At 45.3% G+C, this 115,343-nt stretch carries 98 protein-coding genes, 7 tRNA genes, 1 pseudogene and 1 riboswitch (2 of these 107 cut by a window edge); of the genes and pseudogenes, 64 read left to right on the top strand and 42 right to left on the bottom strand.

The window, feature by feature from the left end; genetic code table 11:
* The 4 genes from ribE to KO531_RS11580 all read left to right on the top strand — a co-directional run.
* Nucleotides 1-113, top strand: partial view of a 6,7-dimethyl-8-ribityllumazine synthase gene (gene ribE / locus KO531_RS11565; protein WP_006082639.1) — the 3' end only. The gene continues 367 nt to the left of window position 1, outside the view; only the last 113 of its 480 coding nucleotides appear in the window; its start codon lies beyond the left edge, outside the window; it ends in the stop codon at nt 111-113.
* A gap of 11 nt (nt 114-124) precedes the next feature.
* Nucleotides 125-529 carry a transcription antitermination factor NusB gene (gene nusB, locus KO531_RS11570; RefSeq protein ID WP_006082638.1) on the top strand — a complete coding sequence of 135 codons (405 nt, stop codon included), beginning with the start codon at nt 125-127 and terminating at the stop codon, nt 527-529.
* A 78-nt stretch (nt 530-607) separates the two neighbouring features.
* Complete coding sequence (gene thiL / locus KO531_RS11575) at nt 608-1,564, top strand: thiamine-phosphate kinase (RefSeq protein ID WP_037392620.1); 957 nt, start codon at nt 608-610, stop codon at nt 1,562-1,564.
* A gap of 15 nt (nt 1,565-1,579) precedes the next feature.
* Nucleotides 1,580-2,074, top strand: coding sequence for a phosphatidylglycerophosphatase A (locus KO531_RS11580; RefSeq protein WP_219251246.1), 495 nt, complete (start codon nt 1,580-1,582; stop codon nt 2,072-2,074).
* A gap of 170 nt (nt 2,075-2,244) precedes the next feature.
* Here the strand turns inward: KO531_RS11580 and recN are convergent, their stop codons facing one another.
* A complete protein-coding gene (recN, locus tag KO531_RS11585) occupies nt 2,245-3,903 on the bottom strand; it encodes a DNA repair protein RecN (protein WP_219251247.1) in 1,659 nt (552 codons plus the stop codon).
* A 128-nt stretch (nt 3,904-4,031) separates the two neighbouring features.
* On the bottom strand, nt 4,032-4,994 hold the full coding sequence (locus tag KO531_RS11590) for an AEC family transporter (RefSeq protein WP_219251248.1): 963 nt from the start codon (nt 4,992-4,994) through the stop codon (nt 4,032-4,034).
* Between the two features lie 290 nt (nt 4,995-5,284).
* Between KO531_RS11590 and lldR the strand changes: the two genes are divergently transcribed.
* Nucleotides 5,285-6,184 carry a LysR family transcriptional regulator LldR gene (lldR, locus tag KO531_RS11595; RefSeq protein WP_105251752.1) on the top strand — a complete coding sequence of 300 codons (900 nt, stop codon included), beginning with the start codon at nt 5,285-5,287 and terminating at the stop codon, nt 6,182-6,184.
* Between the two features lie 21 nt (nt 6,185-6,205).
* Here lldR and KO531_RS11600 read toward each other — a convergent pair whose 3' ends face one another.
* From KO531_RS11600 to barA, 3 genes are all read right to left on the bottom strand, one after another.
* A complete protein-coding gene (locus tag KO531_RS11600; protein WP_131523583.1) occupies nt 6,206-6,439 on the bottom strand; it encodes a DUF3319 domain-containing protein in 234 nt (77 codons plus the stop codon).
* Between the two features lie 142 nt (nt 6,440-6,581).
* Nucleotides 6,582-7,181 carry a YjaG family protein gene (locus KO531_RS11605; protein ID WP_028761381.1) on the bottom strand — a complete coding sequence of 200 codons (600 nt, stop codon included), beginning with the start codon at nt 7,179-7,181 and terminating at the stop codon, nt 6,582-6,584.
* Nucleotides 7,156-9,957, bottom strand: coding sequence for a two-component sensor histidine kinase BarA (gene barA, locus KO531_RS11610; RefSeq protein WP_219251249.1), 2,802 nt, complete (start codon nt 9,955-9,957; stop codon nt 7,156-7,158). Before barA ends, KO531_RS11605 begins: the two co-directional genes overlap by 26 nt.
* A gap of 100 nt (nt 9,958-10,057) precedes the next feature.
* Here barA and rlmD point away from each other — a divergent pair, with 100 nt between their 5' ends.
* Together rlmD and relA are read left to right on the top strand one after the other, a co-directional pair.
* Entirely contained in the window at nt 10,058-11,410 is a 1,353-nt protein-coding gene (gene rlmD, locus KO531_RS11615) for a 23S rRNA (uracil(1939)-C(5))-methyltransferase RlmD (RefSeq protein WP_219251250.1), read from the top strand.
* A gap of 152 nt (nt 11,411-11,562) precedes the next feature.
* The gene (gene relA, locus KO531_RS11620) at nt 11,563-13,770 is read left to right on the top strand and encodes a GTP diphosphokinase (RefSeq protein WP_219251251.1); all 2,208 of its coding nucleotides are present in this window, start codon (nt 11,563-11,565) and stop codon (nt 13,768-13,770) included.
* A gap of 491 nt (nt 13,771-14,261) precedes the next feature.
* On the opposite strand, the gene KO531_RS11625 is transcribed toward relA, so the two are convergent.
* The 4 genes and pseudogenes from KO531_RS11625 to KO531_RS11640 all read right to left on the bottom strand — a co-directional run bounded on the left by KO531_RS11625 (nt 14,262) and on the right by KO531_RS11640 (nt 18,026).
* Entirely contained in the window at nt 14,262-15,287 is a 1,026-nt protein-coding gene (locus KO531_RS11625; protein ID WP_219251252.1) for a transposase, read from the bottom strand.
* A 93-nt stretch (nt 15,288-15,380) separates the two neighbouring features.
* Nucleotides 15,381-15,782: pseudogene (locus tag KO531_RS11630) on the bottom strand (alpha-amylase family glycosyl hydrolase); the annotation flags it as partial.
* Nucleotides 15,783-16,061: 279 nt separating this feature from the next.
* Nucleotides 16,062-16,673 carry a hypothetical protein gene (locus tag KO531_RS11635; RefSeq protein ID WP_219251254.1) on the bottom strand — a complete coding sequence of 204 codons (612 nt, stop codon included), beginning with the start codon at nt 16,671-16,673 and terminating at the stop codon, nt 16,062-16,064.
* A 474-nt stretch (nt 16,674-17,147) separates the two neighbouring features.
* A complete protein-coding gene (locus tag KO531_RS11640) occupies nt 17,148-18,026 on the bottom strand; it encodes an HNH endonuclease (protein ID WP_219251255.1) in 879 nt (292 codons plus the stop codon).
* A 1,447-nt stretch (nt 18,027-19,473) separates the two neighbouring features.
* On the opposite strand from KO531_RS11640, the gene KO531_RS11645 reads away from it, so the two are divergent.
* Both KO531_RS11645 and KO531_RS11650 read left to right on the top strand, forming a co-directional pair.
* Nucleotides 19,474-20,448 carry a DUF1852 domain-containing protein gene (locus KO531_RS11645; protein WP_219251256.1) on the top strand — a complete coding sequence of 325 codons (975 nt, stop codon included), beginning with the start codon at nt 19,474-19,476 and terminating at the stop codon, nt 20,446-20,448.
* Between the two features lie 55 nt (nt 20,449-20,503).
* Nucleotides 20,504-21,583 (top strand): methionine synthase, encoded by a 1,080-nt coding sequence (locus KO531_RS11650; protein WP_219251257.1) that lies wholly within the window; start codon nt 20,504-20,506, stop codon nt 21,581-21,583.
* A gap of 195 nt (nt 21,584-21,778) precedes the next feature.
* Here KO531_RS11650 and KO531_RS11655 read toward each other — a convergent pair whose 3' ends face one another.
* Together KO531_RS11655 and aguA are read right to left on the bottom strand one after the other, a co-directional pair.
* Nucleotides 21,779-23,485, bottom strand: coding sequence for an amidase (locus KO531_RS11655; RefSeq protein WP_219251301.1), 1,707 nt, complete (start codon nt 23,483-23,485; stop codon nt 21,779-21,781).
* A gap of 73 nt (nt 23,486-23,558) precedes the next feature.
* On the bottom strand, nt 23,559-24,671 hold the full coding sequence (aguA, locus tag KO531_RS11660) for an agmatine deiminase (RefSeq protein WP_219251258.1): 1,113 nt from the start codon (nt 24,669-24,671) through the stop codon (nt 23,559-23,561).
* Between the two features lie 511 nt (nt 24,672-25,182).
* Here aguA and mazG point away from each other — a divergent pair.
* The 11 genes from mazG to rpoS all read left to right on the top strand — a co-directional run bounded on the left by mazG (nt 25,183) and on the right by rpoS (nt 35,684).
* The gene (gene mazG / locus KO531_RS11665) at nt 25,183-26,106 is read left to right on the top strand and encodes a nucleoside triphosphate pyrophosphohydrolase (RefSeq protein ID WP_219251259.1); all 924 of its coding nucleotides are present in this window, start codon (nt 25,183-25,185) and stop codon (nt 26,104-26,106) included.
* A gap of 116 nt (nt 26,107-26,222) precedes the next feature.
* Nucleotides 26,223-27,860: a CTP synthase gene (locus KO531_RS11670; RefSeq protein ID WP_012587102.1), complete on the top strand. Its 1,638-nt coding sequence runs from the start codon at nt 26,223-26,225 to the stop codon at nt 27,858-27,860.
* Nucleotides 27,861-28,090: 230 nt separating this feature from the next.
* Nucleotides 28,091-29,386 (top strand): phosphopyruvate hydratase, encoded by a 1,296-nt coding sequence (eno, locus tag KO531_RS11675; protein ID WP_105251763.1) that lies wholly within the window; start codon nt 28,091-28,093, stop codon nt 29,384-29,386.
* Nucleotides 29,387-29,485: 99 nt separating this feature from the next.
* Entirely contained in the window at nt 29,486-29,785 is a 300-nt protein-coding gene (gene ftsB / locus KO531_RS11680; protein ID WP_105253074.1) for a cell division protein FtsB, read from the top strand.
* A 12-nt stretch (nt 29,786-29,797) separates the two neighbouring features.
* Nucleotides 29,798-30,589, top strand: coding sequence for a 2-C-methyl-D-erythritol 4-phosphate cytidylyltransferase (ispD, locus tag KO531_RS11685; RefSeq protein WP_212601489.1), 792 nt, complete (start codon nt 29,798-29,800; stop codon nt 30,587-30,589).
* 37 nt (nt 30,590-30,626) lie between these two features.
* Nucleotides 30,627-31,112 carry a 2-C-methyl-D-erythritol 2,4-cyclodiphosphate synthase gene (gene ispF / locus KO531_RS11690; protein WP_168822943.1) on the top strand — a complete coding sequence of 162 codons (486 nt, stop codon included), beginning with the start codon at nt 30,627-30,629 and terminating at the stop codon, nt 31,110-31,112.
* A gap of 20 nt (nt 31,113-31,132) precedes the next feature.
* Entirely contained in the window at nt 31,133-32,248 is a 1,116-nt protein-coding gene (locus KO531_RS11695) for a tRNA pseudouridine(13) synthase TruD (protein WP_168822946.1), read from the top strand.
* Nucleotides 32,245-32,994, top strand: coding sequence for a 5'/3'-nucleotidase SurE (gene surE / locus KO531_RS11700; RefSeq protein WP_105251808.1), 750 nt, complete (start codon nt 32,245-32,247; stop codon nt 32,992-32,994). Before KO531_RS11695 ends, surE begins: the two co-directional genes overlap by 4 nt.
* On the top strand, nt 32,991-33,626 hold the full coding sequence (locus KO531_RS11705; RefSeq protein ID WP_028761363.1) for a protein-L-isoaspartate(D-aspartate) O-methyltransferase: 636 nt from the start codon (nt 32,991-32,993) through the stop codon (nt 33,624-33,626). Before surE ends, KO531_RS11705 begins: the two co-directional genes overlap by 4 nt.
* A gap of 100 nt (nt 33,627-33,726) precedes the next feature.
* Complete coding sequence (locus tag KO531_RS11710; protein ID WP_219251260.1) at nt 33,727-34,623, top strand: peptidoglycan DD-metalloendopeptidase family protein; 897 nt, start codon at nt 33,727-33,729, stop codon at nt 34,621-34,623.
* Between the two features lie 80 nt (nt 34,624-34,703).
* Nucleotides 34,704-35,684 (top strand): RNA polymerase sigma factor RpoS, encoded by a 981-nt coding sequence (rpoS, locus tag KO531_RS11715; RefSeq protein ID WP_028761361.1) that lies wholly within the window; start codon nt 34,704-34,706, stop codon nt 35,682-35,684.
* Between the two features lie 132 nt (nt 35,685-35,816).
* Here rpoS and mutS read toward each other — a convergent pair whose 3' ends face one another.
* Nucleotides 35,817-38,387: a DNA mismatch repair protein MutS gene (gene mutS, locus KO531_RS11720; RefSeq protein ID WP_219251261.1), complete on the bottom strand. Its 2,571-nt coding sequence runs from the start codon at nt 38,385-38,387 to the stop codon at nt 35,817-35,819.
* 402 nt (nt 38,388-38,789) lie between these two features.
* Here mutS and recA point away from each other — a divergent pair, with 402 nt between their 5' ends.
* From recA to KO531_RS11780, 12 genes are all read left to right on the top strand, one after another.
* Complete coding sequence (recA, locus tag KO531_RS11725; RefSeq protein WP_105251812.1) at nt 38,790-39,857, top strand: recombinase RecA; 1,068 nt, start codon at nt 38,790-38,792, stop codon at nt 39,855-39,857.
* A 74-nt stretch (nt 39,858-39,931) separates the two neighbouring features.
* Nucleotides 39,932-40,345 carry a regulatory protein RecX gene (locus KO531_RS11730; RefSeq protein WP_028761357.1) on the top strand — a complete coding sequence of 138 codons (414 nt, stop codon included), beginning with the start codon at nt 39,932-39,934 and terminating at the stop codon, nt 40,343-40,345.
* Nucleotides 40,346-40,666: 321 nt separating this feature from the next.
* The gene (alaS, locus tag KO531_RS11735) at nt 40,667-43,291 is read left to right on the top strand and encodes an alanine--tRNA ligase (protein WP_219251262.1); all 2,625 of its coding nucleotides are present in this window, start codon (nt 40,667-40,669) and stop codon (nt 43,289-43,291) included.
* A 9-nt stretch (nt 43,292-43,300) separates the two neighbouring features.
* On the top strand, nt 43,301-44,557 hold the full coding sequence (locus tag KO531_RS11740; RefSeq protein ID WP_006082603.1) for an aspartate kinase: 1,257 nt from the start codon (nt 43,301-43,303) through the stop codon (nt 44,555-44,557).
* 118 nt (nt 44,558-44,675) lie between these two features.
* Nucleotides 44,676-44,873: a carbon storage regulator CsrA gene (gene csrA / locus KO531_RS11745; protein ID WP_006082602.1), complete on the top strand. Its 198-nt coding sequence runs from the start codon at nt 44,676-44,678 to the stop codon at nt 44,871-44,873.
* 205 nt (nt 44,874-45,078) lie between these two features.
* Nucleotides 45,079-45,170, top strand: a tRNA-Ser gene (locus KO531_RS11750).
* 22 nt (nt 45,171-45,192) lie between these two features.
* Nucleotides 45,193-45,269, top strand: a tRNA-Arg gene (locus KO531_RS11755).
* Between the two features lie 44 nt (nt 45,270-45,313).
* A tRNA-Arg gene (locus tag KO531_RS11760) sits at nt 45,314-45,390 on the top strand.
* A gap of 86 nt (nt 45,391-45,476) precedes the next feature.
* Nucleotides 45,477-45,553 (top strand) — tRNA-Arg (locus KO531_RS11765).
* 49 nt (nt 45,554-45,602) lie between these two features.
* Nucleotides 45,603-45,679 (top strand) — tRNA-Arg (locus KO531_RS11770).
* A gap of 45 nt (nt 45,680-45,724) precedes the next feature.
* Nucleotides 45,725-45,816 (top strand) — tRNA-Ser (locus KO531_RS11775).
* A 103-nt stretch (nt 45,817-45,919) separates the two neighbouring features.
* Nucleotides 45,920-45,996, top strand: a tRNA-Arg gene (locus KO531_RS11780).
* A 590-nt stretch (nt 45,997-46,586) separates the two neighbouring features.
* Here KO531_RS11780 and KO531_RS11785 read toward each other — a convergent pair.
* The 3 genes from KO531_RS11785 to pepA all read right to left on the bottom strand — a co-directional run bounded on the left by KO531_RS11785 (nt 46,587) and on the right by pepA (nt 51,837).
* Entirely contained in the window at nt 46,587-49,463 is a 2,877-nt protein-coding gene (locus tag KO531_RS11785; protein ID WP_219251263.1) for a valine--tRNA ligase, read from the bottom strand.
* A 20-nt stretch (nt 49,464-49,483) separates the two neighbouring features.
* A complete protein-coding gene (locus KO531_RS11790; RefSeq protein WP_219251264.1) occupies nt 49,484-49,987 on the bottom strand; it encodes a DNA polymerase III subunit chi in 504 nt (167 codons plus the stop codon).
* A gap of 341 nt (nt 49,988-50,328) precedes the next feature.
* Nucleotides 50,329-51,837 carry a leucyl aminopeptidase gene (gene pepA / locus KO531_RS11795; RefSeq protein WP_006082597.1) on the bottom strand — a complete coding sequence of 503 codons (1,509 nt, stop codon included), beginning with the start codon at nt 51,835-51,837 and terminating at the stop codon, nt 50,329-50,331.
* Between the two features lie 243 nt (nt 51,838-52,080).
* Between pepA and lptF the strand changes: the two genes are divergently transcribed.
* A complete protein-coding gene (gene lptF, locus KO531_RS11800) occupies nt 52,081-53,193 on the top strand; it encodes an LPS export ABC transporter permease LptF (RefSeq protein WP_113939369.1) in 1,113 nt (370 codons plus the stop codon).
* Nucleotides 53,190-54,248 carry an LPS export ABC transporter permease LptG gene (lptG, locus tag KO531_RS11805; RefSeq protein ID WP_105251819.1) on the top strand — a complete coding sequence of 353 codons (1,059 nt, stop codon included), beginning with the start codon at nt 53,190-53,192 and terminating at the stop codon, nt 54,246-54,248. The genes lptF and lptG overlap by 4 nt, the downstream gene beginning before the upstream one ends.
* A gap of 120 nt (nt 54,249-54,368) precedes the next feature.
* Here the strand turns inward: lptG and KO531_RS11810 are convergent, their stop codons facing one another.
* The 5 genes from KO531_RS11810 to KO531_RS11830 form a co-directional block, all read right to left on the bottom strand.
* Nucleotides 54,369-54,878 (bottom strand): RDD family protein, encoded by a 510-nt coding sequence (locus KO531_RS11810; protein ID WP_028761351.1) that lies wholly within the window; start codon nt 54,876-54,878, stop codon nt 54,369-54,371.
* Nucleotides 54,879-54,937: 59 nt separating this feature from the next.
* Complete coding sequence (locus KO531_RS11815) at nt 54,938-55,195, bottom strand: DUF2960 domain-containing protein (RefSeq protein WP_006082593.1); 258 nt, start codon at nt 55,193-55,195, stop codon at nt 54,938-54,940.
* Between the two features lie 29 nt (nt 55,196-55,224).
* Nucleotides 55,225-55,575, bottom strand: a complete 351-nt coding sequence (locus tag KO531_RS11820; RefSeq protein WP_006082592.1) for a DMT family protein — start codon at nt 55,573-55,575, stop codon at nt 55,225-55,227.
* Nucleotides 55,572-56,069: a GNAT family N-acetyltransferase gene (locus KO531_RS11825; protein WP_113939489.1), complete on the bottom strand. Its 498-nt coding sequence runs from the start codon at nt 56,067-56,069 to the stop codon at nt 55,572-55,574. Before KO531_RS11825 ends, KO531_RS11820 begins: the two co-directional genes overlap by 4 nt.
* Nucleotides 56,070-56,512: 443 nt before the next feature.
* Entirely contained in the window at nt 56,513-58,018 is a 1,506-nt protein-coding gene (locus KO531_RS11830; RefSeq protein WP_219251265.1) for a carboxypeptidase M32, read from the bottom strand.
* 438 nt (nt 58,019-58,456) lie between these two features.
* Between KO531_RS11830 and KO531_RS11835 the strand changes: the two genes are divergently transcribed.
* Nucleotides 58,457-59,092: a YqiJ family protein gene (locus KO531_RS11835; protein ID WP_131523602.1), complete on the top strand. Its 636-nt coding sequence runs from the start codon at nt 58,457-58,459 to the stop codon at nt 59,090-59,092.
* A gap of 36 nt (nt 59,093-59,128) precedes the next feature.
* Nucleotides 59,129-60,907 carry a flotillin family protein gene (locus KO531_RS11840; RefSeq protein WP_219251266.1) on the top strand — a complete coding sequence of 593 codons (1,779 nt, stop codon included), beginning with the start codon at nt 59,129-59,131 and terminating at the stop codon, nt 60,905-60,907.
* Between the two features lie 159 nt (nt 60,908-61,066).
* Here KO531_RS11840 and KO531_RS11845 read toward each other — a convergent pair whose 3' ends face one another.
* Entirely contained in the window at nt 61,067-63,436 is a 2,370-nt protein-coding gene (locus KO531_RS11845) for an OmcA/MtrC family decaheme c-type cytochrome (RefSeq protein WP_219251267.1), read from the bottom strand.
* A 355-nt stretch (nt 63,437-63,791) separates the two neighbouring features.
* Between KO531_RS11845 and KO531_RS11850 the strand changes: the two genes are divergently transcribed.
* From KO531_RS11850 to KO531_RS11860, 3 genes are read left to right on the top strand one after another with little or no spacing between them, the layout of a single operon-like run.
* Complete coding sequence (locus KO531_RS11850) at nt 63,792-64,436, top strand: 4Fe-4S dicluster domain-containing protein (protein ID WP_105251824.1); 645 nt, start codon at nt 63,792-63,794, stop codon at nt 64,434-64,436.
* 16 nt (nt 64,437-64,452) lie between these two features.
* A complete protein-coding gene (locus KO531_RS11855) occupies nt 64,453-66,576 on the top strand; it encodes an aldehyde ferredoxin oxidoreductase (RefSeq protein ID WP_105251825.1) in 2,124 nt (707 codons plus the stop codon).
* An 18-nt stretch (nt 66,577-66,594) separates the two neighbouring features.
* Nucleotides 66,595-67,116 (top strand): hypothetical protein, encoded by a 522-nt coding sequence (locus tag KO531_RS11860; RefSeq protein WP_028761343.1) that lies wholly within the window; start codon nt 66,595-66,597, stop codon nt 67,114-67,116.
* A 79-nt stretch (nt 67,117-67,195) separates the two neighbouring features.
* Here the strand turns inward: KO531_RS11860 and KO531_RS11865 are convergent, their stop codons facing one another.
* From KO531_RS11865 to KO531_RS11875, 3 genes are all read right to left on the bottom strand, one after another.
* On the bottom strand, nt 67,196-67,948 hold the full coding sequence (locus KO531_RS11865) for a transporter substrate-binding domain-containing protein (RefSeq protein WP_113939376.1): 753 nt from the start codon (nt 67,946-67,948) through the stop codon (nt 67,196-67,198).
* 145 nt (nt 67,949-68,093) lie between these two features.
* Nucleotides 68,094-68,729, bottom strand: a complete 636-nt coding sequence (locus KO531_RS11870; RefSeq protein ID WP_219251268.1) for a DUF2913 family protein — start codon at nt 68,727-68,729, stop codon at nt 68,094-68,096.
* A 99-nt stretch (nt 68,730-68,828) separates the two neighbouring features.
* Nucleotides 68,829-69,482, bottom strand: a complete 654-nt coding sequence (locus KO531_RS11875) for a peroxiredoxin-like family protein (RefSeq protein WP_251068934.1) — start codon at nt 69,480-69,482, stop codon at nt 68,829-68,831.
* A gap of 308 nt (nt 69,483-69,790) precedes the next feature.
* Between KO531_RS11875 and KO531_RS11880 the strand changes: the two genes are divergently transcribed.
* Nucleotides 69,791-70,114 carry an ankyrin repeat domain-containing protein gene (locus tag KO531_RS11880; protein WP_346345246.1) on the top strand — a complete coding sequence of 108 codons (324 nt, stop codon included), beginning with the start codon at nt 69,791-69,793 and terminating at the stop codon, nt 70,112-70,114.
* A 54-nt stretch (nt 70,115-70,168) separates the two neighbouring features.
* On the top strand, nt 70,169-71,059 hold the full coding sequence (locus tag KO531_RS11885; RefSeq protein WP_219251269.1) for a hypothetical protein: 891 nt from the start codon (nt 70,169-70,171) through the stop codon (nt 71,057-71,059).
* Between the two features lie 117 nt (nt 71,060-71,176).
* On the opposite strand, the gene KO531_RS11890 is transcribed toward KO531_RS11885, so the two are convergent.
* Both KO531_RS11890 and KO531_RS11895 read right to left on the bottom strand, forming a co-directional pair.
* Nucleotides 71,177-72,478, bottom strand: a complete 1,302-nt coding sequence (locus tag KO531_RS11890; RefSeq protein WP_028761337.1) for a DEAD/DEAH box helicase — start codon at nt 72,476-72,478, stop codon at nt 71,177-71,179.
* A 361-nt stretch (nt 72,479-72,839) separates the two neighbouring features.
* Nucleotides 72,840-74,408, bottom strand: coding sequence for a methyl-accepting chemotaxis protein (locus KO531_RS11895; RefSeq protein WP_219251270.1), 1,569 nt, complete (start codon nt 74,406-74,408; stop codon nt 72,840-72,842).
* 531 nt (nt 74,409-74,939) lie between these two features.
* Between KO531_RS11895 and KO531_RS11900 the strand changes: the two genes are divergently transcribed.
* Nucleotides 74,940-76,205: an HD domain-containing phosphohydrolase gene (locus KO531_RS11900; RefSeq protein ID WP_168822982.1), complete on the top strand. Its 1,266-nt coding sequence runs from the start codon at nt 74,940-74,942 to the stop codon at nt 76,203-76,205.
* Between the two features lie 173 nt (nt 76,206-76,378).
* Here KO531_RS11900 and KO531_RS11905 read toward each other — a convergent pair whose 3' ends face one another.
* Nucleotides 76,379-78,166 carry an aminopeptidase P family protein gene (locus tag KO531_RS11905; RefSeq protein WP_219251271.1) on the bottom strand — a complete coding sequence of 596 codons (1,788 nt, stop codon included), beginning with the start codon at nt 78,164-78,166 and terminating at the stop codon, nt 76,379-76,381.
* 655 nt (nt 78,167-78,821) lie between these two features.
* Between KO531_RS11905 and KO531_RS11910 the strand changes: the two genes are divergently transcribed.
* On the top strand, nt 78,822-79,607 hold the full coding sequence (locus KO531_RS11910) for an ROK family protein (RefSeq protein WP_219251272.1): 786 nt from the start codon (nt 78,822-78,824) through the stop codon (nt 79,605-79,607).
* 350 nt (nt 79,608-79,957) lie between these two features.
* Nucleotides 79,958-80,046: riboswitch (cyclic di-GMP riboswitch) on the top strand.
* A gap of 113 nt (nt 80,047-80,159) precedes the next feature.
* Nucleotides 80,160-82,766, top strand: a complete 2,607-nt coding sequence (locus KO531_RS11915) for a glycosyl hydrolase family 18 protein (protein WP_219251273.1) — start codon at nt 80,160-80,162, stop codon at nt 82,764-82,766.
* Between the two features lie 132 nt (nt 82,767-82,898).
* Here the strand turns inward: KO531_RS11915 and KO531_RS11920 are convergent, their stop codons facing one another.
* Nucleotides 82,899-83,369: an FKBP-type peptidyl-prolyl cis-trans isomerase gene (locus KO531_RS11920; RefSeq protein ID WP_212600783.1), complete on the bottom strand. Its 471-nt coding sequence runs from the start codon at nt 83,367-83,369 to the stop codon at nt 82,899-82,901.
* A 250-nt stretch (nt 83,370-83,619) separates the two neighbouring features.
* Here KO531_RS11920 and KO531_RS11925 point away from each other — a divergent pair, with 250 nt between their 5' ends.
* Nucleotides 83,620-84,975 (top strand): short-chain fatty acid transporter, encoded by a 1,356-nt coding sequence (locus KO531_RS11925; RefSeq protein WP_219251274.1) that lies wholly within the window; start codon nt 83,620-83,622, stop codon nt 84,973-84,975.
* A gap of 74 nt (nt 84,976-85,049) precedes the next feature.
* Here KO531_RS11925 and KO531_RS11930 read toward each other — a convergent pair whose 3' ends face one another.
* From KO531_RS11930 to KO531_RS11950, 5 genes are all read right to left on the bottom strand, one after another.
* Nucleotides 85,050-85,517, bottom strand: coding sequence for an Sbal_3080 family lipoprotein (locus KO531_RS11930; protein WP_012587132.1), 468 nt, complete (start codon nt 85,515-85,517; stop codon nt 85,050-85,052).
* Between the two features lie 82 nt (nt 85,518-85,599).
* Nucleotides 85,600-86,121: a DUF1294 domain-containing protein gene (locus KO531_RS11935; RefSeq protein ID WP_251068935.1), complete on the bottom strand. Its 522-nt coding sequence runs from the start codon at nt 86,119-86,121 to the stop codon at nt 85,600-85,602.
* Nucleotides 86,122-86,150: 29 nt separating this feature from the next.
* Nucleotides 86,151-87,356 carry a DUF418 domain-containing protein gene (locus tag KO531_RS11940; RefSeq protein ID WP_219251275.1) on the bottom strand — a complete coding sequence of 402 codons (1,206 nt, stop codon included), beginning with the start codon at nt 87,354-87,356 and terminating at the stop codon, nt 86,151-86,153.
* A 199-nt stretch (nt 87,357-87,555) separates the two neighbouring features.
* Nucleotides 87,556-87,993, bottom strand: a complete 438-nt coding sequence (locus KO531_RS11945; RefSeq protein ID WP_131523617.1) for a nucleoside deaminase — start codon at nt 87,991-87,993, stop codon at nt 87,556-87,558.
* 65 nt (nt 87,994-88,058) lie between these two features.
* Nucleotides 88,059-88,976, bottom strand: a complete 918-nt coding sequence (locus KO531_RS11950; RefSeq protein WP_219251276.1) for a LysR family transcriptional regulator — start codon at nt 88,974-88,976, stop codon at nt 88,059-88,061.
* Nucleotides 88,977-89,111: 135 nt separating this feature from the next.
* Here KO531_RS11950 and xapA point away from each other — a divergent pair, with 135 nt between their 5' ends.
* Nucleotides 89,112-89,939, top strand: coding sequence for a xanthosine phosphorylase (xapA, locus tag KO531_RS11955; protein WP_131523619.1), 828 nt, complete (start codon nt 89,112-89,114; stop codon nt 89,937-89,939).
* Between the two features lie 218 nt (nt 89,940-90,157).
* On the opposite strand, the gene KO531_RS11960 is transcribed toward xapA, so the two are convergent.
* Nucleotides 90,158-90,658, bottom strand: a complete 501-nt coding sequence (locus KO531_RS11960; protein ID WP_131523620.1) for a hotdog fold domain-containing protein — start codon at nt 90,656-90,658, stop codon at nt 90,158-90,160.
* A gap of 224 nt (nt 90,659-90,882) precedes the next feature.
* On the opposite strand from KO531_RS11960, the gene KO531_RS11965 reads away from it, so the two are divergent.
* Both KO531_RS11965 and KO531_RS11970 read left to right on the top strand, forming a co-directional pair.
* Entirely contained in the window at nt 90,883-91,797 is a 915-nt protein-coding gene (locus KO531_RS11965; RefSeq protein ID WP_028761321.1) for a DUF368 domain-containing protein, read from the top strand.
* 227 nt (nt 91,798-92,024) lie between these two features.
* Entirely contained in the window at nt 92,025-93,599 is a 1,575-nt protein-coding gene (locus KO531_RS11970; RefSeq protein ID WP_131523621.1) for a hypothetical protein, read from the top strand.
* Between the two features lie 92 nt (nt 93,600-93,691).
* Here the strand turns inward: KO531_RS11970 and KO531_RS11975 are convergent, their stop codons facing one another.
* From KO531_RS11975 to KO531_RS11985, 3 genes are read right to left on the bottom strand one after another with little or no spacing between them, the layout of a single operon-like run.
* Nucleotides 93,692-94,351, bottom strand: coding sequence for a PAS domain-containing protein (locus KO531_RS11975; RefSeq protein WP_113939392.1), 660 nt, complete (start codon nt 94,349-94,351; stop codon nt 93,692-93,694).
* A gap of 50 nt (nt 94,352-94,401) precedes the next feature.
* Complete coding sequence (locus KO531_RS11980; RefSeq protein ID WP_219251277.1) at nt 94,402-95,676, bottom strand: L-serine ammonia-lyase, iron-sulfur-dependent, subunit alpha; 1,275 nt, start codon at nt 95,674-95,676, stop codon at nt 94,402-94,404.
* Nucleotides 95,677-95,700: 24 nt separating this feature from the next.
* Nucleotides 95,701-96,084 (bottom strand): RidA family protein, encoded by a 384-nt coding sequence (locus KO531_RS11985; protein WP_173243577.1) that lies wholly within the window; start codon nt 96,082-96,084, stop codon nt 95,701-95,703.
* 256 nt (nt 96,085-96,340) lie between these two features.
* On the opposite strand from KO531_RS11985, the gene KO531_RS11990 reads away from it, so the two are divergent.
* On the top strand, nt 96,341-97,612 hold the full coding sequence (locus tag KO531_RS11990) for an amino acid permease (RefSeq protein ID WP_028761316.1): 1,272 nt from the start codon (nt 96,341-96,343) through the stop codon (nt 97,610-97,612).
* 111 nt (nt 97,613-97,723) lie between these two features.
* On the opposite strand, the gene KO531_RS11995 is transcribed toward KO531_RS11990, so the two are convergent.
* From KO531_RS11995 to KO531_RS12005, 3 genes are read right to left on the bottom strand one after another with little or no spacing between them, the layout of a single operon-like run.
* Nucleotides 97,724-99,343: a methyl-accepting chemotaxis protein gene (locus tag KO531_RS11995; RefSeq protein ID WP_168823013.1), complete on the bottom strand. Its 1,620-nt coding sequence runs from the start codon at nt 99,341-99,343 to the stop codon at nt 97,724-97,726.
* A gap of 44 nt (nt 99,344-99,387) precedes the next feature.
* The gene (locus KO531_RS12000; protein ID WP_219251278.1) at nt 99,388-99,798 is read right to left on the bottom strand and encodes a phosphate ABC transporter substrate-binding protein; all 411 of its coding nucleotides are present in this window, start codon (nt 99,796-99,798) and stop codon (nt 99,388-99,390) included.
* A 9-nt stretch (nt 99,799-99,807) separates the two neighbouring features.
* Complete coding sequence (locus KO531_RS12005) at nt 99,808-100,884, bottom strand: porin (protein WP_219251279.1); 1,077 nt, start codon at nt 100,882-100,884, stop codon at nt 99,808-99,810.
* Between the two features lie 691 nt (nt 100,885-101,575).
* Between KO531_RS12005 and KO531_RS12010 the strand changes: the two genes are divergently transcribed.
* Genes KO531_RS12010 through KO531_RS12020 form a run of 3 tightly spaced genes read left to right on the top strand, consistent with a single transcriptional unit; the run spans nt 101,576 to nt 103,333 of the window.
* On the top strand, nt 101,576-102,718 hold the full coding sequence (locus KO531_RS12010) for a transglutaminase domain-containing protein (RefSeq protein ID WP_131523632.1): 1,143 nt from the start codon (nt 101,576-101,578) through the stop codon (nt 102,716-102,718).
* A gap of 16 nt (nt 102,719-102,734) precedes the next feature.
* Entirely contained in the window at nt 102,735-103,052 is a 318-nt protein-coding gene (locus KO531_RS12015; protein WP_346345247.1) for a hypothetical protein, read from the top strand.
* Nucleotides 103,049-103,333, top strand: coding sequence for a heavy-metal-associated domain-containing protein (locus KO531_RS12020; protein ID WP_028761311.1), 285 nt, complete (start codon nt 103,049-103,051; stop codon nt 103,331-103,333). Before KO531_RS12015 ends, KO531_RS12020 begins: the two co-directional genes overlap by 4 nt.
* 153 nt (nt 103,334-103,486) lie before the next feature.
* On the opposite strand, the gene KO531_RS12025 is transcribed toward KO531_RS12020, so the two are convergent.
* Nucleotides 103,487-104,011, bottom strand: coding sequence for a hypothetical protein (locus KO531_RS12025; RefSeq protein WP_131523634.1), 525 nt, complete (start codon nt 104,009-104,011; stop codon nt 103,487-103,489).
* A 273-nt stretch (nt 104,012-104,284) separates the two neighbouring features.
* Between KO531_RS12025 and KO531_RS12030 the strand changes: the two genes are divergently transcribed.
* From KO531_RS12030 to KO531_RS12085, 12 genes are all read left to right on the top strand, one after another.
* Nucleotides 104,285-105,238, top strand: coding sequence for a DUF523 and DUF1722 domain-containing protein (locus tag KO531_RS12030; RefSeq protein ID WP_198573745.1), 954 nt, complete (start codon nt 104,285-104,287; stop codon nt 105,236-105,238).
* A gap of 60 nt (nt 105,239-105,298) precedes the next feature.
* On the top strand, nt 105,299-106,330 hold the full coding sequence (locus KO531_RS12035; protein WP_198573744.1) for a MerR family transcriptional regulator: 1,032 nt from the start codon (nt 105,299-105,301) through the stop codon (nt 106,328-106,330).
* On the top strand, nt 106,317-107,819 hold the full coding sequence (gene phrB / locus KO531_RS12040) for a deoxyribodipyrimidine photo-lyase (RefSeq protein WP_219251281.1): 1,503 nt from the start codon (nt 106,317-106,319) through the stop codon (nt 107,817-107,819). Before KO531_RS12035 ends, phrB begins: the two co-directional genes overlap by 14 nt.
* Before the next feature lie 23 nt (nt 107,820-107,842).
* Nucleotides 107,843-108,289 (top strand): nuclear transport factor 2 family protein, encoded by a 447-nt coding sequence (locus tag KO531_RS12045; protein WP_219251282.1) that lies wholly within the window; start codon nt 107,843-107,845, stop codon nt 108,287-108,289.
* Nucleotides 108,289-109,089, top strand: coding sequence for an SDR family NAD(P)-dependent oxidoreductase (locus KO531_RS12050; RefSeq protein ID WP_219251283.1), 801 nt, complete (start codon nt 108,289-108,291; stop codon nt 109,087-109,089). The genes KO531_RS12045 and KO531_RS12050 overlap by 1 nt, the downstream gene beginning before the upstream one ends.
* Nucleotides 109,086-110,336, top strand: a complete 1,251-nt coding sequence (locus KO531_RS12055; protein WP_219251284.1) for an FAD-dependent oxidoreductase — start codon at nt 109,086-109,088, stop codon at nt 110,334-110,336. The genes KO531_RS12050 and KO531_RS12055 overlap by 4 nt, the downstream gene beginning before the upstream one ends.
* 11 nt (nt 110,337-110,347) lie before the next feature.
* Nucleotides 110,348-111,142 (top strand): DUF1365 domain-containing protein, encoded by a 795-nt coding sequence (locus KO531_RS12060; protein WP_105253080.1) that lies wholly within the window; start codon nt 110,348-110,350, stop codon nt 111,140-111,142.
* 1 nt (nt 111,143) lies between these two features.
* Entirely contained in the window at nt 111,144-112,418 is a 1,275-nt protein-coding gene (locus tag KO531_RS12065; protein WP_131523642.1) for a cyclopropane-fatty-acyl-phospholipid synthase family protein, read from the top strand.
* A gap of 91 nt (nt 112,419-112,509) precedes the next feature.
* Nucleotides 112,510-113,091 (top strand): DUF2878 domain-containing protein, encoded by a 582-nt coding sequence (locus tag KO531_RS12070; RefSeq protein WP_219251285.1) that lies wholly within the window; start codon nt 112,510-112,512, stop codon nt 113,089-113,091.
* A 94-nt stretch (nt 113,092-113,185) separates the two neighbouring features.
* On the top strand, nt 113,186-113,800 hold the full coding sequence (locus KO531_RS12075; RefSeq protein WP_219251286.1) for a chalcone isomerase family protein: 615 nt from the start codon (nt 113,186-113,188) through the stop codon (nt 113,798-113,800).
* The gene (locus KO531_RS12080) at nt 113,788-114,333 is read left to right on the top strand and encodes a DUF3833 domain-containing protein (protein WP_105251860.1); all 546 of its coding nucleotides are present in this window, start codon (nt 113,788-113,790) and stop codon (nt 114,331-114,333) included. The genes KO531_RS12075 and KO531_RS12080 overlap by 13 nt, the downstream gene beginning before the upstream one ends.
* A gap of 366 nt (nt 114,334-114,699) precedes the next feature.
* Complete coding sequence (locus KO531_RS12085) at nt 114,700-114,927, top strand: hypothetical protein (protein WP_131523646.1); 228 nt, start codon at nt 114,700-114,702, stop codon at nt 114,925-114,927.
* A gap of 83 nt (nt 114,928-115,010) precedes the next feature.
* Here the strand turns inward: KO531_RS12085 and KO531_RS12090 are convergent, their stop codons facing one another.
* Nucleotides 115,011-115,343, bottom strand: the 3' portion of a protein-coding gene (locus KO531_RS12090; protein ID WP_219251287.1) for a DUF3634 family protein. Its footprint extends 12 nt past the window's final position; the window shows 333 of its 345 coding nt (coding positions 13-345); its start codon lies beyond the right edge, outside the window; the stop codon is at nt 115,011-115,013.

A 115,343-nucleotide genomic window follows, 5' to 3' on the forward strand; every position in this document is an offset into this window, starting at 1 on the left:
AACAAGCGATTGAACGTTCAGGTACCAAAGCTGGTAACAAAGGCGGCGAAGCTGCTTTAAGCCTGCTTGAAATGGTCAATGTTCTGCAAGAACTTGAACAACAGTTGTTATAGTAGGAAAAATAATGAAGCCTTCTGAGCGCCGCAAGGCCCGCCGTTTAGCCGTTCAAGCCATCTATTCATGGCAACTAAGCGGGAATAATATTGCCGATGTCGAGCATGAGTTTTTAACTGAACAAAGTCTCGACGGTGTTGATGTAGCTTATTTTCGTGAGCTATTTTCAGGCGTTGCAACGAAGAAAACCCAATTGGATGAGCTGATCATCCCGCATCTGGAACGCCCGATTGATGAAGTGTCTCCAGTAGAGAAAGCCATAGTTCGTTTAGCGACCTATGAGCTGACTTTCCGTAAAGATGTGCCATACAAGGTCGCGATTAACGAAGCGATTGAGTTGGCAAAAGCTTTCGGTGCGGACGAGAGTCATAAGTTTGTGAACGGACTGCTCGACAAACTGGTTGCACGCAAGTAATAAAGACAAACGGTATCTTAGGATACCGTTTTTCATTGCTAACAAAGGTGGCCGATGTAAGTCGTGCCAAACTGTACAGTGAAAGAATTCCAATTAATTGAATGTTATTTTAGCAACCGCGGCCCCACTCGCCGTGATGTGAAGCTTGGCATCGGTGACGATTGCGCTTTAGTGCAACCCGCAGAAAACAAGTCGATCGCTATCTCCTGTGACACCTTAGTCGAAAATGTCCATTTCTTCCCCGATATGCCTCCCGCTGCCTTAGGTTACAAAGCTTTAGCGGTAAATTTATCTGATCTGGCTGCCATGGGCGCTGAACCCGCGTGGATGACGCTTGCCTTAACGCTACCCGAAGTCGATGAGACTTGGCTAAGTGGCTTTAGTGAAGGTTTATTTGAAGCGGCCGATTACTATGGCATCGCCTTAATTGGCGGCGATACGACTCGTGGTCCACGGGCGATTAACATCACAGTGCACGGCCAAGTCCCACAGGGTAAGGCACTCACGCGTCATGGTGCTAAAGCCGGTGATTGGATTTATGTCACGGGCACGCTCGGAGATTCGGCCTTAGGTCTGGATATCATTCGCGGCGCGCAGCAGGCCAGAGCCGAGCATAAAGAATTCCTGATTAATCGCCATTATCGTCCAACACCAAGAGTCTTAGCGGGTCAAGCTTTGCGTTCGCTTGCCTCCAGTGCAATCGATCTTTCCGACGGGTTTATCTCGGATATCGGTCATGTGCTTAAGGCTTCGGCAGTCGGTGCTGTGGTGGACGTTAATTGCATCCCGCTTTCACGGGCGATGCAAGATACCGTCAGCGAGGAGCATGCCTTAGGTTATGCGCTTACGGGGGGCGAAGATTATGAACTGCTGTTCACCGTTCCTGAAGCGCAAAAAGGTGCGCTTGAGACAGCGTTGAGCCATGCAGGAGCAAAGTTTGTTCGCGTTGGACAAATTTGTGCGGGCAGTAAGCTCAAGTTACAACTCAATGGTGAGCCGTTTACGCCGCCGTATCACGGTTTCGAGCACTTTTAAGCGAAGAGCATGTTAATGAAATGGTTGTCAAAGGATCAGGTGCTAACGCGCCTGTCATTAAAAAATCCTGTCCACTTTTTGGCACTCGGTTTCGGTAGCGGGCTCGCCGCTAAAGCGCCTGGCACCTTCGGTACTTTGGCCGCAGTTCCCCTCTATTTATTGATGGCGCCATTACCGCTCACTTGGTATATCGGCTTAACCTTATTGAGCGCATTTGCGGGATTTTATATCTGCGGTAAAGCTGCTCAAGATATGGGGGTACACGATCACGGTGCGATTGTGTGGGATGAAGTGGTTGGTCTACTGATCACTATGATAGCGGCACCAGCAGGTTGGGGTTGGTTGTTAGTCGGCTTTGGTCTATTTCGCTTTTTCGACATCATCAAACCTTGGCCTATTCGATGGCTCGATGCCAAAGTTCATGGTGGCTTTGGCATTATGATTGACGATGTCTTAGCGGGCGTGTTTTCGTTTATTTGTCTGCAAGGGCTAGTCTGGTGTTTTAGCTAACATTATCGTTAACCTAACATGATAGTTAACCTAACATGATAGTTAACCCGACATGTTCGTTAGCATCTCCAACAACTAACCCTTAGTTTTTGATATAGCCCCTTAGCTTGTGATATAGAGTGTGTAGATTCAAGCGTTTAGCGACCTTATTCGTTATCTGATCCATGCTACTATTGCAGCAGTTCCCTTGCGTTCGCGAGGGTATTGCTGGTGATAGTATCGCCACCTAACAGTCTTGCAAGCTCTTGGATACGCTGCTCACGATCGAGCGATTTCATTGTGGTCTCAGTACTGCCTGCCTTATTAAATTTATCGACGAACATGTGTTGATGACCATTGCCCGCAACTTGCGGCAAGTGAGTCACGCACAGTACTTGGGTCGATTCCCCTAAGCTGCGTAACATGCGGCCCACCACTGCTGCGGTGGGGCCGGAAATCCCGACATCCACCTCATCGAAAATTAATGTCGGTGTGGCAACTTTCTTCGCGGTAATCACTTGGATCCCTAATCCTATGCGTGAAAGCTCACCGCCAGACGCGACTTTCGAAATCGGTTGCAAAGGTTGGCCAGGGTTAGTGGTTACCATAAATTCGATATTGTCACTGCCATTGGCTGACATTTGCTCGGGGTGGAAATTGACTTCGATCGTAAATTTACCCTTAGGCATATTCAGTTCGTGAATTGACTGAGTCACCAGTTTGTCGAGTTCTTTAGCATAGCGGGCACGGCTTTGGCTGAGCTTTTGCGCATTGCTAAGATAAGCGGCTCTACTTGCCTCGACTTGAAGCTGAATTGCTTCAAGTTTACTTTCATCACTGTCTAAGGTGCTTAGCTCAGCCTTTAATGCTAAATGATGCTCGGCCAGTTTATTCGGGCTAACATGATGCTTACGCGCCAGTTGCATGGCTTTTGATAGCCGTTCTTCTAAATAGGCAAAGTGGGTTGGATCGAGTTCAAGCTTACTCAAATAGTGCTGTAATTCGCCGGCACTTTCTTGCACTTGGATTAAGGCATCATTGAGCATAGTGTTGATATTGCTTAATGCGGGATCGTAGCTTTGCAGATCTTCGGCGAGGGAAACGACTCGGTTGAGTAGCGACTCTATATTGTTCTCTTCGCCCTCTGTGAGTATATCTAAGCTCGCCTGACAGGTATCAATCAACTCAGTGCCATTAGCCAGACGTTTGTGCTCTTGCTCAATCTCATCGAACTCATCAACTTTAAGATCAAACTCATCGAGTTCTTCTACTTGATATTGCACTAATTGCTTACGGGCAATACGTTCATGCTGGGAGGCTTCGAGTTGTTTTAAATCGGCCTCAATTTGCTTGCAGCGTTGAAAGCTAGCGGCAACCGTATCGATAAGCAATCTGTGGTTGGCATAACTGTCGAGCAGGGTGAGTTGATGTTCACTTTTTAACATTGCATGGTGCGCATGTTGACCGTGAATACCGATAAGCAACTGACCCAGTAATTTGAGTTGCGTCAGCGGCACTGGATTACCATTGATGTAGGCGCGTGAACGGCCATCGCTACCAATAGTCCGACGTAGAATGCACTCATCATCGAGTTCAAGATCGTTATCTTCTAACCAACGTTTTGCCAGTGGAATATCATCCAAGGAAAAGCGGGCGCTGACCTCGGTTTTATTGGCTCCGGGACGAACACTGCTGGCATCGGCGCGATTGCCTAGGCATAGGCCTAGCGCATCGATGGCAATCGATTTACCTGCACCGGTTTCACCTGTGATGCTGGTCATACCGGGGCGAAAATCCAGTTCTAAAAAACGGACGATAGCGAAGTTATTAATGCTGAGTTGGCAAAGCATAGTGAATTCCTGTCGAAAAACATACCAAACCACTGTATTGATAAACAGTATATACTGATTTTATATACAGTAAAGTGGCTTGGGTAAATAATCGGCATTATCGGTAGTAAATATTTTTAATTAACTGATTATGCATAGATTCTTACTAAGCTTTCTAAGATAGGCAAACTGAAGAAAGTGACTAAGGTACCAAATAGAATACCCTGAGCACTGGTAGAAGCCTGAGTGTTATAACGCTGGGCAAGTAAGTACACGCTAGCCGCGGTGGGCAGTGCGCTCAAGATCACGCCCATGATCAGGTAGTCACCACTTACTCCAAAACGGTTAAGCATAAAGTAGACGAGTGCAGGTTGGATAGCCAGCTTGAAGAGGTTGATAAGGCTCAGTTCGATAAAATTCTTGGGGCTAAATACGCTGCTATCTTTCTGGTAGCGCATCGCTTTGGCGAGTACCATGCCGATAGCAAATAGGGCGCAGGGGCTTGAGGTATTGCCTATTTGCTGGATCATTAGCGCCAGCCCTGACGGCAGTTTTATCTCTAGCGCCGAAATGCCGACGCCAATTAAGCTACCAATAACGATAGGGTTTTTACCGACCGCCATTGCCATTATGATTAAGGCGTGGTGTTGTCTTTGGGTGTTAGTGGCCAGTTCCATCGAGACTAAGGCGACGGCAAACATCAGCACGGATAATAAGCTGGCAATCGCGGCGGCGACTAAGGCACTCTGTTGGTGCGGAAAGAGGATGATGAGCAGTGGAATACCAATAAATGCCGTATTGCCAAAGGTGGCATTGAGGGCTCGAATGGCGGCAACCGCATGCTGTTTAGGGTTAGCGATCAGCGATAGCCCAAGGCAGACAAGATAAGTGATCACCATAGCTGTGCTGTAGCCCGCAATAAATCCCCATTGCAAAATCTCGCCAATCGGCTGCTGCGCGAGGGCGATAAGCATGATTGCAGGGAATGCAATATAGTAGACATATTGGTTTAGCACTTGGTCCGTATCGACGGGCAAGAGTTTTAGTTTTTGCACTAGTGTGCCGAGCAACATGATCCCGAAGACGGCAAACAGAGGGGTTAAAATGGTCATTTCCCTCACTCATCCTTACGATTAAATTTGAATAAACTCGCCCACCGTCATCATTTTACTGTTGCTATGATTCTTGGTGGCCAGAGTTACAGCACTTGCTTCTTTTTATGTCACTTTAGAGCCAGATTTAGCGCCAGCGCAGTAAAACTCGCCACAAAATAACATACCATTTCAATCTAAGGCTATTGCGCTATGGTCGTATAAGTGAATAATTCAAGGTTTAAAACACAATCACTTAGTGAATTTAGCGTATTAACGTCAATACCCAATATGTGAAATTAGGATATGCAATGAGTGATGATTTAGGCGCTGAACTACAACTTGTCTATCTTTTTGTGCATTTAGTCAATGCGGGCAGTTTTTCGCAGGCGGCGAAGGAGCTTGATATGCCCATTGCCACAGTGAGCCGCAAGTTAGCTAAGTTGGAAGAGAAGCTCGATAAACAGCTTTTTATGCGCAGCACCCGCAAGTTGCGACTGACAGAGGAAGGGCTGGCGCTCTTTCAACGTTACCAGAGCGTGGTTGCTCAATTCGATGAGCTGAGTGGGTTAGGCAGCGATAAACCCGAGGGTACCCTGCGCATCGCGGCGCCGATTTCGATTATTTCCATCGTGTTTATTCAAGCATTAAATGAATTTGGCCGCCTATATCCCGATATCCGTTTACACATTTCCCAGAGCAATGAGTTAGTCGATTTGATCGACAAAGGCATAGATGTGGCGATTGTTGGCGGGGCTCAGCCTGATTCTTCTTGGGTGTCGAGTACCTTAGGCGAGCTCGACTATTGCCTGTTTGCCACACCAGAATATTTGGCTCAGGCGCCTAAACTTGAGCATCCCGATGATCTTGAAGCCCATCAACTGATAAAAGTCTGGCCGCTGTTTAATTGGCATTTAAAGCATCCAAGCGGCGAGTCTTTTTATTTTAATGGCCCGACTAAGCTCACCCTCACGGACTTACACGGAGCGATTCAGGCTACTTTAGGCCATGGCGGGATCTTGTATGGTCCTGAACTATTTGTAAAACAGCAGATTAAAGAGGGGAAACTTAAAGTATTACTGCCGGAATGGATTGGCGAACAGAGGCGAATTTCGATTTTATATCATCAGCGCAGCCAGCAGCCGCTAAAGGTAAGAGTCTTTATTGAGTTTATGCAGTCAAAGGCGCCAGAGTTATTTTCTATGCGTTGATTTATTGAGGAGAACTGATTTTTAGCGTCTTTTAGGTTTTACCGTGTTTTTGCTCATGGTGTTTTGAGTTTGTTTTGCATCTTGCAGGCTGGAGCGTGTCGCGGGCAGTATGCCGAGTTCTAAGAAGTATCCCACTAAACGCCGCAGTTCGAATAAAGAACCGATACGCTGTTGATCTTTGATGGTCAGTTTCCAACTGTCGGTGCGTCCTTCGCTATTGGTTAAGATAAATCCTTGATAAACAATCTTTCTCATTGGAATAACTCAATCTTTATTGATGCTATTTATAGCAACTGGATATCTTTGACGGGATTCGTTGGTGAGGGTGTAAAACGATGATCCCTTTCTTATTCTGCATGGATAATAGGTGCTTGAGTAACCCCAAGCACCTCATCAGTTAAGCGACGCTGATACCGATATTTGATACGCCAGCTTCGATAATGTCTTTGCGTAAGCCTTTGACCAGTTCCGCTGTGATCTTCGGATTTTCTTCAATAATTTCCAGCAGAGAATTTTGTAATTCTTTCTCTTCTTCCATGACTTCATGGGCGAAAACGAAATCATCTAACGCTTCATCCACCAAATCGACATCGCTGATCGCTTCGATATAGTTAGCCACTGTGCTGGATGACAATTTGCTGATATTGACTATGTCTTCTTCAATTTTGCCTTGAATCGCACCCAGTAAGGTCGATATGGCGACCACTGCATCCATAGCAGGATAGACGCCATAGGCTTCAAAATCAGCAGGATCTGGGGTGTTATCTTCCAAGCGTTGCAGATGCACATCGACATTGAATTTGAGCTTGGAGTCGTACTGGGATTGCCACAATAGTTCTAATGCGGTACTCAACACAGTAGGATCGCCAAACTCACAGACTTCGGAAAACAGTTGATAGTTGGGCAACATACGTTGGCAAAGTGCAGTGGCAAAGAGTTGTTTTTGTGGCAGTGTTAACGCCTTGAGACGTTTAAAGAAGCCCGTTTTTTTGGTCATCTGTTATTTCCGCTGATAGCTGTGATATCACTTGATTTGCCGCAGATTCTACCTTAGTTAACTCATCAAGTAACTCTAGTATTTCGGGTTCGAGATCTTCAACCGATGTTTCACGTTTTAGTGCCGATTCAATTTCTTGGCATAATCTTTGGGTTGTTGGCACGCCGCAGTAGCAGCTCGCACCATGCAGCTTATGGATAGTACTGAGCATGACTGGGTGATCGTTTTGACTTAGCGCCGTTTGAATCGTCGCCACGGTTTGCGGCAATGAGTCGAGTAACATTCTGAGCATATCTAAGGCGAGATCGGCCTTGTGATTGGCTTGGGTTAAGCATAAATCCCAGTTCAGCGTATGCAGGTCAAAATGGGTGAACTTAGGTCGAGTGATCCAGCGATGAATAATATCTTTGAGTGCCGCTTCATCAATAGGTTTAGGCAAATATCCGTCCATACCACTGCTTAAAATCAGTTCGCGTTCTTCGGCAATGGCATGGGCTGTCACGGCAATTATCGGCGTGTTGCGGTTCATCGAGCCTTGGCGAATTTGCTTCGTGGCACTAATGCCATCTGTGCCAGGCATTTGGATATCCATAAAAATCAAGTCGAAGGTGCGAGTCTTCGCCTGTTTAACTGCCTCATCACCGCTGTTGACGGCAACCACAGTCGTCACTAATTCGCTGAGTAAAGTATCAATCAGTTTTAAGTTGGCAAAGTTATCATCTACCGCGAGCACGGTTAAAGATTGGCGCGCAACCGGCGTTGATATTGTCGCAGGGGCTATGATGTCGTACTCCATCGGTGGATAGAGTAAGTTGCGCGCAAGCTGATGCTCACTGACTGGCAGAGACAAGACCACATCGGCATTCGGGCGAATAAATTGGGTTAAGGCATCCTGTTCTTGGCAATCGTATAGCACTATAAGGCAATCTGTTTTGGTCTTCGCCAAGTTTAGTGTACTTACCAGTTGTGCTGAATCGCTAAACCCATGGCAACTCAGGAGAACATAGTCGTATGGCGCTTCAGCCGTGGTGAGCGTAGTCAACAAGCTTGGAATATGCTGATGATGGGTGACTTTTGTATCCCATTGATTCAATTGGCGGCTCAAGACCGCATGAGTCAGCACTCGCGGTTCGTAAAATAGTATGGTTTTGTCTTTGAGTTTTTCGAGCGGCAGTGAGTCACCGATTTGGAATTGACCTAAGCCGAGCGGCAAACTGAACCAGAAGTTTGAGCCTTTTTCTGGGGATGAAGTAAAGCCGATTTGGCCGCCCATTTGATTCACTAAACGCTTAGTGATCACTAAACCTAAGCCGGTGCCACCAAAGCGGCGCGAAATCGACGAATCGGCTTGGCCAAAGGCTTGAAATAAAAAGTCCTGCTGGCTTTCATCGATGCCGATACCTGTGTCGACCACATCACAGCGCAGTACCACTTGTTCATCCGATTGGCTCTGCAGTTCGATTTTGACCATCACGCTGCCAGAGTCAGTGAATTTAATCGCGTTACCAACCAAGTTATTGATGATTTGGCATACGCGCATGGCATCGCCATTGACATTGTCGGGCACGTTGGGGGCGATATCGACGACGAGTTCTAGGCCTTTGGCCTGTGCGCTGCCCGAGATCAAGGTAATCGTATCGCTTATGGTTTCCCTAAGGCCGAAGGGCATGTTTTCTAACACCATTTTACCGGCTTCGAGTTTAGAAAAGTCGAGAATGTCGTTGATGATACCCAGCAGGTTAGTGGCGCTGCGTTCTATGGTCTTGATGTAATCGACTTGGCTCGAATGCAATGGTGTTTTGACTAATTGCCGCGCAAAACCGATAACACCATTGAGCGGCGTACGTAACTCGTGGGACATATTCGCTAAGAATTCAGATTTAATTCGGCTGGCTTCTAGGGCGCGTTTTTTAGCTAAATCCAGCTCGACGTTTTGGATTTCAATCTGCTCTAAGGTTTCCCGCAGATCAGACGTAGCTTGGTCGATATTTTGCTGCATCTCATCATGGTATTCCGATAGCGACCCCGCCATGGCATTGATACCGCGTTTGAGTAAGTCCAGCTCACCAATCAAGTTGCCATCTAAGCGGGCGTCTAATTTACCTTCACGGATTTTAGCGACGACGCGCACCATCTCAGTAATGGGCTGAGTGACGTTTTTCACCAGCCGGAAAGTGAACAGCAAGTTCAACTGTACCCCGATCAACACGATAATAAAGGCGGCGACCGCGGCTCTATGTTGCTCGAGTAAGGCACGTTCTTTATTGATGATGATGGAGATATAACCTAAGAGCTGACCTCCGTCTGTCTGAATATCGTAATTGGCGGGGGCGGCACTGGGCCCGGTGGAGAAAATCGGTGTCCGTAAAATGAGACTGTCGCCCACATGCTCTATTTCGGTTTTATGCAGTGTGCTGAGGGCTTCTTTATAACGCATAATTTCAAAATCTTTGTGGTAGTGCGAGGTCACAAAGAGTTGATTGTTGGCGTCGAAAATCGCGATGGATTTCACTAAGGTGGATTTGTTGAGCTGCGCCGCGGCGAGTAAGCGTTTGGTCGCCTCGCGATCATTGGCCACTAAACCGATTTCACTGGCAATCGACAGCGGCTCGATAATATTGCTGCCCTGTTCGACGAGCGTATCTTCGAGCTCATAAAAACGGTTTATGGTAAAGTAGCTGCCCAGAAGGATACCGACCAAGATTGTTGGCGCGAGCGCCAGCACAAGAACCCAAGAACGTAGGCTGTATTTGGTCATGTTGTTGACAGGGTTCATAGCAGCGGCGGTGTTTCCTGTGACAGAGACTAAGATAATTTTATAAGACTGCCAGAAAGAGGGCGGTCTTTGCCAGTATTTTATTGATTTAGAGGCCGAAATGGCGCAATTTTTTAAAGCAAAACCAAATAGTTCCAAACAGTTGTCGGCTAAGTTATCGCTGAGCGTAGAACAGCTCGATCACTTAGGTGCTGGTATAGCACAACATCAAGGTAAAGTCGTGTTTATCCCCGGCGCACTGCCCGATGAAACCGTGACGGTACAGCTCACCGAGCAAAAGAAAAATTATGCCCGTGCCAAGTTGATTAAAGTCGATTCATCAAGTCCTGAGCGCGTTGAGCCAGAGTGTCCACACTACCACACCTGCGGCGGCTGCGACTTACAGCATATGTCATTATCGGGTCAGCGTGAGCATAAAGAAGCCGCGTTGCTGGATATTATGGCTAAGTTTGCTGGCACTGAAGGCGGTGCTTTATCGCCTGCACTCACGGGGGAAGGTTGGCATTATCGTCGCCGCGCCCGTCTTGCTACTTTGTTTGATAAAAATACCAAGCACTTAAGTTTAGGCTTTCGCGCCGCCAGTAGCAGCAATGTGGTGCCTATCAGCCAGTGTCTGGTGTTAGCTAAACCGTTATCGGACTTGATTGTCCCTTTTGCTAAGTTGCTGAACCAATTGTCGGCTAAAGCCAGCTTAGGTCATCTTGAGTTAATTGCCGCCGATAATGGTCATTTCGCCGTGCTGCGTATCACTAAGGCGTTAAACGATAGAGATCTCGCTAAGTTGTCAGTCTTTGCTGAGCTGCATCAGATCCATATTTGTCTGCAGGACAACGAAGGCCAATTCCAAGGCGTCGGTGCTGAGTTAGTGTTACCGGTTTATCAACTGTTAGATGAAAATGCGCAGTCGGATGCGGTGAGCTTAAGTTTCACCCCAGGTAACTTTGTGCAAGTGAACGGACAGATTAACAAGGCCATGGTCGCTCAAGCGATGGATTGGTTAGCGCCAGCGCCAGATGAGCGCATTTTGGATTTGTTCTGCGGCATGGGTAATTTCAGTTTGCCCTTAGCGAAAATGGGCGCGGATGTGATTGGCGTCGAAGGGGTTGCCGAAATGGTGACTCAGGCACGGGTGAACGCTAAAGCTAACAATCTGGATAAACTGACCTTTTACCACGGCGACTTGAGTGCGGATTTATCCCTTGAGCCTTGGATGGGCAAGATTGATAAATTACTGCTCGATCCCGCCCGTGCGGGGGCATTTGAAAGCTTGCAATGGCTAAAGAAGATGAAGCCCCGCAAAGTCGTGTATGTTTCTTGTAATCCTGCGAGCTTAGCCCGCGATAGCGCAGTACTGTTAGAGCGCGGTTACCGCTTACAGCAATTGGGACTTATCGACATGTTCCCACAAACACACCATATCGAAGCCATGGCACTGTTTGAATTAACCAAGTAATTTGCGCTGGCAAAGTAAGCAAAGCGTTTGAATAACGTAAAAAATGTGATTATTACGTCGGTTGGGTTTGACAAGTTCGCGCCAATGCTGAAGATAGGAGAGCTGAAGTGGTGCCCACTTTCTCTCTGAGCACGGATAAGGAAATAAATTAGATGGTCTCTGTTCGCGAAGCGCACTTTAATGATCCCGATTTTCACTTAGAAGATTGGGTAGCTCGCTATGTTGGTCATGCCGATGAAGCGCAGATGCTGCTCTCTTTGATAGGGCAGATTGACGCCTTACCAGCCAAGAGTCCTGCGGCGAAGAGAGAACTGCTCGAACGTGCTCGAGAGATGATCGAAATCCTCGCACCGCTAAACATGGACATTGAAACCCTGCAGGCGGCAATTTTGTTTGTGGTGCTCGATGCTGGGTTATTGACCGAAGAAGCCATCCAAGAGAAATTTGGTGAGCCGCTGGCGCGTTTAGTCGCGAGTGTCGTGACCATGAACGCGATTGGCGCCTTGAAAATCAATCCTAATAGTCGTTCAACCGAGCCGCAAATCGACAATATCCGCCGCATGTTATTGGCTATGGTTGAAGATGTGCGCGCTGTGGTGATTAAGCTTGCCGAGCGTGTGTGTTTACTACGGGCGGTGAAAAATGCCGACGAAGAAACTCGCGTGCTTCTGGCCCGTGAAATTGCCGATATTTACGCGCCGCTGGCTAACCGTTTGGGTATTGGTCAATTAAAGTGGGAGCTGGAAGATATTTCTTTCCGCTATCTGCATCCTGATACCTATAAAGACATTGCTAAGCAATTAGATGGCAAACGACTGGATCGTGAAGTCTTTATCGACAAGTTTGTCAGTCAGTTGCAACAAAGATTAGATGAAGATCAAATTCGCGCTAAGGTCTACGGCCGGCCGAAACATATCTACAGTATTTGGCGCAAGATGAAGGGCAAGCACCTTAAATTTGATGAGTTGTTTGACGTGCGCGCTGTGCGTATCGTGACTGAGCGTCTGCAGGATTGTTATGGTGCATTAGGTGTTGTGCATACGCTTTGGCACCATATTCCACGGGAATTTGACGACTATGTCGCTAACCCTAAACCTAACGGTTATCAATCGATTCATACCGTGGTGGTGGGGCCTGAGGGCAAAACCGTTGAAATTCAAATTCGTACCCAAGACATGCATGAAGATGCAGAGATGGGTGTGGCCGCGCACTGGAAATACAAAGAAGGCAATCATTCCGGTAAACAAAGCGGTTACGAAGAAAAAATTAACTGGCTGCGTAAAATTCTGCAATGGCAGGAAGACGTGGTCGAAAGTGGCAACTTGGTTGAAGAAGTGCGCAGCCAAGTGTTTGAAGATAGAGTCTATGTGTTCACCCCAAGCGGTGAAGTTGTCGACTTGCCACTGGGCTCAACCGTGCTCGACTTTGCCTATTACATTCACTCCCAAGTGGGACATAAATGTATTGGCGCTAAGGTCGATGGCCGTATTGTGCCGTTCACCTATCAGGTTGAAACGGGCGAGCGTATCGAGATTATCACCTCGAAACAGCCCAACCCCAAGCGCGACTGGCTTAACCCTAACTTAGGTTATATCCGTACCTCGCGGGCGCGTTCGAAAATCCAGCATTGGTTTAAGCAGCAGGACAGAGACAAGAATATTGTCGCCGGCAAAGAAATGCTTGAATCCGAACTCGCGCGGGTGAGCCTTAAAATTAAAGACGCGGCCATCGCGGTCGAGCGCTTTAATATGGCGAGCATGGATGACTTACTGGCGGCCATTGGCGGCGGTGATGTGCGTCTGCATCAAGTGGTTAACCATATTCAAAGCCGTCTGCGACTCGACGAAGTGTCAGAAGAAGATGCGGTCGAAGAATTAGTTAAGAAAGGCCAACATAAGCCGACCTCCAGTGGCCGTGGTCAGGTTGAAGTCAACGGTGTGGGTAACTTGCTTAACCATATCGCCCGTTGTTGTCAGCCAGTTCCCGGAGATGAAATCTTAGGTTTTATCACTAAAGGCCGTGGCATTTCTGTGCATCGCGCTGATTGTGAACAAGTTAAAGAGTTAATGCGGGTTCACCCAGAGCGCGGTGTCGATGTGGTCTGGGGCGAAAATTACTCCGGCGGTTATCGCATGCGTCTGCGGGTATTAGCCCACGATCGCAGCGGTTTATTGCGTGACTTAACCTCAGTGTTGGCTGCCGAAAAATCCAATGTACTGGCCATGAGTTCGTCATCGGACACTAAAAATCAGACAGCCGCGATTGAGTTGGAACTGGAGCTTTATAACCTCGATGGTTTATCGCGGGTGTTATCTAAACTGACCCAAGTCGATAGCGTGATTGAGGCAAGACGACTTTAAGGCTAGCAACGCCTATCGAAGCGAATAGCCTCGAAATCTCTAGCAATATAAAAGATACATAGAAGGCATCTAGAAGCTAGAAAGAAAGTAATCAAGGATTGGGGCGGCAAGGCGAATTTCGCTGGCCGCCTTTTTTATTTGGTTTTTATGGAAATTGAGCGGGATTACCAGTCAATTTAGTCTTTGTATGCTTAGCTGTTGCTGCAAGCCATTCATAATGGCTTGCCATGGCATTTGCTCCCCGACTCGCAGCCAGTCCGTCCGTGGATGCTCGACCGCCCCGTCCATGGGGCGGACGGTCGTCTCGCTAATCACCATGGCACGCCTTTCGAGTGCTTGCGTAACCTGTTGGTTTTAAAGACTAGATCTAATCTTAACGATTATAGACACCACTCTATTGGGCAGAAATGAGCTATGTTTTGCACGGAATTCTCTGCATTCCGGATAAACAAAAAATAATTCTAAGCGCTGAATCGTGGGCAGCGATGAACTTAAGGATGTAACGCTTGGCTTGAGGCTTTACCTTTACACCATTTGCCGCTGTTGTGCTGCTTTTTAAACTCGCACATACTATCCCATCGACCACTTATGCCACTGTATTGACGGCGAAACTCTTTGGCTGAAGTGAGCCATGCATCGGACGAAATGCCTAATTCATCGAGCAGTTTTGGCAGCTGATTATCAATATAACCTTTTTTATCAAGGCGAATGGCTCGTCCCGTCCAATCTATTAACTCAAGATAATCAGCAAAATGAAACGGAATACCCGTTTGCTGATTCTGAAGTGTTGAACCATCAAATTTTGCGAGGGCTTTATGTGGTATTTGCTGTAGGTTATCTGCGGTAGTTTTGGCCAGTTGGGGCGCGTTGCTATGAGGATTAAGCTCATTCACGCGCTCCTGAATCGATGTAAAATCAGAGGATTGCACAGAGTTGGCAATCCCTGCTCGAATAGGATTTAAATCGACATACATCATGCACGCCAGTAGTGCTTGCTCATCTAACAAGGCTTGTGACTTAAAACGGCCTTCCCAAAAAGCGCCTTTACACTCATCTTCACGATTGGCCTTACGGGCAATTTCTTCATTTAAACAGCGCATAAACCAAGAGATACTGCTCAGTCGCTCATGCCACTCGGCGAGTAATGCATCAAGTAACATCACTTCACCGTCGATTAAAGCATCACCATTCATATACTTAGTGGCAACGGCATGGCCCTTAGTGACTTGACTCCAGCGGCTGATAATATCTTTTTGCGTTAGCGATTTCGCCTTGTTGACATCAATTTTAAGTACTAAATGATAGTGATTACTCATCACCGCATAGGCGCAAATATCAATGCAGAAAATCGCAGATAATACCTTGATTTTATCAACAATCCAGCCGCGACGATGCTCATAACTGCGACCTGACAGTTTATCTTCACCGCACAGAAAAGCCCTGCGAACACAGCGATTTATCACATGATAGAAAGGTGTCGCATTAGCATCAATTAACTGTCTTCTGGCCGAGGTCATCACAGGCTCCATACAGAGAAAATCAAGGTAATGTAAAGCCTAGTAGAGGAGTGCGCAGAACACAAAAGATGTGGCTGTCCTTACTTTTCCTTTGCTCAGTCGCTCATGCCACTCGGCGAGAAATGCATCAAGTAACATCGCTTCACCGTCGATTAAAGCATCACCATTCATATACTTAGTGGCGACAGCATGGCCTTTAGTGATTTGACACCAGCGGCGAATAATATCTTTTTGCGTTAGCGATTTCGCCTTGTCGACATCAATTTTAAGCACTAAATGATAGTGATTACTCATCACCGCATAGGCACAAATATCAATACAAAAAATAGCGGACAAGACTTTGATTTTATCAACAATCCAGCCACGTCGATGCTCGTAACTGCGACCAGTGAGTTTATCCTCACCACACAAAAAAGCCCTTCTAACACAGCGATTTATCACATGATAGAAAGGCGTTGCATTGGCATCAATTAATTGTCTTCTAGCCGAAGTCATCACAAGTCACTGTACTGGCTAAATTAGGATAACTTAAAGCCTAGTCTAGAGGGCAAGAAAATACAAAAATATATGGCTGTCCTCTCTATCATTCTCTATCATTCGATTGAACATAAGAAACTTTTGGACATTTCCGAGTTAGACTTTTAGCTCAAATTAGTGAGTTTTGAATTAAAATTTCTATGGGTAACGTTTGGTTAAGGGGCGGGCTTTACCCCAGTGAGCGAAAAGAGCGATTTGAACCACTACAGTTTTATACGAGGTGAAGGTTTATATGTGTCAGGATGGAGTGATTTTCATGAATTTACCATTGATGTATTTATAAAGATGAATGGCATCAAGGTGCTGGTGTTGATGAAAACATTTCCAAAATGAATAAAGTCCCTTCTTCTCTTGTTTTGGTGATGGCCAAAAGCCTAAATAAAAATTATTAGTTTCATAAGTATTTGATTTTAATATTAACTCCGCATATTCAAGACGACCTGCTATATATTTATTAATGCCTCCGGTAGTCGTTTGGTTTAGGCCGTTAAGGTATAGCTTTACGTCAGAGTTGATGTGTAAGATTTTCGCAAAATCTTCGTCAAAAGATTTTTTACTTGTATTACTTTCTGACTCTAAGGCAAATGCTATTTTTTGTATGAAGGAGTTTTTTGTTTTTACAATGCAGCAATCTAGTAGCCATTCACCAGGTTTCTTTACGAAATAATCATCCACTCCTATGGTTTTTAATGCGTGCTCTGCATCAAAAATAGTTTGGTGTATGGACTTAGAAACCTCATGAACAAAAATTGTTGATATTAGTTGATTGGATATTGTTTCCTGTTTGTGGAATTTTTCCTTCGCGTTATAGAAGCCAGCGTTTATAGCTTGTAATAATTTTTGGTCCATCGTTGTCTCGGTATTTTGGAAAGAGCTTAATGCTACATTAAGCAAACTAAAATGGTTGGTTGTAACATGGAACGAATAGTGGTCTAACTTACTGTTTTAATTTGGCTTAAATTTCTTGCTAGCTGTAAATTAAACGTGCATGCTTTCATTATATTTGTTACCTAACTTACCAAAAAATGAGTCAAGTAAATACTGATTATCGACAGATATATTGGCTTCCCCTGATTATCTAGAGAAATTAACTAATAAAGAATTTATCTCTCCTAAGGTTAGCTCTGCATTTACTCTTTTAACATTTTTACGCTTATCCATTAAATCGTGTTTGATTAACAATTATTTTTTAAATTGTGATTTATTTGCTAATTTAAAATCAAAAATGAAATTAAATTCAGCCGCGTTAAAGGTAAGCGTCACCTTTTGGCTATGACTACCCATTTATATTACCGTACAGCTAACGCCCGCTTGAAGTGTTTGTTATAAAAACGTTTGTCGCCTACCAAAGTTTACTTTTACAACATTCGGATACTCTGTCTGTTCCACTAGTGTTTTACGTTTCCATACAAGATTTTGTTTCCACTGTATTCCACTATTTTGAATTACTACACCACCACCACAGTGTGATGATAAGCAACCTGTCATCTGAATACCACCTAACTGAGAACTTATAGGGGTGAGTTCTATGCGAGTACCAGCAATTGTCATATTGACTTCAACAGCTGTGATCGGAAAAGTTATATCCTTAAATACATCGGTCCCATATCGCTGTTGCGCTTGCTCAAATGATTCAAGCTCTATAAATCGTAAATATAGATAGTCACCATTATGGTAACTCACCTCAAGCTCTTTACCCTGAGGAGGACTCCGTAAATCGAGAGGTGATCCGATATTTTCCCACGAGTTTTCCTCGATAATTATACGTTCATCTGACTCCAAACTTAGCATATTGATGTTTAATCGAAGATACCCATCTTGATCACGTACCAAAGAAACTAAATCGATGTTATCAATTGTTATTATTCTTGGGGTTTCATAGTAGAAATTACCTCCTACTACGGCCAGCAAGTCTTTACGCAACCAATCTAAACTACCTTTAACTAACTTTGCATTTGCTTTGTCTTTCTTAAGCTCATGCAGTTGTTCTGTGGTATATGCCCCACCATCCGCTTTTTTATGATGTTGAGCACATAGTGCAATCATGCCTTCTGGTTCGTTATGAGGTTTGACACTAACCGGAGGGTCAAAATGGTGGTATTCGAGGTAAGGGTTACCACACCCTTTAACAGGACAGCCAAATCCGACCTCAGAACGAAGTACCTTTTTCACACTTTTAGGAATAGGTTTTCTTTCTGACATTGTTTTCAAACTCCGAAATTTATTAGTTTCAACATTTTATTATTGTGCATGCGCGTTTACCTCATTAGACCAGTAAAAACACGCACAGTTTAATTACTTGTAATAAAAGAACTTATCAGATTTTTATTAAATACACTATCCGCAAAAATGCGCATTTTCCAAACCTATTATCTAACTGTATTAGTAGATCAGGCCACCCATTTTAAATTAACAACCTAATGTACTTTCGGTTGCCTACAACCTGCTCTGGCTAAAATGGTTTGAATGAGAGTTACCAAAAGTAGCAGGACTGCATCTGAGGAAAAAACGAGCTAATTCATTAAGACATGGTGTATTTCAGACATGCTAACTACTGCCCATTATACGAATGGGTAGTGATTGGGGGGATCGCTATTTAAGGTTGGGTGTCTATGTTCTTTAGTCTCAACTTCCTAGCTATAGTCCAGCAAGATCTATAAAAGGTAATTCATCAAACACACTGAGCGACTTTGGTAGACTTAGTTTTTACGCCAACGTTCCATTTTATCAACTAGTCCAGAATACCGAACTGATACAATGTAAATTGATGGCAATATGAAAATAATTACACAGCCGAGTTCGACTATTGCCTTTTTAAGTTCAGAAAATTCGAGAAAATAAGTGGTATCCCATAACTTCTGCATAAAAAACACTGCGAACAATGCAAGATGAATTGTAAGGAAATAGTGCATAACTAAACTAAATGCGTTTTTTTCATTTGCAATGATTTTCATTTGGATACGACAATGAATTTCTACAATCAGCGCAGAAATCATAGTAAAAATGAACATCATAATTATAAGATTAATCATAGCTACCTATACTCATAACTTTAAAATGTGAGACTAAAACGAGGCAAAATTTGCGGCCGCTCAGGCTTAATGTGTGTAGTTCATTTACGGGCACTTTGTATCATTACTAATTTTAGGTCAAGTAGTGAACACTCACGAAGCTATCTTTCGGTCTCTAAATAAACTATGGGCAAGTGTGCAAGCGGCAATATTACGAACTGGTTCTAGGGAGGGCGAACTCGAAAATAGATAAATATATGACTGTCGCTGCTTTCCTGCTTTTCCCAATCCCGATTTCAGGTTAATCCACAACGCCATGCTAATTGATCATGAATATGGCTCATGTTCTATGTGAAATAAAACCGTTTTTGTTCATGTGTCGAACCACGTATAAATGACTCCAAGCGAAATATTAGACAAGCTTGAAGTTGCACCCTAGCTAAGCCATTAGAACTTAAGTCATTGGCACTTAAGTTAAAAGTAAGTAGCCCCTAAAAGACTGTGAGACAACTGAGTAAGAATCTCAGGACAGAACCTCAGACAGAACACTAATAATGTCTATCAGAGTAGGGTCGAGAAGCTAGAAGCGCAGGGCATAAACTCAGGTTTGAAATCAGGCAATGGGATACTGGATCACTATGAATAAGCATTTTACATTTACGATTAACAGCATTTGTCTTGATGAAAATTATCATCCCTCAGACAAGACGCGTATCACGACCAACTTTGCTAATTTGGCCAGAGGTAGTCATCGCCAAGCGAACTTACGCAACGCGTTAAAGATGATTGACAACAGTTTTAATGCCTTAGCGCATTGGGATAACCCCAAAGGTGATCGTTATACTGTCGAACTCGAAATTATCTCCGTTAATCTGGATATTGACGGCAGCGGTCAAACCTTCCCATCGATTGAAGTTTTGAAAACCAATATTGTTGATCATAAAACTAATAAGCGTATTGAAGGTATTGTCGGCAATAACTTTTCATCTTATGTACGCGATTATGACTTTAGCGTGTTACTGGCAGAACATAATAAGGGCCAAGCCAAATTTAGTATTCCAGATGATTTTGGTGGTCTACATGGCAAGCTATTTCAGTCTTTTGTTAATTCTGATGCTTATAAACAGAATTTTAATAAGCCACCGGTTATCTGTCTCAGTGTGTCGGATAATAAAACCTACCATAGAATTGAGAATCAGCATCCCGTATTAGGGGTTGAATATCAGCCAAATGAATCGTCTTTAACTGAGCAATATTTCAAAAAAATGGGCTTACAGGTGCGCTATTTTATGCCACCAAATAGTGTGGCGCCTTTAGCTTTTTATTTCTTTGGTGATTTACTCAATGATTACACCCATCTTGAGTTGATAAGCACCATCAGCACTATGGGAACTTTTCAAAAAATCTATCGCCCTGAGATTTATAATGCCAATGCTGTTGCAGGAAAATGCTATCAACCTAATTTGAAAAACTTGGATCATTCACTGACTCAAATTGTTTATGACCGAGCTGAACGTAGCCAATTGGCGAATGAGCAAGGCAAATTTGCAGCGGAGTACTTTATCAAGCCCTACCAAACGTTTTTTGAACAATGGTCTGCTAATTACCTTTAGTCGCTCTGCACTTAATCGTCACGCTCAATAATTAACCCAATACGGCATCAATATCATGACAACACGACTTAATAAAACACCGCTTAACAAAACATTGCTTAACCAAACCCTGTTACCGACTTCAACGGCAGGCAGTTTGCCTAAACCTGTGTGGCTGGCAGAGCCTGAAACACTTTGGTCTCCATGGAAATTGCAAGGAGAGGAATTAATTACCGGTAAACACGATGCACTGCGTTTGTCATTACAGGATCAACAGCTAGCAGGGATTGATATTGTCAGTGATGGTGAGCAAACGCGGCAGCATTTTGTTACTACCTTTATTGAGCACCTCAACGGCGTTGATTTTTCAAAACGTAAAATCGTTAAAATTCGTGATCGCTATGATGCAAGCGTGCCCACGGTTGTCGGCCCAGTGAGCCGCCAAAAGTCGGTGTTTGTTGAAGATGCCAAATTTTTACGCAAGCAAACTACGCAACCGATTAAATGGGCCCTACCTGGCCCTATGACCATGATAGATACGCTTTATGATGACCATTATAAAAGTCGCGAAAAGCTTGCTTGGGAATTTGCCAAAATTCTTAATGAGGAAGCCAAAGAATTAGAAGCGGCGGGTGTTGATATTATCCAATTTGATGAGCCGGCTTTTAATGTGTTTTTTGATGAGGTAAACGAATGGGGCATTGCGTGTTTAGAACGAGCCATTGAAGGGCTTAAATGCGAAACTGCGGTACATATTTGTTATGGTTATGGCATCAAAGCCAATACAGATTGGAAAAAAACCTTGGGCTCAGAGTGGCGCCAATATGAAGAAGTGTTTCCTAAGCTGCAAAAGTCTAATATTGATATTATTTCGCTAGAATGTCACAACTCCCATGTGCCAATGGAGCTACTAGAACTCATTCGCGGTAAAAAAGTCATGGTCGGTGCGATTGATGTTGCCACCGACACGATTGAAACCGCTGAGGAAGTCGCCGACACCCTACGAAAAGCCCTTAAATTTGTCGATGCCGACAAGCTCTATCCTTGTACTAATTGCGGCATGACGCCTTTATCCCATCAAGTCGCAAGAGGTAAACTCAACGCCTTAAGTGCAGGCGCAGAGATCGTCAGAAAAGAGCTCTTGGCATTAAGATAAGACGCGTTAAGTGTTGCTGTCTGTTTTACTGCAGCATGTTTTATAGCAGCATGTTTTATAGCAACATAAGTCTAGCTGTGTTGAAAGGGTATCGACGTCGGCGTTAAAAAAACGGGATTGGCAAATTGATGCCAATCCCGTTTTCATTTTTAAGCTCATACATTTAGTGCTTAGGTTTATGCATTGTCTTAGCGCTTATTCACCAAGCTTTGGTGTACGTGGCGGGATCATGCGCCTGTCACCTGTTGACTCAAATGCACCTGCAAATTTAAGCAGGTTATTATCGTCATACGCACGACCTGCGAAGGTCAAACCCACTGGCATGCCAATATCGGCCATCACGCCCATAGGCACAGTCACAGTCGGCACGCCTAAATGGCGAATCGCAAGGTTTCCGTTAGCGACCCAAACTCCGTTGCTCCAAGCGATATCGGCGGAAGCCGGATTCACATGCGCATCGGCAGGGCCGACATCTGCCACGGTTGGGAACAGCACTGCATCGAGCTTTAGCTCGTCCATCCAGTCTTCGAGATCTAGCTTACGCGTCTTCTCTAAGCCACGCAGACCATCGGGAATACTGTCGATCTGGTCATAGGATTTAAGACCACGCTTAGCCATGTTGACGTACTCTTCCATGCCTGCCGCTAAGTCACCTTCACGGTTAGGCAAGGTGCCTAAGTCGTGGGGGAAAATCAAATGCCCAACAACATCAGCAAGTTTGTTGAGTTTAGGGTCATTGTTAGCACGCAGGAATTCATCGAACGCCCAACCTGAGAGTTCCCATAATTCATCATGGAGGAATTGAGGCGTGACGATACCGCGGTTAAACACGGTCGGCGCACCTGGGCGGTCGCCTTCGCAATTTGATACCAACGGGAAATCGACTTCAATCACTTCGGCGCCAGCGGCTTCTAAGGCTTTACGAGCCGCTTCCCATAGATCGATAACTGATTGGCGGGTATGAATACGTTGACCCGTTGGGCCACCGATACCTGGGTTTTCGCTGGTTCCCGCCAATTCATCCTTATTGATGTACATGCGCGGCACACCAAAACGCTTACCTTTAAGCGTGTCGGCTTGAGCGGCAAGCTCCAGATAAGATGCTGGACGGACAGTTGATGCTTTAGGGATCTCGACCCAAGGCTGTAGACGCCAGAGATCGCCACGGGTGATAGGATCGTCAGCCACAATCACATCCAGCACTTCGAGCATATCTGCCATAGTGCGGGTATAAGGCACGACGACATCCATGGTCGGCGTTAACGGCCAGTTACCGCGCACCGAAATCACACCCCGTGACGGAGTGTAAGCACACAAACCGTTATTGGACGCAGGACCTCGACCGCTTGACCAAGTTTCTTCAGCAAGACCAAATGATGAGTAGCTCGCCGCTGTGCCCGTGCCAGCGCCATTGGAAGAGCCCGAAGCAAACGGTGCAGTAAGATAATCAGCATTGTACGGGCTTTCAGCGCGGCCATAGTGACCACGCTGCATGCCGCCATTCGCCATAGGTGGCATATTGGTTTTGCCTAAGCAAATGGCACCCGCGGCGCGTAGGCGCTCGACTGCAAAGGCATCATATTGTGCCACTAAATCCTTAAAGGCTGGGCTGCCAGACGCCGCCGTCAGCCCCTTCACTAAATAGCTATCCTTAGCGGTATACGTAATACCCTCAAGTGGGCTCAGTGTTTCACCACGGGCGCGGCGCGCATCTGACGCCTCAGCTTCTTTGAGCGCATCGGGATTGTGTACCACTAACGCATTGAGCTTAGTCTTTGTCGCAGGGACGTCATACGCCTCAACCCGCGCGAGATACGACTTAACCAACTCCACTGCGGTGGTGTGGCCAGATTCGAGCGCAGCACGCAGCTCGGCAATGGAAACTTCAGTGACTTCAAACATCTTGCGCCCTCCCGCAGAAAGCCAATTGTGGTGTAATAACAGTGACATCAATCGTCATGCTGTTCTCCTTGGGTTACTTTCCAGCAGGGATTTGCTGAGTAATACAATGGATATTGCCGCCACCTAATAAAATCTCACGGGCTGGCACACCCACAATTTCATGCTCTGGGAAGATTTCCTGCAGTTTTTCGGCTGCGATATCATCGGTTGCAGGATCAAGCAACGGGAACACGATGCGATTATTGGTGATTAAAAAGTTCACATAAGAACCGGCTAAACGCTCACCCGCCGTGCGTGGCACGCCAGTGCCTTCAGCCACACCTTTTGATTCTTCTTCGGTGCAATACAGCGGCCCCGGTTGTGGCAACAGATGGATTTTTAACTTACGGCCTTTGGAATCTACGGTATTTTGCAACACCTCTAACGCTGCTTTTGAGCGTGGATATTGTGGATCGGATTCATCATCAGTCCAGTGCAGAATGACTTCACCAGGACGGGCAAAACAGCACATATTGTCGATATGACCATCGGTCTCATCCATATACACGCCATCTTGCAACCAGATAAACTGCTTAACATTCAAATAGTCACGCAGTAAGTCTTCAATCTGTTCTTTTGTCAGTTCAGGGTTACGGTTGGCATTGAGTAAACATTCTGCACTTGTCATACAGGTGCCTTCACCATCGACATGGATGGAGCCACCTTCGAGGATCAACGGCGCGCTGTAACGGGCAAAACCATGCTGCGCAAGCATTTGCTGCGCGACTTGCTCGTCCTTATCCCATGGGAAGTACAAACCACCGTTATGGCCGCCCCAAGCATTAAAACCCCAGTCAACACCACGGCATTCGCCATTGTCATTTACAACCACTGTTGGCCCAGTGTCACGAGCCCAGCAATCGTTACTGTCCATTTCGACCAAAGTGACGTGCGATGGCATCACTTTTTGAGCTTCCGCTAAAAAGGCTTTAGGAACACCCATATACACTGGAGTTGCTGCACCAATGGCATCGGCCACCATAGCAAAGGTCGCCTGAGCATAAGCACCAGCGGCACGCCAGTTATCAGGACGATAGGGCCAAATCATCCACACCGCTTGCTGCGCAGCCCATTCGCCAGGCATATAAAAACCATCTTGGGATGGCTTAGTCGTTAACTGCGTGGCATCCACTGTCACGTTTGTCATGAGTTTTGTCTCCAGTAATGCTTAAAAAACGATAAGGGTGTGCGTCCTAACATCGGACGACAGAATCGAAATATACCTAACATCAATCAAATGAATAAATTGAAGGACCGCATTTATCATGTGCATAGTTTGGCCGAAATTGTCAGGTCTTCACTCGGTGAGTTTTAGCTTCATTGAAATATTGCTGCGTATCTTATCATTTAAGATGGCTTGCGCTAAATACTTGTATGCAGGACATAGATGAGAATTTGCAGGGTAACAAGGTTGTCAATTTATTGCTCACGAGATGAGTGAATTACGAAATGGAGCGAACGCTCTTTCGTTAAAATAAGTCTTAGTTGAAATACGGCACTAAAATCTGATCTCAGCATCAAAATAGCGCTTTTATTTTACCTAGCTTATCATCATCGCTTTATTATAGCCTTTCGCTAATAAGCACTGCTGAGGCGTATTCTTTTTGTTCTTCCTGAGTATTAGCCTGTTTTAGCATTTATCTTTAAAGGACATCAGCATGACTTCCCATACGGCGCCATTAACCTCATTTTCTACTGAACCTTCTATCACTGAAACTTCTACAACGGAACTGTCTACAACGGAACTGTCTATAACAGATGTAGAGCCGCTACTTAAGATCATGGAAAAACTGCGTGATCCGCACACGGGTTGCCCGTGGGACAAAGCGCAAACCTTTCAAACCATAGTGCCTTTTACTTTAGAGGAGGCCTATGAAGTTGCCGATACCATAGAGCGTTTAGCCTGGGATGAGTTACCCGATGAACTCGGGGATTTGTTATTTCAAATCGTATTCTATTGTCAGCTCGGTAAAGAGCAAGGCAAGTTTGACTTTACGAGCGTGATTGAGAAAATTAGCGACAAGTTAACCCGTCGTCATCCCCATGTGTTCGGTGAGCAAAATCCGCAAATAGGCGATAGCGCCCAAGCGATGAAAGCCAATTGGGAAGCAATTAAGGCGATTGAGCGTGAACAAAAGGCCCTGCAAGTGGCGGGTGAAACCCAAGCTGATACTGTGGTTTCTGCGTTAGACAATATTCCGCGTACCCAACCTGCGCTGTCGCGCTCAATTAAAATTCAGCAAAGGGTGGCACGAGTCGGGTTTGATTGGGCCGAGCTTGAGCCCGTGGTTGCTAAAATCCACGAAGAAATCGATGAAGTCTTGCATGAAGTGAATCAACCCGAGCAAGATCAAGCGAAAGTGCAGTCCGAAATGGGCGACTTGCTGTTTGCCGTGGTGAATTTAGCTCGACATCTTAAGGTCGATCCAGAACAAGTGTTGCGCCAAGCCAATCTTAAATTTGAACGCCGTTTTCGCGGTGTAGAACAGTTGGCGAGTGACAGCGGTAAAAGCATGGAAGAGCACACATTAATGGAGCTTGATGCCTATTGGGACCAAGTAAAAGCGACAGAGACGAGATAAACGGCAAATTATCCCGATTGGTGTTTGTCGAATCGCGCCGCCTTTGGTATACTACTGCCCCGTCCTAGTGCTTTCTTACAAGCACGTATTTTCAAACTCATTTTCTCAGGTTCAGCATGACTACAAGGTATATCTTCGTTACTGGTGGCGTTGTTTCATCACTAGGTAAAGGCATTGCAGCAGCATCATTAGCTGCAATTTTAGAGGCCCGCGGTCTCAATGTAACCATCATGAAACTGGACCCTTACATTAACGTTGATCCGGGTACCATGAGCCCAACCCAACATGGCGAAGTATTTGTTACTGAAGACGGTGCAGAAACAGATCTCGACTTGGGTCATTATGAGCGTTTCATCCGTACGAAGATGAATCGTCGTAACAACTTCACTACCGGTCGTATTTACGAAGAAGTATTACGTAAAGAACGTCGTGGCGATTATTTGGGCGCAACCATTCAGGTTATCCCACACATTACTAATGCGATTAAAGAAAAAGTATTAGCAGGTGGCGAAGGCCATGATGTGGCTATCGTCGAAATCGGCGGTACTGTGGGTGATATCGAATCTTTGCCGTTCCTAGAGTCTATCCGTCAGCTCGGTGTTGAGCTGGGTCGTGATCGTACTCTGTTCATGCATTTAACCTTAGTGCCTTTCTTAGGTGCTGCAGGCGAAGTGAAAACTAAGCCAACTCAACACTCAGTGAAAGAGCTGCGTTCTATCGGTATTGCACCAGATGTGCTGGTTTGCCGTGGTGATCGTGCTATTCCTGCGAATGAAAAAGCCAAAATTTCGCTGTTCTGTAACGTCGAAGAGCGTGCGGTTATTTCATTAAAAGATGTTGATAGTATTTATAAAATCCCAGCTTTGTTACGTTCACAAGGTTTGGATGACTTAGTGGTTAAGCGTTTCGGTTTAGAATGCCGTGAAGCGGATCTGTCTGAGTGGGAAAATGTGATTTATCAAGAAGCTAATCCAAACGGCGAAGTCGTTATTGGTATGGTGGGTAAATACATTGAACTGCCAGATGCCTATAAGTCAGTTAACGAAGCATTAAAACACGCTGGCCTTAAAAACCGCGTATCTGTGACCATCAAGTACATTGATTCACAAACCGTAGAAGCTAAAGGCGAAGAAGTCTTACAAGGCTTAGACGGTATCTTAGTACCAGGCGGCTTCGGCGAGCGTGGTGTTGAAGGTAAGATACTGGCGGCAAAATTTGCCCGTGAAAACAATCTACCGTATTTCGGTATTTGTTTAGGTATGCAAGTTGCCCTGATTGAATTTGCGCGTAATGTTGCAGGTATGGCTGATGCACATTCAACTGAATTCAATAAAGAAACACCGTTCCCAGTGGTGGGTTTGATCACTGAATGGATTGACGAAGAAGGTAATGTTGAGCAGCGCCATGAGGCGTCTGACTTAGGTGGCACTATGCGTTTAGGCGCTCAATTGTGTCATTTACTCGAGGGTTCAAAAGCGGCTCAAGCCTACAAAGGCAACAGCTGTGTAGAACGTCACCGTCACCGTTACGAAGTGAACAACAAATACAGAGAGCGTTTAGAGCAAGCTGGCATGATCTTCAGCGGTCTGTCTTCTGATCGCAAACTGGTGGAAATGATCGAATTAAAAGATCACCCATGGTTTGTTGCAGGTCAATTCCATCCTGAATTCACCTCAACGCCGCGCGATGGTCACCCATTGTTCGAAGGGTTTATTGCTGCGGCAAGTGCGCATCAAAAACGTGATCTGAAGTAAGAATATTTGAGGCCGGACCCGCGACAGTGGGGCCGGCCTTTTGCTACACTCGTCGCGACTTGAAACATAAGAATTTAATACTTCTGGGTGTAAACAGCATGCGTATCCGTTGCATCTGTATGGACGCAAACCGTAAATGGAATTTTGTTATTTTCTGCGGTATGTGACTTCCATTTATTCCCATAGGTATTGGTTTTTTCTTTTATCTTTAAACTTAAATCGAGGGTGTTATGGCTAAGATTATTAACGTGATTGGTCGCGAGATTATGGATTCTCGTGGTAACCCAACTGTTGAAGCCGAAGTGCATTTAGAAGGTGGTTTTGTGGGTATGGCTGCGGCGCCTTCTGGTGCATCAACCGGTAGCCGTGAAGCGTTAGAATTACGTGATGGCGATAAGAGCCGTTATTTAGGCAAAGGCGTATTAACCGCTGTTGCTAACGTAAACGGTGTCATCCGCGCTGCATTATTAGGCAAAGATGCGACGGCACAAGCTGAGCTTGATCAAATCATGATCGACTTAGATGGCACAGAAAACAAAGACAAGTTAGGCGCAAACGCGATTCTGGCTGTGTCTTTAGCGGCTGCTAAAGCAGCTGCAGCATCTAAAGGTATTCCTTTATACGCGCATATCGCTGAATTAAACGGTACACCAGGCCAATATTCTATGCCTGTGCCTATGATGAACATCTTAAACGGTGGCGAGCACGCGGATAACAACGTTGATATCCAAGAATTCATGGTGCAACCTGTTGGCGCGAAAACTTTCCGTGAAGCACTGCGCATGGGCGCTGAAATTTTCCATACGCTGAAAAAAGTATTGCACGACAAAGGCCTAAGCACTTCTGTGGGTGACGAAGGTGGTTTTGCACCTAACTTAGCGTCAAACGCTGATGCGTTAGCCATTATCAAAGAAGCGGTTGAACTGGCTGGTTACAAGTTAGGTACTGATGTGACGTTAGCGCTGGATTGCGCTGCATCTGAATTCTACAAAGACGGCAAATACGATTTAGCGGGCGAAGGCAAAGTCTTCGACTCGAACGGTTTCTCTGATTTCTTAAAATCATTGGCTGACCAATACCCAATCGTGTCTATCGAAGATGGCTTAGACGAATCAGATTGGGATGGTTGGGCTTACCAAACTCAAATCATGGGCGACAAGATCCAATTAGTGGGCGACGATTTATTCGTTACTAACACTAAAATCTTAACCCGTGGTATTGAAAACGGTATTGCTAACTCAATCCTTATCAAGTTTAACCAAATCGGTTCATTGACTGAGACTTTAGCGGCTATTCGTATGGCGAAAGAAGCGGGTTATACCGCCGTGATTTCACATCGTAGTGGTGAGACTGAAGATTCAACCATTGCTGACTTAGCCGTGGGTACTGCTGCTGGTCAAATCAAAACCGGTTCACTGTGTCGTTCTGACCGTGTCGCTAAATACAACCAATTGCTGCGCATCGAAGAGCAATTAGGTGAAAAAGCCCCATACCGTGGTTTGAAAGAGATCAAAGGTCAGGCGTAATTTAATATTTGATGTAAAAAGGCCACCACTTGGTGGCCTTTTTTGTTGTACTATCTGCTGTATATTTTTTTAATCCAAGATACTGACGCTAATTCCTCCATGAAATTTTTTGTCATTGCACTCATAGTGCTACTCGGTGTACTGCAATTCCGTCTTTGGTCGGGAGGTAATAGTCTTCCTGAATATTTCGTTCTGCAAAAACAAATTGCCGCCCAGCAAGAAGGTAACGCCAAACTCAATGAGCGTAACCAAGTGCTGAAGGAAGAAATCATCGATCTGAAAAGTGGTACAGAAGCCATCGAAGAGCGCGCACGTAACGAACTTGGCATGGTTAAAGAAGGCGAGACCTTCTATCGCGTCGTGGGTGGTGAGCGCTCGGTATCGAGTCCATCTCAGTAATATGGAGTTAGGATGACAGAGCTAGGACATTTAGATCTTGGATTAAATGAACAATCCAATCCCGATAGTCAATCTGATCTGGTAACACAAATTGAATTGCAGCGCCAAGCTGAGCATGTCACTCAAGCTGTGGTTGCCATCGTTCCCGCCGCAGGCATAGGTAGCCGTATGGGCGCCGACAGACCTAAGCAATATCTTGAGGTGTGCGGCCAGAGTATTCTTGCTCATACCTTAGATAAGCTCTTGTCCCATCCGCACATTTCTCAAGTGATCGTCGCCTTACATTCGAACGATACTATCTTCGATACCTTGCCACAGGCCGTGCACCCCAAATTGATTACAGTATTAGGTGGCGGTGAGCGCGCTGATTCTGTGTTGGCGGCGCTGCAAATTGCGCCCGAGCACAGTTGGGCCTTAGTGCATGATGCGGCAAGACCTTGTTTAACCGCGACGGATATCGACAAGTTACTCGCATCTAGAGTGCAATTCCCCCAAGGTGCTATTTTGGCAATGCCTGTACGCGATACCATGAAGCGCGCGAATAAACAGGGTGAAATCAGTGCCACTGTGTGCCGCGATAATTTATGGCATGCATTGACGCCGCAGTTATTTCCAGCGCAGCAATTAAAAAATTACCTCAATGCGGCTCTGGCTGCAGGTGCGGTAGTCACAGATGAGGCTTCGGCGATGGAATGGGCGGGGATATCACCCGGACTCGTTTCGGGCCGTGCTGATAATATAAAAGTAACGCATCCCGACGATTTAGGGCTAGCCGAACTGTTTTTGATGCGTGCCGTTAAATAGTCATAATCAAAGTAAAATAATACGTTAGGAATATTAAATGAAAATCCGTATCGGCCATGGTTTCGATGTGCATAAATTTGGTGCGGCGCGGCCACTTATCCTTTGTGGCGTGGAAGTACCCTATGAAACAGGCCTAGTCGCACATTCAGATGGTGATGTGGTACTGCATGCGATTTCCGATGCCATCCTCGGTGCTTTAGCGCTCGGTGACATAGGCAAACATTTCCCCGATACCGATGCCGCCTATAAGGGTGCCGATAGCCGCGTATTGCTGCGTCATTGCTATGCTTTAGCGAGAGCGAAAGGCTTTGTGCTCGGCAATCTTGACGTCACTATCATAGCCCAAGCTCCTAAAATGGCACCGCACATAGAGGCAATGCGCCAGATATTAGCCGCCGATTTAACCGCGGAACTTGACGATATTAATGTCAAAGCGACCACGACTGAACAGCTTGGATTTACCGGGCGTAAAGAAGGTATTGCGGTAGAAGCCGTGGTACTTATGGCCCGCAAACACGATTAACTTAAGAGTAAAAAAGTCCCATGAGCGAATTACATTATCTGTATGGTAAGCCTTTAGGTACAGCAGATCTAAGAACCCAAAATAGCGATTTTATTGTGAAAGAGATTTTGCCTTTTAGCCCGACGGGTGAAGGTGAACATCATATGCTGCATGTACGCAAAGAAGGGCTAAATACAGTACAAGTCGCTGAAATGATCGCTAAGTTCGCTAAGGTGCATCCAAAGGAAGTCACCTACGCTGGGCAAAAAGATAAAAATGCCATCACAGAACAGTGGTTCGGGGTGCGTATTCCAGGTAAAGAAACGCCTACTTGGAAGGAGCTCAATAGCGATCGTTTGACCATATTGTCGAGCAGCCGCCACAGCAAGAAACTGCGAATTGGTGCCTTAGTCGGTAACCGCTTTATTCTTACCCTGAGAAATGTCACCCAAGTGGAAGACATTATCAGTCGTATCGAAAAGGTCGCTCAAGTGGGCGTGCCCAATTACTTTGGTGAGCAGCGATTTGGTCATGATGGCAAAAACTTAGTGTTTGGTCGCCAAATGATGGCGGGTAAAAAAGTGAAAGACAGAAATAAGCGCAGCATGTATTTGTCTGCCGTGCGCTCAAATCTGTTTAACACTGTAGTGTCGTACCGATTAGCCAACCATGGCACTAAGCCTTTAGCGGGTGATTGTGTGATGTTAGCGGGCAGCAAAAGCTTCTTTGTTACGCCTGAATGGGATCTCATCGTATTGAAGCGTCTGATTGAAAAAGACATTCAACTTTCTGCACCATTGTGGGGGCGCGGCATGATGTTACCCCAAGGTGAAGCTGCTGCGGTGGAAACCTTAGCCATGAGTGAGTTAGCTGACGATTGCTATGGTTTAGAGCACGCCGGATTAGAGCAAGAACGCCGTCCGTTACTGCTTGAGCCCCAAGGCCTTAAATACGAACAAACCGCCGATGGCTTAGTGCTGGAGTTTGTGTTGCCTGCGGGCAGTTTTGCAACATCGTTATTGAGAGAGTTGGTTAATTATCAAGATGTTAAAGAGCAGCAATGGCAAGCTACATTAGTGCAGGAGCCTGCGCCTGAGGTAATTAACGCTAACGTAGTGGCTAACATTGATACTGTTAAGACTGAAGCAGAGTCATGATCCGTATCCTTGTTAGCAATGACGATGGGATTAATGCTCCAGGTATCAAAGCCTTATCTGAGGCTTTGGCTGAAATTGCGACTGTGCTGACTGTGGGGCCGGATCGAAATTGCTCTGGTGCGAGCAACTCATTAACCTTGACTAATCCATTAAGAATTAATAGGTTAGATAATGGCTATATTTCCGTTCACGGTACACCGACAGATTGCGTCCATTTGGCTATCCGAGAATTATGTGATGGCGAACCTGATATGGTGGTGTCTGGCATCAATGCGGGGGCAAATATGGGTGATGACACCTTATATTCGGGGACGGTTGCCGCCGCGATGGAAGGACGCTTTTTAGGTTTTCCTGCAATAGCGATTTCGCTTAATGGCCGTAAATTCGAACATTATCAATCGGCGGCTGTTTATGCTCGGCGGATAGTTCAAGGTTTGTTGGCCCAGCCTTTGGCAAAAGATCAGATCTTAAATGTGAATGTGCCTGACTTGCCACTTGATCAAATTAAAGGGATCAAAGTGACTCGCCTCGGTGCTCGTCATAAGGCCGAAGGCATAGTGCGAACGCAAGATCCTGCCGGACGTGAAATCTTCTGGCTTGGTCCACCGGGACAAGAGCAGGATGCCACAGAGGGCACTGATTTTCATGCTATCGCCAATGGCTATGTTTCAATTACGCCCTTAACGGTTGACTTAACCGCCTACGGACAACTAACGGCATTGCAAAATTGGGTAGATAAAATATGACTCGAGTTGCCTTAACATCGGCGGTGAATTTAGCTAAAAAGCTTCAAGATGCGGGGATCCGTAATCAAGCCGTGTTAAAGGCGATATCGCATACGCCGCGAGAAATGTTTCTCGATAATGCGCTAGCCCATAAAGCCTATGAAAATACGGCTTTGCCAATTGGACAAGGGCAAACTATTTCGCAGCCTTATATCGTTGCCCGTATGAGCGAACTCTTACTGCACAAGATGCCACAGCGAGTGTTAGAAGTGGGGACTGGATCGGGCTATCAGGCAGCCATTTTGGCTCAATTGGTGCCTCAGCTTTGTACTATCGAACGGATCAAAGGTCTACAAATTCAAGCAAGACAGCGTTTAAAACGATTAGATTTGCATAATGTGTCGTTTAAATATGGCGATGGTTGGTTGGGATGGGCTAATCGTAGTCCGTTCGATGCCATTATGGTAACTGCGGCGGCGGCGACTATACCAGAAGCTTTACTGTCTCAGTTGGCTGATGGAGGGGTGTTAGTCTTACCTGTGGGAGAGGATACTCAGCAATTGATGCGTATTACGCGCACTGCTGACCGCTTTAGTTCTGAAACCATTGAAACGGTTAAATTTGTACCTTTAATTAATGGAGAGTTAGCTTAACCTTGTGTTGTGCTACTGTGTTAAGCGAAGTGCTTGTTTTGCACAGAAGGCGTCATTTTTTCATCATAAACAGTAATACAACCTTACCAAGGAGTTTTTATTGTTGAATGCGGGTTTACTCTTAAACCTTTGCTTTATATTTCTGCTTGTAGGCTGTAGCTTTCAGGCCAGCAGACCCGCACCCGTCGAAAATATTTCCCATAGTTACTCTAAAAATAGCAAAGGCCACATTAAATCGAATTCATATAAAGTTAAAAAAGGTGACACTCTCTACTCTATTTCTTGGGGGGCAGGGAAAGACTTTTCTGAAATAGCTAAACTTAATCAATTAGATAACCCTTATACAATTTACCCTGGACAGATTTTATATTTAACTAATGCTAAATCTAGTAACCAATCAAAATCTACGACTTTAGATGGAAATATAACGGGTAATTCAGATGCTAACTCAAGTAAAAGTGATAAAAAACAATTAGATGATAAGGTTTATCAGTCTAATGCTAAGTCAAGTAACGATCTGAAAAAAACACTTGATCAGAAAGCTAAGCCCGCGTACCTTGTAACAAGTTCCCAACAAAACGTTAACCAACTAATGGTTCCACCCACCTCAACACTGCCAGCCAGTGTGAGTCAGTGGCAGTGGCCAGTAAGAGGGAAGTTAATCGGAACTTATTCTGCCAATGAGCAGGGAAATAAAGGTATTAAGATCGCGGGAAATCGGGGAGATATCATCAAAGCTGCTGCAGATGGGCGGGTGGTATACGCAGGAAGTGCTCTTAGGGGTTACGGTAATTTAGTGATTATTAAACATAGTGACGATTACCTTAGTGCTTATGCTCATACGGACAAGATCTTAGTCAAAGAAAAGCAACATGTCCTCGCAGGGCAGACTGTTGCAAAAATGGGCAATACAGGTGCCAATCGGGTAATGTTACATTTTGAAATTCGTTACCATGGACAGTCTGTAAACCCACTTACTTATTTACCTAAACAATGATTGTTTGGGGCCTTGTTGGCAAATGGAGGATAGGAAATTGCACTAATTCAGCAGTTTAATTAGGTTTGGGAGATTTGATCATGAGCCGCATAAATAGCACTGCCGCAGAAGCACTAGTAGATTTTTCCGTAGAAACCGTAGACTTTGATCTTGAAAAAGAAGAAGTTGCCACCGATCTAGTCCAAGAGCTAGGAATAGAACAACAGGTCCAAGATGACCTGCAAAAAAATCTTGATGCCACTCAACTTTATCTAGGTGAGATTGGTTTTTCCCCACTGCTTAGCGCAGAAGAAGAAGTTTACTTTTCCCGTAAGGCCTTAAAAGGTTGTGCAAAATCCCGTAATCGCATGATCGAAAGTAATTTACGTCTCGTCGTAAAAATTGCACGTCGTTATAATAACCGCGGCTTAGCACTGCTCGATCTTATCGAAGAGGGTAATTTAGGTTTAATTCGTGCCGTAGAAAAGTTTGACCCAGAAAGAGGTTTTCGTTTTTCAACCTATGCGACTTGGTGGATCAGACAGACAATTGAACGCGCTATCATGAATCAAACTCGTACTATTCGTTTGCCTATTCATGTTGTTAAAGAACTCAACGTATACTTGCGTACTGCCCGTGAGTTAGCACAAAAACTGGATCATGAACCTACAGCGGAAGAAATTGCTGAAAAACTGCAAGTTTCTAGCTCTGATGTGAGCCGCATGCTTAAGCTGAATGAAAAAATTACCTCTGTTGATACGCCTTTGGGGGGCGATAACGAGAAAGCATTATTAGATGTATTGGCCGATGATGATAGTGTTGGCCCTGACTATAAAGTGCAAGATGAAGACATCTCTAACTCTGTGGTGAAATGGCTTAACGAGTTGAACACAAAACAAAGAGAAGTATTAGCCCGTCGTTTTGGTTTGTTAGGTTATGAACCTTCTACGCTTGAAGATGTGGGGGCTGAAATTGGTTTAACCCGTGAACGTGTTCGTCAAATCCAAGTCGAAGCATTAAAACGCTTACGTGATTTATTGGGTTCTCAAGGTTTATCTGTTGAAGCTTTATTTAGAAACTAATATCTGTCTTCTGGTGCCTTTCAGAGAAGCTATCCAGAAAATGCACTTAGTGTGAGATCACGCCATAAAGTAAAACGCCCACTATAGAGTGGGCGTTGTTATTTTTAGGCTTTTATTTAGATCACCTGATGTTTAGCTCAAGCGTTTCAGTTCATAGAGTAAATCAAGCGCCTGTTTTGGCGTTAAGTTATCGGGATTAATGCTACTTAATTTAGTCAAAGCTGGATTTTCAACCGGTTCAGGTAAAGCGAGTAAGCTTTGAATGGGCGTCCTCGTTCCTTCTGGTTGATGATCGCGACTCTCCAATTGCTGCAATTTATGTTTCGCTGCTTTAATCACTTTGTTTGGCACGCCGGCAAGCGCTGCAACTTGTAAGCCGTAGCTTTTACTGGCGGCGCCTTCTTGTACTGCATGCATAAAGGCGATGGTATCATCGTGCTCTATGGCATCAAGGTGCACATTGTAAACACCTGCCATTAAGTCAGGTAATTGAGTTAGCTCAAAATAATGGGTGGCGAATAGGGTCATAGCCCCGACTTGCTGGGCTAAATACTCTGCTGCCGACCAAGCTAGCGATAAACCATCATAGGTGGATGTTCCACGGCCGATTTCATCCATTAACACTAAACTACTGGCAGTGGCATTGTGCAGAATGTTGGCAGTTTCAGTCATTTCTACCATAAAGGTTGAGCGGCCAGAGGCCAGATCGTCTGATGCGCCAATACGGGTAAAGATGCGATCAATTGGGCCAATCAGGGCGCGATCTGCTGGCACAAAACAACCAATATGGGCCATCAGCGTAATCAAGGCGACTTGACGCATATAGGTCGATTTACCGCCCATGTTGGGTCCGGTGACAATCAACATACGTCTTTGGTTGTGCAAGGTCACTGGGTTAGCGATAAACGGCGTTTGGCTAACACGCTCCACCACTGGGTGGCGACCAGCCTCTATCTGTACGCCGATATCTTGGCTCAGCTCTGGACAAGTGTAGCCTAAGGTTTCGGCACGCTCGGCAAAGTTACTCAGTACATCAAGCTCAGCCGCTGCTCTAGCAAAAGCCTGTAATTCATGCAATTTTGGCAGAATAAGATCGAATAACTGTTCCCATAACTGCTTTTCGAGTGCCAGGGCTTTACCTTGGCTCGAGAGGACTTTTTCTTCGTATTCCTTAAGTTCGGGCGTGATATAACGCTCCATATTCTTAAGTGTTTGGCGTCGTTGATAATTGAGCGGTACTTGTGAGGATTGCAGACGGCTCACTTCGATGTAATAGCCGTGTACGCGGTTATAGCCGACTTTAAGTGTATTGATGCCAGTACGTTCTTTTTCTCTGGCTTCAAGTTGTACTAAGTAATCACTCGCTCCTTCGCTCAGGCCGCGCCATTCATCTAGTTCGCTGTTGTAGCCTTCACGGATCACTCCGCCATCGCGGATAAGCATGGGAGGATTATCGACTATCGCGCGCTCAAGTAGGGCTTGCTCGGTGGGGAACTCACCTAAGTGTTGACGCAATTGAGTCGTGTGCGGCGCGCTCAGTGTACTTAAACTCTGTTGTAATTCAGGCAATAAGCCCAGTGCTTGACGTAAACGTGCAAAGTCTCTTGGGCGAGCGGTACGCAGCGCGAGTCTTGCCATGATACGTTCGATATCGCCAAGTGCCTTTAACTGCTCATGCAAACTTTCGTGGGCAGCGGTATCGAGGAGTTCAGTCACCGCCTGTTGGCGCGCCTTGATTTGTTTAGGATCTCGCAGAGGCTGATGGATCCAGCGTTGTAACATACGGCTGCCCATAGGCGTTGCCGTGTTATCTAATACTGCCGCTAAGGTATTATCGCGGCCACCGGCAAGGTTTTGAGTTAATTCTAAATTTCGGCGCGTTGCTGCATCGAGCACTATGCTATCGGTTTGATTGAAGCGGATAATGGCATTGATATGGGGCAGTGCCGTGCGCTGTGTGTCTTTGACATATTGCATCAAGCAACCCGCAGCTTGCAGTGATAAACGTGCATCTGCGATACCAAAACCATGTAAGTCTTTAGTGCCGAACTGGGCCAGTAGTAACTTGATACTCGTATCGTAATCAAATTCCCATTCAGGGCGACGACGTTTACCTTTAAAACCGTTAAGTAGACCTAGTTCGCCAAAGTCTTCACTGTAGAGGATTTCAACGGGATTAGTGCGTTGCAATTCCGCTTCTAATGACTCTCGCGTGTCGAGCTCTGCAATCACAAAACGTCCGGATGAAACATCTAATGTGGCATAACCAAAACCGACTTTACCTTGATAAACCGCGGCTAACAGATTGTCTTGGCGTTCTTGTAGCAACGCTTCGTCGGTTAAGGTGCCTGGTGTGACAATTCGCACCACTTTACGTTCTACGGGCCCTTTAGATGTCGCGGGATCGCCAATCTGTTCGCAAATCGCAACTGATTGACCAATTTGAACTAATTTTGCAAGATAGCCTTCCACAGCATGGTAAGGAAGTCCCGCCATCGGAATAGGATCGCCACCACTTTTACCGCGCGCAGTGAGTGAAATGCCTAATAGCTCAGAAGCGCGTTTAGCATCGTCATAAAACAACTCGTAGAAGTCACCCATGCGATAAAACAGCAACATATCGTGATGTTCTGCTTTCATCGTCAAGTACTGACGCATCATAGGAGTATGTTTTTCTAAATCATCGGTATCAATTACATTCATTAAATCGTTATCGTCCGTTGTGACTGCCTAAAGGCGATACAGTTTGTGTGGTTAAGGGTGATTAAGCGCTATGGAAGCGGAAGACTGCTGTACAATTTTCAGCTAAAAAGACCACGCAAAATTTGTTGCGCCAATCTTAGCAATAATTTAGCGAAAATTGAGCCCTTAACGATGGATATTGATCAAAGGGAGCTATTATCTGATTTAATATTCGCTAAAACCTTGGCCATATTAAAAATCCTATCAGCTAAAAATAATTCAGTCACAGGTCTTGATACTGTATGATTGTACAGTATACTAGTCAGCAGAATTAAGACAAAAAGCGCGGCTTTTTGAATTACCCGTTTGTAAATTAAATATCACTTTTGACAGCTTAATGCTTGTCTTGATGAGGGAACAGGAATGAAGGTCGATCCAAATAAAGAGAAAGCACTTGCTGCGGTATTGATCCAAATTGAGAAACAATTTGGTAAAGGCTCCATCATGAAGCTGGGCGAAGATCGCTCTATGGATGTTGAGACCATTTCTACCGGTTCTCTGTCTCTGGACGTTGCTTTAGGTGCTGGCGGTTTGCCAATGGGTCGTATAGTTGAGATCTATGGTCCTGAATCATCAGGTAAAACAACACTGACTTTAGAAGTGATTGCCGCAGCGCAACGTGAAGGCAAAACCTGTGCCTTTATCGATGCAGAGCATGCGTTAGACCCTATTTATGCTAAAAAATTGGGCGTAGATATTGATAACCTGCTGTGTTCGCAACCGGATACTGGCGAGCAAGCGCTTGAGATTTGTGATGCTTTAACTCGTTCAGGCGCTGTTGACGTTATCGTAGTCGACTCAGTGGCGGCATTAACGCCTAAAGCTGAAATCGAAGGCGAAATTGGTGATTCTCACATGGGCCTAGCGGCGCGTATGATGAGCCAAGCCATGCGTAAACTTGCGGGTAACTTAAAGCAATCTAACACCTTACTTATCTTCATCAACCAAATCCGGATGAAGATTGGTGTGATGTTCGGTAACCCAGAAACTACAACCGGTGGTAACGCGCTGAAGTTTTATGCTTCTGTTCGTTTAGACATTCGCCGCACTGGTGCCATTAAAGACGGCGATGAAGTGGTCGGTAACGAAACTCGCGTTAAAGTGGTGAAAAACAAGGTTGCAGCGCCGTTTAAGCAGGCTGAGTTCCAAATCCTTTATGGCCAAGGTATTAACCGTACTGGTGAGTTAGTTGACTTAGGCGTAGCCCATAAGTTGATTGAAAAAGCGGGTGCTTGGTACAGCTATAAAGGTGATAAAATCGGCCAAGGTCGTGCTAATGCTGGCAAATATCTGACTGAAAACCCAGCTATTGCGGCTGAAATTGACAAGACGCTACGTGAGTTGCTTTTGAGTAATCCGAGTGCCTTGGCTGCCAAAGCTGATGATAGTACTGAGGACAATATTGATTTAGAGACAGGCGAAGTATTCTGAGTCAGTCAGCCCATCAAATTGCGGTCGCGCTGTTAGCGCGCCGCGATTATTCCCGTTTACAAATCCGCGATAAATTGCTCGAAAAAGGTTTCGAACTTAACGATATCGAACCTGTACTCGATGCTTGCGAATCCTCCGGTTTTATTAATGATGCTCGTTATGCCGAACTGTTGGTGCGAAGCCACATCAGTCGAGGCCACGGTGCAATACGCATCCGCCAAGCAATCGCACAGAAAGGCTTATCTAAAGACTGTATTGAAGCCGCTTTGGTTAATTGTGATTGTGACTGGTTTGAGCTAGCAAAAGATAAAGCCACCAAAAAATACGGCATTCCCCGTGTGACAGAAGTGAAGGGCTCTAAAGCTCGGGATCTCATCGCAAAGGAAAAGGCCAAACGAGTGCGTTTTTTAATGGGCCAAGGCTTTAGCTACGATCAAATCACTTACGCACTAGATTCAGATCCCAATGATCTCGATGAAGATTATTAAATTTGAAGCTAATACTGTAAAAGCTCATCTAAATATCATCAATGAGTCTTGTCCATTTCGTACTTCACATTAGACTCAAGCTTGCTTAAATATTGTCCATTCCGCGATAAACTTACGCCGTCTTTATTTGTGCTTTATCCTGTCGTTTTGCTTCTAGTGACTCAGGTGTGGGCGATTCACGCTAAAATATTAAATTCCTGATGTGTATATCACCAATCAAGACTGGTCGTCCTTCCTTAGTCTGCTTATAATGCTGGGCAAATAGAAATACGGCTAGCCTAAGGCGTAGCTGGTAATGCTTACCCAATTCAGGATGATTTCATGTATCAAACTACAGCAGAGCTCAGAAGCGCTTTCCTCGAATTTTTCCGCAGCAATGGTCATCAAGTTGTGGACAGTAGTTCATTAGTGCCAGGCAACGATCCCACACTTTTATTTACCAATGCAGGCATGAACCAGTTCAAGGACGTGTTTCTTGGCATGGACAAACGCAATTATACGCGTGCGACCACTGCTCAACGTTGTGTACGCGCCGGTGGTAAACATAACGATTTGGATAACGTTGGCTACACAGCACGTCATCACACCTTTTTCGAAATGCTAGGTAACTTCAGTTTTGGAGATTATTTCAAAGAAGAAGCGATTCGTTTGGGCTGGACTTTTTTAACTGAAACGTTAAAGCTGCCGAAGGAACGTCTGTGCGTCACTATTTATCAGACAGATGATGAAGCCTTTGAAATCTGGAATAAAAAAATTGGTGTCGCTGCCGAGAACATCATACGTATCGGTGACAATAAAGGTGCTGCCTTTGCGTCAGATAACTTCTGGCAAATGGGTGATACCGGTCCTTGTGGTCCATGTACTGAGATTTTTTATGATCATGGTGATCATATTTGGGGCGGACGTCCTGGCAGTCCTGAAGAAGATGGTGATCGTTTCATCGAAATCTGGAACATCGTTTTCATGCAGTACAACCGTCAAGCATCGGGGGAAATGTTACCTTTGCCTAAGCCCTCAGTTGATACAGGCATGGGGATTGAGCGTATTGCTGCGATTATGCAGGGCGTACATTCTAACTACGAAATCGATATTTTCCGTACTTTGATTGCTAAAGCCGCAGAGGTCATTGGTGTTAGTGACTTATCCGAAAAGTCGCTGCGAGTCATTGCCGATCATATCCGTTCATGTGCATTTTTAATTGCCGATGGCGTTATGCCGTCGAACGAAGGCCGTGGTTATGTGCTGCGCCGTATTATTCGTCGCGCTGTTCGCCATGGTAACAAGTTAGGTGCGACCGAAGCTTTCTTCTACAAGCTGGTTCCGTCATTGGTTGCGGTGATGGGCGATGCAGCAAAAGGGTTAGCTGAGACTCAAGCGATTGTTGAAAAGGCACTGAAAGCGGAAGAAGAGCAATTTGCCCGTACGCTTGAACGTGGTTTAGGTATTTTAGATACGGCCTTAAACGAGTTGAAAGGTGACACCTTAGACGGCGAAACTGTATTTAAGCTGTATGACACCTATGGCTTCCCAATGGATTTGACCGCTGACGTATGTCGCGAGCGCAACATCATTGTCGATGAAGCAGGTTTCGAAGTCGCCATGGCTGAGCAACGTAGCCGCGCACAAGCTGCCGGTAACTTTGGTGCAGATTATAATGCTGCGCTGAAAATTGATGCTGAAACTGCATTCAGTGGTTACACCGAATTAGCGGGTCAAGCTAAGGTCACCGCGATTTATCAAAATGGTGAGTCAGTGACGGCGATCAAAGCGGGTGATGAAGCCGTTGTCGTGCTCGATGTAACCCCTTTCTACGCGGAATCTGGCGGTCAAGTAGGCGATAAAGGCCAATTGGTTGCGAACGGTATTGAGTTTACGGTAAACGATACGCAAAAGTATGGTCAAGCAACGGGCCATCAAGGTGTTTTGGCTACAGGTAGCTTGAGCGTTGGCCAAGTTATTGAAGCGAAAGTGGACAAAAAACTGCGTCACCGTACACAGTTAAACCATTCTGTTACGCATTTACTGCATGCCGCACTGCGTCAAGTGCTCGGTACTCATGTCTCGCAAAAAGGTTCTTTGGTTGATCCCGAGCGTTTACGTTTTGACTTCTCCCATTTCGAAGGCGTAAAAGCTGCTGAATTAAAAGAAGTTGAAGAATTAGTTAACACTCAAATTCGTCGTAACCATGAACTTAAAACCGCTGAAATGGGCATAGATGAAGCTAAAGAGAAAGGCGCTATGGCACTCTTTGGTGAGAAATATGATTCACAAGTGCGTGTTGTGACTATGGGCGATTTCTCTATTGAATTGTGTGGTGGTACCCATGTGGGTCGCACTGGCGATATCGGCTTATTTAAGATCACCTCAGAAGCGGGTATTGCTGCGGGTGTACGTCGAATCGAAGCCGTGACTGGTGCTGCAGCTATGGCTTATGTGGCGCAGCAACAAGCTGAACTGGAAGAAGCTGCAGCCTTATTGAAAGGCGATGCCAACTCAGTGGTGGCTAAGTTAAAAGCGCAGCTCGATAAGATGAAGCAACTCGAAAAAGAAATGGCGCAGCTGAAAGATAAGTTAGCGGCCGCAGCAAGTGCTGATTTAGTGGGCGATGCCGTTGTAGTTAATGGCGTTAACGTACTGATCAAAAAATTAGACGGCGTTGAGGCAAGTTCACTACGTGGCTTGCAAGATGAATTAAAACAGAAATTGAAATCGGCCATTATCGTTCTTGGTACAGCGCAGGAAGGGAAAGTTAACCTGATCGCGGGTGTGAGTAACGATCTGATCGGTAAAGTCAAAGCGGGTGAGCTAGTCGCTATGGTCGCTGCACAAGTGGGCGGTAAAGGCGGTGGTCGTCCTGATATGGCTCAAGCGGGCGGTAGCCAGCCAGAAAATCTGGATGCGGCATTGGCTCAAGTATTACCTTGGATTACTGAGCGTCTAGCTTAAGAGGTTGCTGTGCCCCAAAAACGAAAGCTTAGTGGTAGCAAGCTTTTTGTGAAAAAGTTCGGCGGCACTTCGGTGGGTTCTATTGAACGTATCGAAGCGGTCGCTGAGCAGATTACAAAGTCAGCTCACAATGGTGAGCAGCAAGTCTTAGTTTTATCCGCGATGGCGGGTGAGACGAATCGCCTGTTTGCACTTGCAGCACAAATTAATCCGCGCGCCTCGGCGCGCGAGTTAGACATGCTAGTCTCGACGGGTGAGCAAGTGAGTATTGCTTTGATGTCGATGGCGCTACAACGTCGCGGCATAAAAGCGAAATCCCTTACGGGCGATCAAGTGCAAATTCATACAAATAGTCAATTTGGCCGCGCCAGTATCGAGCGAGTGGATACTGAATATTTGCAGTCTTTGCTTGCCGATGGTGTTGTGCCGATCGTTGCAGGGTTTCAGGGCATCGATCCTCAAGGCGAAGTGACCACCTTAGGACGCGGTGGTTCAGATACCACAGCAGTAGCCTTAGCGGCAGCGTTAGAAGCCGATGAATGCCAGATTTTTACCGATGTGGCAGGGGTATTTACCACAGATCCTAATATTGATAGCAGTGCACGTCGCCTCGATGTGATTGGGTTTGATGTGATGCTCGAAATGGCAAAACTCGGCGCTAAAGTATTGCATCCCGATTCTGTTGAATACGCCGAGCGTTTTCGCGTACCGCTGCGAGTATTGTCGAGCTTTGAAGCTGGGCAGGGGACGTTAATTCAATTTGGCGACGAGTCGGAATTAACGATTGCCTCGTTAGTGCAAGGTATCGCGATTAATAAGGCGCTGGCAACGCTGACGATTGAAGGGCTGTTTACCACCAGTGAACGCTATCAAGCGTTGTTAGGCTGTTTAACTCGATTGGAAATCGACGTGGAATTTATTTCTCCATTGAGGATCCATGAGGATGATCCTTCGGGTCGCGTCAGTTTTATGCTCGCAGAAGCTAAGGTTGATACTCTGCTTAATGAGCTCGAAGGCTTAAGTGAAAGCCTTGCTCTCGGGCCATTGATTATCGAACGTCAACGTGCAAAAGTATCTTTAGTTGGCAAAGGTTTACAGGCAAAAATGGGATTATTGACTAAGATGTTAGAAGTCTTGGGTAATGAAACTATTCATGCTAAGTTACTCACGACGTCAGAGAGTAAATTATCAACCGTTATCGATGAAAGGGACTTACACAAGGCGGTTCGGGCGTTACATCACGCTTTCGAGCTAAATAAGGTGTAATTAAATAACCGTTTGAGTATTGAATACTATTAATTTGTACTAAGCTGACCTTATAATAAGCCCATCTACCGGATGAGTGCCGTGTGTAAGCTGAATTAAGAAATAAAGGAGCTATCGAATGCTGATTTTGACTCGTCGTGTTGGCGAAACACTGATGATTGGTGATGAAGTCACAGTTACAGTGCTAGGGGTAAAAGGCAATCAAGTGCGTATTGGTGTGAATGCACCAAAAGAGGTTTCTGTTCATCGCGAAGAAATCTACCAACGCATTCAATCTGAAAAATCAGGTACACCATCGGAAGGTGGTAACTTTTAGTACCTTGTTTTGGCAAGCGTACTACGGCAACAGAAGAGTCAGTTTTTTAACTGGCTTTTTTATTTTTTAGACCGAAAGATTGGCGTAAATCAATACATTGGCTTGATATAACAGCAATGTGATTAAAAACAGTTCAAATGGAATCTGTTTCGGAAAAAGGGTTTGACTTATTTTCGTCAAACAGTAATATGTGCGCCAAGAAAACGGAGAGGTGGCCGAGTGGCCGAAGGCGCTCCCCTGCTAAGGGAGTATGGGCTTTAACTCCCATCGAGGGTTCGAATCCCTCCTTCTCCGCCATTTCTTAAAGATAGAAAACAGTGCGCGTGTAGCTCAGCTGGATAGAGTACCTGGCTACGAACCAGGCGGTCGGAGGTTCGACTCCTTCCACGCGCACCATTTTTTATTAGTGTTTGATGTAAAAGTAAATTTAGATACAAGTCGCGCGTGTAGCTCAGCTGGATAGAGTACCTGGCTACGAACCAGGCGGTCGGAGGTTCGACTCCTTCCACGCGCACCATCTCTGCATTAGTTAATCTTTAACTCATCAGTTTTGAATTTCATAAGAAATTTTGTAGATAATTGCTTATAGCAAAGAGTTAAAATGCGCGTGTAGCTCAGCTGGATAGAGTACCTGGCTACGAACCAGGCGGTCGGAGGTTCGACTCCTTCCACGCGCACCAATTTAAATTAATATGATTTAAATCGTATTAATGTTTTACCGTTTAACATGCGCGTGTAGCTCAGCTGGATAGAGTACCTGGCTACGAACCAGGCGGTCGGAGGTTCGACTCCTTCCACGCGCACCAATATAGTTAACGAGATACGTCTTGTTGATTTAAAGCGTTAAACGCGGAGAGGTGGCCGAGTGGCCGAAGGCGCTCCCCTGCTAAGGGAGTATGGGCTTTAACTCCCATCGAGGGTTCGAATCCCTCCTTCTCCGCCATTCTATTCTCTTAGTCGAGGGGAATAGAATAAATTTGCGAGATAAAAGTGCTTATCCTAGACTCAATCATGATTGGATCTATTAGAAGTACAAAAACGAGTTTGCGCGTGTAGCTCAGCTGGATAGAGTACCTGGCTACGAACCAGGCGGTCGGAGGTTCGACTCCTTCCACGCGCACCATATAGATAAGCCCTGCAAGCAATTGCAGGGCTTTTTTATTTTTTAATCTGTATGGTTTAACTCATTATATTTTTACCCGCTTAGGTTTAACCTTAACTTTGCATCATCATCTTTTGCCTTACCTTAGTATCTTCGGTGTCGCTATCTTTAGCCATTTCGCTTTAAACACTTCTCTTTCTTAGGTTCAACTCACTGAAGAATCTGCTTTTGCCTGTGTTGAGAGTCTATGACGACATTGGATACCCATATCAGTCTCTCAGCGCTGTCTCTAGAGGTATTAGCTGTTCTTTAGCCTACATGTGTGCAGTTTACTCATGTAGGCAGCGATGGGCTACGTGTGAGCTCATGAGCGATAGATCACGGGGAATGATGAGGATGAATGGTGAGGTGGTTTCAATACTGTGCCGTAGGTTAAATGGCAGTGTTTAGAATTGACTCGGGTTCAATGCGGCATCTGGCCCAAGAGCGTAGATTAAGGCTCATAATTGCTCATAGATTGCAGTGATATAGATACAAGAAGGGCAGCCAAGTGGCTGCCCTTCATTCAGTTAGAACCAATCATAACAAGTGAATCAGAGTAAATGAGAAGCTTAAGCTTCTAACTTAGCGAACTCAGATTTTTGTTCATTGAGTTTGTCCATATCTCGCTTGAGATCGGCCATCTTGGCGCGCTCTTTGTCGATAACCTCGGCTGGAGCTTTTGCCACAAAACCTTGGTTCGATAATTTGCCTTCGATGCGCGCGATCTCTTGGCCGAGCTTTTCAAGCTGTTTGTCGATACGGGCCATTTCGGCGGCGACATCAATTAAGCCTGCCATAGGGATCAGTAGCTCCATTTCGCCAATCAAACCTGTGGTCGACATAGGCGCAGTTTCGCCATCGGCTAAAATGGTCATGCTTTCTAAGCGGGCAAGCGTAGTGAAGAAGGTTTGGTTTGCTTCTACACGGGCTTTATCCTGCGCGCTAACACCACGAAGTAGGGCATTTAGCGGTTTAGATGGGGCAATGTTCAGTTCGGCACGAATGTTACGCACCGCGACGATTACTTGCTTAACCCATTCTAAATCGGCCATTGCTGCGCTATCGACTTTAGCGGCATCAAATGTTGGGAACGGTGCCAGCATAATGGTATCACCAGCGACACCGGCTAACGGTTTAACGCGCTGCCAAATGGTTTCAGTGATATACGGCATCATAGGGTGCATCAGGCGTTGCATCGCTTCGAGCACTGTCACTAAGGTGTGACGGGTGCCGCGCATTTGCGTTTCACTGCCGTTTTGCAATACCGGTTTGGTTAACTCTAAGTACCAGTCACAGAACTGGTTCCAAGTGAACTCATACAGGGTATTGGCCGCTAAGTCGAAACGGTAGGCTGTCATGTGATCGTCAAAGGTCTTAACGGTTTGATTGAACAAGCCAATAATCCAGCGATCGGCCAACGACAGTTCCATCTCGCCGCCTTTGTGCTCTGGTGAGCCTGGGCCGCAATCTTGATCTTCTGTGTTCATCAGCACGTAGCGTGAGGCGTTCCATAACTTGTTACAGAAGCTACGGTAACCGTCTAAGCGCTTCATGTCCCAGTTGATGTCACGACCCGTTGATGCCATTGCCGCAAGCGTAAAGCGCAGTGCATCTGTGCCGTGGGCTTCGATACCGTCGGCAAACTCTTTGCGAGTGCTCTTTTCAATCTTGGCGGCCAGTTGTGGCTGCATCATGTTGCCGGTACGTTTTTCAACTAAATCTTCAAGTCCGATACCGTCGATCATGTCTAATGGATCGAGTACGTTGCCCTTAGATTTTGACATCTTGTTACCCGCTTCATCGCGGATAAGACCGGTTACGTACACGGTTTTGAACGGGACTTGTGGCTTGCCGTCTTCATCTTTGATGAAGTGCATGGTCATCATGATCATACGGGCAACCCAGAAGAAGATGATGTCAAAACCTGTCACCAACACGTCGGTTGGGTGGAAGGTTTTTAAATCTTCTAAATTGTCAGGCCAACCTAGTGTAGAGAAAGTCCACAGGGCTGAGCTGAACCAAGTGTCCAGTACGTCTTCGTCTTGGCGTAATGTCATTGAGTCGGCGATATTGTGCTTAGCACGTACCTCGGCTTCGTTGCGGCCGACATAGACTTTGCCGTTTTCGTCGTACCAAGCTGGGATGCGGTGACCCCACCACAATTGACGCGAAATACACCAGTCTTGAATGTCGCGCATCCACGAGAAGTACATGTTCTCATATTGCTGTGGTACAAATTTAATGCTGCCATTTTCAACGGCTTCGATAGCGGTTTTCGCCATTGGCGCAACAGCTACATACCATTGGTCGGTCAGCATAGGCTCGATAACCACACCGGAGCGATCACCGTAAGGCACTTTCAAGGCGTGAGGCGCGATTTTTTCGAGCAGCCCTAAAGTGTCAAATTCAGCGACGATAGCATCGCGGGCTTTAAAACGATCAAGTCCGGCAAAGCGTTCAGGCAGGCTGCCATCGAGCGTTTTGTTAAAGGTACCGTCAGAGTTCACCACTTCGGCGCTTGCACGAATGGCGGCATCTAAGGTCAGCACGTTGAACATGGGTAGGTTGTGACGTTTACCGACTTCATAGTCGTTAAAGTCATGGGCCGGGGTGATCTTCACGCAACCTGTACCAAAGGCCATGTCGACGTAATCGTCGGCCACGATAGGAATGCGGCGGTTAACAATCGGCAACAGAATAAACTTACCGACCAGCGCTTGATAGCGTTCATCATCGGGATGCACTGCAACCGCACTGTCGCCGAGCATGGTTTCTGGACGCGTGGTAGCGACTTCTAAATAGTCTTTACCATCGGCCGTCAGTTCACCGTCGGCCAGTGGATAACGCAGGTGCCACATGTGGCCCTGTTTTTCTTTGCTTTCCACTTCTAAATCAGAGATAGCCGTGTGCAGCTTTGGGTCCCAGTTGACCAAACGCTTGCCGCGATAAATCAATTCGTCTTCGTACAGACGCACAAACACTTCTTGCACGGCCTTGGACAAGCCTTCGTCCATAGTGAAACGCTCGCGGTCCCAATCTACAGAAGCGCCCATACGACGTAGCTGCTTAGTGATAGTGCCGCCCGATTGCGCTTTCCATTCCCACACTTTATCCATAAAGGCATCGCGACCTAGGTCATGACGATTTTTGCCTTCTTCGGCTTCAAGCTTACGCTCAACCAACATTTGGGTGGCGATACCCGCATGGTCAGTACCGACTTGCCATAGGGTATTTTTGCCTTTCATTCGTTGGTAACGGGTCAAAGTATCCATAATGGTGTCTTGGAAGGCGTGGCCCATGTGCAAGCTGCCCGTCACGTTTGGTGGCGGGATCATGATGCAATAATTGCCTTGGGATTCATCGCCGTGTGGCTTGAAGTAACCTTGCTCTTCCCAATTTTGGTAAAGCGTTTGCTCGATGGACTGCGGATCGTATGTTTTTTCCATGGGAACGTGTCTGTCTCAAACTAATTAAGTGGATGTGTTGCTAAGTCTTGGGTCTGTAAATTGACCCCTAAGCCGCGATACTGTCGATAACGTTCGCGAGCGACCGCTTTATGCTGATCGTCATTGGCAACAAAATCGATAATGTGGCCAAAGTTTACCGCAAATGGGGGCGCTTGGTCTGCAAGATTAATCAGAACTTGGCGACTTTTGTTGGCGCCGAGGCGATCAAAACCAATTTCTACCGGCGATCCCGTCATCGGGCCTTCACCTTTGAGGTTATGAGGTACAAAGGCACTTGGCTCAAACTGCCATAAAAGTTCATCAATTGCATGGGCTTGCTGTTTATCTTGGCAATGGATATAGACCCATTGTTGCTTCACAAAAGCCTGCTGCGCCAGTTTGCATGCCAGAAGATAGATCTCGCAAAGTGCAGGGTTCGCATTCGCGGTTGCAACAGGTGAATCAGCCTTGGCTTTGGCAGGCGATGCCATTGGCGGCATAAGATAAAACAGCACTTGAGTCATGATTTCAATGCCTTGCTTCACTTGTTTTAGTGGCGAACGAAAGCAGCAGTTTACACTAAAAGTCAGTATGGGTTAATGCTTAGGGCAAACCTTACGGTGAGGTTTTATCTATCACTGTCTGGCGGGACTTAATGGGATGCTTTCAAACCGTTGGAGATGAGGAGGGTTGAGTTATAACTCTTTGAAAAATTATTCTAAAACCATTAGTTGTTCAGTTTTTTACTCAAGTTCTTATTCAGGAAATCGATTTTCTGATTAAATTAAGAAAATAAAAAAGGCGAAGATTTTCATCTTCACCTTTCATTTATCGAGCCTTTAACACACTAAGGCCGGATAGTCGGTTATTCGCCGAGTTCAACGCCAGCACGATTGATCAGGAACTGAGTCAATAGTGGCACTGGACGGCCCGTAGAACCTTTGTTAGCACCGCTATTCCAAGCTGTACCCGCAACGTCTAAGTGAGCCCAGTTGTACTTTTTAGCAAAGCGCGAAAGGAAACATGCTGCTGTGATAGCTCCAGCAGGACGGCCACCTAAGTTGGTCATGTCAGCAAATGGGCTGTCGAGCATATCTTGATACTCATCCCACAATGGCATGCGCCATGCGCGGTCACCACTTTGCTCTCCGGCACTTAATAGCTCGTGTGCCAGAGGGTTATGCGATGAGAACAGACCCGATGCGTGTTTACCAAGGGCAATCACACACGCGCCAGTCAGGGTTGCAGTATCGATAACTAATTCAGGATCGAAACGCTCAACATAGGTTAATACGTCACATAGGACTAGACGGCCTTCCGCATCGGTATTTAACACTTCAACGGTTTGACCTGACATAGTGGTCAGAATATCACCTGGACGGTAAGCATTACCCGATGGCATGTTTTCACAGCCAGCCAGAATACCCACAACGTTGATAGGTAACTTCATATCACAGATGGCTTTCATTGTGCCGATAACACCCGCTGCGCCACCCATGTCGTACTTCATTTCGTCCATGGCTTCGCCAGGCTTCAATGAAATGCCACCCGAGTCGAAGGTTAACCCTTTACCGACTAATACGATTGGTTTTTCTGTGCTATCGACAGCGCCTTTGTATTCCATCACAGTCATGATGGATTCGTTGGCACTGGCGCGACCGACTGCAAGGTATGAGTTCATGCCCAGTTTGGCCATTTGCTCTTCACCAATAGTGGTGACATGCAGAGTGTCGTGTATTTCAGCCATTTGGCGAGCTTGTGAAGCTAAATAGGCTGGATTACAGATGTTCGGTGGCATGTTGGCTACATCGCGACATAAATGCATGCCAGCAGATACTGCCATACCATGCTCGATGGCGCGCTCACCTAAGGTTAATTCACGGCGAGTCGGGACATTGAACACTAATTTACGCAGTGGACGGCGAGTTTCACCTTTGCGGGTCTTCAGGGCATCAAAGCTATAAAGACTGCTATTAGTGGTTTCAACCGCTTGACGTACTTTCCAATACGTATCGCGTCCTTTCACGTGCAGTTCAGTTAAGAAGCAAACCGCTTCCATTGAACCCGTTTCGTTAAGGGTGTTGATTGTTTTAGTGATGATTTGTTTGTATTGGCGTTCGTCTAGTTCTCGTTCTTTGCCACAACCCACTAATAATACACGTTCACTCAATACGTTAGGAACATGGTGCAGCAATAACATCTGGCCAGGTTTACCTTCCAGATCGCCGCGACGCAGTAGGTTACTGATATAACCTTCGCTAATTTTATCTAATTGCTCCGCGATACCCGACAGACGACGGGGTTCATAAACACCGACCACGATACAGGCTGAGCGTTGTTTTTCGGGGCTACCGCTCTTTACGCTAAACTCCATGAGCACTCCTAGATTCTTAAAGACAAATTTTTATATTTATTGGATAATGTCTGCTTGTCCCGAAAAGGGCCTAAGTTATTACTCCAAAGGTGATTTATTCTCGGCGCTTGAGTCACGCATTTCGTGACGTTAAGTTTACCTAGAACCCCTGAAGCTGGTCAGAAAACTATCAAAAGTAAACAGTTTACATGAAAGTTAGTCTGTTACCAGCAAAAAGATAAGTTTAGAGACCGGATCCTGCCTGTGATTGTATTTAAATACCTTATTCGAGAAGTTTTAAAGGCACAAATTGCGGTACTTTTAGTGCTGTTAACTATTTTTATTAGCCAGCATTTCGTGCGTATACTGGCCGATGCCTCCGACGGCGATTTTCCCGCCTCTTTAATCATGACTCTGATTGGGCTTAACTTGCCTTATCTGGTGATCTTAGTGCTGCCGTTAAGTTTGTTCTTGGGTATTTTACTGGCCCACGGCCGTATGTATTCCGAAAATGAAATGGTCATTCTCCACGGTGTTGGGGTCAGTGAGTGGTATGTCACCCGCGTGACGCTGATCCTCGCCGTGATCAATATGCTGTTTACTGGCTATTTATCCCTTTATGTAGCCCCTTGGGCAGAAGAACAGCAAAACCAAGTGCTCGAAAAAGCCCAGTCCGAAGCGGGTCTTGCTGCCTTAATCCAAGGGCGTTTTCAGGCGAGTCCCAATGGTCGCGCGGTATTATTTGTTGAGCGTATTGGTAAAGATAACGAGTTAGATAAAGTGTTTGTAGCCCAGTTGCCAGATCCTGATGATGAAACTGGCGTGACCAATGTCGTGGTGGCGAAAGGTGGACGAGTACAGGAAGATAGTTCAGGTGCTCAACAATTGAACTTGAATGACGGCGTGCGTTATCAAGGCAGCCCGAAGGCAAAGGACTACCAAATGATCGAATTTGGTGGTTATAAAATGCAAATTAAAGAGCAGCAAGTTGATGAGCGTCGCCGTAAGTTATCTGCACTGCCCGTTGATGAACTCGTTAAAATTGAAGGTGCTGAAGCCGCGGCTGAATTCCACTGGCGTCTTGCTATCCCGCTCGCGATTCCAATTATGACACTGATTGCTGTGCCGTTGGCGCGGGTGAATGTGCGCCAAGGTAAGTTCGCTAAGATGTTCCCAGCAGTACTTTTATATCTTGGCTATTTTGGACTGATGGTCGCGGGACGTAAGGCATTGCAAGATGGGATTATTCCACTGTATTTAGGTATGTGGTGGATCCATGTTTCTGCGCTCTTGATGGGGTTATTCTTGCTAGGCAAAGATAGGCCTATTTTCAGTCGTATATCGTCCTTGTTTGCCAATAAGAAGGTGGCAGCATGAAGATATTAGATCTTTATATCGCCAGAATATTGTTAAGCACTTCAGCGCTTTGTTTGCTGGTGTTGACTGGTTTGTCGGGCATCATCAAATGGGTTGATCAGCTGCGTTTAGTTGGCCGTGGCACCTACAGCATGATGGATGCTGGCATCTATGTTTTATTTTTAGTGCCACGGGATATTGAAATGTTTTTCCCTATGGCCGTCTTGCTAGGCGCTTTGATTGGTATGGGAATGTTGGCATCGAATTCCGAACTTGTGGTGATGCAAGCTTCTGGCATGTCACGTTTACAGATCACTATGTCGGCGATGAAAACTGCTGTGCCTTTGATGTTATTGGTGATGGTTTTAGGGGAATGGGGCGCACCGATTGCTGAGCAAAAAGCGAATGAGTTACAAGCTGTTAAACTCTCTGGTGGGAGTTTAATTAAGTCCCACCGTGGAATTTGGGCAAAGGATGGTGATTTGTTCGTTAATATTGGTGAAGTTGAAAACATCAATAAACTCAGCAATATCACGCTTTATAAATTCAATAGCGAACTTAAGCTCACCAACGTAGTTCACGCAGACCGAGCGGTATTTTCCCAAGATCGCTGGCGTTTATTTGACGTTAAACGTACTGATTTAAGCTATGAGAAAGTCGTGCTTGAGTATCTTGAAGAAGACCAATGGCAGTCGAGTTTAACGCCAGATAAGCTCAGTGTGGTTTCGATTAAACCCGAGGCGTTATCTATACGTGGTCTGGTCGGTTATCTTGATTACCTTAAAACTAACAGTCAAGATCCCAGCCGTTATGAGCTTGCTTTATGGCGCAAGGTGATGCAACCCGTGACGGTCGCAGTGATGATGTTAGTGGCACTGTCGTTTGTATTTGGTCCGCTGCGGACTGTGACTATGGGTGCGCGCGTATTACTTGGGGTCGTAGCAGGTTTTAGCTTTTATATCAGTAATGAGATTTTTGGCCCCATGAGTATAGTGTATGAGCTACCTGCTTATGTGGGGGCTGTTGCGCCAAGCTTGTTGTTTACTGGCGTTGCCTTCTACTTTATCCGGCGATGATACGCAGCTTATTACTCCTTCCTCCGGATTCCGTCAATTAAGAATAGTCCATAAAAATAGCCCATAAAAAACGACGCTTTTGCGTCGTTTTTTGTATTTCGGATTTACTTAAGAATAAACTTATGCCCCATGCCAGTTACGCATTTGATTGGCTTCTTTAGACAGCACGACCACTTCTGAGCGAGTCATCATATCCTGCAGTGCGCGCTTATCATCATTGATTAAAATCCATAAATTGCCAATGCCGAGCAGTGACCAAATGATGCGGGCGTAGGCAGTGATCAGACTTAAGTTTTGGCCATTAGGATGTTGAATTTTAAGCCGCCAAGCGCGCATCCCTAAGGTTTGACCGCCCTTACTCCAGAATAATGCGTAGAAAGTGCCGACACACAAGGCAAGCCAGAGTTGATAAATTCCCTGATAAACTGGCGTGCCATTGAGTGCATCTGAGACATGCTCAAAGCCATTCATGCCAGCCAGTCCTGAAGCAGTGAGGCCGTAGAAAATCCCAAAGCCCATTGCGCCAGCAACCATATAGACGGCCACGGCTAACATCGAATCGTAAACTGCAGCGCCTAGGCGGCGGAAGAATCCTGCGCGGGGGAAGTTAGCATGTTCGGTATTGAGCATTACAGTGTCCTGTTATTGAAGTGCTTACAGCTAATACAAAAAACAATTAATACATTAGCCTAGGCTTCAGGTTCTTCATCTCTGACAAAGTGGATATTGCTAAAACCAAAGCGGGCAAACTCTACTTTCCTGAATTCTTTTTCAGCCTTAGCACCTTTACGAGATGTCATGGCGACTTGTTGTTCCATAGCCAAAAATTTGGTCAGATCTATGCCTTCGGCTTCGGCCACAGCTTCATATAAATCATGGTGTTTGTCGTAGCTAAAGGCGATAGTTTTAGTCTTACCTTTGAAGGTATAAGTGACTTGACGGGCCATGGGGGAGCTCTCCTGAAATAAGTCTGAAATTAATTAAATTCACTTCTAAAAATAAAATACACAGCACCTAAGATGCACAGTCCTGCCCAAAGATAATCGAGCTTCAATGGTTCTTTCATATAGAAATAGGCAAAGGGGACAAACAAACTTAAGGTGATGACTTCTTGTAAAATTTTTAACTGGCCGACATTCATTACTGTGTAGCCGATACGGTTAGCGGGCACTTGCAGCAAGTATTCAAATAGGGCGATACCCCAGCTCACTAAGGCCGCAATAATCCAAGGTTTTGAGCCTAGCGTTTTCAAATGCCCGTACCAAGCAAAGGTCATAAAAATATTACTTAAGCAAAGTAAACCGATAGTGGTTAGGGTTGGATTCATTTTTCATCTCTATGATTAAATTTATAAATCATATACATAGCATCGTCAGTATAGCTGCCAAGGCATTTATCGATTGCTTTAGGTTTAAAACCCATTTTAAGCCAATAGCTGTCGGCACCTTGTACGGCTACGAGGGATAAGGAATTGAGATTATAGCGATCAGCCAATAGTGTTAGGCGGGTCAGCGCCTTAGCGCCAGCGCCTAAACCTTGGGCTTTGGCCGAAATCGCAATATCGTGTAGGTATAAGGTATCAGCCTTGGGTAAATGGGTGATGGGCTGATATAGCGCTGGCGGCATATTGGCGGTCCATGGGTGGGCCAAGCAATAACCGACAACCGATTTATCCACTTCGAACACAAAACAGGACTGAGGTGATACCTGCCATTTACTTTGCAGTACGTGCAGTGGCTCAGGATCCAGTTGTGAGTAACACTCGTCTTGGATCGCTAAAATGGCATCCCAATCCTCTGGGGTGATTGCACGCAGTAACATGGCCGACATTTATCCTGTTTCAAGAGTTCTGTTGAAGGAACTCCGTGGAAAGAGTCCTGATTCAAATAAGCTCGGCATTATAACCTCAAGCAGCGTTAAAATGCAGGCTCCAGCGGCAATATAAAGCGCTTTAAAACCCGTATAAACTGAGCTTTCAGCGCTTGTATACCCAAACAACCTGAAGATACAGGATTCAGCGGGAATTTAACGCACTTTAGGCAAGGCGGTTATTTGCAGACCTAGCGGGCTAAGTTAAAAATAACCAACACAGCATAAAGTGCGTTAAAACCCGCCGGGACGGAGCGCCTAGGGCACTCCACTTCCGTGTTGCATCAATTCAAAAGGTGGCCGACATTCAGTCATTGATGCGCCTTGAATTGATGCACCCTAGGCGCTCTGAAACTCGACTCTTCAGGTAGCTTGGGTATAAGCATTAGCAGCGGTTAAATGCCCAGATATCGTTGGCGCAGGTGACGCTCAAGATATTGACCATTTAGGGTTTCACCCGTTGCTTGGCGTATCAGTTCATCGGTTGTGAGTAAAGAGCCCTTAGACCAAATGTGTTTACTCAGCCATTGGAATACCGAGTTCAACTTGCCTGCATCGATCAGGGTTTCAATTGGTCCTATGGATTGCTCCATGGCGAAACGGCATTGGGCGGCATACATGGCGCCTAAGGTATAGCTGGGAAAATACCCTAGTTCACCAACGGCCCAATGGATATCCTGCATGCAACCGTCTCGGTAGTTGTCATTGGTATTAATCCTCAGCAGTTGTTGCATCTGCGTCGACCAAAAATCAGGCAAATCCTCTACGGTTAAACTACCGTCGATAAAGGCTTTTTCTGCCTCAAAGCGCAGCAAAATGTGGCAAGGATAGGTGACTTCATCTGCATCGACGCGGATAAGTCCGGGCGCTACGCGGGTATAATGCTGTGCTAATTCTTGGGCGCTAAAATGACAATGAAGATGTTGCGCAATTTTAGGCTGCAATTGGCGTAAAAATGCCGGATTTGCCCCGAGTTGCATTTCGCAGAATAGACTCTGGCTCTCGTGGATACCCATAGAACGCGCCAGTCCCGCAGGTTGTCCACGCCACGCTTTAGGTAAACCTTGCTCATATCTGGCATGGCCTGTTTCATGAACTATACCCATGATAGCGCTACTGAAATCAGCCTCATTGTAGCGAGTCGTTATCCGTACATCGCTTGGCACGCCGCCACAGAATGGATGGCTGCTGATATCCAGCCTACCGTGGTTAAAGTCAAAACCCAGAAAATCCATTACGTCTCGGCCTAGGGCTTGCTGCGCGCTAACATCGAAGGGACCATTTAGCGTTAACTTAGGCTCGTTTGCCTGTTTAGCCAGCACTTCTTGGATAAGTGTCGGTAGCCAATCTTTCAGTCCGCCAAAGGTTTGCTCCAGCTTTGCCGAGGTCATTCCCGGTTCAAATTTATTGAGCAGGGCATCATAGGGGGAAATATTCTGGGCTTCGCCGCGGATCTGCGCTTCTTCCTTAGCAAGTGCAATTACTGCTTTAAGGTTTGGTTTAAAGCCTTGCCAGTCATTATTTTTACGTTGTTCACGCCACGCATTCTCACATTGATAGGCCATTTTAGTTTTGGCTTGCACGAGATCGCCGGGCACTAAATTTGCCTGTTGATATTGGTACTGCATTTCCCGCAGGTTAGCTTGTTGTTCCGTTGTGAGAGATTCGTCCGTCGCGCCGTGTAAGTGTTCAGCTAATATGGTTGAGGTTTTGAGTGTGTGGATATGTCGCGCCAGTTCAGCCATTGCATCGCCGCGATCGCTATTACCGCCCATAGGCATCATGGCTGCTTGATCCCAGTCACCTAGAGCGCTGAAATGTTCAAAGTGAGAAATTTTTTGAAAATGTGCTGTCAGTTTATCGTAACTTGGTGTTGGTACTTTGCTCTTGGGTGAGTCCATGGAATTTCCCTTCTGGCGCATCAAATCCTGCGCGAATAAATAACAATAACAGGATGATAATACAATGACGTCAACAGTATACTCAAACAACCTGAAGATGCAGGATCCTGTGGACTGACCTTAACGCTATAGTAACGCACTTGAGGCAGTGCCATTTATTGCTCCTGAATAAATGGCATCCACGCCATATATGGCGATTGCGGCTATTTGCAGCGCTAGCGCGCTAAGCTAAAAGGGGCGTTGAAGTGTTTAAGTGGTTTTCGATAGGGTACTAGCAGCGAAGATGACCACGCTATTTGGGTGCAGCAGAGTAATAGTCAAATCTGTTTTAGGGACAATTTTTAGTTTGGAAATTGTGCTTGCCTTGCTATTCTGTTGTGGTTAAGTCGATAATTACAGTGAAATAAATGGAATGCTGTATTGTTCAAGGAGATGACTATGTGGGCGTTTTTAGTTGAACAGCCTAATTTACCTTACACCATAGCTTTTGCCTGCGTACTGGCCCTTGGTGTGTTTGAAGTCTTCGCATTATTCATAGGTTTAAGCATGTTAAGTGCGTTAGACCAATGGGTGCCTGCTGATGTGGAATATGATGCTGATGTGGGCGCGGGTGGACTCACGGGCATTGCCGGTTGGCTGTGTCTAAATAGACTCCCATTACTTATTTGGTTTGTGCTTGCGCTGACCAGTTTTGCGATTGCGGGTTATATCGTCAATTTTATCAGTGTTAGTGTTGCCGGTTTTTTACTGCCGCAACTGTTCACTTTACCCATTGCTATTGTCGCCAGTGCATTTTCTTGCCGTTATTTTGGCCGAGTACTTGCTGATCATTTGCCTAAAAATGAATCGAGTGCGATCTCGCTAGATGATCTTAGCGGCTATGTCGGCACTATCACCTTAGGTTGCGCAATTAAAGGCATGCCCTCTGAAGCCGTCGTTCGTGATAAACATCAACAAAAACATTACGTTTTAGTCGAGCCCGAAACTTCGGATATCGAGTTTGCCTCAGGCACTCAAGTCGTGCTGCTTAAGCGAGAAGGCCGCGTCTGGTCTGCTACGCGTTTTGATAATTAATCTTCCCAAGCCATAAATCAATTGAAAGGAAATCAAATGGATGTGTTAACAAACGTAGGTTCATCCGGTAGTTTTATTTTGCTCGTTGCGGGTATGGTGCTACTCGGCCTCATTGTGATCGGGTTAATTTTCGCTAAGTTATATAAACGTGCAACCAAAGAAATGGCCTTTGTGCGTACCGGCTTTGGGGGTGAGAAAATCATTAAAGATGGCGGCGCTATTGTGTTGCCTGTATTACATGAAACCATCTCGGTAAACATGAACACTCTGCGTATCGAAGTGGAGAAAACCCAGAAAGATGCGCTGATCACTAAGGACAGAATGCGTGTCGATGTGAAGGCCGATTTCTACTTGCGTGTAGCCCCACATTCCGATGGTATTTCAATGGCAGCGCAAACCTTAGGCACGCGTACAAACCGTGTTGAAGAGCTTAAAAAGCTGATGGAGTCCAAGTTTGTCGACGTGCTGCGTGCCGTGGCCGCCGAAATGACCATGACAGAGATGCATGAGCAGCGTGCCGATTTTGTGCAACGGGTGCAAAATAACGTCGCCAACGATCTTGAGAAAAACGGTCTCGAACTCGAATCGGTTTCATTAACGGGTTTCGATCAAACTGATTTGCAGTTTTTTAATGAAAACAACGCATTTGACGCCGAAGGTCGTGCGCGTCTGGCGAAGATTATCGAAGAGAAACGCAAAGAAACCAACGATATTCAGCAGGAAAACCGCATTAAGATCGAGCAGCGTAACCTCGAAGCTGAAAAGGAATCCCTAGAGATTGAAAAGTCGGAAGAAGAAGCGCGCCTGATCCAGCAACAGTCGTTAGAATTTAAACGCGCCGATCAAAAAGCGGAGATCATTAAGCAGAAAGAAAACAAGGCCCGTGAAGAACGCGAAGCCGAGATTGCCAAAGAGCGCGCCATTGAAACCGCTGAAATCGAAAAGACCAAAGATATCGAAACCCGTGAGATTGAAAAGTATAAGTCGATTGAGCAATCGCGCATTCAACAGCAAAGGGATATTGAAGTTTCTGAGCAGGAAAAACGCATTGCGGTTGCGGCCAAATCTGAAGAAGAATCAGCAGCTCGTGCCCGTGCAGCTGAAGCCGAAAAACTGAAAGTTGAAAAAGAAGAAGCGGTAATCACAGCGCGCCAAGTGGCAGAAGCTAATCGTCGCAAAGAGATTGAAGTGATTGATGCCCGTAAGGAAGCTGAGCGTGATGCAGTCGGCGTAACAGTGCAGGCCGAAGCTGAGAAACGTGCCGCTGAAGACAGATCGAGTGCGATTCTGATTGAAGCGCGCGCCAGTGCCGATGCGAAAAAACTGCAGGCTGAAGCGGATGAAAAAGTCTATGCCGTTGAAGCTGCAGGTAAACAAGCACTTTATGAAGCAGAAAACGTCTTGAGTGATGAGCAGATCGCCCTGCAAAAATCCCTCGCCATTTTGAAGGCCTTGCCTGAAATTGTGGCCCAAGCCGTTAAGCCGTTAGAAAACATCGAAGGTATTAAGATTCTTCAAGGTTATGGTGCAGGTCATCAATTTGCTGCGGGTGGCGAAGGTGCTCACCATCAAGGTGGCATCGCAGAGCAAGTGACCAGTGCAGCGTTAAACTATCGCGCCAATGCGCCTGTTATCGATGCCATGCTCAGGGAGTTAGGGTTAGTGAATGGCGACTCTGGAACCTTGAATGATTTATTGAACGGTAATAACACCTTAACCGCCGAAGCCTTAAGTGGTGTGACCTTGTCGAATTCTAGACCTAAGGACTATAGCCAAACGCAGATAGTAGAGAGCCAAAGTGTGCTCAAGCCTTAATCTCAACGACATTAAACTAAGTCAAATCAAGTAAAGCACTCGCCGTTGCTCTTTTGAGCCTTGTGCGGATAAAAGATTGATAAATAGGACGAATGAAATAAAACCGCTCACCATTATGGTGAGCGGTTTTTTTTGGGGCATTAAATCAAATCTAACGGCTTATTTGTGTACCTTGTCGACCCCCGATGAGCGACCTTCGGCATGACAGGTTGCGCATGATTCCTGTCCTGATTGGTAAATTCGACCACCGCTGGCATCGCTTTGGTAAACCCCGCCAAAGCTGCGTGCATGGACGACTAAACTATCGATAAGCGTGTGACAAGCCGTGCAGGTTGCTAAGGTTGGTGAGTACTCGGCAATTTGCCCTATGTTGGCTGCATCGGGTGTCGCAACTAACAGGGATTGCTGTGCACTTAGCCCCTCGAGACTGAGCTGTCCTGCGCTATGACAAACACTACAGTTATTTTTTGCATTAGGGTAAGTGAGTTCGGGACGTGGGTTATCAAAACCCACTACAGTACGGGTTCCCGCATGCAGTGAATGCACCATTTCCCTGTAGCTCAAAGTATTGTTGATGGTGCGATAGGGCTTGATTTGGCTGGCCCCAGGAGTATGCATCACATTGGCATTGAGATACATAATTGCATCATTACTGTGGCAACTTTGACATTGCCCATCGGTCAGTGCGGTTGCTGTTTGCGGTGCATGACAGGTGCCACAGCTGCTATTGGGGTCAAAAATTCCTTTCATTTGATGCGCCGACAGAACTCTATCTTCTAATCCTTGATCATGACATTGGCGACAGGCCTGTTCATCGACCTTAGCTTTTGCCGTAACAGCTTGACCTTGCAGGCTTAGCGAATTAATGGCACTGAGACTCACCTCTTGATTTGCGATATTACAGTTAACGGCAAAGCCGGTATTTTTATCGGCACAGAGCACCAGTTTACTGTAGAGTTTTGACTGACTCAGATCGCCAAAATCGGCAGCCGACAGGTTAGATATAGTGACTGTTAGCTGATTGGGTGCGGTAATTTTTAAGGCGACGTCGCTCGTGTTTGCTAATAAATCCCACACTTTACGCTGGCCGTTATTGATTGGCATGTTCGCGCTATTTGTTTCACCAGTGGCAATCAACCAGAAGGATTTTATCATAGGTTGACTGGCGGGCAGTTGCTCCATTTGCTGCACTTGCAATGTCACTGCAAGGGTCTTAGCTTCAACGCTTAGCTGCGAACTCAGTAACTTAACTTGGTAATCGCTCACCAGCTTAGTGGCTGTTTTCACGGCGGCATTGTGGAAAAGCCCGACACCTTCAGGATTAGTGCTATCAGGGTGGCAGCCGCTACAGCCCAGTGCCCATGCGTTGGCAAAAATTTCCCTGTTGTGGAATAACCCCGCTACAGTGCCATTCCAATCAGCGGGAATTTGCGCTTTGTGACAGTCAAGACACGCGGTTTTACTGGGGATATTATTATTGCCACTTTGCGCCGTTGCGCCGGGAATATGGCATTGCTGACATTGGGTCATATCACCGGGAAAGGTCACATTGGCGTAGTCGTATAGCTGTCCCTTGTAACCGACAATTTGATATTTGGCTTGGTGGATCTGGTGTGTCAATGTCGCCATATCAAGGCTATTACCCGTTTCAGGATCGCCAGAGTAAGTCGTGTGACAGACAACGCAGCCCTCAAAGGCAAAACGTTTATTGCCGTGCATCAAAAGGCGAGTATCGGTATTGGCTAAGTCTGGGTTGTGGCATCGAAAACAGGCTTGTTCCGGCGCGATCACTTTACGGCCCATATCCGCCGCGACTGTCTGTCCTGTGGCGGGCACAAAATCGTACACGTTGTTGATCAACTGAGTGTCGATTGGGCTATTTGCGAACGGTTTTAACTCTAGGTAAATCCTGTGGGTGAGCTCAGGCGAGTACTGGGTATCTATCCCCGTAAATTGTGAGTAACCCGTGAGTGGTTTACTCAAAGTGTAACGGTATTGGCCCGCGCCTAAGGAGGTTAGACAAGCCGTTTTACAGTTGCTTTCAATGCCTGCTTGCCACTGAGTCTGTGCATTCGCTTGGGCATTTGTTGCAGGTTCTACTTGATTATTGATGTAACTGGTCCATTGCAACGCAGCATCTGTCGTGCTTGCTGCAGAGTTAGTGACTTCAGCGCCAGTTGTTGCCATAGCATTAGCCGCGGCTTGGGTGATTTGATAGCGCTCCTGCGGCGGTGCTAATTTGGCAATACCGACACCTAAGGTATCTAGCTCCTTCAGGTTTTCTAGTCCTGTGACCGCAATACCATTGGCATTGCTGAGGAAGAAATCGACCTGAACATGGGTTTGCGCATCGATAACCACATTTTCTATTGTCGCTTTGAGTGTATCCGCTTGTTCAATGCTGATACTCACAATCCCTGGTGGTCCTTCTTTCCCATCGTCACCATCGGAACAGGCTGTCATCAGACAGACTGCGACTGCCATTGGCGTAAAGATTTTCCATTGAGAACGGGTATTCGTTTTCATCATTTTCCATTCCTTTTTAATTAGATTCTGTCGGGACTCTAATCGGAATGTATGCGGTATAGATATTAGCTTAGTTATGAGTCGAGTTGCACTTAATTAACCAAGTTTAAAAGTTATTTGTTAATTATATTAAGGTAATTTGAAGTGAGGCATTATTTAAATTTGCTAGATGTTTAATTGTTAATTCTTGAAAACGTTACTCTGATGCATGTCGTGTAACTTGATCTAATAATGCCCCAATATGGGTAATTGTGACGCAGGTTAAAAATCAAAGACATAATTACTTTAGCATAAATTGTCGGGAATCAAAGTGTATGCATATTTTAATTATATTGCTTTGACTAATAAAGGATCAAATATGATTACCAGAAGAGGAATGCTTAAAGGCGGTATGGGCGTTGCTGTCGGTACAGTTTATAGCGGAACATTAATAAGTTTTCTGACCGGTTGTGGCAGTGACAGTAATAGCCAAGAGATAGTAGAAGTCATGCCTGGTGGACTCATGGTGGTGAACCCTACGGTTTGTGTTAGCTGCAGACGCTGTGAAATTGCCTGTGGTTGGAACCATGAAGGGGATAGCAGTCCGACACTTGCCCGCGTCAAAGTAGAAAGAAATATGAACTATGGCCCACACGGTGTGCAATTTGACTATGAAATACAACGAGGAGAATGCGGCGATAAAACCGTTGTTCCTTCCACTTGTCGCCACTGCGAAGTCTGTACTGAAGTTTGTCCACAGCAAGCTATTTCAACGAATGAACAAACTGGCGCCAAAGTGATTGATGAAGAACGTTGTGTCGGATGTGGTTATTGTGCAGATAAGTGTCCTCAGCAAGTCATTAAAGTTGTTCGCAGTAAAATGAAAGCCGTCAAATGTGATTTATGTAACGGTAAACCTGCCTGCGCGCAAGTTTGTCCTACAGGTGCAATTAAATTTTATAACTGGGAAGAGGCTGAAGCTGCATTAGAACAATATGAAAAATATACCGGCTTAGTTTCTTAAATTCAGGAGAAATAATATGAGTGATAAAATAGGTGGTTGGGCGGGTAAAGTCCTCAGAGTTAATTTAACAACTAATCATATATGGTATGAGCCAATCAATAAATATTATGACTATATCGGTGGCATGGGGATTGGTTATAAAATATTGTGGGATGATCATAAGGATAATATTACAGCAATCGACCCAGATAATATTATTGTCTTTTCTGCCGGACCATTAACGGGTTCAGGCGTTATTTGTACTGGACGAACAACCATTACTTCCCGTAGTCCCGTCATTGAAAAACATCTGATTGCCGATGGTCACTTTGGTGGGCATTTTTCACCCGCAATGAAATTTGCGGGTTTCGATGCGATTGCAATAGAAGGCAAAGCGAGCAGCCCTGTGTGGCTTAAAATTGTGGATGATAAGGTCACGATTGAACCTGCCGATGCCCTATGGGGGAAAGGTATATTTGATACCCACGCTATGATCGCGCAAATGATGGGACCTAATGCACAAGTCGCTGCGATTGGCCAAGCGGGTGAAAACCAAGTGCCTCTTTCTGTCATTATGACTCAGGGCGGGCACTCAGCAGGTGGTCATGGCTCGGTAATGGGGTCAAAAAATTGTAAAGGGATCGGCATTATCGGCACTGGCGCCGTTAAAATCGCCGCCAATAATGAAAAGATGCGTGCCTTAGATGACCATATTTTAGGTATTATCGGTGCCAACAATAATGGTGTCGTTCCTTCAACGCCGCAATCTTGGGCTGAGTACTCAGCACCCATCAGCCGCTGGAAATCTCGGCCCGGTTTGAAGTGGGGCGCTGCCGATCAAGAAATCGATTTAGGCGAAGTGCCATGGAATGAACGCAATCGTATTGGGTTTCGAACTTCGATGGCAGAAAGCTACATTGGTGTGGAATACGCCAATAAGTGGATGAAGCGTACGGGAGGCTGTCATTCATGCCCAATACGTTGCTTCTGCGAGCTAAAAGTCCCTGAATTGAAAAGCAAATACGGTCGTAAAACCGAACATATATCTAACGTCTGTATGGGATTCCTCGTACCGCAGTATTTAATGGGCACCAAAAATGGTACAGAAGCACATGCTATGGCGGGCGCTTTAGGGGCTCATATTCTCGATGACTATGGTATTTGGTGTAACTATGGCTCCATTTCTCATCTATTTAAATTCCTAAAAACAAAGGATATGTTTAAGCATTTATTACCTGAAGATGAATTTAACAGTATTCCTTGGGCGCTCTGGGATAACCAAGATCCCGCTTTCTTACTTGATTTTTATCGCCGAGTGGCGTTTAAAGAAGGTGAAATCTCCCATATGGCCGACGGCTTATATGATTTGATCAAGCGTTGGGGGTTAGATGGAACCAATCCCAAGTTAGGTAATTGGGATATTCATAAAGAAAGTGCCACTAAGGTATTCAACAAGAAAACCAATGCTGCCGTGCACCATGCTAGTGAAACCGCGGGTCAGGTGGGTACGTTAATCAACGTCGTCTTTAACCGTGATGCTCAGTGCCATTCCCACATCAACATAGTTAACAGTGGTTTGCCACACGATATGACAGTGGCGATTGCCGAGAAAAAATGGGGTGAAGGTGCATTCGATAAGGTGAATTGGTATACCCCAATCAATGCGGCTAAGATCCGTTTTGCAAAATGGTCGCTGGTGAAAAACGTATTACATGACTCTCTGACACTGTGTAATTGGATGTTCCCACTGCTGGCATCACCGGATAAAAATCGCAACTATGAAGGCGATAGCACCATTGAATCGCAGATGTTCAGTTTAGTGACTGGGATTGAAACCACAGAAACGGAATTGGACTTTAAGGCGGAAAGAGTGCTGCATTTACACCGTGCCTTAACCGTATTGCAAATGAATGAAAGCAATATGCGCGAAGAGCATGATGTGCTCAGTGACTGGGTTTATGATTTGAATCCAGATAAAAACTTCGGTCAAGAGGGCACCATCAAGATGGACCGCGCTGACATGCAAACGGCGCTGGACATGTTCTATGAAGCCTTTGGTTGGGATATTCAAACCGGTGCGCCAACTCGGGCCACGCTCGACAAGTTTAGCCTAGGTTTTGTTGCCGATAGATTGGCGGCGCGAGGCCTGTTACCCAGTTGAACACTATAGTTGGACACTATGATTGAACTTGTCGGTTATATCAGGGTATTTAGCCAACACGGACGCTTAGTCACGGCGGAGCAAATCGCCGCCGTGGCAGGGCTCGAGTGGGATAGTGAGCAAACGGTTAACAGTTATATTCGCCTGATCCTCAATGAGGCTTACAAGGATGTGCAGATGCGTTTGTCGGATAAGCGGTATTTCTTCTATTCCGACAGAAGCATAGTTGAACGTTACGCTGAGCAATGGTTAGCATTGGAGCGGGGTGAAGCGTTTGAGGCGATTATTGCCCAGATCCGTCGCAATAGTTGCCGCCATACTGAGGTCTATCTGGAGAGTGTACTGACGTTTGCCCCCTATCTTTATGATGAGCCTACATTAGCCAATGTGCGTGAGCAATTACCACAACAGCTAGGGGCCGAGGATATCCATTATGCAGTGGACAATCAGGGGAAAGGTTATTACTACTCTACTCTGGGGTTGAGTCACAGCTATGCGGCCGTCCTCGCTAATTATGATCCTTGTGAATGGTCAAACTGAGATTCTGCGACCTCATTGATATCGATTAAGCGCCTTCGGGCGCTTTTTATCGCAAATATCTCATATAGCTAGCGTGAGATTAGCTTGCCAGCGTTTGAGTGTACTTTTTGATGATTTCGTCAATTTTACCATTGGCCTTCAGTGTCGCTATGGCTTGATTGATGGCAGGAAGCAAATCGGCATGTTCTTTTCGTAACCTAAACACTAAGTCACCATCAGAATGCACTGCCGCCAGTGCGACTGGGATCCGCAACTGAGTCGACCAATACAACGCCGGGTAATTACCAGCAATAACAGCATTGACTCTGTGTTTATCTAAGGCTTTGATCAGCTCCTGCTCTGAGGTAAAGTCTGCACGGATAAAATCTTTATCGTCGTGATATAAATAACCGCGCACTGTACCTATTTCTTGGCCTTTTATCTGGCTGATATCTTTATATTTACTGACATTCTCTGGCAATGTGACCACATATTCAGTGATTTGCATTATGGGGGCCGATTTGACAAATAGCGGCCCTAAATCCTGCTTTTCAAACCAACTAGGGCTGACGATATCAAAGTCGAGTTGACCAGTTTCTAGCGCATTATTGGTGCGCTTTGGCGGCAGGGCGAGGATTTCACCTTTGATTTCAGCCATAGATAAAATCATCGGAATAAGCTCAGTGATCATCCCCGGCGCCTCGGCTTGATCACCGATAAAATACGGATACCAAGAATAGGAGCCAGTGATATTGTATTTGAGCTGTTCCGCAAAGGCGTGCTGTTGAGTCAAGCAAAGGGTGAACAAGGCAAATCGAACTAAGTGTTTATACTGCAAACATCGCTTAACCATATTGCTTTTATCCTTGTTATCTCTGCTTTAGCCAAGACCTATCCGATGGTCATTCTATCTAAACTGTGTGAATGAATTGTTTATTGGATCACAATCAGTCACATCCGTCATATTCAAGCTATTTTCTGCTTTTCGCTATTACACCTTAAGCCAATAGCTGACACAAAGCTGGCTGCTGATTATTAGGGAAAATTTGATAGGTTTTATGGTGCTTAATCAAACTGGTTTTCTTGTTGCCTTGGCTCAGTAATAACCCATGGGACAGGGCGATACGCGTTAGTGTCTGTTCATCGGCGCGGACATATAAGTTGATTGGTTTGACCAATTGATTGTCTTTAATATGTTGGTTAAATTCTTTTGCATCAATGACTAAGCTAGATTGACCATCAGCATCGAGTTTGAGCTTGGTGCTGATTTCAGTGTCAGTAAAGACCAACCATTCGGCTTGCTTTAAAGTTTCTATCATAGCATTTAATGCCGTACCCAACGCTTGCTCTGATGTCTCAACTGATTGATATTGATACACTATCTTTTCTAGTAAACGCTTGAGTTCGGCGCCCGCACCTTGGCTGCGAGCCAAACGTATCCAAGCCGTGAGATCGTCGGCTACCAGTTTAGAAAAGCGTTTTTCCTTTAAGGACTCGACCATCCAATTACACAAAAAATGACTTTCCTGCGCGGAGGTGCGCTGGGCTTTCTTGGTCTGTGCTGAAGCGGTTAAATCGGCAAGACCCGCAAGGGCGAGTTCGAGCACAGCTTGGTTATAGGTTTGAGAATTCATTATGACTCCGCCGCGGGCTGAAGTGATGTTATCTATTTGAACTTGGACGATATTGATTGCGGCGGAGCTAGTTTAGCAAAGCGGTCGTTAAACCGATATTTATTCTTGCGATCCCACCAAACTCGCGGCGGTTAAAATCAGCTTTGGCGCGGGCCTCACTTTGTAGTTAGGGTTGATATATTGAAAATGAATCAATCCTTTGTCGTCGCTGATATAAATGGCGGGTACAGGTAAGACTAAACGTTTGGCACCTTCAGGGGTGATCCATAAAGGATTCTCGAGCTTAAGGCGTGCGGTATAGGTTTCAGTCACTTTTTCGCTAGTGTAAAAAGCTAAACCAAAGGCTTGGGATGCCAGCATTTTTTCATCGGAAAGCAGCAGATATTTAAGCTCATTTTTTGCCGCCGAAGCCTTAAGTTGAGCTGGCGTATCGGGTGAAATTCCCACTAACTGAAAGCCCATTTTTAATAACTCAGGCTCAATCGCTTTTAGTTGCCCCATTTGATTGTTACAAAATGGGCACCAGCCACCACGGTAAAAGAAGAAAATGGTTGGTTTTTTCTGGGTTAATTCTGCTAAATCGACCGTTTTGTCATTGATATCTTGTAAGTTTACCTTAGGGATTTGCTGACCATTAAGTAGCGGACTGATGGAAAACTCATCCTTAGCAATGGGTTGCGCCATAGCCGTTAGACTTGTTAGTAGTAAGATGGTTGTGAAGTAAAACCTGTGTAACATCGAAGCGGTTTGCATATAAAGTCCTTAATTTGGTTTTGTTTTCTTCGTTTTTTAAGTCGTTGTTGTTAATATTTCCCTCGTTTTAGACAAAGAGATATTGCGTAAATCTGTATTTGTTATGCCTTACTCGCTTATAGAGTGGTTCGAGTTAGCACTAAACGGGTATGAGCATTAAAAGAGCGGCAATTGCCGAACATTCTTACAAGCCAATGCAGATGATTGCACCAATGTGATACCGATGGGGTTGGTTGGTGAGGTATTTATAACGGTAACCATTTGGATTTTATCGCGATTACAGCGTAGTGTTGGAGTGGTTAAAACGAGTGAACGACAAGCTGATGGGGCAAGCCTTAATTCATGTAGTGGTAAAACACGATATCATTACCGTAAAACAATTGGTCAAACAGGGTGTTGATGTCGAATATATCGACTCACAAAATATGACGGCTTTATTGCATTGCTGCCAACTGCAATTACTCGATATTCTCATGTTACTGTTTGAAGCTGGAGCCGATGTCAATCATGCCAATAACTTAGGTCATCTTCCTGTTGAACTGGCCCATTGGCATGGCGAATTTCATATGGGGAGTTATACCGCCACGAGTCAAAAAATGGTGAAGTATTTGGAGCGCTATGGTGGCGTTTAACGTGGTCATCGATAAATTGTATTGTACTTCAATATTCAATCACGGGAGCTGTAAATGGATAAGGGATTATTTAAAATATTAAAGAAAATCTATTTTAAAAAGTCTTATATCAAAGACGAAAATGGATATATGCAAAGAATAGATAATGGGGACCAGTTTGATTGTGAGTCTGGGACTACACACTATTCTAATGACGGTTTATCTAATGCAGAAATACTAACACTTGAACAAAGTGGTTATCCTGTCAATCAGATAATCAAATATAGTCATGATGAATGTATTAATGCTTATAAAATGTTGCTTGAGCATCCTCACTTATCGATTGAGAATTTGATTTCGGCATATATATGTGGCTTTTCAAGTTTTCCAAGAGGAAGACAACCCATATTAAGTTATTTGTTCGCTCAAGCGGTTCCCGAACATAAAATGGTCAGCGAAGGGGATGTTTGCCCCGTTTGCTCAATAAGAAGAAATGTTTGGATAGAAAAAGGACATAAAATATTCAGTTGCTATGCCGGGAGTGTATGGAATGAAAGGTGGTGTGGTAATCTCGTTGAATTAGAGGAGTTTACTGCCATTCCCCCTTGTGCTCCTACACCAGAGGATATCAGTATATTGACATCGTTAATCGATATGATCCGTCAAGCTCCTCAAGATGAAACACCCGGAAAATTAGAACAGCGCATCAAGAAAACTAAAATTATTCCTAACTATGAGAAATATAGTTTTCGCGGACAATTAATGGTATTGGCTGAATTGGGAATTATGCCAAATCCGTATGTAAAACCTTTATATGATGGATTCACCCATTTTACCGATATCTGTAGTGTGAAATACCCTGGAAGTACTCGATCGGATATTATGCTTCCTCTCGCGGGGTGGCGAGGCGAAAATAGTATAAATGAAACAAGGCTTCAAGCGTTATTGGGTAACATAATACGGTGAGATAAAGGTTACCAAGGTTATTATTGAGTAAGTATAAAAAAGCGTCCGGTTATGGACGCTTTAAAATCGCTGTTTTATCAATATTGGCAAACACTGATAATATCAATTAACGGATAATTACTTAAGTTTTTTTGCCTTGCTCGGTGCTTGACCAACTTTCATTTTTACGCGGCGGCCCTGCATGTTTTTCTCAGCAGCAACTTGAGCGCCGACGTTGTCGGTTCTTTGTTGCTTCTTGGCAAAGCTACGGCGGGTTTGCAATTGCTTTAATAGCAATTCGCGGCTGCCAACTTCATAACCTGGCACAGTGACGCGGCGAATCTGTTGGCCAATCAATTTTTCGATATCGGCTAACGTGCGCTCTTCTTCGCGGCTCACAAATGAAATGGCTACGCCTGTTTTTCCTGCACGGCCTGTACGACCGATACGGTGTACATAATCTTCTGCGAGGAAAGGTAAGTCATAGTTGACTACGTATTCAAGGCTTGGAATATCCAGACCACGGGCAGCGACTTCGGTGGCAACCAGTACGCGCACATCACCCGCCACAAACTCACGCAGGGCGCGGCGACGACTGCCTTGACCTTTTTCACCGTGGACCACTTCAGATGGGATACCATCTAAGTTTAATTCTTTGACTAGCGTATCGGCGGCTTCACGGGTCGCAGTAAATACCAACACTTGTTGCCAGTTTTTCTTGCCGATAAGCTCAGAAAGCAGTTCGCGTTTACGGCGTTGTTCAACCGGATAAACTACTTGGCTGACGGTGTCGGCTGTAGTGTTTTGTTTATCAACGCTGATCACTTGCGGTTTAACCATCATGTCGTTGGCGAGTTTTTTCACCGCACTTGAGAAAGTGGCCGAGAATAACAAGTTTTGACGTTTCTTATTTACCGCTTGAAGGATCTTTTGGATATCGGCGCTAAAGCCCATATCGAGCATTCGATCGGCTTCATCTAGCACTAAAAAGTCGACGTTCGACAGGCTTAAGTTACAGGCGGTAAGGTGCTCAAGTAAGCGACCTGGGGTGGCAACAATCACATCGGCGCCGCGTTTCAGCTTTTGCGCTTGAGTCTCAATCTTTACGCCGCCGTATATGGTTAAGACGCTGAAGTTTAAGTATTTGCAGTAAGCCGTAACGTTGTCAGCCACTTGAGCTGCAAGCTCACGGGTCGGCGTAAGGATTAATACGCGGGCATTCGATTTTAGCGTTTCGCTTGGCTTTTCAACCATCTTTTGCAGGATCGGCAGCGCGAAAGCGGCGGTTTTACCCGTACCGGTTTGGGCACTGGCTAAGACATCTTGGCCGCGGCGGATAGCAGGTATCGCTTGCTGCTGAATAGGCGTCATTTGTTGATAACCGCAATCTGAGATAGCGCGCAAAATCTCGGGGGAAAAACTAAAAGATTCAAATCTCATTTTGGATTCCTATCGTTCACTTATTCAAACATTTAAGCGCCACTAGCCTCTTTATCACTCGTCTAAAGGAGAGAGGTGTACCGGCTGGCTCATTCTTCCACACAGATTTTATAAGAAAAATGGCGGGCGCGGAGTATAGCAAAAATTTCGGTTAAAACCTGTACTTTTTAGTGTTTTGGCATTTTATCTGCACCATTTCATCAGGAGGGGATAAAAGGCTTGGCACTGGTTCAGGTGGGCTAGGTCTTATTGATTTATACAAGGGTTGAGTAAAATATGGACTCAACAATACGGATTAAAGCTCGCTACATTAGAAAATACCGCAACCTAGGCTGCGGTATTTTGGATCTTGTATTTATGTTTAACCGAAGGTGCGCCTCAGGCCAAGGGCTTTTTCGGCATTGTGTTTAAGAAGATGGGCTGCATCACCAATCAGATTGGTTGCGGCTAAGTTCTCGGCGCTGGCATGGGTGATGGAGTGAATATTACTGGCGATCTCATTGACCACTTGACGCTGTTGATCGGCTGCCACTGCATTTTGTTGGGCAAAGGTGTGGATGTCACTCACTTCTTGGTAAATGGTGTTTACATTGTCGGCGGACAGCTGAATATCGCTGGCACAACGCTCCGCATGTTGACGGCTTTGTTCCATTTCTTTGGCCCATGCGTTGAGCATAGTGAACATCTTATCGACACTCTTAGAAATACTGTTGGTCGATAGCTGGGTTCTGCTCGATAGGGCGCGTACTTCATCGGCGACCACGGCAAACCCACGGCCTTGTTCACCCGCACGGGCAGCTTCAATCGCGGCATTGAGGGCGAGGAGATTCGTTTGCTCGGCAATAGAGTCAATTTCGCCCATCGCATTAGCGACTTGCTTGGCTTCTTTATTTAATTGATGGGCATTGTTGGTGGCATCGGCAACAGACTTTGCCAGTTGCTCCATTTTTTGAGTGTTGGCCTTCATGTTGGCACTGCTTTTAAGGCAGAGATCATAGGCGGTATTGATGCTGGTAGAGGTGAGATGGGTATTCTGCGCCACTTCTGTGATGGTTGAACTCATTTCTTCCATCGCGCCAGAGAGTTGTTCTAGCTGACTTTTCTCTTGATCTAGGCTGACATAGGTTTGCTCGGTCGCGACCACTAATTGATCGGCAATTGCATGTAATTGATTGGCTTGATCTTGGGTACGCCCAAGTACGCCATTCATTTTGGCCTGTAGCATGATGAGCTGGAAATCGAGGATAGAAGAGGTATCGGCACCCGAGTAAATGTAACGACTGATAGAGTCATATTTGGTTTGCATTTCAATCAGTTTAGCGGGAATACGAAAGGCCTCATCGTAGAAAATGGCCAGATTTAAACTCATCAGAATCGCCCCTGCGATAATCACGCCCCAGCCCCAAAAGTAGCCGGCGATCAGTAAACCTGTGGAGGCTACAACCGCAGATACGATACGTTTTTGCATTAAACTTAAGGGTTTAGGAATGGATTTGTCTAATTTGAGTCTTTGGTAAATCTCATTAGCTTTCGTGACGTAGGCGACTTGAGGCTGAATGCGCACCGATTGGTAACCGATAATAGTGCCGTTTTCAAACAAGGGCGAAACAAAGGCATCAACCCAATAGAAGCCACCATTCTTACAGCGGTTCTTGACTATGCCGCGCCAAGATTGGCCTGACTTAAGTTTTTCCCACATTTCTTTAAAGGCGGCGCTCGGCATATCCGGATGGCGCACCATATTATGGGCACTGCCAATTAATTCTTGATCGCTATAGCCTGATACTTCGGCAAAGCGAGCATTGACGTAAGTGATGATACCGCGAGTATCAGTGGTGGAAATGAGTTCATCTTGTGGTGTTAAGCGGATTTCTTGATCTGATCTCTGTGTATTAACTATTTTATTCGCTGAGGCGTTACTCTGGCTCATTTAGTGTGTCCATTCAGGGCCGATGTGGTTCATTAGGGTTCAGGGCGCGGTATTAGGCGCGAATTTTATTGTGCTGACTCTCATCGGAGTAAGCTTGTTATGTGATAAGAGTATCATTTTTGTGTGGGTATAGGAGAGCGGTTTCTCATGGCTGACTGGTGAAAATCAATCGTTCGTCGTATTTATAAGCTATTGCAATATATAAAGTTTTTAAGTAGCGAGAATGTGGAGTTAAACGAGCGTTTATCCTGTTAAATCGTTAATTCTAGTATTTTGTATAGGGCTATTCTTTTATGTCTTGAGTGGGTATTTGTCATTCATCTTAAATATAAATTATGTTCGATGATATTGGACTAATGTCGTTGATTCGGCTTGATATCGCAGTATTCATGGAGCGCTTTATTGGCCTTAGTCTATTCTTTAATGGGCAACAAAAGATGGCTTATTTTTCCTTGCTTCAGCGGTGTATCTTGATTTTGCTCTTCTAGTTCATTAGCTCACAGCGGGAATGCTACATAAGAGGAACTTCCCATGGCGATATCACTTAGGCGTGGTGTAACTAAATTAGCCACAGCGTCCTTGGGAACAGCGGCGGCACTGCCACATTGGCGACGTTTGATCTTTGAACGTTTATTTGGCTTTCTAGCGATTCTCTGCGTGCCTGTATATATCACAAGTGTGTATTTATGCGTCATCGCCGATCTCTGGTTTATGGTGGTATTTGATACGCTGGCTTATCTGTTTTTACTGCTTTTACTGTATTTTCCTAAGCTTGCTGATAGTACGCGTTTTGGCTGTGGCTGCTTGCTGGGTTTTGCTATCGGCATCGGTTTTTTAATTGCGATTGGCCCTTCGGGAGCTGGTTTTTTCTGGTTATTTATTTTCCCGCCGTTAGTCGGTATTTTTTTAGGCAATCGAGCCAGCTTATATGCCCAGTGTTTGAATGGGCTAAGTTTGGTATTGATTGGTTTTGCCTATCATTTTAATTGGCTCAATTGGCCTGAAACCCAAGGTTATAGTGTCGGTATTTGGGCCGTTGTCGTGGTCAATTTTATCGTGACCAATGCTATGTTGACGTTAACTATTACTTATTTATTAGGTAAGTTGGCTGACGCACTCGATTCAACCTTAGCATCACGCCAAGCTACCGTATTAGGCTTAGCTAAACTCGCCGAATACAGAGATAACGAAACGGGCGCGCATTTGCTACGTATGCGGCAGTATTCGAAAATGCTCGCGTCGCAGCGACTACTGGCCGCCAATCCTCCTGCAGAATTGAACGAAGATTATATTCAAGACATTAGTTTGTCGGCCATTTTGCACGATATAGGTAAAGTCGGTATTGCCGATGCGATTTTGCTTAAACCGGGTAAATTAACGCCGCAGGAGTTTGAGCAAATTAAAGCTCATCCTGTGATCGGGGGACAAGTGCTACGCAGTTTGTTGGAATATGCGCCCCAATGTACTTTTATTCAGATGGGCCGCGATATTGCCTCGGGTCACCATGAAAAGTGGGATGGTAGTGGTTATCCCCTTGGTTTGAAAGGTGAAGATATTCCGCTTTCGGCGAGGATAGTGGCCCTAGTTGATGTTTATGACGCGCTGACTTCTCCCCGATGTTATAAGCGGCCCTTTAGCCACCAAGAGGCTATCGACTTAATTATTGAAGGCAAAGGTCAGCATTTCGACCCTGAATTAGTCGATTGTTTTATTGAAATTCATCAGGACTTTGAAGTGTTGTCTAAAGCATCGCTGGATGATGCTTATCAGCCGATGGCACAACCTACTATGGTTTAGCGACTCATGTTTTTAAATCGTGTTTTGAAATCATGGTTTTGAAATAAGGCGTGGGTTTTAAAACACACTGATAGCGCTAAAAAAACGCCCAATGCTAATTGCCTTGGGCGTTCTATTTTATAGCGCGTAAGGGACTAAAATAACGACTTAAATCGTTATTTATCAGTGAAGTGCTAAATTGCTTTAGTCACTTGAGTTAACCAAGCCAATTCATCACCTGACATCAACGGAGAAAGTGTATTGAATACTTGCTGATGATAAGCATTAAACCAGTCTATTTCCCCTTGTGTTAACAGGCTCTTATCAATAAGGCGCGCATCCATAGGGATCATAGTCAACGCATCGAATTCATACATTTCACGCTCAGCCCCTTTAAGTGCTTCACAGTGTTGCACTACGACGAGGTTTTCTAGGCGAATACCGAAATCGTCGGTGCGGTAGTAACCCGGCTCGTTGGAAAGCACCATGCCGGGCATCAATGCGATACCGTTGACATTTTTACCTATGCGCTGCGGACCTTCGTGCACACTTAAAAAGTGACCCACGCCATGGCCTGTGCCGTGATCGTAATCAAAACCATGTTGCCATAGATATTGGCGGGCGAAGGCGTCGAGCTGCTGGCCTGAGGTGCCTTTCGGGAAGCGAGCTTGGTCGAGGGCAATATGACCTTTTAGCACCAGCGTAACCATTTTTTTATGCTCATCGGTCACTTCACCTATCGCAATGGTACGGGTCACATCTGTAGTGCCATCAATATACTGAGCGCCAGAATCCACTAAGTAGATGCTGTCCATTGTCATCATGGCTGGTGTGCCATTGTTGTGATTGTAATGGCACATAGCGGCATTAGGACCGGCAGCTGAAATCGTGTCGAAACTTGGCTCGCGGTAACGCTCATCTTCTAGGCGAAAGCTTTCCAATTTATCCGCAAGGGTGCCTTCATCGTGCATACGATTGGCTGCCACTTCGGCATCGAGCCATGCAAGGAATCGACTCACGGCGACGCCATCGCGGATATGGCAGGCACGCATGCCGGCCAGTTCTGCGGCGTTTTTCTGCGCTTTAGGTAAAGCGACAGGATCGATTCCAGCTATCAATTTTGCTCCTGCCTCACGGGCAATGTTTTGTGCCCAAGCGTTTGCAGAATTCGGATCGGCAAGTAGTTTTACGTCCTGCATGCTGGCGAGTGTATCGGCAAGAGATGCCTCGCTTTTAAAGCTGACGCCAGCACCAACATGCTCCTCAATGCCCTCTGGGAGTTTGCTTAAATCGGTGAAGAGCTGCATATCGCCATTGGCGTGGAGCAGGGCACTGCCGAGTACAACGGGCAGGCGTGGTACATCATTGCCGCGAATATTGAGTAGCCAGCAGAAAGAATCTAAGGCGGCGATTAAGGCGACATCACCACCGGCTTTTTTTACTAATGCACCAATTTCAATGCGTTTTTGCAGGCTGGTTTTACCAGTACTCTCGTTGCTAAACAAAGTGATAGGCGCGTTCGACTGTGCTGGCCGATTCTGCCAATGCAAATCGATAGGGTTTTGTTCAACTGCAACTAATTCGATTTGGGATTTATTTAAGGTTGCTTTGGCATTTTCATACCAAGCTAAGGTGTGTAAGCGCGCATCGAAACCAACGCGAGACCCTGCTGGTAGCGTGTCACATAACCACTCAATTTGTGGTGTATCGGTTAGGCTTTCATAACTGAAAAGTGTGGCATCGACTTGCAAACGAACTTGAACCGTATAGCGGCCATCGGTAAATATTGCGGCTTTATCTTTCAATACGATAGCCATACCCGCCGAACCGGTAAAGTTGGTTGCCCAGTACAAACGTTCGTTATGTGCTGGCACATATTCGCCCAGATATTCGTCGGCACGGGGAATAATAAAAGCATCGAGATTAGCAGATGTTAATTCGTTACGAATAGCACCGAGACGGTTAGCGATTGATTGTGACATAAGGGCTCCAATAGAGACTGGCATGCTATGCGAGTCGGTAGGCGAAGATCGCCTAAGGATGAATGGTTTATACCCAAACAACCTGAAGATGCAGGATTCAGCGGTAATTTAACGCACTTTAGGCAAGGCGGTTATTTGCAGACCTAGTGGGCTAAGTTAAAAATAACCAACGCAGTATAAAGTGCGTTAAAAACCGCCGGGACGGAGCGTCTAGGGCACTTCACTTCCGTGTTGCATCAATTCAAAAGGTAGCCGACATTCTGTCATTGATGCGCCTTTAATTGAAGTACCCTAGGCGCTCTGAAACTCGTATCTTCAGGTAGCTTGGGTATATGTTGATTTGAGTTTTAACCGGCTCGGATTATCGCAAGTCTAGCGCGCTAGATGCAAGGGTAGCGAATAAAGGATTTTGTATACAATCGTGAATTTGTGCAGGTAAGACGCTTGAGGTTATGGGGTTTGTTGTTAATTTATTTATGTGATTTTGAGCATGAAAAGTGAATTAAATAAAAGGTTGGTCATGTTTTAATTAGGACTTGTTCCTTACAAATTAGCAACTTAAGTTTTATTCAATCGCTAACATTTGGACCCTATGCTAACATTTGCCATCTCTACTCGGGGTCAGAGTGGGGCACATGTATCAGTGGAGTAAGCGATGCAAATACTAACAATAGATGTGGGCGGTACCAAAGCCCTGTTCGAACTTCAGCTCGCGGGACATACAGAACAATATAAAATCCCCACAGGTGAAGGTTTTAAAATTGAAGAGTTAAATAATCAAATTGCGGCGTTTGAACGTGATTATGATTTACAGCATTACCAACTAGCGATTGCCGTACCTGGACTGGTACAAAATAATCGTTTGGTTTCTTGTAAATCTTTACCTGGACTCAATGGATTGAGCTTCGATACAGTCAAAACCCAGGGTGAGCTTAAGTTTATCTGCAACGATATCGATGCGGGTATGCAAGCGACTTGTGATGCCAAATATGCCTGTGAGTTATTGGTCATGTGCGGCACTGGGATCGGTATGTCTATTGCTTTTAATGGACAAGTCTTTACGGGAGCGACGGGCGTGGCGGGGGAGTTGGGGCCTTGTCGCGTGATGACAGAATCTGGCGAGTTTAGTTTAGAGCAACTGGCCAGTGGCGATTCAGTGCGCAGCCGCAAAATCTCCACTCAGGATGATTTATATCGCGCGGGCAGTTATCTCGGCATGGGATTAGCGTGGGCGGTTAATTTATTTAATCCCAATCGAATTTGGCTTGCTGGCGGTATGATGAATAGCGCTCCTTACTACAAAGGCTGTCTCGAAAGCTTAAAGAAAATGGCATTGAGCGCGCCCTTAGCTGAGATGAAAATCAATCGTGTCGATGATATGGAGACCTTGGTTTGCCGCGGTTTATCTGTGATGCTCGCAAGGGACTACCCCCGCGCATAAGAATAATAAATGCCCCGCGCATAAGGATCATAATGTTGCTCGACAATGGTTTGCGCCATGAATGTTTAGTAATTGAGGTTTAGCTGCATAAGCGACGTAAATTGTGAAATATAAAGCAGGACTTATGATGCCTTTGGCATATCGAGTCCTGTTTTTTTTATTCTTAAAGTATTCAGATAATCCTCATTATCCAAAGTAAATATTAGCGATAGTTTAATTTGCATAATTCCTTTCTTATCAGATGCCTAGTTCTATTTACGATTTTAGCCAATAACACAGTTGATAATATTTTGTTGCAATTTTATTGCGCTTACGCTTATGCTGATATTTGCAATGACAACGTTGTCATTGTGTGTAAAAGGCAAACCAGTTGAAAAACTGGGACGCAAAGCCTCCGGTCTAAGGGTTCGTCTGTACCTATGATAGCGGGGATACCACAGGTTTTTCTTCGTGCAGTTGTCAGTCGTTTTGCATGGTTTTAAGAGAGTGTTGTTTCCTGTCTACGCTTTGTTTGCCTTATTGATTCATATAAAAATTCAATAGGGATATCTCATGTTCAAGACTCAAATTTCAACATCAGCCTTGCTAGTGGCATCAGCGCTGGCATCTACCATCAGTGCCAGCGTTTTTGCAGCGGCGCCCGGTAAACCGACTTTAGGTTGGGGCGAAACTAAGTTCGCTATTATTGAAGTGAATCAAGCGGCTACCGCTTACAATCAATTAGTTACGGTGAAAGATGCCGCCGATGTCTCCGTCAGTTGGAACCTTTGGAGTGGCGATGTGGGCAATAGAGCCCAAGTGTTACTCAACGGCAATGTAGTTTGGGAAGGCCCATCTGGCGCGTCGGGAACCGCTAACTTTAAGGTGAACAAGGGCGGCCGTTATCAGATGCAAGTACAACTGTGTAACAGCGATGGCTGTACGGCGAGCGATGCTAAACAAATCCTCGTGGCTGATACCGACGGCAGCCATTTAGTGCCACTCAATGCTCCCCTAAAAGAAAACAACCGTCCCTATGCTAATAAATCAGGCAAAGTGGTGGGCGGTTACTTTGTCGAATGGGGCGTATACGGTCGTAAATTCCCGGTCGATAAGATACCTGCGCAAAACTTAACCCATATTTTATATGGCTTTACCCCAATTTGTGGTGGTGATGGCATCAATGATAGCTTGAAAGAAATCGAAGGCAGTTTCGAAGCGTTGCAACGTGCCTGTAGTGGTCGTGGTGATTTTAAAGTTGCGATTCATGATCCTTGGGCAGCGATTCAAATACCGCAGGCGGGAGTGAGTGAGCATTCAGATCCTTACAAAGGTAACTTCGGTCAATTGATGGCACTTAAGCAAGCATATCCAGATTTGAAGATTTTACCTTCGGTCGGTGGTTGGACCCTCTCGGATCCCTTCTTTTTCTTCGGTGATAAAACCAAGCGCGATATCTTTGTCGCTTCGGTGAAAGAGTTTCTACAGATATGGAAATTCTTCGATGGCGTAGATATCGACTGGGAATTTCCAGGGGGGAATGGTGCTAACCCAAATTTAGGTAATGCCAATGACGGTGAAACCTATGTGACTCTGATGCGTGAACTGCGGGCGATGCTTGATGAACTAAGCGCCGAAACGGGTCGTACCTATGAGCTGACTTCAGCTATTAGCGCTGGTGACGATAAAATTCAAAAAGTCGATTATCAGGCTGCTCAGCAGTACATGGATTACATCTTCTTGATGAGTTACGACTTTAATGGTGGTTGGACTAATACTGAACTCGGCCATCAAACCAATCTGTATGAAGCGAGTTGGGATCCCAATACCCGTTACACCACAGCTAAGGGCGTTAATGCGCTGTTAGGCCAAGGTGTGACCCCAGGGAAAATTGTGGTCGGTGCCGCTATGTATGGCCGCGGCTGGACAGGTGTTAATGGCTACAGTGGTAATAATCCTTTCACGGGGACGGCAACGGGCAAAGTGAAAGGTACTTGGGAAGCTGGTGTGGTGGATTATCGTCAGATAGCGAATGACTACATGGGAAGCGGTTGGACTTACAGTTACGACGAAACAGCTGAGGCGCCATCTTTGTTCAAGGCATCTACTGGCGATTTAATCACTTTCGATGATGCTCGTTCAGTTAAAGCCAAGGGGCAATATGTGCTTTCTAATCAACTTGGTGGGCTTTTTGCGTGGGAGCTTGATGCCGATAATGGCGACATTCTAAATGCCATGCACGAAGGTTTAGGCCATGGTGAAGGCACCACTCCGCCAGTGAATAAAGCGCCCATTGCCAATGCGGGCGCGGATGTGAATGTCACCGGTCCCGCCGATGTGACGCTCAATGGTAGCGGTTCGCGCGATCCTGAAAACGCTGCTTTAAGCTATCTCTGGACTCAAGTCTCTGGGCCAAGTGTTGCCATCGCGAATGCAGATATGGCGAATGCGACTATTCAACTGGGAGCAACCCAAACCGATGTCGCCTATGGTTTTAGCCTTAAAGTCACCGATCCTGAAGGGCTATTTGCCAGCGATACTGTGCTGGTGACGAACAAGGCTGATACGCCTAATCAAGCACCTGTGGTGAGTGTGGCTGCCACTGCAACAGTGGAAGCGGGTAAAACCGTCAGTATAGTGGTGAATGCCTCCGATGCAGATGGTGATGCCTTAACCTACGCTTGGACTGTGCCCGCAGGCGTGTCGGCAACCGGGCAAAATAGTGCCACGTTAGTGGTTACTGGCCCCAATGTTACCGAAGCGACCCGCTATGGTTTGAGCGTGCTGGTTTCCGATGGTGCCTTAGATGCAAGCGCATCGACGAATCTGACTGTGACGCCAAAAGTGGTAGGTGGTGGGTGCGATGCAACCGATCCCAATGCCGGTAACTATCCTGCTTGGCAAACCAGTGTGGTGTATAACACTGGCGATACTGTGAGTCATAGTCAGTTGGTATGGAAAGCAAAGTATTGGACGCAGGGTAATACGCCATCTCGCACCGCAGACCAATGGCTGCTACTCAGCCAAGTTGATCTCGGTTGGGATGCAGGTGTGGTGTATAACGGCGGTCAAACCACCAGCTATAACGGTCGTGTTTGGAAGGCGAGTTACTGGACTAAAGGTGATGTACCGGGTGTTGCAGCGGTATGGGTTGATATTGGCGCGGCAACCTGCCAGTAATTATCCAACGTTTTGATATTATTGATTTAAAAATAAAGCCCTGCGAAGATTCAGGGCTTTTTTCTTTATTAAGCGTTAGGTTTTTTTATGAATACAGCCGAATGCGTTAAGACAGACTCATTGAAGACTGATTTAATCAATCTTAAGCAGTTCCACATCAAAAATTAACACAGAACCACCACCAATCTTGCCCGTGCTACGGTTACCGTAGGCGAGTTCACTGGGAATAAAAAACCGCATTTTATCGCCAACAACCATCAGCTGTACGCCCTCAGTCCAACCTTTAATTACCCGATTAAGCGGAAATGCGATGGGTTCGCCGCGATCAACCGAACTATCGAACACAATTCCGTCAATCAAAGTGCCATGATAATGGACTGTCACTGTATCGCTGGCTTTAGGATGAACTGTGCCATCGCCCTGAGTTAATACTTGATATTGCAAACCTGAAGCTGTGGTAATCACACCTTCTTTGGTTTTGTTTTGTGTTAAAAACTCATTGCCTAAACGGATATTTTCTTGGGCGGCTTTTTGGCCGTTCATCGAGGTAAAGAAGTAAAAAATCACCCCAGCAATCACCACAACGGCAAGTAACATTTTCATATAAAGAGCACCTTAGTTAATTTTTGCCATATTATCAGTTTTTTAGCTTGAGATGCTATCGGCACTCGCGTGTGCGTTGAGCTGGATATCTGGTGCTACCAGTTCAAACCGTTAAAAACTCCCTCAAGACTTTATCCTGCTTTAGAGATCGCTTAATCTGTGGGCTTAAGACTCAATAAAAATTCAATAAAAACAAATAAGAATTAGGGCGTGTTGACGTTTTAGTTCAGATAATAAACAAGGAAAGTCTATGTTAAACAAAGCGGCAAAACCTTTGGTCAAACTCGTCGACCGATATCTACCCGATCCTTATATTTTCGTGCTTTTACTTACCTTAGTCGTATTAATTGCTGCTGTGGTTGCCGAACATAAAACCCCGCTGGAAGTCATCAATTACTGGGGTGATGGCTTTTGGACGCTGTTAAGTTTTTCGATGCAGATGCTGTTAGTGCTGGTGGCAGGATTTATGTTGGCAAGCTCGCCGCCGATTAAAAAGCTGCTCGATGCCATTGCTGGATTGGCTAAGTCGGCACCACAAGCCATTATTTTAGTGACTTTGGTGTCACTGGTCGCCAGTTGGATTAACTGGGGTTTTGGGCTAGTGGTGGGCGCGTTATTTGCCAAAGCCTTAGCTCGCAAAGTAAAAGTGGATTATCGGCTGCTGGTCGCCAGCGCCTATTCCGGCTTTGTGGTTTGGCATGGTGGGCTTGCGGGTTCGATCCCATTAACCATAGCGACGGTGGGGCATTTCTCCGAATCACAAATCGGTATCATCCCCACCAGTGACACCATTTTCGCGAGTTATAATTTATTGTTAGTGGCAATTCTGTTTGTGGTCATGCCCTTAGTGAATCGCTTTATGTTGCCAGAAGAAAAAGACAGTGTTTATGTCGACCCAAGCGCCCTTGATGACAAAGACGCTGAACTTGATTCTTCGGCGTTAGAGCTTAACTCTGCAAATATGAGCGAGCGTCAGCCTGAAAGCCGTCCTGCGGATAAGTTAGAAAATAGCCGTTTACTCGGCTGGAGCGTCGGTGGCGCTGGGCTTGTATACTTAGGTTATTACTTTTGGGTGCAGGGCGGCAGCTTAAACCTCAATTTAGTGAACTTCTTATTCCTGTTCCTCGCCATCCTTTTACATCAAACACCACGCAGTTTATTAACCAGTTTGAATGAGGCCATTAAGGGCGGCGCAGGTATTGTTATCCAATTTCCCTTTTATGCGGGCATTATGGCTGTGATGGTGCAATCGGGTTTAGCCCAAAGTATTTCGGAAGGTTTTGTGGCCATCGCTAGCGCCGAGAGCCTGCCATTTTGGAGCTTTATCAGTGCAGGAATTGTGAATATTTTTGTGCCATCGGGAGGTGGCCAATGGGCGGTGCAGGCACCGATTATGTTACCCGCCGCACAGGCTTTAGGTGCTGATGTCGCTCGGGTCGCAATGGCCGTTGCTTGGGGAGATGCGTGGACTAACTTGATTCAACCTTTCTGGGCACTGCCTGTGCTGGCGATTGCAGGCTTAAAAGCGCGGGATATTATGGGCTTTTGTTTAATGCAATTGATGATCACTGGCGTGATTATCAGTATCGCGTTGAGCTGGTTTTAAAGATAATAAACAGTGCAAAACTAAACAGGGTAATTCAATGATTACCCTGTTTTTTAGTTAAGGTTTCAATGATATTAATCGCTTGAACCATTTACTTTTTTTGTTGCTTCATCAGCGGTGATTTGACCAAATAGAGCTGACATCATATAGCTAATACGATTCGCAGCATTACCAAACTTACTCGGGTTCGCAGTATAGGGTACTTGAAACTTAACACTGCCAACTCTTTGGCCATTCTGAAATGCGTTAATTTCAGCGCTTTTTAAATATAATGCCAAGTCCCAAGTCCAATTACCTTCATATTCTAATGTGAGTTTATTTAAATCATGTTTAGAACCATCAGGCTGCACTGTGTAGGTGTAATTATTTGCTTTTAGCCATGTCTCCATTGTTTCTTGGAAGCCGTCACGTGTTTCTTTATCCTTAATAATGACTATTTCTACATTGTTAGTATTTGTTTCTATTGGTTTTGCTGTATAGCGAGGTGCGGCACAACCCGATAGTATTGCAACACCCAAAACTGCAACTAAAAATTTTTTCATAATTTAACCTTTTGTTTTTATATTAAAATAAGTTAAAGCGTTTTAGTGACAAACTTTTGATTTTCATAGAATCCATTGCTTGCTAGATAAATATATCTACGGCGCCAGTTTTTATGCCATAACCCAGCACGGCTAAGTTGGCGACAACGGTGAGCCAAAAGACGTTTCTAAATGAGGCTTTAATGGACTTGTGTCTTAACAGGTTTTGGGCAAATAGAGCGCCGGGCCAACCGCCCATGAGAGCGAGCAGATGTAATGTGCTTTCTTTAGTGCGCCATTTATTACGTTTAGCGGCGGATTTATCAATGGCATAGGCGATAAAGGTGAGCAGGCTTAGCGTGAGGTACATGCCCGCAATCCCGACTGGCAGCATATGTTGCTGCGCTGCGCCGATTAAGCCAGCAAGAAAAATTACCACCAATAACAGCTGCATAAGGCTTGAGCCTGAAGCGGCTGTATTGGATTTTTGAGTGCGGCTACTTTGGGCGCGATTGTTCTGTGTGCGACTGTTCTGAGCGCGACCGCTTTGTGCTCGACTCCTTTGAGAACGATTGGTTTGAGGTGAAGCGCTGTTGCCCGTTTTGGTAGTTTTTTTGTTTGTCATTATCTGGTATCAATCTCGTGTCAGTGTTTTTAAGCTTGCTTGTGTTCTTGTGATTCCGTGTATTTTTTAAACGCGAGGTGGCGCCACAGTTTCTCTAGCGGCCCTTGTTTGAAATAGTGTAAGTACAGGCTGGCTAACAGTAATTGCACTACTGAATAAACCAGCGCCATGGCCATGTATCCCCATCTATCTAAGCTCAATAGCAATTCGGGAGCTAAGTGTCTAAACACTAACACGCCAACGATGGATTGCAGAATATAGAGACTAAATGCGAGTTTGCCAATATTTTGCAGCGGAGTCAGTATATTAGGATTATTCTGGCAAACCTTAACTATAATGTGGATGTAAATCAGCGCCATAGGAATAGCACTTAGCATGATTAACACATCTGAAAACGCAACGAGAATAGTATTTTTCGTTAAACCTAAGATGGTATCAAGCAGTGATAGCGTTACGCTTGCTAGCACTAACTTTACCAGTACCGATTTGCTAAAACCTTGCTCAAAAGTCCCTTGTTGATACAAGGCCATGCCGAGCAACATCAAGCCAGCCGTAAACCACATTATGGTAAAAGGGATCGCCAGTGCCATATAGCCAACTTGCATCAATTGCAGTAATAGTTGGTCGGCATAGCCAGAGGTCCATGCACTGTATTGCTCTGCAAATAGACTCGATTCTCGAGTGAAAGGTTCATCGCTGCCCGTAAGGCTAACCAGCGTGATGATAACTAAGGCGCTTAAAATAAAAATATTCGCTTTGCGCTTAAGGGCTTCAACACTTAAATCTTTGTAACACAAAGCTAAAAATCCGCTGATGCCATAGGTGAATAAAATATCACCTGACCAAATAAAAATGCCGTGGAGTAGGCCAAATACAATTAACCATTTTAAACGTGATCGCAGTAGGGGGTAAGCTTCTAGGCCTTTGGCGCTAAATCGCTGATATTGAATAAAAAGCCCGACGCCAAACAAGATGGAAAACAGACTGATAAAGCGTGCCTCGATGAAAAAGTTACTGAACACTTTGATAATGTGATCCGACAGCGGCTGTGTTTCATGGGGCGCATAGCCAAAAAAAGTAATGCCCATAAAATAGATATTCATAAAAAATATCCCCAACACAGCTAAGCCGCGAATAGCATCGAGGTTGGCATTACGCTGTGCGGGTATCGTCATTACAACAGGTTGCGTGGAGTCTGATCTTGACCAAGGGTCTTTAGGTAAGTTTGCTGACACGTTAGCTGAGTTCCTTTCGCTAGTAGACATGTTCCACTTTTCACTGGGATTTGGGAGGGCTAGCCTAGCAGGCGCTAGCCTCCAATGAAATACAGCCAACACAAAAAGTAAAATAGAGGAAAGGTAGAAAGTGAAATAGCGCCAACGTAAAAAGTGAAATACAAAAAAGCAAAAACGGATTGAGAAGACTGTCGAACCATTACTCGCCGATATCTTCGTTCCAGAGTGTGGGATTACTGGCGATAAAGTTCTGCATCAATTGTTTGCACTCGGCATTATCGACCACAGTGACATCCACACCGCGGGATTTTACATAGGCTTCAGGCCCTTGGAAGGTAGCGTTTTCACCGACGATGACTTTTGGTATGCCATAAAGTAATACTGCGCCGCTGCACATATCGCAGGGCGATAGGGTGGAATACAAGGTCGCTCTTTGGTACTCGGCGGCGCTAAATCGGCCGGCATTTTCGAGACAATCCATTTCGGCATGCAGTACTGAACTGCCTTTTTGTACCCGTTTATTGTGGCCGCGCCCGACGATTTTGCCATCGATCACTAATACCGAACCAATGGGGATGCCGCCCTCGGCGAGTCCTTGTTTGGCTTCTTCAATGGCTGCCGCTAAAAATTCATCCATCTTGATATCCTTAAAATATGAACCCTGAGTATTGCACTCAGCATAGCACTCGTTTGGGAGACAATCTAAATGGTTTTAATTTGTTGCTTCAATAAGTTCCTCAGGCTATCGATAATCGGCAGCGAAGCCATTTCTGGCCGATAAATCAGGCAGATATCGGCGGGGATGGTTTGTTTTAATTTAATAAATTTTACCCTAGGCCAAGGTTGTGAAGCATAACTTTGCGGCACTATGGATACTCTGTTATCACCAGCGATGATGGCCATCAAGCTATTGGGCTCGACCATTTCCTGTACTAATTGCGGCCTAAATCCTGTGGCCTGACAGCTGGCGATAATTAAATCGCTAGAGGCGGAATTGGCACGGCTGAGTAAGGTAAAAGGCTCATCTTTGAGTTCACTCAAGTCGATGCTTTTGCGTCTGGCTAAGGGATGCTTACTTGCCAGTGCTAACACCATAGGTTCGCTGGTGATGGTTTCGGCGAGAAGGTGCGGCAAATTTAAGGTATCGGCGTAGCGCACTAGGCCAAAATCGATTTCTTGATGTGCTAAGGCGACTTTTTGAGTTTCGGGTGATAACTCTTGAAATATCAGCTCATTATTAGGGCATTGCTTACGAAAGCTTTTCAGTATGTCACCAAATCCCATCCAAAACAGCGAGCTCATGATGCCAATCCGAATATGGTTTCTATCGAGTCGCCCAAGCTGAGCCACTTGTTCCAATGAGGTATTCACCAGCTCGAATATTTGCTCGCACTTCTCTCTTAACAATTGGCCATAGGGCGTGAGTTCGACCTGACGAGTGCTGCGGGTGAACAGGTCAACGCCAAGGAGCGATTCTAACTCTTTGATTTGTGCGCTCAGCGGAGATTTCGATAAATGCAGTTGCTCGGCGGCAGCGGTAAAGTTTTTCACTTCAGCCACTCGATGGAAATACCGCAGCATCTTCAAGGTGACGAGTTCAGGTGCGTTTATCTTGCTCATCTTAGGCTCACTATTTTCAGCTATTGTCCTTTTTATCAGCACAATAGTGCGATTAATCGCGATTATTTGCAACCCTAAGCCCGCTTATACTGAGGGTCGTTTACTCTTTCATTCCCTTGCTATGAGGTACCTTGTATGAGCCATGATCCCGTTATTAATGCCCTTGCGACGATTCGAGCCCGTAAACCGAATTTCTCTCCCCGCGCCGCTATGATTTTGGGCTCAGGGCTTGGCGCGTTTGCCGATAATTTAGATAATAAAGTGGTGATCCCCTATGAAGAGTTAGACGGCTTTCCTGTGAGTACCGTCGTCGGCCACTCTGGAGAGCTTGTGCTCGGCAGCTTACATGGCATCGATATAGTGTGCATGAAAGGCCGCGGGCATTTTTACGAGCATCAAAGCATGAAGGTGATGACGACGCCTGTGCGTACTTTCAAACGTTTAGGGTGTGAATTGTTACTCGTGACTAACGCTGCGGGGTCATTACGGCCAGAGCTGATCGGCGTGGGATCATTAGTGATTTTCAGCGATCACATTAATACTATGCCGGGTACGCCCATGACGGGCGCAAATGATGATAACTACGGTCCACGCTTTTTTAGCCTAGCCAATGCTTATGATAAAGACCTGAGATCAGAAGCCTTAAGTGTCGCAAAAGCCGCAGGCATTGAAGTGAATCAAGGGGTCTTTGTGTCTTACTCTGGCCCGTGTTTTGAAACCGCGGCTGAAATCCGCATGATGCAAATTATCGGTGGCGATGTAGTGGGAATGTCCGTGGTGCCAGAGGTGATTTCGGCGGCGCATTGTGGTTTGCCCGTGTTGGCTGTGTGCGCTATTACCAATATGGCAGAAGGATTGGGGGACGTGCAGTTATCCCATGAACAAACCTTAAAGTGTGCCAAGCTTGCTGAAGCCGACTTTATCCGTTTAATTGAGCGTTTTACTGCAAGCCATTTTGCTTAATATTTTGCATCACTGGGCTGCTATTTTAATAGCTCGTATTTAAGCATTTCGGATTTAAAAGAACAGATTTAAAAGTTTGTACTTTTATGCGAGCAAGGCGCCGCGCAATTCAGTTCACCGAATGTTTTTGCGAAATACGGCGGGAGGTTAAAAAGTAAAGGGAGCGAAGCTCCCTTTTTTAAATGCTGACATTAAGTGTAAGTCTTGATTCAAAGCGTTTATTTTTGCGGTTTTTCTGAAATCCACAATTTGATATGTCCTTTCACCACAACCACTCCTTGGGTGTCGTAGGCGGTAACGGGGACCAGCATATCGCCAGGAATCCATTGCTCTGGTGTCACTTCGGCGACACATAAAATATCGCTGCCTGCTTTAGCCGTATAATCCAAACTCATGCCCTTAGGGATCCAACGTAAATGTTTTGGAATAGAGGCTTCGGCCATCACGCCCATGGCCATTTCTAGACCATTACAAATCGCAATCACATGCACAGTTTTTATATGATTATGAACGGCATGGCGTTTTTTAATTAAACAGGCGCAATGATTAAGGCGTAATTCAGTGATCAGTGGTTTGATGGTGCCGAAATAGGGCGCCATGCGTGAAACCATGATTGAAAACAGTTTTTGGCCGAAGGGATAACGGCGAGTTTTGTGGTAGAGCGCAAGCACTTTATTAGGTTTTTGTTCTGCAGTGCTAGAAGAGTCTGTCTGGCTCATGGTCATCCTTAATAATGGTGCAAAGGGGTGTTGTTATCTTGAGCCTGTTCCAAGTTGAGCTTGGGTTGCTCTGGTCGGATGAGTGTAACATTAGGATAACAACAAATACCAGTCGGCTTAATTAAGTAAACTTCATTTCGCGGTTTTAAGTGTAACACCGTATAATTGCGGCCAATTTGTCGTGTAGCGGCAATGGCATGTTGATTTAACTACAAGGACTCACAGTGAAATATTTGCTGACGTATTTTAAGGGAATGGCCATGGGCGCTGCTGATGTTGTGCCTGGCGTTTCGGGCGGCACCATAGCGTTTATTACCGGTATTCTCGATACTTTGCTCGATAGTGTAAAACGCATTAATCCTTCCCTTTGGGGCGTAATCAAGTCGCAGGGCATAAAAGGGGCATTTGCCCATATTAATGGTGGCTTTTTAGTGAGTCTGCTGGCGGGGATCCTGACCAGTATTTTTACCTTTGCGAAGCTGATTTCTTGGTTATTGGCGGTACATCCCATCCCGATCTGGTCGTTCTTTTTTGGGCTTATTCTTATCTCTGTCGTGCATATGCTTAAGCAAGTGAGTGGTTTCACTGTGGCACGTTTAGGGTTATTTGCTCTTGGTGTGCTGGCTGCATGGGCGATTACTGTACTGAATCCGGTCGCGGTAGAAGCCAGTTACATGAATATCTTTTTCGGCGGCGCGATTGCGATTTGCGCTATGGTATTGCCGGGAATTTCAGGCAGTTTCATCTTATTATTGTTAGGGTTATATCCTGTGGTCCTCGCTGCCGCTAAAAATATTCAGCTGGATATTTTGGCCTGTTTTGCTGCTGGTGCCGTGATGGGATTACTGACGTTCAGCCATTTATTGTCGGCGCTGCTGCGTAAATACCATGATGCCACTATCGTGTTTCTAACCGGATTAATGTTAGGTACCTTAGGTAAAATTTGGCCATGGAAAGAAATCTTAACTTGGCGGACCAACTCCCACGGCGAACAAGTACCTTTGCTAGAGCAAAATATTTCCCCGCTTAATTTTGAGCAAGTAACGGGTCAGCCCTCACAACTGATGTTAGCCATTGTGTGTATGTTAGCGGCGATTGCACTGGTTTGGGGGTTAGAGAAAGTGGGCAAAAGAGATTAGCCCTTTGTTACCTCAACATCATATTCAATAAAAGCAGCGAGATACGCTGCTTTTATTTTTTTGCTCATATGCTCATCTTACTTGAATCAGGTCAGCTTTCGACTTTAGGGCAATGTCATTTTAGCCCTGTTTTGGTTACAATCACAGTTCACATTTAGCGTACTCAGTCGACGTTATGTTCCAGTTTAAACTCAGTGAGAGTTTGCAGTTACGATAAGGATATACTTGTGGATAAAAAACAGGTCTCGTGGGGCGGTGTAGCGCTGGCGATTTTTGCCTTGGGTCATGTGGTTAACTTACTCATAGATAAACAAGATTCTGATATATCGCCCGAATTAAAACAGCAAATTTCTGACACGATATTGGCTCACAGATCACCATCCGCCGCGAATAATTCATTAACGTCCATTCCGAGCAATCTTGAGGTGGCCGACGATTCTACCAAAATCCCTATGCCTGCCCAGTTAGCCCAAGTGAGTCAAATCTACAGTAATCTCAGTGCATTTGCGGCACTCAAGCAAGACGGTACTGTGGTGGCATGGGGCGATGCTGAATGTGGTGGCGATATCAATAATGCCGCAGAGCCTCTGGTTAATGTAAAAGAGTTATACGCGGCGGAGAATACCTGTGGTTTTGCGGCCTTAACCCGTGATGACAAACTTATCCCTTGGGGGATGGGGATGAAGCAAGTGCTGACAGGCGTTCGTTCTTTTGTGTTGGCAGAAGGGCTTTATGCGGCCATCAAACAAGATGGTAGCGTAGTCAGTTGGTCTAATCTGGATTCAACACCAGCCGAACTGCTCTCGGGTCAATATGCTGCGCCTGCGATGACCAATATTGATTTTGTGTTGATTAATAAAGGTGCCTTTGCTGCCTTAAAGCTGGGGGGAGCAGTAGTGACTTGGGGCGATGCCGCTTATGGTGGCGATAGTCGCCACGTGGCCTCTGAGCTTAACCATGTCGATCTGCTCTATGCCAACAATAATGCTTTTACCGCGAGGACTGCGACGGGAAAATTAGTGTCTTGGGGCGGGGTCAGCGATGATCAAAAAGGCCACGAACAACTGGCAAAACTCAGCCAATTAGCGCCTGCCGTGAAAGTTGTCAACACGGATCATGGGTTTGCGGCGCTGCTGGCGGATGGCAGCGTATATACCTGGGGTGAGGGCGAATTGACTGAGTATCACGTCGCGTTTCCAGCGCGTTTATCTACTACAAAACGCGCCAATAAAGTGATTGATATTTATGCAAATCGTGGCGCATTTGCCGCCTTAACCATCAGTCGTCAACTGCACGTATGGGGCAGTAAATTCAATGGTGCCGATACATCAGTCCTACAGGATAAGTTGCAAAAAGTGTACAAGGTTTATCCCTTTGAGGAGGGTTTTGTCGCGTTACGCAGGGATAATACGGCCATTGCTTGGGAAGGTTGGGACTTGGTAGACAAGCAACCACGCTATCAAGAAGTCACTCAGGTGAGCAAAGTGGTGACTTATGAGCGGGAGTTTGCCTTTTTAAAACAGGATGGCACTGTGGTTGATGGCCACTCTGGACCCAAAACTGAAATCACCCAAGCAACGGATATTTTCCCGACAGGCTTAGGGTTTACGGTTAAACGCCAAGATGGTTCGATTGCGGTGTGGATGGGAGGCGAGGCTGCGTTAACATTAGATAAACAAGCCGTTGATTTGAGCCAAATGCGCGACATTCGTAGTAATTTGCTCGATGCCATTGCTTTAATGGCCGATGGCACAGTGCAGGCATGGAATATGATGGGCTTTAGCGGACGAGCTGCGCAATAACAAGCGCAATCACAAGTGCAAAAATAATAAAACGAAAGGGCTAAGGTTATTTACACCTTAGCCCTTTCTATTTAGGCGAGTTTTTTCTCGCTTTAAGCTTGATTGGCTTTGATTTCCCGCAGATAGCGATAAATCGAATGCACTGAAATCCCCAATCGAGTGGCCGCGACTTGGGCACTGTCCTTGAGTTCGAAAATCCCTAACTCATGCAATTGATTGACGATTTCGCGACTCTTTTGTGAAGGTGAAATCGCGGGATTCGCGCGAACCTCATGGTTCACACTGTCGATAGTGCTATGGAGCGCTTCATCGATATTGCGGGCAAACACCTCGGGCGAGCTGGTCAGTTCGCTGCCAAGGAGTTGCTCTGGCATCATAGTGCGCAGTACTGATTGCAGTGGTGCATCCATGTCGCTGTTAATACACAGTAACCCTATGGGTTGATTTTTACTGTTACGGATCACCGTCGTAATTGATCTTAGCGTCTTACCATTGGCACATTTAGTCAGGTAAGAGTTGGAAATATCCTGACCGGTTTTGAGCTTGAGCAAGGCAAGGTTGGTTATTGGAGCTCCGACTTCACGGCCTGTGACATGGCCATTGGCAATTTTGACCACAGACGGATGTTTCGCATCTAGGCTGTGCAATACCACTTCTGTGTGTTGACCATACATGGCAGCGATGCCATCGACGATATTTTCGATGGATTTCAGAATATCCAGATCACTTTGCGTTAAATCTTGCAGTTTCACAATTTCAACCTTTAGTTATTAACCCGCCAATATTCAGCGGGTTAAAATCATCATGCCGACATAATATCGATAATAGTGACATCTGTGGATGACATGCCATTGAGGATCATTTTGCCAATGTTTTTAATGGTTTTCTCTACATCGGTAGCAATAATACCTTGGCCTGAGACATTGTGACTACTGAGCGCCATCAAAAATGAGCGCACGGCCGCACTGGATGAAGTGCTAACCTTCATGGCGCAGGACGCTTTAGCGCCGTCACACACCATGCCAGAGCTGTCGCTGATCACGTTTTGAATCGCGAAACAGGATTGTTCGAACGAGCCACCAGCTAAATACACCATGGCCATAGAAGCTGCTGCGCTGGTGACTGTATTGCCACAAAATGCCGACAGTGGTGGGTAATGGGACTTGATATAAATCGCCCCTAGATGGCTCATAATCAAGGCGCGGGCGAGTTTCTCTTCCGAAACCTTATAGCATTGTGCCGTCAATACCACAGGGATAGTTGCCGCTATGCCTTGATTACCACTACCAAGATTGCTCATGGCGGGCAAGTTCGCCCCGCCCATGCGAGCATCGGATGCTGCAGCAGTTAACATGACGATTTTATTCAGTAAGTCTTCACCGATAATGCCGGCGGCTATGCCGCTTTTCATGGTGCGGCCGACTTCAAGCCCATAGGGATTCGCCATGCCTTCATCGGATAATTTGCCGTTTAGCTCAGAGGCTTCGAGGATGAATTTGATCTCTTCGAAGGGGACTTCTTGGGCGAAGCGATAAATGGACTCGATAGTGATATCCACGCCTTCACAGATGGAACCAGTGGCTTTAGCTTGCGTGCTATCGACACTAAAGACGGATTCGCCGTTGAGGCACTTTTCGGCAATAAGCGTATGGCCACCACAGATTTTTACTAAGGCTTCGCGGTCGCCTTTTTTAGCGATGACACAACAATAGATAAATTCTGCTGTTTCGGTGCGCTCGACCGTCACCTTGCCCGCATCGATAAGGGCCTGTGCTCTGGCGACTTGTTCTGGCGTGATCACGGCCAATACTTCTAAGCCCGCATCAGGATTACCCGCAATGGCGCCTGCTGCAGCGGCAATTGCCAGACCGATTTTGCCAGTGCCAGGTACAAACACGCCCATAGAGTTTTTATAAAGATTGTCAGACACTTGTACTGCTATTGAATCGGGTTCAACACCCAGCAAGGCGCGGGCGACGGCGGCGGCGTAAGCGGCGGCGATGGGCTCTGTGCAGCCTAATGCGGGCTTAACCACTTGTTTAATGATTTGAATATACTGCTGCCATTGGGGTTTCATGAGCTTACAACCTTATGTTAATGCTTAGATTTTAACGTGTGCTATCGCTTCAACTTCTACTTTAACGCCCAGCGGAAGGTCCTTCACTGCAAAACAGCTACGAGCTGGGCAGTCGGTTTTAAAATAGGTTTTATACACTTCGTTAAAGGCGGCAAAGTCACTGATCTCTGCAAGATAACAAGTGGTTTTAAGAATCGTTTCTAAGCTGCCACCACCCGCTTCGAGCACGTATTTGAGATTCTCTAATGATTGAATCGATTGCTCAGTAATTCCACCGTCAACTACGCTGCCTTTCTTTTTACAAACAGGGAGTTGGCCAGAGGTAAAAATGAGGTTGCCATAGGCTGTGCCATGGGAATAAGGGCCAATGGCCGCGGGAGCACGTTCTGCGTGAATAATGGTTTTCATTGTCTCTCCAACTTGCAAATAAAATTGAATGCCTAGGTCGGCGTATGTGCAACATTATTTGTATTTTTATGTTTTATTGCAATTATTTTTTAATGAATTTCATTTGTCACTGCAGTTTGTGCGCTATTTATCTCGTTTTCAGTCAAGTTGTGAGCTTTAACTCTTTGTTCAACAATAGTTGAGTATTTTGATTGCTGAGTTCGTTTTGTTCAAATATATTTGCACAAAATAATACCAACTAGGTAAAGGTGAAATGATGGATGCAACAATTACTGCTGCACAGTGGAAAGCAGATACCCGCTTCGATAGTACGGATTGGGGCTGGATTATCATGAGTATCGGAATGGCGATTGGCGCGGGGATCGTATTCTTGCCTGTGCAGGTCGGTTTGATGGGGTTATGGGTTTTCTTACTGTCTGGCATTATTGGCTATCCTGCCATGTATATGTTCCAACGGTTGTTTATCAATACCTTAGCAGAATCTCCAGAATGTAAGGATTACCCGAGTGTGATTTCGGGTTACTTAGGTAAAAACTGGGGTATGTTGTTGGGTGGTTTGTATTTCATCATGCTGGTCATTTGGGTGTTCGTTTATTCAACGGCCATTACAAACGACAGTGCTTCATTTTTGCAAAGTTTTGGGGTCACTAAAGCGTTATTGTCAGAAAATCCTTTCTATGGTTTAGCCTTGATCTGCGGTCTTGTTGCTTTAGCCTCCCGCGGTGAGAATCTTTTGTTTAAGATCTCTACTTTTATGGTACTGACTAAGTTGGGCGTTGTCGCCGTGCTAGGGTTATTGATGGTGGATAAATGGGATATCAATAATATCGGCGCTATCCCAGCCACGGGAGATTGGTTAAAAGATGCGGTCGTTATGCTGCCCTTTACGCTAACATCGATTCTGTTTATTCAAAGTTTAAGCCCTATGGTGATTTCATACCGTTCGCGGGAAAAATCCCTTGCGGTAGCGCGCTTTAAAGCGATGCGCGCAATGAATATTGCCTTTGGAGTCTTGTTTGTCGTGGTGTTTTTCTATGCAGTGTCATTCACGCTGGCAATGGGTCATGATCAAGCCGTGCGTGCATCGGAAGAAAATATCTCGGCTCTTGCTATGGTTGCCCAAGGTATGCAGGGACAAACACTGAAATTGCTGAGTTTAACCTTGAATATTTTTGCGGTGATGACGGCTTACTTTGGCGTATATCTTGGTTTTAGGGAAGCTTGCCAAGGTTTGACCATGAACATGCTGCGCCGTTATATGCCTGAAGATCGTATCAACAAAAAGCTTGTGGGTTACGGCATTATGATTTTTACCATTCTATTATCTTGGGGCGCGATTGTGTTGAATGCGCCAGTGCTGAGCTTTACGTCGATTTGTAGTCCAATTTTTGGTTTAGTCGGTTGTTTGATCCCCGCTTATTTAGTGTACCAAGTACCTGCATTACATAAGTACAAGGGCGTGTCGCTGTATATCATTATTATCACAGGCTTATTGCTGTGCGTATCCCCCTTCTTAGCGTTTAGTTAACACGGATAAAGTGGTACAAAAGATAAGCTTTAAGGAATTAAAAACCGGTATTAAGTGTAAACTCAATACCGGTTTTCTATGTTGAGCAATCATTTCGATAATGCTCTATGGTCAAAGTTTGAATTGAGATGTGGCGTTTTTCAGTTCATCGGCAAAATCGACTAATCCCTCAGAAACATTGCGAACCTGCGACAGAATTTGCAATGTCTGTTCAAATGAAGCATTCATATTGACGACGTTATCGACCACTTGAGAAGCAACCGAGGCTTGCTCTTCCGTTGCCGAGGCAATGTGAGTATTCATACTATTGATACTGACAATCTGCTGTTGAATTGATTTCAGTGCACTCCCTGTATTTTGAGCATTGGTTTCATTTTCCGATGACTTCGACATCGCCACATTCATGGTATTGACCGAGGAAATGGCCGCCGTTTTAAGGTTTTGTAACACATGGCGAATTTCAGTGGTTGCATCGGCTGTTTTAGAGGCAAGGGCGCGGACCTCATCAGCGACTACGGCAAAGCCTCGTCCTTGCTCACCCGCGCGGGCGGCTTCGATGGCGGCATTAAGTGCCAACAGGTTGGTTTGCTCGGCAATAGAGGTAATCACATTTAAGATAGAAGTGACATTTTCAGTATCTCTAGCGAGCTCGTTGATCGAGTTAGAAGCCGCCTGAATTCCTGTATTTAATTGCTGTGAAATATCGATTGTGCGCTGAACGACTGTCATACCTTGCATCGCTTCTTTCTCCGCGACCTGTGCTGCACTGGCGGCTTGGCGGGCATTTTGCGAGATTTCGATGACAGAGTGACGCATGTCTTCCATTGAGACTTGTACTGCGCTGGCATCATGGCTTTGCCGCTGGGTGGCATGCGTCGCATCTTCCATGCGCTGTTTGAGTGAGCGCGAGCTATCAAGTAAGGGATCGGTAACATTCACCACCCTTCGAATAGAATCTCCGAGCAAGCGAAGAAATCGATTGAAGTTACTTGATACTTGGCCGAGTTCATCGCTACCAGATACTTTGAGCTGATGACTAAGATCGCCTTTTCCATCGGCCAGCTCACTCAGTGACTGGGCGACATTACGCGCAGATGAGCTGATAGCGCGTGCTATGGCAATAGTGACAATCAACATCACGATCAGCAAAGCGATGCCGATGGAGAGGGTGAGCCACAAACTTTGCGCAGATCTGTCGCCAGCTTCTTTTATCGATTGTTTAAATTCGAGTACTTTGCTTTGTTTGTAATCTTGTATTTCATTAAGTACAGCTTCATAGGCTTGGGATTTTTCTTGGCTGATCTGGCCAATGTTTGCCATATCAATCGTACCCGCCAACATGCCTTTAGCCAGCTTAATCGTCATGTCGTTATAGCGGGTTAATTTAGCGGATAGATTGCTGAGTTTATTGGCTTGTGAGGGATCGACACTATCTAATTGTTGTAGGTTTTTACGTAAAGATTCATACATAGTACCTGCATTTGTTAACAGGTCTTCGTCGGCAAAAGAAACCGATTGAGTGTAAAGTTCATCGAGTCGTTGGATAAAAAACACGTTTTGATTGGCGAGTTCAACTCTTTGGTAAACTTGCTGCTCCATATAATTAAGTGTGGTGCGATTTTTATTTATGGAGATGACACTAATGCTTAAGTTTAAAGCGAAAATGATGACAGCTAAAATAAATATCGCGATAACTTTTTTAAAAATAGAAATATCATTAAAGAAATTCATCCCTTGCCCCCAAGTTGTGCCGAGCTTGAGCTCGGCACTCCAATCTAAAACTCGGCAATAACTTTTACCGAATCATTGGCCTCACTACTATCAATATAGCCAATAATATTGGGGTTCGATGCAACTAATTTTATCATCTCCGCCCCACTAGTGACTTCCTTGGGTGGCGTTCCTTTGCCTGTAAATACTTTTTGTGACCAATATGACTTAAGTTGGCTGGATGACTTGCCCAGCACTTTAGTATCAAAGGTTTCCCTTAAGGGCATAGCACTGTCAAGATTGACTGGCACGGCCTGCGCTCCACCAGGAAAGGTCTTTGTTTTCCCTAGAAAAATATTTTCAATAACCTTTTGGTCGACAGTGTCTGCATTACTGGGATGAACGATGACAACCATACCAGCAAATAGTGGCATTGAGACTAAGCTGAGTAGGATTAAGCAAAGTAACTTATTCATTTCTCTCTCCTAAAATACTAAGTCAATGCCAAGACTGATGGATTTCGAATCCCCTGCGACTTTCATACCTGGGCCACCGTCATCTTTAACGTGATCATACTGAATTTTAAAGGCCGCCGAAGGATGGAAATCCCAACGTATACCTGCAGAACTTGTATGGTGAACTTCACCGCCTTCACCATCATTGAAGTCCGAATAGGAAATGTAAGGCATCACTGAATCGATACGATAGCCGAACGAGAGAAGATAAGTATCTAGATTACTCCCATCGAGATCTAAGCGGTTAAGCTCAGATAAAAAAAGGAAATTCTCATAATCTATATTAACGGATAGGCCATAAAACTTACCCGTACGTTGGTTGCTACCATTCCATTCCTGCTGAATACCACCAATATAACGTTCGTTAGTGTATTGCATATGCGTGAGGCGAATATCTAACCAATCTTTATTGAATTGAACAACAATACCGCCTATATCCTTCCATACTTCTCGGGTATTTTCGAGGAAGAAAAAATCAGATAAAAGCTTATTAGGTTCGCTATCTTCGCTACCGTAATAAACTTGTCCAGACATAGTCCAGTCGCCAATTAAATAGTTATATAAGGCGCTGACACCTGTGTAGTTAAATATTTGCCATGTGTAATTATCTGCGGGTGGACGTATCCAAGGATAAGCATATCCAACATCAAAAAAGTCACTGTAATAGTAGAGCGGTAAGCGTTTTTTACCTCCTTGTACTGTCCAATGATCATTGATCTCATAGGACAGATAAGCCCATTCAAAACTTGCCGAAAAGTCATCAGCCCCGCGGGAAACAACCTGTGCCGTGGCAGATAAACCTTCGAGTAAATCCGCTGAGAATTGAATACCAAATAAGGTATCGGGTTTGAAACTAATATCTTCATCATAGGCGCCAACGAGTGGATAGTCGGCGAGAAAGGTGGGGCCTAAATCAAACTCTGCAACGCCCGAACCTTCGAGAACTTGACCAGCAACAACTGAGGCAAAACCTGAAATGTTGACTTCTGCATAAGCGGTGGAGCTGAGCAAAAGTGAGCAAAGACCTAATGAAAGCTTATGTTTCATAAAAAAGCCCTTTAAGTGAGTATATTCGTTTTTAAGCCTAGAACAGGTACAAACATACGCAAACTTTTATTAAACATTTTTGCAACATGGTGGTTTTGCTCTCATTTTGAAAGATAAGTTTGATATTTTATGAGTAAAAAGCGTTAGGTAATTCGAGCTAACTTAAGTCAAAACTGTAAGTTCAATATTCTAAATTTGGAATGATTACTCAGCCATACCATTAAACTGTTCAGGTGAGACTGTGTTCTCCCTGAAAATTGTTTCGAAAATTCGCCAAAGAATATTATTGATTTTGCTAAATGAGAGACTCAAAGCTTGAGTGAAAAGTGGTGAGATAATTATTTTTATTAACAATATTAGCCAAAGCTAAATATGGTTGTTATTTAGCCTTTAGATTATAAAAATAACGCAATTGATACTTTTTTATTAAACTAAAATTGGGCTTTTTACATAAAAATGCTCTAAATCTATCATTGATTATGCTTGTTAAGTCAACGTCGATATTTATTCCATTTTCATGTGTATGCCAACGCTGTAGCATATTTTACTGAGTCTTTTTCTCCGATGTAGTGGTTTTATACTGTATGGTTAGCAGCTTGATTGCTGCACAGTGCTATAGCACCTATAATCTTGCTCTCTTATGTTGAGTTTCTCTTCTTCCTAAACATGATCCAATAAAAGGAATGTCATAATGCAAAGACGCAATTTTTTAAAAAGTGCGGCTATTTTGTCGACTGCGGGTTTTATCACGCCAGTACTGGCATCTTCCTCTAAATCGAGTGTCGTTGAACATGGCTCAAGCGATGGACGCCGCCGTTTTACCTTAATCAATACTTACCATCTTATTGCCCCAGAAGGGTCTGAGGGTGTGGTTAAGTTGTGGATCCCTTTGCCCGAAGACACGCAATTCCAATTGGTGAGTCAGCTGAATTTTACGGGTAGTTTTAAAGACGCCTATATCAGCTCAAACAACAGTTATGGCGCCAAAACCCTGTTTGCGACTTGGCCCGATGCCAAAGCGAACATGACAATAACGGTTGAGCTTGATATTGAAACGATAGATTGGGAACCCGTTAAAAGCGGTGCCTTAACCCATTACCGCACCCCAGAGCAGATACATTATCCTGCAGATGTTGAACGTTATTTGCTGCCGACTAAACACATGCCGCTTAATGGTATTGTGAAGCAAACAGCAGATAAGATCGTTGGTAGCGAGACTGAACCACTGAAGCAAGCACGACTGATTTATCTTTGGGTTAGCGCTAATATGTTTCGCGATAATAGCGTGATTGGCTGTGGTACGGGTGATGTAGCAAGTATCCTCGAAAGTGGCAAGTTAGGCGGTAAGTGTACTGATATTAACTCAGTATTTGTGGCGCTAATGCGCGCAGTGGGGATCCCTGCCCGTGAGATGTTTGGGATTCGCTTAGGTCAGGCGATCAAGATGGGCGAATACTCTAAAAAGGCCTTTGGTAGTGCCGATGACAAAGGGGTTGCCGATGTCAGTGGTGGTCAACATTGTCGCGCTATGTTCTATTTAGCGGGTTATGGTTGGTTGCCAGCCGATCCTGCTGATGTGACAAAAATGCGTTTGACGGAGAAAAAGGAACACAACGATCCCGCAGTTCAGGCCGTGAATGATTACCTCTTTGGCAATTGGGAAATGAACTGGGTTGGCTTTAACTATGGCCGTGACTTTGATTTATTCCCTACAGCCGAACAGACACCCCTGAATAACTTTGGCTACCCTTATGCCGAAGTTGATGGCGATCCCGTGAACTATTATGAGCCTAAAGTGTTTGCCTATGACTACCAGTCAACCGAACAACGCTAAGGGCCTCTTAGCGACTATGGCCGCCGCAGTGCTTGCTGCGGTTGCTTCAAGCCTATGCTGTATTGCACCGCTTATTTATCTGGTGTTCGGGGTGTCGGCCGCAAGTCTATCGGGGATTGAGCAACTTAGCTGGCTGCAAGTACCCATGTTGATACTGTCGTCTGGGCTGATTCTGATGGGATTTTGGCGGCTCTATTTTGCTAAAAAGCCACTGTGTACCGCGACGTTGAGTCGTACTCAGATGCTGTGGCTGTACTGGTTAACTGTACCTGTTGTGCTGGCATTTCAGTCATATCCTTTTGTATTACCTTGGTTATTAGAGGTGCTTGAATGAAGTTAGTGTTATTTCTCGCCTTAAGTCTGTGTTCAGCGTCGAGCTGGGCGGCAAACGTGCTTGTCACCTTAGATGTTAAGGGCATGACTTGTCCGCTGTGTGTCACTGTCGTGAATAAAGCGCTGCGTAAAACCGATGGGGTGATTAAGGCTAAGGCTTCGTTAAAAACTGAGCAAGCCTTAGTGACAGTGCCAGAGGATTTTAATCTAGATAGTTTGCTTAAGGCTGTCGACGAAACTGGGTATAAGGGCAGTATTAATAAGGTAGAAAAACAATCCTAAGCGTTGGTGTCTTTAGTAACAGATTGAGCGACATTATAAAATATCAGTCTAGTTTTAAATGATTAGACTGATATTTCACCGAGAAAATACACTCTGTATCCCACTTGTTACTTCCTTCACTGCCAAATTTTTCCTTTGCGGGTCATTTCTTCGTTAGCTGTAATACACCTCGGGCTCGATACGACGTTGCCGCTCTTCATTTTTCTCCGATGATTCCTTAATCAGATCCAATTTTTGCGCTTGCAGTAATTCTAGTTGCTTGGCTTTTTGTTCTTCAGATAGATTTTCATCGGCTGCAACCTTCGCCATTTCTTCATCTATCTTATTAATTTTATCCCTATCGACTCCTGTACGGTTATCTAAAATAGCCTGCATGGCTTTGTCCAACCTGTTGATGCTTTTGTCTGGTTCAGGCGTGCCTGCAATGGCTTGCAGATTACCCGTGTAGCCTTGTTTAGCGTTAGGGGCCAGATGGCTATAGGTATCGGCAGTCGTTACCGATGCTGCAGAGGAGAGCGTTACAGTATCTTGGCTTATTGATGATGTTAGATTCGTCGCCGTCATTGAATTTGCACGAGTTCCTAGGCCATTTGTGCTCGGCTCGACTTGCTTGAGTGGCACATTGGCATAACTTTTCGCAAAGGTATTGGTATAACTATTAGGGTTAATTGTGCTCATATCCGACTCCTTTATATATGAATCTGTCCCTTGGCCACCAGCGGTTTAAAATGTTGAGCGGTTAACTAATGGGTGTTGCTGGACGTTTCAATATTATCTGATGACAACTTTGCAATTTGAATTAGCAAGTTATAGGCCAAGTTAGGTTTATTTGTGGTTGATTTATCAGGAGTCACTGTTAAACGATACTTTTAAAAAATATTTATACAAAAACTTGATCCTTGTACAACTATGGTCCGTAATTAAAGGCATAGTGATACAAGGAGTCTACTTATGTACAAGTTTAACCCGCAGCGAATTCAGATTGGGATCAGCGCTTGTCTATTGGGGGAGAAGGTTCGTTTTGATGGCGGACATAAAAATTCGACCTATTGTAATCAAGAGATTAAGCAATTTTTCGATTATGTGCCTATCTGTCCAGAAATAGCGATTGGCTTAGGTGCGCCCCGTAAAAGTATCCGACTAGTCCGTGATGGGGAAACCATCTTAGTTCAGAGTGGTGACGGTAGCTTAGATGTGACCGATAAGCTCAATGAATACAGCGAAAACAAGGTTGAAGAGCTCGATTTCCTCGGAGGATACTTACTTTGCGCTAAGTCGCCAACCTGCGGCATGGAGCGGGTAACAGAGTATAAAATTGGCACTAACAATGGTTCTAAGTCTGGCATTGGTGTATTTGCTCGCAAGTTGATGGAACGGTATCCACTATTGCCCGTGGAAGAAGAAGGCCGCTTGCATGACATGGTGCTGCGGGAGAACTTTTTCACCCGCGTTTATGCCTATCACGATTGGCACCTGATGAAACATGAAGGGCTGACTAAGCATAAGTTAGTGAAGTTTCATTCCCGCTATAAATACCTATTAATGGCACACAGCCCGACATGGTATCGCGAGCTTGGGCCGATAGTGGCCAATATTGAGGATCTTGAGCAAAGCGCGACCCGCTACTTTGAAGGCTTTATGACGGCGCTGAAAATTAATGCGACCCGTAAAAATCATACCAGTACGCTGCAGCATATTCAGGGTTACTTTAAAAAGCATTTGAGCAAAGAGCAAAAGATAGAACTGTCTGAAGCGATTATGAAATATCGCCAAGGTCTATTGCCGTTATTAGTACCTATCACGCTCATTAACCATTATTTACGCGAATTTCCAACACCTTATATTGAAGAGCAAGTGTACTTAAACCCTCATCCTGAGGCGTTAAAGCTGCGCTATGCCTATTAACGTTTATCTAATCGCATTCAGTTGATTTTAGCTTTTGATTTAGTGAGTTATTACTGAAATATGAAACAAACTATAGAGAACACGGCCCACACAGAACCCAATGGTGAGATATTACTCCCCATCGGTGAAGTGTCGGCCTTAACGGGCGTGAATGCCGTGACCTTAAGGGCATGGCAGCGCCGTTTTGGTTTAGTGATCCCTGCACGTACACCCAAGGGACACAGATTATATACGAGCGAAAATATCCAAGAAATCCATGAGATTAATGCATGGCTAGCTAAAGGTGTTGCGATCAGTAAGGTTAAACCTTTGCTGATGAGTGCTGCTAAATCTTCATTTACAGAAATAGTTCAAACTCAAGCCATTGATTTATGGTGCGAGCAAGTCACTGCGCTCAATACGGCATTATTCGATTTCAATCAGCACAAATTACAGCAGATATTAGATGATGCATTTGGCTTATATCCTTTCCAATTGGTGAAAGAAAAGTTGCTACAACCTTGGCTTAATCAACTCGAGGACTTAGTGAATGAGCGGCTTGATGCCGAGTTAATTATTGCTTGGTTAAAGAGCGAGTTACTTAACCGAGTGGGTGGACGTCATGCCTTTAATGGACAGGCCGTGACGGCGAGAATCGCTGTGGTGAGTCTATCCCGTGGGGTACATACCTCGCTTAATTCCACCCGCACTAACATTTTGTTTTCTCTACTTCTATCGCTCGAGTTAGCGTCGCTGCGGGTATCGGTTATTGATCTTGGCGAGCAAGCCATGGGCAGTTTACCTTTGCTGCGAGGCAGGCTTAACGTCGATGCACTTTTGCTTATTCCCGACTCAAATCATTCGGGTTCTGAACAGACTGAAATGCTGACTGTATTGGAACAAATGACTTTCCCATGCTGGTTTATGGGTCCTTTTGCGCCAACGTTAAGCTCTTTATCTGCTTTTTTGGCGTCTTCGACGACGGACTTGATTGGAAAAATGTCATCTCGTTTAGCGGGGAAGGTGAATAGAAGCCTTAAGTACAGTGGAAAGATGAATACCGTGAATCAAAGCGAGCAGATAAATAGCGAGAAAAACAATGACATTAGCTAACGATTCAATGCCAATAGATTCAATTCCAATAAAAGTGCAGGGCAATAATGCGCTGATGTGGTTTCGCCAAGATTTACGCCTTGCCGATAATCAGGCATTAACCGCCGCTTGCGATTGGGCGCGGGAGAATGGCGTGGCACTTAAGGCCATTTACATTGCTACGCCAGCTCAGTGGCAGCGCCATGACGTTGCGCCCATTCAGTTGGATTTTATCGAACGTCATATCAATTTACTTGCCCAAGGACTGGCGAGTCTTGGTATTGGATTCGAGTTAATTCAGTTAGATACCTTTGCTGATGTACCTGAGTTTATCGGTCACTATTGCCAGCAACTGGGGATTGGTCGAGTGTTTGCTGGTCGCGAGCCTGAGATTAACGAGCAACAGCGCGACCAAGCCTGTATTCAATCGGGGATTCCTCTGGTGTTAACCGATGAGCATTGTTTGCTTAAGCCGGGCACTGTGCTGAATTTGTCCGGCGACATGTACAAGGTTTTCACTCCTTTTAGCCGTAAGTGGCGAGAAATTGCCGCCCGCTATGCCATTTTGCCGCTTCCTGTTCCGGCGCCACTTGGACCTGTGTTGGCCGAGCCAAAGCCGCTTTTGTTTAACAATGTCACTAAAGTGTCGAGTGAACTTTGGGCTGCGGGAGAAGGGCAGGCAAAGCGTTTGCTCTCGGCATTTATTCAGCAGAAAGTGCAGGATTATAAGCAAGATAGGGATTTCCCCGCCATTGATGGTACTAGCTCAATTTCACCTTATCTTGCCATTGGTGTGGTGAGCCCAAGACAATGCGTTGCCGCGCTGCTGCATCAATTCCCTGAGGTGATTGTCGACGACACTAGCCCTGCTCGTACTTGGTTAAATGAGCTTACTTGGCGTGAGTTTTACCGTCACTTGCTGGTGGCATTTCCCGGTTTATCTAAGAATCACAATTTCAATCGTCAAGCCGACCATGTGCAGTGGCGCAATAACCCGCAGGAGTTTGCTGCTTGGTGTGAAGGTCGTACTGGCTATCCGATTGTGGATGCGGCTATGCGCCAACTCAATCAAACGGGTTGGATGCACAATCGGCTGCGTATGGTGGTGGCGAGTTTCCTGACTAAACATCTGCTGATTGACTGGCGCTGGGGCGAGCGCTATTTCTGCCAAAAACTGATTGATGGTGACTTAGCCGCGAATAATGGCGGCTGGCAGTGGTCTGCGGGTTGTGGCTGCGATGCTCAGCCTTATTTCCGTATTTTTAATCCTATAAGCCAGAGTGAAAAGTTTGATCCAGATGGCAGCTTTATCCGTAAGTATTTACCAGAGCTCGCATCTTGGGGAATTAAGCAATTACATCAACCCAGTACAGCGCAGACACCGTCCTTGTTTGAACAGCCGTTATTCAACACTAAAACGGCTTATCCAAGTGCGATTGTCGAGCACAGTGCAGCAAGAGCAAGGGCATTAACAGTATTAAGCGTATTGAAAAAGGCCACGGCCCAATAAATAGGATCAGGAGCAATAACAAGATGATAAACCAAGCGACGACTGAGACTAATACGCTTGTTGATGATTTTATTCAGCTTTATCAAGCTTTGAATAAAGATAACTTGCATCTGTTAGGTCGGGTTTACGACGACAGTATTAGTTTTACCGATCCTATGCATCAAATCACAGGGCTAGCGTCGTTAACTCAGTACTTCGCGAAGTTATATAAGAATGTTAAGCATATTCAGTTTGAGATTAAAGAAGTGCAGCAGGATGCGAACCAAGCCGCGCTGTTTTGGCAGATGGAATATAGCCACCCTAAGTTGAATAAAGGCGGACTTATCCGTGTTGATGGCATGAGCCAACTTAAATTCAACGACAAGATTTATTTTCACAGGGATTACTTCGACTTAGGGCAAATGTTGTATGAGCATTTGCCTTGTATGGGCGGCCTTATCCGCTTACTCAAAGACAGGGCGGCAAAGTAATGGACGCTGTTAAGCCGATGAAAATAAATACAGTGCTGATTACAGGTGCAAGCTCAGGCATTGGATTGCAACTGGCGCAAGACTATTTAGCTTTAGGTTGGTACGTCATTGCCTGTGGCCGCTCGCTGCAAAGGTTAGAGGCGTTAGCCTTGAATGAACTCGTCGGTGCTACGTTGTTAATCTTCGATATATCCCAGCGCGACCAAGTTCAACAAGCTGGCCAAAATGTAGCTGAGCTATTGGCGAAAACAGATTCTCAGCTCGATTTGGTCATTTTGAATGCGGGCAGTTGTGAATATATTGATGATGCTAAGGCTTTCGATGATGTGTTGTTCGAGCGCGTTATCCATACCAATCTAATTGCAATGGGATATTGCCTCGGGGCATTTTTACCTTTAATGCCAAGGGGTTCACGTATTGGCTTAATGAGTTCTAGTGCTATTTATTTACCTTTCCCTCGCGCTGAAGCTTACGGCGCCTCTAAAGCCGGTGTGCAGTATTTAGCCTCGAGTCTCGCGCTCGATCTTGCCAAGAACGACATAGGCGTGAGCTTGATTTGCCCGGGTTTTGTGGCGACACCACTGACCGCAAAAAATGATTTTTCTATGCCAATGCAAGTGAGTGTTCAAACCGCTTCTAAGGCGATACGTAATGGGCTGAAAGGTGGCAAGCGCGAGATCCATTTTCCGCGACGCTTTACTTATCTATTGAAGTTGATGTCGTTTTTACCTGCCTTTGTGTGGCAAAAAATGATTGCAAACGATACTCAAGCCAAGCCGCTAAAGGACAAGAGTTTATGAAAAATATCGCCATCGTCGGCACCGGCATTTCTGGATTAACCTGCGGCCATCTATTAAGCGAGTCGCACAGGGTTACAGTGTTTGAGGCCAATGACTATATCGGCGGCCACACGGCGACAGTCGATGTGGAGCATCAAGGGCAAACCTACGCTATAGACACAGGTTTCATCGTGTTTAATGACAGAACCTATCCACGATTTGAACGTTTATTAGCTCGCCTTAATGTCACCATATTACCGACGGAGATGAGTTTTAGCGTGCACAATGCTCTGACTGGGCTTGAATACAACGGCCACAATTTAGGCAGTTTGTTTGCCCAAAAGCGTAACCTCCTGAATCCACGCTTTTGGGCCTTTTTAAAAGAAATTTTGCGCTTCAATAAAGGCTGTAAGGCACTCTATCAACAGGATATTTATCCCGAAGGTAACTTAGGTGATTATTTAGACAATGAACACTTCTCACCATTTTTCGCTGAGCATTACATTTTGCCCATGGGCGCGGCGATTTGGTCTTCGAGCATAGAAGATATGCGTTCGTTTTCGTTGAAGTTTTTTATTCGTTTCTTTCAGCACCATGGCTTATTAAATGTCAGTGATAGACCCCAGTGGTATGTGCTAAAGGGGGGCTCGCGTAGCTATATTCCTGATCTTATTGCGCCCTTTAAAGACAATATCCGCCTTAACTCACCCGTGACAGGTATTGAGCGCCATGGCCATGGGGTGAAGTTACAAGTCCACGGTGAATGGTTGGAATTTGATGAGGTGATTTTAGCCTGTCATAGCGACCAAGCACTGCGGATGTTAAACGATCCCACGCCAACAGAACGCGCCATTTTAGGCGATCTCAGCTACCAGAATAACGATGTGGTGCTGCACATGGATACGCGTATTTTACCGAAGCGAAAAGCCGCTTGGGCGAGTTGGAACTATCGATTAGATGGTAACCTAAAACGTCCAGCGTCAGTGACTTACAACATGAACATACTGCAACAGTTGCCAGCCAATGCGCCGACCTTTTGTGTCACCTTGAATCAGTCAGAGTTGATTGATGAGTCGAAAGTGATACGCCGCTTCAATTATGCCCACCCAGTGTTTAACGAAGCCAGTCTTAAGGCTCAGGGCCGCCGTGAGGAAATATCCGGGCAAAATCATACCCATTTTGCTGGCGCCTATTGGCACAATGGTTTCCATGAAGATGGCGTTCGCAGTGCACTTGATGTGTGTGCCCATTTTGGTGTCAGCCTATGACAGGTCTAAATATGACAGAGCTCAATAGCGGTATTTATTACGGCACTGTATCCCACAGCCGTTTTACGCCGATTAAACATAGCTTTAGTTATGCCATGGCGCTGTTGGCGATTGATTTAGATGAAGTCGATAAGATAAGTGCCATGGGGCGAGTTTTTGCCAGCCAGCGCCGCGCTTTATTGAGATTCAATCCTAAAGACTATTTAACTTCTTTTACGACTACATCCAATGACAGCGGTGAAGTGGCTGTTGTCGATCCGAGCGCCGCTGCACTTAAGAGTCGCGTATTGACTCAAGTGGCAGCGTTAGGCGCAGATAAACTGTGCGATCGAGTTTTGTTTGTGGGTCAGATCCGCCATTTTGGCGTGTATTTTAGCCCAGTAAATTTCTACTTTTGTTATCAAGATCAAACGCCTTTATACATGTTGGCCGAAGTGAGTAACACGCCTTGGGATCAGCGCCATTGCTATTTAGTCGATTTAGCCGCGCCAAAACCTTCTGACAAAGTGTTTCACGTGTCTCCCTTTATGACTCTCGATATGCGTTATCTCTGGCATGTGTCTGCGCCGAGTGAAGACTTAAACATCGGTATTGAAAACAAGTCGATGCAAGAGAATGGCAAAAAACTGTTTAATGCCAATTTAGTGATGAAACGCCAACCGATCACGGCGGCCAATTTACGGACGCTTTTGTTTCGCTTCCCTTTTATGACTCTCAAGATCTTCTTCGGGATTTATTGGCAAGCGCTAAAACTCTTTTTTAAACGTGTGCCCTTTGTGCCGCATCCAGCTCAGATGGAGAAATAACATGGAAAATACGGCTTCGCAAACCTCAGTCACCACAGGGAAACTGCCCGACAGTATTGCGCGTAAAGTCTTGCTTAAGGCGCTGGAAAGTCTCCCACATGGCTGCTTGACCTTGGTTGAGGGCGACAAGAGTTATCGTTTTGGTGAGAGTCATACCGACTTGCACGCTACGCTTGTGGTTAAACACCCGAGTTTTTATCGTCAAATCATGCTTTCAGGCTCCATTGGTGCGGGTGAAGGTTATATTCAAGGCCATTGGACGAGCCCTGATCTCACCAAAGTCGTACAACTGTTTGCCCGTAATTTAGCCTTACTCGATAAGATTGAAGCCAAATTCTCTTGGTTAACTGGCACGATAAACCGTGTGAAGCATGTGCTGAATCGCAATTCTCAAGAGGGCTCAAAGCGGAATATTCTCGCCCACTATGATTTGGGTAATGCTATGTATGAGCAATTCCTCGACCGTGAAATGTTGTATTCGAGCGCGCTTTATCCCCATGAGGAAGCGAGTTTGCAGGAAGCGCAGTTGTTTAAGCTGATGACTATTTGTGAGCGGCTGGATTTACAGCCGGGTCAAACCTTGCTTGAGATTGGTACTGGCTGGGGCGCGCTGGCTATTTATGCGGCTAAGCATTATGGCGTGCACGTGACAACAACAACGATTTCAGATGCGCAATACGCCTATACCAAAGCCCGTGTCGAACGCGAAGGGCTAAGCGATAAAGTGACGCTGCTGACAGAGGACTATCGCAATCTCACTGGGGAATACGACAGGGTTGTTTCTATCGAGATGATTGAAGCTGTGGGGCATGAGTATTTACCAGGCTTCTTTAAAAAGCTGGAAACATTGTTAAAACCCAATGGGCGCATGCTGCTACAGGCGATAACGATTGCCGATCAACGTTACGACAGTTATCGCAAAAGTGTGGATTTTATTCAGCGTTATATTTTCCCCGGTGGCTGCTTACCCTCAGTGAGCCAAATGGTCGGTCACATTGCCAAACAGACGGACATGGTGGTCTGGTCGCTCAATGATATGGGGCTCGATTACGCTAAAACCTTAAAACATTGGCATGAGAATTTTGATCATGCGATAGGCGAAATCCAAGCTTTAGGTTATGGCGATGATTTTATTCGGATGTGGAAATTTTACCTAAGTTATTGTGAAGGTGGATTTTTAGAACGTACCACAAGCACAGTGCATTTAGTGGCTGTGCGTCCGGACTATCGCATTGCTAGCCATCATCTCCCAAGCCATAGCCCTAATGCGACGTAATTTGTTTTGATTAAGCAGTCACTTTAGTGGAAATAACCATTTTCGTTGGAATGAGCCGCTTTGTTTACAGCAAGATAAAAGTGAGGCAAAGATGAAGTCCATGTTAGCTAACTCTCGGGTTCCTTTTAAACATCAGGGCTTTATTCTCTATAACGCCTTGAGTTTTCAGGCTGTATGGTGGTCTAGTGTACTTTGGCTTAACACCTCTCTGTTGTTAACTATCCCTTTGTTATTATTTCACTTTATCCTGCTAGCTTCCTTAAGTAAGCCCGGGTATCGCAAAGTTGATTTGCTATTGATGCTAAAGGTTGCAGCCTTAGGAATAGGCGTAGATACAGTACTCTCTGTTTTAGGGGTGTTTGAGTTTGCTCTTTTCCCTTGGTGGCTTGGTTGCCTGTGGCTGCATTTTGCTTTGACTCTGAATCATAGTTTGGCCTTTATGCGACCTTTACCGCTGATATTTCAGGCGTTACTCGGGGGCGTATTTGGTGGGTTAAGCTATTTGGCTGGCACACAATTTAATGCCGTGAGTTTGCCCTATGGCAATGTTATTTCTGCTGTGGTGTTATTTTTGGTTTGGCTAGTCTTGCTGCCATTTTTAATCCAACTTGCTAATCCCTATGGATTTAATCGAAGCACTAAAGCGCGTTCTTTTACTGTGTTTGGGCGTTAATTATTGAGTTGTAGGAATTGATCGCGGTTAAGTCATTATGCCGTTTTTAGTTAAGTACCTGTTGTAAGACATTATGCAGTAAAAGGGGGATCCCATGTCGTCAGTTCGTAATCGTAGCCCAAATCTTGGTTTTTCATTTTTGAATTCAAGCTGCTTAAGTCTATTGGCCCTCAGTTTATTGGCCGCACCTTTAAAAGCGTTAGAGGCGAAAACGCCTGATTTTGAAAACATTACTATCGAACTGAATGATGCCACCGATGTGACGCAGACTTTTCAGGAAGTGGGCCGCGGAGAAATGGATTGGCTGTGGTTTAGTTTGTATAAGGCCAGACTGATGACGGTAAATGGCCGTTATCAACAGGGGCAATATCCTCTGCTGTTAGATATTGAATATTATCGAGATATTGAGTCAGAGGATTTGCTCGAAGCGACAAAAGATCAATGGAAGCATCTAGCGTTTGCCGAAAATGATATCCAACGTTGGTTGGGTTTATTAAATGCGACTTGGCCCGATGTGAAGCAGGGCGACCATTTAAGTTTTAAGGTGATAGATGGACAAACGAGTCAGTTTTTCTTTAATCATCAACCACTCGACATTATCCATGATGCTAATTTTGCTGAGGCATTTTTAGCGATTTGGTTATCGAAAGCCACTAGTCGTCCGAGTTTGCGGGCGCAATTACTCGGAGAAAAACCATGCGATTGTTGAAACGGCTTGTCGGCCGAAAGTTATTTTTAGGTTTAATAATGATAGGGCTGTTGTCGAGTTGTTCATCGGTGGAAGTGACTGATTATAAAGACACTCATCCGACATTGGTTTTGGAGTCATTTTTTAATGGACCATTAAAAGCCTCTGGGGTCGTACAAGATTTTAGTGGCAAAGTAATCCGCAAATTCAATGTCATTATGGAAGCCAGTTGGCAGGGAAGTGAGGGGGTCATTAATGAATGGTTTGTGTATGATGATGGTGAAACTCAAACGCGTGTATGGCGCATTAAGGCACTAGGGGAAGGGCGATACTCAGGAACTGCAGGTGACATTATCGGGACTGCCGATGGCCAATCTAGCGGCAGTGCGCTACGTTGGAAATACGATATGTTATTGCCTGTGGATGGTGAGGAATATCAAGTTCATTTCGACGATTGGATGTTCTTAGTGAATGATAATACCATTATAAATCAGAGCGATATTATTAAGTTTGGCATCACAGTTGCTAAAGTCACTTTAGTTATTCAAAAATAGTCTCAGCAATTTTTAGTTAAGTTGGCTTACCCCAGTTTGTCTTGGATTAACTCTGTTGATTAAGGCTTAAATGTTGATTAAGGCTTAAATGTTGATTAAGACTTAAATGTTGATTAAGACTTAAATTGGCTTAAACAGTATAGCTTGGCTAATAACCCCCTTTTTTCTGCATTAAAGTGTTGAAGTCAAACCAAAGTTGCAGCTAGGCATTTTTGCTAGTGGCATAAGTGATATATGGGGGTAAGGTTATTGCAACCCATTGTTTAAATTTAATTAATCTGAGCTTAAGTCTAAGTCTAAGTCTAAGTCTAAGTCTAAGTCTAAGTCTAAATCTAAGTCTAAGTCTAAATAGATAGGGGGTAGTCGATGAATAAACACGTTGTTTTATGGGGAGTATTTTTTAGTCTGTCGTTAACTGCTTGTTCATCTTTTGACTTTAAGTTTGAGGATCATTCTGAGAAACAAGTCGATCCTCATCAACCCGCAAGCGATCCTATGGTGCAAGATAATGAACGTCGTATTCGAGATGCGAGAAAAGACGGCCAGTTAGAATCCGATTTTCTAAAACCTAGGTATCCAGTTAAGTTTAAATAAGAAAATGCCTTAGGAACTCACTTCAACCTCAATACTTAACTATCAATAGCAAGTATTAAGGTTGCAAGGAGAGAGGCGAAGAGCTAACCCGCTTGACGACTGTTATCTATCGATTTTTTGTCATAATATTCAAACGGAAACAGATTACGAATCCTTTGCTTTACATTGTCACTCACGTTGGCAGAAATATGTAAGCGTACATCTCCTGTTTTTTCAGCCCTAACAGTACAAGTCAGTTTTTCGGTTTTAGCGATTTGGCGGCATTCCCGTTCGAATCGTTCGGGGATCTTGCCCTTATGCTGAGTCATACGGCCATCTTTAAAATGCATTTCAAAAATAGTCAGACCTTTCTTGCCACCAAATATCAGTTTGTAAACGAGAAATATACCAATAGCGACAAAAATGAGTTTGAAAAT

Source organism: Shewanella sp. NKUCC06_TVS, from assembly GCF_019345515.1.
Taxonomy (GTDB): Bacteria; Pseudomonadota; Gammaproteobacteria; order Enterobacterales; family Shewanellaceae; genus Shewanella; species Shewanella oncorhynchi.

Bases quoted from the DNA above. Each gene is read 5' to 3' on its own strand.
- KO531_RS12080 (WP_105251860.1), top strand. From the start codon at position 113,788: ATGCGATTGTTGAAACGGCTTGTCGGCCGAAAGTTATTTTTAGGTTTA.
- phrB (WP_219251281.1), top strand. From the start codon at position 106,317: ATGACATTAGCTAACGATTCAATGCCAATAGATTCAATTCCAATAAAA.
- KO531_RS12075 (WP_219251286.1), top strand. From the start codon at position 113,186: ATGTCGTCAGTTCGTAATCGTAGCCCAAATCTTGGTTTTTCATTTTTG.
- KO531_RS11860 (WP_028761343.1), top strand. From the start codon at position 66,595: ATGATTGAACTTGTCGGTTATATCAGGGTATTTAGCCAACACGGACGC.
- aguA (WP_219251258.1), bottom strand. From the start codon at position 24,671: ATGACAAACGTGACAGTGGATGCCACGCAGTTAACGACTAAGCCATCC.
- xapA (WP_131523619.1), top strand. From the start codon at position 89,112: ATGAGCCATGATCCCGTTATTAATGCCCTTGCGACGATTCGAGCCCGT.
- KO531_RS12035 (WP_198573744.1), top strand. From the start codon at position 105,299: ATGAAACAAACTATAGAGAACACGGCCCACACAGAACCCAATGGTGAG.
- KO531_RS11790 (WP_219251264.1), bottom strand. From the start codon at position 49,987: ATGACTCAAGTGCTGTTTTATCTTATGCCGCCAATGGCATCGCCTGCC.
- KO531_RS12015 (WP_346345247.1), top strand. From the start codon at position 102,735: ATGGCCGCCGCAGTGCTTGCTGCGGTTGCTTCAAGCCTATGCTGTATT.
- KO531_RS12020 (WP_028761311.1), top strand. From the start codon at position 103,049: ATGAAGTTAGTGTTATTTCTCGCCTTAAGTCTGTGTTCAGCGTCGAGC.
- KO531_RS11995 (WP_168823013.1), bottom strand. From the start codon at position 99,343: ATGAATTTCTTTAATGATATTTCTATTTTTAAAAAAGTTATCGCGATA.
- KO531_RS11845 (WP_219251267.1), bottom strand. From the start codon at position 63,436: ATGATGAAAACGAATACCCGTTCTCAATGGAAAATCTTTACGCCAATG.
- KO531_RS11605 (WP_028761381.1), bottom strand. From the start codon at position 7,181: ATGACCAAAAAAACGGGCTTCTTTAAACGTCTCAAGGCGTTAACACTG.
- KO531_RS12030 (WP_198573745.1), top strand. From the start codon at position 104,285: ATGTACAAGTTTAACCCGCAGCGAATTCAGATTGGGATCAGCGCTTGT.
- ispF (WP_168822943.1), top strand. From the start codon at position 30,627: ATGAAAATCCGTATCGGCCATGGTTTCGATGTGCATAAATTTGGTGCG.
- KO531_RS12050 (WP_219251283.1), top strand. From the start codon at position 108,289: ATGGACGCTGTTAAGCCGATGAAAATAAATACAGTGCTGATTACAGGT.
- ftsB (WP_105253074.1), top strand. From the start codon at position 29,486: ATGAAATTTTTTGTCATTGCACTCATAGTGCTACTCGGTGTACTGCAA.
- KO531_RS11670 (WP_012587102.1), top strand. From the start codon at position 26,223: ATGACTACAAGGTATATCTTCGTTACTGGTGGCGTTGTTTCATCACTA.
- KO531_RS11650 (WP_219251257.1), top strand. From the start codon at position 20,504: ATGACAACACGACTTAATAAAACACCGCTTAACAAAACATTGCTTAAC.
- KO531_RS11915 (WP_219251273.1), top strand. From the start codon at position 80,160: ATGTTCAAGACTCAAATTTCAACATCAGCCTTGCTAGTGGCATCAGCG.
- KO531_RS11830 (WP_219251265.1), bottom strand. From the start codon at position 58,018: ATGGACTCACCCAAGAGCAAAGTACCAACACCAAGTTACGATAAACTG.
- KO531_RS11810 (WP_028761351.1), bottom strand. From the start codon at position 54,878: ATGCTCAATACCGAACATGCTAACTTCCCCCGCGCAGGATTCTTCCGC.
- KO531_RS11960 (WP_131523620.1), bottom strand. From the start codon at position 90,658: ATGAGCCAGACAGACTCTTCTAGCACTGCAGAACAAAAACCTAATAAA.
- lptG (WP_105251819.1), top strand. From the start codon at position 53,190: ATGAAGATATTAGATCTTTATATCGCCAGAATATTGTTAAGCACTTCA.
- nusB (WP_006082638.1), top strand. From the start codon at position 125: ATGAAGCCTTCTGAGCGCCGCAAGGCCCGCCGTTTAGCCGTTCAAGCC.
- KO531_RS12025 (WP_131523634.1), bottom strand. From the start codon at position 104,011: ATGAGCACAATTAACCCTAATAGTTATACCAATACCTTTGCGAAAAGT.
- lldR (WP_105251752.1), top strand. From the start codon at position 5,285: ATGAGTGATGATTTAGGCGCTGAACTACAACTTGTCTATCTTTTTGTG.
- KO531_RS11985 (WP_173243577.1), bottom strand. From the start codon at position 96,084: ATGAAAACCATTATTCACGCAGAACGTGCTCCCGCGGCCATTGGCCCT.
- KO531_RS11870 (WP_219251268.1), bottom strand. From the start codon at position 68,729: ATGAATTCTCAAACCTATAACCAAGCTGTGCTCGAACTCGCCCTTGCG.
- KO531_RS11890 (WP_028761337.1), bottom strand. From the start codon at position 72,478: ATGAGATTTGAATCTTTTAGTTTTTCCCCCGAGATTTTGCGCGCTATC.
- KO531_RS12010 (WP_131523632.1), top strand. From the start codon at position 101,576: ATGCAAAGACGCAATTTTTTAAAAAGTGCGGCTATTTTGTCGACTGCG.
- relA (WP_219251251.1), top strand. From the start codon at position 11,563: ATGGTCTCTGTTCGCGAAGCGCACTTTAATGATCCCGATTTTCACTTA.
- KO531_RS11925 (WP_219251274.1), top strand. From the start codon at position 83,620: ATGTTAAACAAAGCGGCAAAACCTTTGGTCAAACTCGTCGACCGATAT.
- KO531_RS11835 (WP_131523602.1), top strand. From the start codon at position 58,457: ATGTGGGCGTTTTTAGTTGAACAGCCTAATTTACCTTACACCATAGCT.
- KO531_RS11930 (WP_012587132.1), bottom strand. From the start codon at position 85,517: ATGAAAAAATTTTTAGTTGCAGTTTTGGGTGTTGCAATACTATCGGGT.
- pepA (WP_006082597.1), bottom strand. From the start codon at position 51,837: ATGGAGTTTAGCGTAAAGAGCGGTAGCCCCGAAAAACAACGCTCAGCC.
- KO531_RS11635 (WP_219251254.1), bottom strand. From the start codon at position 16,673: ATGGACCAAAAATTATTACAAGCTATAAACGCTGGCTTCTATAACGCG.
- KO531_RS11935 (WP_251068935.1), bottom strand. From the start codon at position 86,121: ATGACAAACAAAAAAACTACCAAAACGGGCAACAGCGCTTCACCTCAA.
- recA (WP_105251812.1), top strand. From the start codon at position 38,790: ATGAAGGTCGATCCAAATAAAGAGAAAGCACTTGCTGCGGTATTGATC.
- KO531_RS11655 (WP_219251301.1), bottom strand. From the start codon at position 23,485: ATGTTTGAAGTCACTGAAGTTTCCATTGCCGAGCTGCGTGCTGCGCTC.
- KO531_RS11590 (WP_219251248.1), bottom strand. From the start codon at position 4,994: ATGACCATTTTAACCCCTCTGTTTGCCGTCTTCGGGATCATGTTGCTC.
- KO531_RS11850 (WP_105251824.1), top strand. From the start codon at position 63,792: ATGATTACCAGAAGAGGAATGCTTAAAGGCGGTATGGGCGTTGCTGTC.
- KO531_RS11900 (WP_168822982.1), top strand. From the start codon at position 74,940: ATGGCGATATCACTTAGGCGTGGTGTAACTAAATTAGCCACAGCGTCC.
- csrA (WP_006082602.1), top strand. From the start codon at position 44,676: ATGCTGATTTTGACTCGTCGTGTTGGCGAAACACTGATGATTGGTGAT.
- KO531_RS11825 (WP_113939489.1), bottom strand. From the start codon at position 56,069: ATGTTACTGCGTGCAATCACCCCAGAGGATTGGGATGCCATTTTAGCG.
- KO531_RS11580 (WP_219251246.1), top strand. From the start codon at position 1,580: ATGAAATGGTTGTCAAAGGATCAGGTGCTAACGCGCCTGTCATTAAAA.
- eno (WP_105251763.1), top strand. From the start codon at position 28,091: ATGGCTAAGATTATTAACGTGATTGGTCGCGAGATTATGGATTCTCGT.
- KO531_RS12065 (WP_131523642.1), top strand. From the start codon at position 111,144: ATGGAAAATACGGCTTCGCAAACCTCAGTCACCACAGGGAAACTGCCC.
- KO531_RS11820 (WP_006082592.1), bottom strand. From the start codon at position 55,575: ATGAATCCAACCCTAACCACTATCGGTTTACTTTGCTTAAGTAATATT.
- recN (WP_219251247.1), bottom strand. From the start codon at position 3,903: ATGCTTTGCCAACTCAGCATTAATAACTTCGCTATCGTCCGTTTTTTA.
- ispD (WP_212601489.1), top strand. From the start codon at position 29,798: ATGACAGAGCTAGGACATTTAGATCTTGGATTAAATGAACAATCCAAT.
- barA (WP_219251249.1), bottom strand. From the start codon at position 9,957: ATGAACCCTGTCAACAACATGACCAAATACAGCCTACGTTCTTGGGTT.
- KO531_RS11950 (WP_219251276.1), bottom strand. From the start codon at position 88,976: ATGAGCAAGATAAACGCACCTGAACTCGTCACCTTGAAGATGCTGCGG.
- mazG (WP_219251259.1), top strand. From the start codon at position 25,183: ATGACTTCCCATACGGCGCCATTAACCTCATTTTCTACTGAACCTTCT.
- KO531_RS11885 (WP_219251269.1), top strand. From the start codon at position 70,169: ATGGATAAGGGATTATTTAAAATATTAAAGAAAATCTATTTTAAAAAG.
- KO531_RS11990 (WP_028761316.1), top strand. From the start codon at position 96,341: ATGGATGCAACAATTACTGCTGCACAGTGGAAAGCAGATACCCGCTTC.
- KO531_RS11875 (WP_251068934.1), bottom strand. From the start codon at position 69,482: ATGCAAACCGCTTCGATGTTACACAGGTTTTACTTCACAACCATCTTA.
- rlmD (WP_219251250.1), top strand. From the start codon at position 10,058: ATGGCGCAATTTTTTAAAGCAAAACCAAATAGTTCCAAACAGTTGTCG.
- KO531_RS11920 (WP_212600783.1), bottom strand. From the start codon at position 83,369: ATGAAAATGTTACTTGCCGTTGTGGTGATTGCTGGGGTGATTTTTTAC.
- KO531_RS11625 (WP_219251252.1), bottom strand. From the start codon at position 15,287: ATGACCTCGGCCAGAAGACAGTTAATTGATGCTAATGCGACACCTTTC.
- KO531_RS11865 (WP_113939376.1), bottom strand. From the start codon at position 67,948: ATGGTTAAGCGATGTTTGCAGTATAAACACTTAGTTCGATTTGCCTTG.
- KO531_RS11840 (WP_219251266.1), top strand. From the start codon at position 59,129: ATGGATGTGTTAACAAACGTAGGTTCATCCGGTAGTTTTATTTTGCTC.
- mutS (WP_219251261.1), bottom strand. From the start codon at position 38,387: ATGAATGTAATTGATACCGATGATTTAGAAAAACATACTCCTATGATG.
- KO531_RS12005 (WP_219251279.1), bottom strand. From the start codon at position 100,884: ATGAAACATAAGCTTTCATTAGGTCTTTGCTCACTTTTGCTCAGCTCC.
- KO531_RS11785 (WP_219251263.1), bottom strand. From the start codon at position 49,463: ATGGAAAAAACATACGATCCGCAGTCCATCGAGCAAACGCTTTACCAA.
- KO531_RS11645 (WP_219251256.1), top strand. From the start codon at position 19,474: ATGAATAAGCATTTTACATTTACGATTAACAGCATTTGTCTTGATGAA.
- rpoS (WP_028761361.1), top strand. From the start codon at position 34,704: ATGAGCCGCATAAATAGCACTGCCGCAGAAGCACTAGTAGATTTTTCC.
- KO531_RS11910 (WP_219251272.1), top strand. From the start codon at position 78,822: ATGCAAATACTAACAATAGATGTGGGCGGTACCAAAGCCCTGTTCGAA.
- KO531_RS11815 (WP_006082593.1), bottom strand. From the start codon at position 55,195: ATGGCCCGTCAAGTCACTTATACCTTCAAAGGTAAGACTAAAACTATC.
- KO531_RS11705 (WP_028761363.1), top strand. From the start codon at position 32,991: ATGACTCGAGTTGCCTTAACATCGGCGGTGAATTTAGCTAAAAAGCTT.
- surE (WP_105251808.1), top strand. From the start codon at position 32,245: ATGATCCGTATCCTTGTTAGCAATGACGATGGGATTAATGCTCCAGGT.
- KO531_RS11695 (WP_168822946.1), top strand. From the start codon at position 31,133: ATGAGCGAATTACATTATCTGTATGGTAAGCCTTTAGGTACAGCAGAT.
- KO531_RS11980 (WP_219251277.1), bottom strand. From the start codon at position 95,676: ATGAAACCCCAATGGCAGCAGTATATTCAAATCATTAAACAAGTGGTT.
- KO531_RS11895 (WP_219251270.1), bottom strand. From the start codon at position 74,408: ATGAGCCAGAGTAACGCCTCAGCGAATAAAATAGTTAATACACAGAGA.
- KO531_RS11640 (WP_219251255.1), bottom strand. From the start codon at position 18,026: ATGTCAGAAAGAAAACCTATTCCTAAAAGTGTGAAAAAGGTACTTCGT.
- KO531_RS12085 (WP_131523646.1), top strand. From the start codon at position 114,700: ATGAATAAACACGTTGTTTTATGGGGAGTATTTTTTAGTCTGTCGTTA.
- KO531_RS12060 (WP_105253080.1), top strand. From the start codon at position 110,348: ATGACAGAGCTCAATAGCGGTATTTATTACGGCACTGTATCCCACAGC.
- alaS (WP_219251262.1), top strand. From the start codon at position 40,667: ATGTATCAAACTACAGCAGAGCTCAGAAGCGCTTTCCTCGAATTTTTC.
- KO531_RS11600 (WP_131523583.1), bottom strand. From the start codon at position 6,439: ATGAGAAAGATTGTTTATCAAGGATTTATCTTAACCAATAGCGAAGGA.
- KO531_RS12045 (WP_219251282.1), top strand. From the start codon at position 107,843: ATGATAAACCAAGCGACGACTGAGACTAATACGCTTGTTGATGATTTT.
- KO531_RS11945 (WP_131523617.1), bottom strand. From the start codon at position 87,993: ATGGATGAATTTTTAGCGGCAGCCATTGAAGAAGCCAAACAAGGACTC.
- KO531_RS11855 (WP_105251825.1), top strand. From the start codon at position 64,453: ATGAGTGATAAAATAGGTGGTTGGGCGGGTAAAGTCCTCAGAGTTAAT.
- KO531_RS12000 (WP_219251278.1), bottom strand. From the start codon at position 99,798: ATGAATAAGTTACTTTGCTTAATCCTACTCAGCTTAGTCTCAATGCCA.
- KO531_RS11905 (WP_219251271.1), bottom strand. From the start codon at position 78,166: ATGTCACAATCAATCGCTAACCGTCTCGGTGCTATTCGTAACGAATTA.
- KO531_RS12070 (WP_219251285.1), top strand. From the start codon at position 112,510: ATGAAGTCCATGTTAGCTAACTCTCGGGTTCCTTTTAAACATCAGGGC.
- KO531_RS12055 (WP_219251284.1), top strand. From the start codon at position 109,086: ATGAAAAATATCGCCATCGTCGGCACCGGCATTTCTGGATTAACCTGC.